General features: G+C 59.3%; 110 protein-coding genes and 2 pseudogenes (2 of these 112 only partly in view). 57 read left to right on the forward strand and 55 right to left on the reverse strand.

Features of this window, described 5'->3' with window-relative positions:
- A protein-coding gene (locus RMV17_RS17615) for a LysR family transcriptional regulator (RefSeq protein ID WP_311881454.1) crosses the window boundary here: on the reverse strand, positions 1–704 show its 5' portion. Its footprint begins 190 nt before the window's first position; the window shows 704 of its 894 coding nt (coding positions 1–704); it begins with the start codon at positions 702–704; its stop codon lies beyond the left edge, outside the window.
- Positions 705–789: 85 nt separating this feature from the next.
- Here RMV17_RS17615 and RMV17_RS17620 point away from each other — a divergent pair, with 85 nt between their 5' ends.
- A complete protein-coding gene (locus RMV17_RS17620) occupies positions 790–1,566 on the forward strand; it encodes an NAD(P)H-dependent oxidoreductase (RefSeq protein ID WP_311881455.1) in 777 nt (258 codons plus the stop codon).
- Positions 1,567–1,803: 237 nt separating this feature from the next.
- Here RMV17_RS17620 and RMV17_RS17625 read toward each other — a convergent pair whose 3' ends face one another.
- The 3 genes from RMV17_RS17625 to RMV17_RS17635 all read right to left on the reverse strand — a co-directional run bounded on the left by RMV17_RS17625 (position 1,804) and on the right by RMV17_RS17635 (position 3,742).
- Positions 1,804–2,826 carry an AbrB family transcriptional regulator gene (locus RMV17_RS17625; RefSeq protein ID WP_311881456.1) on the reverse strand — a complete coding sequence of 341 codons (1,023 nt, stop codon included), beginning with the start codon at positions 2,824–2,826 and terminating at the stop codon, positions 1,804–1,806.
- A gap of 88 nt (positions 2,827–2,914) precedes the next feature.
- The gene (locus RMV17_RS17630; protein WP_108226923.1) at positions 2,915–3,337 is read right to left on the reverse strand and encodes an HD domain-containing protein; all 423 of its coding nucleotides are present in this window, start codon (positions 3,335–3,337) and stop codon (positions 2,915–2,917) included.
- 15 nt (positions 3,338–3,352) lie between these two features.
- On the reverse strand, positions 3,353–3,742 hold the full coding sequence (locus RMV17_RS17635; protein ID WP_034155541.1) for a hypothetical protein: 390 nt from the start codon (positions 3,740–3,742) through the stop codon (positions 3,353–3,355).
- Between the two features lie 165 nt (positions 3,743–3,907).
- Between RMV17_RS17635 and RMV17_RS17640 the strand changes: the two genes are divergently transcribed.
- Positions 3,908–4,339 (forward strand): hypothetical protein, encoded by a 432-nt coding sequence (locus tag RMV17_RS17640; RefSeq protein ID WP_311881457.1) that lies wholly within the window; start codon positions 3,908–3,910, stop codon positions 4,337–4,339.
- A 77-nt stretch (positions 4,340–4,416) separates the two neighbouring features.
- On the opposite strand, the gene RMV17_RS17645 is transcribed toward RMV17_RS17640, so the two are convergent.
- On the reverse strand, positions 4,417–4,701 hold the full coding sequence (locus tag RMV17_RS17645; protein WP_108226925.1) for a hypothetical protein: 285 nt from the start codon (positions 4,699–4,701) through the stop codon (positions 4,417–4,419).
- A 350-nt stretch (positions 4,702–5,051) separates the two neighbouring features.
- Here RMV17_RS17645 and RMV17_RS17650 point away from each other — a divergent pair, with 350 nt between their 5' ends.
- Both RMV17_RS17650 and RMV17_RS17655 read left to right on the forward strand, forming a co-directional pair.
- Positions 5,052–5,552, forward strand: a complete 501-nt coding sequence (locus RMV17_RS17650) for an Hcp family type VI secretion system effector (RefSeq protein ID WP_311881459.1) — start codon at positions 5,052–5,054, stop codon at positions 5,550–5,552.
- Complete coding sequence (locus RMV17_RS17655) at positions 5,545–6,267, forward strand: DUF4225 domain-containing protein (protein ID WP_311881460.1); 723 nt, start codon at positions 5,545–5,547, stop codon at positions 6,265–6,267. The genes RMV17_RS17650 and RMV17_RS17655 overlap by 8 nt, the downstream gene beginning before the upstream one ends.
- An 838-nt stretch (positions 6,268–7,105) precedes the next feature.
- Here the strand turns inward: RMV17_RS17655 and RMV17_RS17660 are convergent.
- From RMV17_RS17660 to RMV17_RS17675, 4 genes are all read right to left on the reverse strand, one after another.
- The gene (locus tag RMV17_RS17660; protein WP_007950154.1) at positions 7,106–7,654 is read right to left on the reverse strand and encodes a cupin domain-containing protein; all 549 of its coding nucleotides are present in this window, start codon (positions 7,652–7,654) and stop codon (positions 7,106–7,108) included.
- Between the two features lie 633 nt (positions 7,655–8,287).
- The gene (locus RMV17_RS17665) at positions 8,288–9,571 is read right to left on the reverse strand and encodes an FAD-binding oxidoreductase (RefSeq protein ID WP_034155536.1); all 1,284 of its coding nucleotides are present in this window, start codon (positions 9,569–9,571) and stop codon (positions 8,288–8,290) included.
- A 49-nt stretch (positions 9,572–9,620) separates the two neighbouring features.
- Positions 9,621–11,111 (reverse strand): aldehyde dehydrogenase, encoded by a 1,491-nt coding sequence (locus RMV17_RS17670; protein WP_223027758.1) that lies wholly within the window; start codon positions 11,109–11,111, stop codon positions 9,621–9,623.
- 282 nt (positions 11,112–11,393) lie between these two features.
- Positions 11,394–12,770 (reverse strand): glutamine synthetase family protein, encoded by a 1,377-nt coding sequence (locus RMV17_RS17675; protein WP_007918694.1) that lies wholly within the window; start codon positions 12,768–12,770, stop codon positions 11,394–11,396.
- Between the two features lie 282 nt (positions 12,771–13,052).
- Between RMV17_RS17675 and RMV17_RS17680 the strand changes: the two genes are divergently transcribed.
- The 5 genes from RMV17_RS17680 (at position 13,053) to RMV17_RS17700 (ending at position 18,398) form a co-directional block, all read left to right on the forward strand.
- The gene (locus tag RMV17_RS17680; RefSeq protein WP_311881463.1) at positions 13,053–13,814 is read left to right on the forward strand and encodes a gamma-glutamyl-gamma-aminobutyrate hydrolase family protein; all 762 of its coding nucleotides are present in this window, start codon (positions 13,053–13,055) and stop codon (positions 13,812–13,814) included.
- Between the two features lie 371 nt (positions 13,815–14,185).
- Complete coding sequence (locus RMV17_RS17685) at positions 14,186–15,328, forward strand: ABC transporter ATP-binding protein (protein WP_077572275.1); 1,143 nt, start codon at positions 14,186–14,188, stop codon at positions 15,326–15,328.
- A 29-nt stretch (positions 15,329–15,357) separates the two neighbouring features.
- Positions 15,358–16,239 carry an ABC transporter permease subunit gene (locus tag RMV17_RS17690; RefSeq protein WP_371042493.1) on the forward strand — a complete coding sequence of 294 codons (882 nt, stop codon included), beginning with the start codon at positions 15,358–15,360 and terminating at the stop codon, positions 16,237–16,239.
- Positions 16,236–17,111, forward strand: coding sequence for an ABC transporter permease subunit (locus RMV17_RS17695; RefSeq protein ID WP_034155531.1), 876 nt, complete (start codon positions 16,236–16,238; stop codon positions 17,109–17,111). Before RMV17_RS17690 ends, RMV17_RS17695 begins: the two co-directional genes overlap by 4 nt.
- 189 nt (positions 17,112–17,300) lie before the next feature.
- On the forward strand, positions 17,301–18,398 hold the full coding sequence (locus RMV17_RS17700) for a polyamine ABC transporter substrate-binding protein (protein ID WP_108226929.1): 1,098 nt from the start codon (positions 17,301–17,303) through the stop codon (positions 18,396–18,398).
- Between the two features lie 235 nt (positions 18,399–18,633).
- Here the strand turns inward: RMV17_RS17700 and thpR are convergent, their stop codons facing one another.
- The gene (thpR, locus tag RMV17_RS17705) at positions 18,634–19,155 is read right to left on the reverse strand and encodes an RNA 2',3'-cyclic phosphodiesterase (protein ID WP_311881465.1); all 522 of its coding nucleotides are present in this window, start codon (positions 19,153–19,155) and stop codon (positions 18,634–18,636) included.
- Between the two features lie 107 nt (positions 19,156–19,262).
- Here thpR and RMV17_RS17710 point away from each other — a divergent pair, with 107 nt between their 5' ends.
- A complete protein-coding gene (locus RMV17_RS17710) occupies positions 19,263–19,457 on the forward strand; it encodes a hypothetical protein (RefSeq protein ID WP_034155528.1) in 195 nt (64 codons plus the stop codon).
- Positions 19,458–19,707: 250 nt separating this feature from the next.
- Here the strand turns inward: RMV17_RS17710 and RMV17_RS17715 are convergent, their stop codons facing one another.
- On the reverse strand, positions 19,708–20,061 hold the full coding sequence (locus RMV17_RS17715) for a DUF1428 domain-containing protein (RefSeq protein ID WP_311881466.1): 354 nt from the start codon (positions 20,059–20,061) through the stop codon (positions 19,708–19,710).
- Between the two features lie 2 nt (positions 20,062–20,063).
- Entirely contained in the window at positions 20,064–21,146 is a 1,083-nt protein-coding gene (locus RMV17_RS17720) for a hypothetical protein (RefSeq protein ID WP_311881468.1), read from the reverse strand.
- Between the two features lie 305 nt (positions 21,147–21,451).
- On the opposite strand from RMV17_RS17720, the gene RMV17_RS17725 reads away from it, so the two are divergent.
- Positions 21,452–21,730, forward strand: a complete 279-nt coding sequence (locus RMV17_RS17725) for a hypothetical protein (protein ID WP_034155525.1) — start codon at positions 21,452–21,454, stop codon at positions 21,728–21,730.
- Between the two features lie 56 nt (positions 21,731–21,786).
- Here RMV17_RS17725 and RMV17_RS17730 read toward each other — a convergent pair whose 3' ends face one another.
- Positions 21,787–21,990, reverse strand: coding sequence for a hypothetical protein (locus tag RMV17_RS17730; protein WP_007918829.1), 204 nt, complete (start codon positions 21,988–21,990; stop codon positions 21,787–21,789).
- 243 nt (positions 21,991–22,233) lie between these two features.
- Here RMV17_RS17730 and RMV17_RS17735 point away from each other — a divergent pair, with 243 nt between their 5' ends.
- The 4 genes from RMV17_RS17735 to paoC all read left to right on the forward strand — a co-directional run bounded on the left by RMV17_RS17735 (position 22,234) and on the right by paoC (position 28,117).
- Positions 22,234–23,988 (forward strand): L-lactate permease, encoded by a 1,755-nt coding sequence (locus tag RMV17_RS17735; protein ID WP_311881470.1) that lies wholly within the window; start codon positions 22,234–22,236, stop codon positions 23,986–23,988.
- A 357-nt stretch (positions 23,989–24,345) separates the two neighbouring features.
- Positions 24,346–24,969, forward strand: coding sequence for an aldehyde dehydrogenase iron-sulfur subunit PaoA (gene paoA / locus RMV17_RS17740; RefSeq protein ID WP_034155523.1), 624 nt, complete (start codon positions 24,346–24,348; stop codon positions 24,967–24,969).
- A complete protein-coding gene (locus RMV17_RS17745) occupies positions 24,966–25,922 on the forward strand; it encodes a xanthine dehydrogenase family protein subunit M (protein WP_311881471.1) in 957 nt (318 codons plus the stop codon). Before paoA ends, RMV17_RS17745 begins: the two co-directional genes overlap by 4 nt.
- On the forward strand, positions 25,919–28,117 hold the full coding sequence (gene paoC, locus RMV17_RS17750) for an aldehyde oxidoreductase molybdenum-binding subunit PaoC (protein ID WP_311881473.1): 2,199 nt from the start codon (positions 25,919–25,921) through the stop codon (positions 28,115–28,117). Before RMV17_RS17745 ends, paoC begins: the two co-directional genes overlap by 4 nt.
- 200 nt (positions 28,118–28,317) lie before the next feature.
- On the opposite strand, the gene RMV17_RS17755 is transcribed toward paoC, so the two are convergent.
- On the reverse strand, positions 28,318–28,794 hold the full coding sequence (locus tag RMV17_RS17755) for a cupin domain-containing protein (RefSeq protein ID WP_311881474.1): 477 nt from the start codon (positions 28,792–28,794) through the stop codon (positions 28,318–28,320).
- A 97-nt stretch (positions 28,795–28,891) separates the two neighbouring features.
- Here RMV17_RS17755 and RMV17_RS17760 point away from each other — a divergent pair, with 97 nt between their 5' ends.
- Positions 28,892–29,785, forward strand: a complete 894-nt coding sequence (locus tag RMV17_RS17760) for a LysR family transcriptional regulator (RefSeq protein ID WP_311881475.1) — start codon at positions 28,892–28,894, stop codon at positions 29,783–29,785.
- Between the two features lie 359 nt (positions 29,786–30,144).
- Here RMV17_RS17760 and RMV17_RS17765 read toward each other — a convergent pair whose 3' ends face one another.
- Entirely contained in the window at positions 30,145–31,089 is a 945-nt protein-coding gene (locus tag RMV17_RS17765) for an aldo/keto reductase (protein ID WP_311881477.1), read from the reverse strand.
- A gap of 111 nt (positions 31,090–31,200) precedes the next feature.
- On the opposite strand from RMV17_RS17765, the gene RMV17_RS17770 reads away from it, so the two are divergent.
- Complete coding sequence (locus RMV17_RS17770; RefSeq protein WP_311881478.1) at positions 31,201–31,971, forward strand: alpha/beta fold hydrolase; 771 nt, start codon at positions 31,201–31,203, stop codon at positions 31,969–31,971.
- A gap of 302 nt (positions 31,972–32,273) precedes the next feature.
- Positions 32,274–33,140 (forward strand): CAP domain-containing protein, encoded by an 867-nt coding sequence (locus RMV17_RS17775; RefSeq protein ID WP_311881479.1) that lies wholly within the window; start codon positions 32,274–32,276, stop codon positions 33,138–33,140.
- Here the strand turns inward: RMV17_RS17775 and RMV17_RS17780 are convergent.
- From RMV17_RS17780 to RMV17_RS17790, 3 genes are all read right to left on the reverse strand, one after another.
- Complete coding sequence (locus RMV17_RS17780) at positions 33,110–34,051, reverse strand: DHH family protein (RefSeq protein WP_311881481.1); 942 nt, start codon at positions 34,049–34,051, stop codon at positions 33,110–33,112. The two genes, RMV17_RS17775 and RMV17_RS17780, sit on opposite strands and share 31 nt — an antisense overlap.
- 101 nt (positions 34,052–34,152) lie before the next feature.
- Positions 34,153–35,436 (reverse strand): Zn-dependent hydrolase, encoded by a 1,284-nt coding sequence (locus RMV17_RS17785; RefSeq protein WP_311881482.1) that lies wholly within the window; start codon positions 35,434–35,436, stop codon positions 34,153–34,155.
- Between the two features lie 136 nt (positions 35,437–35,572).
- Positions 35,573–37,057 carry an NCS1 family nucleobase:cation symporter-1 gene (locus tag RMV17_RS17790; protein ID WP_311881484.1) on the reverse strand — a complete coding sequence of 495 codons (1,485 nt, stop codon included), beginning with the start codon at positions 37,055–37,057 and terminating at the stop codon, positions 35,573–35,575.
- Between the two features lie 624 nt (positions 37,058–37,681).
- Here RMV17_RS17790 and hydA point away from each other — a divergent pair.
- From hydA to preA, 3 genes are all read left to right on the forward strand, one after another.
- Entirely contained in the window at positions 37,682–39,121 is a 1,440-nt protein-coding gene (hydA, locus tag RMV17_RS17795; protein WP_311881486.1) for a dihydropyrimidinase, read from the forward strand.
- A 156-nt stretch (positions 39,122–39,277) separates the two neighbouring features.
- Positions 39,278–40,645 (forward strand): NAD(P)-dependent oxidoreductase, encoded by a 1,368-nt coding sequence (locus RMV17_RS17800; RefSeq protein ID WP_311881488.1) that lies wholly within the window; start codon positions 39,278–39,280, stop codon positions 40,643–40,645.
- Positions 40,646–41,920 carry an NAD-dependent dihydropyrimidine dehydrogenase subunit PreA gene (preA, locus tag RMV17_RS17805; RefSeq protein WP_311881490.1) on the forward strand — a complete coding sequence of 425 codons (1,275 nt, stop codon included), beginning with the start codon at positions 40,646–40,648 and terminating at the stop codon, positions 41,918–41,920. It begins immediately after the preceding gene.
- Positions 41,921–42,192: 272 nt separating this feature from the next.
- Here the strand turns inward: preA and RMV17_RS17810 are convergent, their stop codons facing one another.
- On the reverse strand, positions 42,193–42,813 hold the full coding sequence (locus RMV17_RS17810; protein WP_007919317.1) for a TetR/AcrR family transcriptional regulator: 621 nt from the start codon (positions 42,811–42,813) through the stop codon (positions 42,193–42,195).
- A 139-nt stretch (positions 42,814–42,952) separates the two neighbouring features.
- Between RMV17_RS17810 and copC the strand changes: the two genes are divergently transcribed.
- The gene (gene copC, locus RMV17_RS17815; protein WP_034156117.1) at positions 42,953–43,315 is read left to right on the forward strand and encodes a copper homeostasis periplasmic binding protein CopC; all 363 of its coding nucleotides are present in this window, start codon (positions 42,953–42,955) and stop codon (positions 43,313–43,315) included.
- A 3-nt stretch (positions 43,316–43,318) separates the two neighbouring features.
- On the forward strand, positions 43,319–44,176 hold the full coding sequence (gene copD, locus RMV17_RS17820; RefSeq protein ID WP_311881496.1) for a copper homeostasis membrane protein CopD: 858 nt from the start codon (positions 43,319–43,321) through the stop codon (positions 44,174–44,176).
- A gap of 116 nt (positions 44,177–44,292) precedes the next feature.
- On the opposite strand, the gene RMV17_RS17825 is transcribed toward copD, so the two are convergent.
- Positions 44,293–45,435 carry an HlyD family secretion protein gene (locus RMV17_RS17825; RefSeq protein WP_311881498.1) on the reverse strand — a complete coding sequence of 381 codons (1,143 nt, stop codon included), beginning with the start codon at positions 45,433–45,435 and terminating at the stop codon, positions 44,293–44,295.
- A complete protein-coding gene (locus tag RMV17_RS17830) occupies positions 45,432–47,087 on the reverse strand; it encodes an MFS transporter (protein WP_311881499.1) in 1,656 nt (551 codons plus the stop codon). The genes RMV17_RS17825 and RMV17_RS17830 overlap by 4 nt, the downstream gene beginning before the upstream one ends.
- Positions 47,088–47,412: 325 nt before the next feature.
- Here RMV17_RS17830 and RMV17_RS17835 point away from each other — a divergent pair, with 325 nt between their 5' ends.
- From RMV17_RS17835 to RMV17_RS17865, 7 genes are all read left to right on the forward strand, one after another.
- The gene (locus tag RMV17_RS17835; protein ID WP_311881501.1) at positions 47,413–48,708 is read left to right on the forward strand and encodes an OprD family porin; all 1,296 of its coding nucleotides are present in this window, start codon (positions 47,413–47,415) and stop codon (positions 48,706–48,708) included.
- A 117-nt stretch (positions 48,709–48,825) separates the two neighbouring features.
- Entirely contained in the window at positions 48,826–48,990 is a 165-nt protein-coding gene (locus RMV17_RS17840; protein WP_155294727.1) for a hypothetical protein, read from the forward strand.
- Positions 48,991–49,112: 122 nt separating this feature from the next.
- Positions 49,113–49,937, forward strand: a complete 825-nt coding sequence (locus RMV17_RS17845) for an NAD(P)-dependent oxidoreductase (protein WP_311881503.1) — start codon at positions 49,113–49,115, stop codon at positions 49,935–49,937.
- A gap of 30 nt (positions 49,938–49,967) precedes the next feature.
- Entirely contained in the window at positions 49,968–50,861 is an 894-nt protein-coding gene (locus RMV17_RS17850) for an SMP-30/gluconolactonase/LRE family protein (RefSeq protein WP_311881504.1), read from the forward strand.
- A 64-nt stretch (positions 50,862–50,925) separates the two neighbouring features.
- The gene (locus RMV17_RS17855; RefSeq protein ID WP_311881506.1) at positions 50,926–51,897 is read left to right on the forward strand and encodes a TRAP transporter substrate-binding protein; all 972 of its coding nucleotides are present in this window, start codon (positions 50,926–50,928) and stop codon (positions 51,895–51,897) included.
- Positions 51,898–51,973: 76 nt separating this feature from the next.
- Complete coding sequence (locus RMV17_RS17860; protein WP_034156125.1) at positions 51,974–52,501, forward strand: TRAP transporter small permease; 528 nt, start codon at positions 51,974–51,976, stop codon at positions 52,499–52,501.
- The gene (locus tag RMV17_RS17865) at positions 52,501–53,781 is read left to right on the forward strand and encodes a TRAP transporter large permease (protein WP_311881508.1); all 1,281 of its coding nucleotides are present in this window, start codon (positions 52,501–52,503) and stop codon (positions 53,779–53,781) included. The genes RMV17_RS17860 and RMV17_RS17865 overlap by 1 nt, the downstream gene beginning before the upstream one ends.
- Positions 53,782–53,884: 103 nt before the next feature.
- Here the strand turns inward: RMV17_RS17865 and RMV17_RS17870 are convergent, their stop codons facing one another.
- The 3 genes from RMV17_RS17870 to RMV17_RS17880 all read right to left on the reverse strand — a co-directional run bounded on the left by RMV17_RS17870 (position 53,885) and on the right by RMV17_RS17880 (position 56,442).
- Entirely contained in the window at positions 53,885–54,685 is an 801-nt protein-coding gene (locus RMV17_RS17870; RefSeq protein ID WP_311881510.1) for a sulfite exporter TauE/SafE family protein, read from the reverse strand.
- A gap of 9 nt (positions 54,686–54,694) precedes the next feature.
- The gene (locus RMV17_RS17875) at positions 54,695–55,939 is read right to left on the reverse strand and encodes an FAD/NAD(P)-binding oxidoreductase (RefSeq protein WP_311881512.1); all 1,245 of its coding nucleotides are present in this window, start codon (positions 55,937–55,939) and stop codon (positions 54,695–54,697) included.
- A 161-nt stretch (positions 55,940–56,100) separates the two neighbouring features.
- Positions 56,101–56,442: an ArsR/SmtB family transcription factor gene (locus RMV17_RS17880; RefSeq protein WP_007915092.1), complete on the reverse strand. Its 342-nt coding sequence runs from the start codon at positions 56,440–56,442 to the stop codon at positions 56,101–56,103.
- Positions 56,443–56,533: 91 nt separating this feature from the next.
- On the opposite strand from RMV17_RS17880, the gene RMV17_RS17885 reads away from it, so the two are divergent.
- The gene (locus RMV17_RS17885; protein ID WP_311881514.1) at positions 56,534–57,397 is read left to right on the forward strand and encodes an MBL fold metallo-hydrolase; all 864 of its coding nucleotides are present in this window, start codon (positions 56,534–56,536) and stop codon (positions 57,395–57,397) included.
- Positions 57,398–57,484: 87 nt separating this feature from the next.
- Here RMV17_RS17885 and bkdR read toward each other — a convergent pair whose 3' ends face one another.
- Positions 57,485–57,973, reverse strand: a complete 489-nt coding sequence (gene bkdR, locus RMV17_RS17890; RefSeq protein WP_311881516.1) for a Bkd operon transcriptional regulator BkdR — start codon at positions 57,971–57,973, stop codon at positions 57,485–57,487.
- 185 nt (positions 57,974–58,158) lie between these two features.
- On the opposite strand from bkdR, the gene RMV17_RS17895 reads away from it, so the two are divergent.
- From RMV17_RS17895 to RMV17_RS17915, 5 genes are all read left to right on the forward strand, one after another.
- Entirely contained in the window at positions 58,159–59,394 is a 1,236-nt protein-coding gene (locus RMV17_RS17895; RefSeq protein WP_311881517.1) for a 3-methyl-2-oxobutanoate dehydrogenase (2-methylpropanoyl-transferring) subunit alpha, read from the forward strand.
- Between the two features lies 1 nt (position 59,395).
- On the forward strand, positions 59,396–60,454 hold the full coding sequence (locus RMV17_RS17900) for an alpha-ketoacid dehydrogenase subunit beta (RefSeq protein WP_003224000.1): 1,059 nt from the start codon (positions 59,396–59,398) through the stop codon (positions 60,452–60,454).
- Entirely contained in the window at positions 60,455–61,726 is a 1,272-nt protein-coding gene (locus RMV17_RS17905) for a dihydrolipoamide acetyltransferase family protein (protein ID WP_311881518.1), read from the forward strand.
- 7 nt (positions 61,727–61,733) lie between these two features.
- A complete protein-coding gene (gene lpdA / locus RMV17_RS17910; RefSeq protein ID WP_311881520.1) occupies positions 61,734–63,107 on the forward strand; it encodes a dihydrolipoyl dehydrogenase in 1,374 nt (457 codons plus the stop codon).
- A gap of 248 nt (positions 63,108–63,355) precedes the next feature.
- Entirely contained in the window at positions 63,356–64,375 is a 1,020-nt protein-coding gene (locus tag RMV17_RS17915) for a branched-chain amino acid aminotransferase (protein ID WP_008086978.1), read from the forward strand.
- Positions 64,376–64,639: 264 nt separating this feature from the next.
- Here RMV17_RS17915 and RMV17_RS17920 read toward each other — a convergent pair whose 3' ends face one another.
- The 3 genes from RMV17_RS17920 to RMV17_RS17930 form a co-directional block, all read right to left on the reverse strand.
- Positions 64,640–65,473, reverse strand: coding sequence for a TIGR03915 family putative DNA repair protein (locus tag RMV17_RS17920; protein ID WP_034156134.1), 834 nt, complete (start codon positions 65,471–65,473; stop codon positions 64,640–64,642).
- A complete protein-coding gene (locus RMV17_RS17925; protein WP_160040869.1) occupies positions 65,470–66,690 on the reverse strand; it encodes a putative DNA modification/repair radical SAM protein in 1,221 nt (406 codons plus the stop codon). Before RMV17_RS17925 ends, RMV17_RS17920 begins: the two co-directional genes overlap by 4 nt.
- A 121-nt stretch (positions 66,691–66,811) precedes the next feature.
- Positions 66,812–67,585 carry a helix-turn-helix transcriptional regulator gene (locus tag RMV17_RS17930; protein WP_311881524.1) on the reverse strand — a complete coding sequence of 258 codons (774 nt, stop codon included), beginning with the start codon at positions 67,583–67,585 and terminating at the stop codon, positions 66,812–66,814.
- Positions 67,586–67,664: 79 nt separating this feature from the next.
- On the opposite strand from RMV17_RS17930, the gene RMV17_RS17935 reads away from it, so the two are divergent.
- Positions 67,665–68,768, forward strand: a complete 1,104-nt coding sequence (locus tag RMV17_RS17935) for a cytochrome P450 (RefSeq protein ID WP_311881526.1) — start codon at positions 67,665–67,667, stop codon at positions 68,766–68,768.
- 130 nt (positions 68,769–68,898) lie between these two features.
- Here RMV17_RS17935 and RMV17_RS17940 read toward each other — a convergent pair whose 3' ends face one another.
- Both RMV17_RS17940 and RMV17_RS17945 read right to left on the reverse strand, forming a co-directional pair.
- On the reverse strand, positions 68,899–70,167 hold the full coding sequence (locus RMV17_RS17940) for an Nramp family divalent metal transporter (protein ID WP_409373135.1): 1,269 nt from the start codon (positions 70,165–70,167) through the stop codon (positions 68,899–68,901).
- Between the two features lie 123 nt (positions 70,168–70,290).
- Entirely contained in the window at positions 70,291–70,827 is a 537-nt protein-coding gene (locus tag RMV17_RS17945; protein ID WP_077573483.1) for a chalcone isomerase family protein, read from the reverse strand.
- Positions 70,828–70,974: 147 nt separating this feature from the next.
- On the opposite strand from RMV17_RS17945, the gene RMV17_RS17950 reads away from it, so the two are divergent.
- The gene (locus RMV17_RS17950; RefSeq protein ID WP_311881530.1) at positions 70,975–71,748 is read left to right on the forward strand and encodes a hypothetical protein; all 774 of its coding nucleotides are present in this window, start codon (positions 70,975–70,977) and stop codon (positions 71,746–71,748) included.
- A gap of 83 nt (positions 71,749–71,831) precedes the next feature.
- A pseudogene (locus RMV17_RS17955) lies at positions 71,832–72,388 on the forward strand (hypothetical protein).
- On the opposite strand, the gene RMV17_RS17960 reads toward RMV17_RS17955, so the two are convergent.
- The 4 genes from RMV17_RS17960 to RMV17_RS17975 all read right to left on the reverse strand — a co-directional run bounded on the left by RMV17_RS17960 (position 72,378) and on the right by RMV17_RS17975 (position 76,193).
- Positions 72,378–73,094, reverse strand: a complete 717-nt coding sequence (locus RMV17_RS17960) for a prolyl oligopeptidase family serine peptidase (RefSeq protein WP_311881533.1) — start codon at positions 73,092–73,094, stop codon at positions 72,378–72,380. The pseudogene RMV17_RS17955 and the gene RMV17_RS17960 overlap by 11 nt on opposite strands.
- Before the next feature lie 320 nt (positions 73,095–73,414).
- Positions 73,415–74,527 carry a M14 family metallopeptidase gene (locus RMV17_RS17965; protein WP_311881534.1) on the reverse strand — a complete coding sequence of 371 codons (1,113 nt, stop codon included), beginning with the start codon at positions 74,525–74,527 and terminating at the stop codon, positions 73,415–73,417.
- 210 nt (positions 74,528–74,737) lie between these two features.
- Positions 74,738–75,517 (reverse strand): ABC transporter substrate-binding protein, encoded by a 780-nt coding sequence (locus tag RMV17_RS17970; protein ID WP_016775210.1) that lies wholly within the window; start codon positions 75,515–75,517, stop codon positions 74,738–74,740.
- Positions 75,518–75,764: 247 nt separating this feature from the next.
- Positions 75,765–76,193 (reverse strand): rhodanese-like domain-containing protein, encoded by a 429-nt coding sequence (locus tag RMV17_RS17975; protein WP_311881536.1) that lies wholly within the window; start codon positions 76,191–76,193, stop codon positions 75,765–75,767.
- A gap of 101 nt (positions 76,194–76,294) precedes the next feature.
- On the opposite strand from RMV17_RS17975, the gene ftrA reads away from it, so the two are divergent.
- The 4 genes from ftrA (at position 76,295) to RMV17_RS17995 (ending at position 78,923) form a co-directional block, all read left to right on the forward strand.
- Entirely contained in the window at positions 76,295–77,269 is a 975-nt protein-coding gene (gene ftrA, locus RMV17_RS17980) for a transcriptional regulator FtrA (protein WP_122598642.1), read from the forward strand.
- Positions 77,270–77,706: 437 nt separating this feature from the next.
- Positions 77,707–78,087 (forward strand): DUF6124 family protein, encoded by a 381-nt coding sequence (locus RMV17_RS17985; RefSeq protein WP_311881539.1) that lies wholly within the window; start codon positions 77,707–77,709, stop codon positions 78,085–78,087.
- Between the two features lie 2 nt (positions 78,088–78,089).
- Positions 78,090–78,359 (forward strand): hypothetical protein, encoded by a 270-nt coding sequence (locus RMV17_RS17990; protein ID WP_007915053.1) that lies wholly within the window; start codon positions 78,090–78,092, stop codon positions 78,357–78,359.
- Positions 78,360–78,587: 228 nt separating this feature from the next.
- Positions 78,588–78,923, forward strand: a complete 336-nt coding sequence (locus RMV17_RS17995; RefSeq protein ID WP_311881542.1) for a hypothetical protein — start codon at positions 78,588–78,590, stop codon at positions 78,921–78,923.
- A gap of 59 nt (positions 78,924–78,982) precedes the next feature.
- On the opposite strand, the gene RMV17_RS18000 is transcribed toward RMV17_RS17995, so the two are convergent.
- Entirely contained in the window at positions 78,983–79,321 is a 339-nt protein-coding gene (locus RMV17_RS18000; protein ID WP_053121462.1) for an FKBP-type peptidyl-prolyl cis-trans isomerase, read from the reverse strand.
- A gap of 163 nt (positions 79,322–79,484) precedes the next feature.
- On the opposite strand from RMV17_RS18000, the gene RMV17_RS18005 reads away from it, so the two are divergent.
- A complete protein-coding gene (locus tag RMV17_RS18005) occupies positions 79,485–80,564 on the forward strand; it encodes a sensor domain-containing diguanylate cyclase (RefSeq protein WP_311881543.1) in 1,080 nt (359 codons plus the stop codon).
- A 73-nt stretch (positions 80,565–80,637) separates the two neighbouring features.
- On the opposite strand, the gene RMV17_RS18010 is transcribed toward RMV17_RS18005, so the two are convergent.
- The 4 genes from RMV17_RS18010 to RMV17_RS18025 form a co-directional block, all read right to left on the reverse strand.
- The gene (locus tag RMV17_RS18010; RefSeq protein WP_311881544.1) at positions 80,638–81,402 is read right to left on the reverse strand and encodes a M15 family metallopeptidase; all 765 of its coding nucleotides are present in this window, start codon (positions 81,400–81,402) and stop codon (positions 80,638–80,640) included.
- Between the two features lie 23 nt (positions 81,403–81,425).
- Complete coding sequence (locus tag RMV17_RS18015; RefSeq protein ID WP_311881545.1) at positions 81,426–82,262, reverse strand: hypothetical protein; 837 nt, start codon at positions 82,260–82,262, stop codon at positions 81,426–81,428.
- Between the two features lie 15 nt (positions 82,263–82,277).
- The gene (locus RMV17_RS18020) at positions 82,278–84,212 is read right to left on the reverse strand and encodes a hypothetical protein (protein WP_311881546.1); all 1,935 of its coding nucleotides are present in this window, start codon (positions 84,210–84,212) and stop codon (positions 82,278–82,280) included.
- 205 nt (positions 84,213–84,417) lie between these two features.
- Positions 84,418–84,726: an RcnB family protein gene (locus tag RMV17_RS18025; protein WP_311881547.1), complete on the reverse strand. Its 309-nt coding sequence runs from the start codon at positions 84,724–84,726 to the stop codon at positions 84,418–84,420.
- Positions 84,727–85,194: 468 nt separating this feature from the next.
- On the opposite strand from RMV17_RS18025, the gene RMV17_RS18030 reads away from it, so the two are divergent.
- Both RMV17_RS18030 and RMV17_RS18035 read left to right on the forward strand, forming a co-directional pair.
- Positions 85,195–86,487 carry an MFS transporter gene (locus tag RMV17_RS18030; RefSeq protein ID WP_108226972.1) on the forward strand — a complete coding sequence of 431 codons (1,293 nt, stop codon included), beginning with the start codon at positions 85,195–85,197 and terminating at the stop codon, positions 86,485–86,487.
- A gap of 12 nt (positions 86,488–86,499) precedes the next feature.
- Positions 86,500–87,270 carry a substrate-binding domain-containing protein gene (locus tag RMV17_RS18035; protein ID WP_311881549.1) on the forward strand — a complete coding sequence of 257 codons (771 nt, stop codon included), beginning with the start codon at positions 86,500–86,502 and terminating at the stop codon, positions 87,268–87,270.
- Here the strand turns inward: RMV17_RS18035 and RMV17_RS18040 are convergent.
- Complete coding sequence (locus tag RMV17_RS18040) at positions 87,260–88,174, reverse strand: LysR family transcriptional regulator (RefSeq protein WP_034156155.1); 915 nt, start codon at positions 88,172–88,174, stop codon at positions 87,260–87,262. The two genes, RMV17_RS18035 and RMV17_RS18040, sit on opposite strands and share 11 nt — an antisense overlap.
- Before the next feature lie 260 nt (positions 88,175–88,434).
- On the opposite strand from RMV17_RS18040, the gene RMV17_RS18045 reads away from it, so the two are divergent.
- A complete protein-coding gene (locus RMV17_RS18045; protein WP_160058561.1) occupies positions 88,435–90,243 on the forward strand; it encodes a monovalent cation:proton antiporter-2 (CPA2) family protein in 1,809 nt (602 codons plus the stop codon).
- A gap of 117 nt (positions 90,244–90,360) precedes the next feature.
- On the opposite strand, the gene hcnC is transcribed toward RMV17_RS18045, so the two are convergent.
- The 5 genes from hcnC to RMV17_RS18070 all read right to left on the reverse strand — a co-directional run bounded on the left by hcnC (position 90,361) and on the right by RMV17_RS18070 (position 95,271).
- A complete protein-coding gene (gene hcnC, locus RMV17_RS18050) occupies positions 90,361–91,620 on the reverse strand; it encodes a cyanide-forming glycine dehydrogenase subunit HcnC (RefSeq protein WP_311881552.1) in 1,260 nt (419 codons plus the stop codon).
- Complete coding sequence (hcnB, locus tag RMV17_RS18055; protein ID WP_311881553.1) at positions 91,613–93,022, reverse strand: cyanide-forming glycine dehydrogenase subunit HcnB; 1,410 nt, start codon at positions 93,020–93,022, stop codon at positions 91,613–91,615. The genes hcnC and hcnB overlap by 8 nt, the downstream gene beginning before the upstream one ends.
- The gene (gene hcnA, locus RMV17_RS18060) at positions 93,019–93,336 is read right to left on the reverse strand and encodes a cyanide-forming glycine dehydrogenase subunit HcnA (protein WP_311881555.1); all 318 of its coding nucleotides are present in this window, start codon (positions 93,334–93,336) and stop codon (positions 93,019–93,021) included. Before hcnA ends, hcnB begins: the two co-directional genes overlap by 4 nt.
- Before the next feature lie 242 nt (positions 93,337–93,578).
- Positions 93,579–94,118 carry a hypothetical protein gene (locus RMV17_RS18065; protein ID WP_034156159.1) on the reverse strand — a complete coding sequence of 180 codons (540 nt, stop codon included), beginning with the start codon at positions 94,116–94,118 and terminating at the stop codon, positions 93,579–93,581.
- Positions 94,119–94,341: 223 nt separating this feature from the next.
- Positions 94,342–95,271 carry a hypothetical protein gene (locus RMV17_RS18070; RefSeq protein WP_064120912.1) on the reverse strand — a complete coding sequence of 310 codons (930 nt, stop codon included), beginning with the start codon at positions 95,269–95,271 and terminating at the stop codon, positions 94,342–94,344.
- A gap of 307 nt (positions 95,272–95,578) precedes the next feature.
- On the opposite strand from RMV17_RS18070, the gene RMV17_RS18075 reads away from it, so the two are divergent.
- Complete coding sequence (locus RMV17_RS18075) at positions 95,579–96,262, forward strand: response regulator transcription factor (protein WP_007914996.1); 684 nt, start codon at positions 95,579–95,581, stop codon at positions 96,260–96,262.
- Positions 96,240–97,634: a HAMP domain-containing sensor histidine kinase gene (locus RMV17_RS18080; RefSeq protein ID WP_311881559.1), complete on the forward strand. Its 1,395-nt coding sequence runs from the start codon at positions 96,240–96,242 to the stop codon at positions 97,632–97,634. Before RMV17_RS18075 ends, RMV17_RS18080 begins: the two co-directional genes overlap by 23 nt.
- A 129-nt stretch (positions 97,635–97,763) precedes the next feature.
- Here RMV17_RS18080 and RMV17_RS18085 read toward each other — a convergent pair whose 3' ends face one another.
- Genes RMV17_RS18085 through RMV17_RS18095 form a run of 3 tightly spaced genes read right to left on the reverse strand, consistent with a single transcriptional unit; the run spans position 97,764 to position 100,014 of the window.
- A complete protein-coding gene (locus tag RMV17_RS18085) occupies positions 97,764–98,174 on the reverse strand; it encodes an SRPBCC family protein (RefSeq protein ID WP_034156162.1) in 411 nt (136 codons plus the stop codon).
- Between the two features lie 23 nt (positions 98,175–98,197).
- Positions 98,198–98,995, reverse strand: coding sequence for an SDR family NAD(P)-dependent oxidoreductase (locus tag RMV17_RS18090; protein WP_034156163.1), 798 nt, complete (start codon positions 98,993–98,995; stop codon positions 98,198–98,200).
- Complete coding sequence (locus RMV17_RS18095; RefSeq protein WP_311881560.1) at positions 98,992–100,014, reverse strand: aldo/keto reductase; 1,023 nt, start codon at positions 100,012–100,014, stop codon at positions 98,992–98,994. The genes RMV17_RS18090 and RMV17_RS18095 overlap by 4 nt, the downstream gene beginning before the upstream one ends.
- Positions 100,015–100,127: 113 nt before the next feature.
- Between RMV17_RS18095 and RMV17_RS18100 the strand changes: the two genes are divergently transcribed.
- Both RMV17_RS18100 and RMV17_RS18105 read left to right on the forward strand, forming a co-directional pair.
- On the forward strand, positions 100,128–101,024 hold the full coding sequence (locus tag RMV17_RS18100) for a LysR substrate-binding domain-containing protein (RefSeq protein ID WP_311881561.1): 897 nt from the start codon (positions 100,128–100,130) through the stop codon (positions 101,022–101,024).
- 172 nt (positions 101,025–101,196) lie between these two features.
- Positions 101,197–101,856, forward strand: coding sequence for a methyltransferase family protein (locus tag RMV17_RS18105; protein ID WP_108226981.1), 660 nt, complete (start codon positions 101,197–101,199; stop codon positions 101,854–101,856).
- Between the two features lie 124 nt (positions 101,857–101,980).
- Here the strand turns inward: RMV17_RS18105 and RMV17_RS18110 are convergent, their stop codons facing one another.
- Entirely contained in the window at positions 101,981–102,649 is a 669-nt protein-coding gene (locus tag RMV17_RS18110) for an HAD family hydrolase (protein ID WP_311881562.1), read from the reverse strand.
- A gap of 69 nt (positions 102,650–102,718) precedes the next feature.
- Entirely contained in the window at positions 102,719–103,132 is a 414-nt protein-coding gene (locus RMV17_RS18115; RefSeq protein ID WP_311881563.1) for a response regulator, read from the reverse strand.
- Positions 103,133–103,331: 199 nt separating this feature from the next.
- Between RMV17_RS18115 and RMV17_RS18120 the strand changes: the two genes are divergently transcribed.
- Positions 103,332–104,273, forward strand: coding sequence for a class I SAM-dependent methyltransferase (locus tag RMV17_RS18120; RefSeq protein ID WP_311881565.1), 942 nt, complete (start codon positions 103,332–103,334; stop codon positions 104,271–104,273).
- A 136-nt stretch (positions 104,274–104,409) separates the two neighbouring features.
- On the opposite strand, the gene RMV17_RS18125 is transcribed toward RMV17_RS18120, so the two are convergent.
- Positions 104,410–105,189, reverse strand: a complete 780-nt coding sequence (locus RMV17_RS18125) for a helix-turn-helix transcriptional regulator (protein ID WP_311881567.1) — start codon at positions 105,187–105,189, stop codon at positions 104,410–104,412.
- A 110-nt stretch (positions 105,190–105,299) separates the two neighbouring features.
- Here RMV17_RS18125 and RMV17_RS18130 point away from each other — a divergent pair, with 110 nt between their 5' ends.
- Both RMV17_RS18130 and RMV17_RS18135 read left to right on the forward strand, forming a co-directional pair.
- A complete protein-coding gene (locus RMV17_RS18130) occupies positions 105,300–106,415 on the forward strand; it encodes a polyamine ABC transporter substrate-binding protein (protein WP_311881569.1) in 1,116 nt (371 codons plus the stop codon).
- A gap of 159 nt (positions 106,416–106,574) precedes the next feature.
- Positions 106,575–107,693, forward strand: a complete 1,119-nt coding sequence (locus tag RMV17_RS18135) for a P1 family peptidase (RefSeq protein ID WP_311881571.1) — start codon at positions 106,575–106,577, stop codon at positions 107,691–107,693.
- 95 nt (positions 107,694–107,788) lie between these two features.
- Here RMV17_RS18135 and RMV17_RS18140 read toward each other — a convergent pair.
- Positions 107,789–108,376: pseudogene (locus RMV17_RS18140) on the reverse strand (NAD(P)H-dependent oxidoreductase).
- A gap of 86 nt (positions 108,377–108,462) precedes the next feature.
- Between RMV17_RS18140 and RMV17_RS18145 the strand changes: the two are divergent.
- Positions 108,463–109,098 carry a TetR/AcrR family transcriptional regulator gene (locus tag RMV17_RS18145; RefSeq protein ID WP_095048033.1) on the forward strand — a complete coding sequence of 212 codons (636 nt, stop codon included), beginning with the start codon at positions 108,463–108,465 and terminating at the stop codon, positions 109,096–109,098.
- Between the two features lie 337 nt (positions 109,099–109,435).
- Here the strand turns inward: RMV17_RS18145 and RMV17_RS18150 are convergent, their stop codons facing one another.
- Entirely contained in the window at positions 109,436–110,122 is a 687-nt protein-coding gene (locus RMV17_RS18150) for a GNAT family N-acetyltransferase (protein WP_311881574.1), read from the reverse strand.
- 278 nt (positions 110,123–110,400) lie between these two features.
- On the opposite strand from RMV17_RS18150, the gene RMV17_RS18155 reads away from it, so the two are divergent.
- Both RMV17_RS18155 and RMV17_RS18160 read left to right on the forward strand, forming a co-directional pair.
- Positions 110,401–110,724: a YXWGXW repeat-containing protein gene (locus RMV17_RS18155; RefSeq protein ID WP_034156176.1), complete on the forward strand. Its 324-nt coding sequence runs from the start codon at positions 110,401–110,403 to the stop codon at positions 110,722–110,724.
- 42 nt (positions 110,725–110,766) lie between these two features.
- Positions 110,767–110,979: a YXWGXW repeat-containing protein gene (locus RMV17_RS18160; RefSeq protein ID WP_007908149.1), complete on the forward strand. Its 213-nt coding sequence runs from the start codon at positions 110,767–110,769 to the stop codon at positions 110,977–110,979.
- A gap of 15 nt (positions 110,980–110,994) precedes the next feature.
- Here RMV17_RS18160 and RMV17_RS18165 read toward each other — a convergent pair whose 3' ends face one another.
- A complete protein-coding gene (locus RMV17_RS18165; protein ID WP_311881576.1) occupies positions 110,995–111,552 on the reverse strand; it encodes a YceI family protein in 558 nt (185 codons plus the stop codon).
- Between the two features lie 74 nt (positions 111,553–111,626).
- Positions 111,627–111,937 carry the 3' end of an MATE family efflux transporter gene (locus tag RMV17_RS18170; protein WP_034156178.1) on the reverse strand. 1,045 nt of this gene lie beyond the right edge of the window, so the window shows 311 of its 1,356 coding nt (coding positions 1,046–1,356); its start codon lies beyond the right edge, outside the window; its stop codon occupies positions 111,627–111,629.

Below are 111,937 nucleotides of genomic sequence, written 5' to 3' on the forward strand. Positions count from 1 at the left end.
ATCGCCATCAGAAAGTGCGGCACCGACAACACCACTTTTCTCATCAGCCCGACATCAGCCAACGCCCGGTCGGTCACCCCGAAAAAGCCCCCGCCCTCGCGCGACAACATCACGTGTTCCAACGCGCAGAACTGTTTGCGACTCGGTGCACGCGTCAAACCTGGATGCCCGACTCTACCGGCGAGCACATAACGCTCGGTGAACAGCGGACGTCGATGTAGCTCCGGCGGCGCGTCTTCGCTGATGTGCAGCGCCAGATCGAAGACGCCCTGCTCGGCCTGTTTGACCAAATGCGCCGGGGTCAGATCGATCACCGCCAGCCGCGTGCCCGGCGCCAGTTCGCGCAAACTGCTCAGCGCCGGCAACACCACCGTCGACTCGCCGTAATCGGTCGCGGCGATCTTCCAGGTGTGGGTCGCCAGCGCCGGGTCGAACGCGCTGGCCGGCGCCACCGCCCTCTCCAACGCCTCCAATGCCTCGCGCAACGGTTCACGCAATTCATCGGCGCGTGCCGTCGGGCGCATGCCGCGCGGCCCGGGCAACAGCAGCGGATCACCAAAGATGTCGCGCAACTTGGCCAGATGCACACTCACCGAAGGTTGCGACAGGTTCAGGCGCTGCGCGGCGCGAGTGACGTTGTGCTCCGACAGCAGCACATCAAGGGTCAGCAGCAGATTGATATCCAGCCGTCTCAAATTATTCATGGCTATACCAGACATATCAGACATTCATTTCCAATATACCGATTGAACGCCGATCCTGCAGTCACTCAGCTAACGGAGCTTCAACATGAACGTCTTACTCGTCTACGCACACCCGGAACCGACGTCCCTCAATGGCTCGCTGCGCGACTTCAGCGTCCAGCGCCTGCAAGCCGCCGGCCACACCGTGCAGGTCTCCGACCTCTACGCGATGAACTGGAAAGCCACCCTCGACGCCGACGACGCCCCAGAGCGCGATGCGACGAAACCGTTCCATGCTTCGCTCGACTCGAAAGTCGCTTACGCAGCAGGCACTCAGGCTGCCGACATCGCGCGTGAGCAGGAGAAACTGCTGTGGGCCGATGCGCTGATTCTGCAATTTCCGCTGTGGTGGTTCACCATGCCGGCCATTCTCAAAGGCTGGGTTGATCGGGTGTACGCCTACGGTTTTGCCTACGGTGTTGGCGAGCATTCCGACAGTCGTTGGGGCGAGCGTTATGGCGAAGGGAAAATGAAAGGCAAACGGGCGATGTTGATGGTCACCACTGGTGGCTGGGAATCACACTATGCGCCGCGCGGGATCAACGGGCCGATTGATGATTTGCTGTTTCCGATTCAACACGGGATTTTGTACTACCCCGGTTTTGACGTGGTGCCGCCGTTTGTGGTGTATCGGACTAGCCGGATGGATGCGGCGCGGTATGCCGAGACTTGTGATGAATTGGGGCGGCGGCTGGATGAGTTGTGGAGTGCAAGGCCGATTGAGTTTCGGCAGCAGAATGCGGGGGAGTATGAGATTCCGGAGTTGACATTGAAAAGCGATATCGCGCCGGATAGCGAAGGCTTCGACGCACACATTCGCTAGCGCCGCATCAACCACGTAGAGCAAAAGCCCCTCACCCTAACCCTCTCCCAGAGGGAGAGGGGACTGACCGAGTTGTTTTTTCGAGCTACGCCGACCTGATATCTCGAGTTGAACTCAGCTTTTGAAAGACACCGAGATCGGCTCCCTTTCCCCCTCGCCCCCCCTGGGGGAGAGGGCTGGGGTGAGGGGGTTGGATCTAACTGACACGCCGCATCATGCTGGCATCAGTGGCTCGAGTCATGTTTCCTCACGCGCCCGCCGCACCTGCACCAACAACGCCGGCGCAAAATGCAGCAACACCATCCGGCTCAAATGATGAGTCAGGATAAACACCACATTCAGCCCACCACCAAACGCGACAATCGCAATCGTCTCTATCGCCCCCGGCATGTACGCCAGCCACAGTGACAGCGGATCACTGCCCAACCAGCGCGCCGCGACTTCAGCAAACACGGCCGCAACCACAATCATCAAACCAACCGAGACCAACGCCGTGCGGCCATGTCGTCCCAGCTCCGCGACGCCAAGGCCTTGAAACCTTGAACCGATCCGCACACCGAGAATCAGCGCCGCGAGATTCAAACTCCAGTCCGGCATGTGAAAACCGTGCAGCCATCCCGCTTTCACAAACACCGCCGTGATGATGATCGCGGTGAGCATGAACGGCGCCGGGACACCGATCACCAGCAGCAAACGCCCGAGCAGCACGCTCAATGCGATGACCGAAAAGGCAGTCAGCGCCATGCCTGTCGTCAAAGGATCACCGTCGGCAACCGCCACCGCAGCGGCTTGACCGGGAATCAAGAAACTCACCAACACCGTGATGATCAGCAAGCGCGTCAGATGCACGATGATGACCTTGCTCGACGCCTTTTCCGACTCGAGTAAATCGAATACTGCTGCCAGCGCACCGGGATAAACCGCCAACAGCGCATCGGTGCGATTCCAGCCCGCGCCGCGCGTCAGCCACCATCCGGCGAGCGCGATTTGCACGGTCAGGCAAATCAGTAACACACCAAGGCTCGGCAACATCGTTGACGCCGTCTCACTGTCCCACGCTTCGAACATCAGCCCGGTGGCGATGCCCAGCGTGACCTGGATGTAACCCAGTCCATAAGGTGTTGCCGGGGCGATACCGGTTTTACTGGCAAACAATGCGGTAACGACAATCGAGCCCAACAACAAACCATGGGGCACGCCTTCAAACTGCAACAGCGCGCCGAAACCAGCGGCAATCAACAAACACAGAATGGATTTCATAGTCGCCTTCCTGGCTATTTACCTGACACACCACAACCCCGATCGCGGCCCGAGCCTTCGGCAGCTCCTACAGGGAATGTATTCGTTTTCAGCCGCGCAACCGTCCAATCGCCCGCCGATATTTCTCGACCCGTTCCAGATCCTCCCAACTCGGCGAGGCAATCCGCGACAGGTCGCTGTTCTCTTCCAGATCCGCCAGCTTCACCACCCGACCGATCGGGTTCTGTGCGGCGCGGTCGACGAAGTCTTCATAGGATTCGCCCGGCACTTTGGTCACCGACTCAATCGCCGTCAGCACCTCTTCGCTGAAACCTTCATTACGCAAGTCATCAAGGCTGACACCGCAATCCTCAACCACGTCATGCAGCACGGCAACGATGCGTTCTTCCAGCGTGCTCATCCGTAACATGACTTTCAGCGGATGCAGAATGTACGGCGCACCGCCCTTGTCGACCTGCCCGGCGTGGGCCGTGGCGGCGATGGCGATAGCGCGTTCGAGGGTCTGGGTCATGGGAGTCTCCGTGGGTTAAACGCCGTAGCGGCCGCCGACGTGGATGTTGCGTTTGAGCCAGTTGCCGATCGCTTTAAGCCGCCCGGTTGGCTTCGTTGGCTCGGAATGACGCTGAAGTATCAGCGACACCAATGTGGCCTGATCGGCTTTTGGATGGGCATCGATCAACTCGGCAACCCACGCGCAATCAGCCTTTTTCAGATGCTCGCGCCACTCTCCAGGCCAGGCATCCAGCTCATCCAGCGCCAACCACCGGGCACCGCCATGCTCCATATGCCCGCCGGACATCGACTGCTCGAAGCAGAAAGGCGTGGATGGCTTTTCAGGGTCAATGTGAAACAGGTAGATGTCGTGAAATGGATGTTGTGAGGGGAGCGCATTGTTGCGGCTGCCGATTTCGATCATGGGCAATATTCCAATCCTTGGGCGCTGATGTTTCCGATTGTTTCGCAGTGTACGCGACTGGAGCAAATCAAAAACCCGATGGAACCTCCCTCCTCCACGCCGCCTCGAAACTTTAAAGCGCCAAAAGCCTCGATCAAACACGGCGCTCTTGAAGAGGAAACCCCGATGAACATTCGCTTCCTGCTTCTGCTCGCCACCTTCGCCATCATCCCCACCTGCGTCATGGCCGAAGGCTGCGACGTGCAGACCCAATCCTCCAGTGCCTCGGTGCCCGCCGTAGAAACCCACAGTTGCTATGAATATGAAGGCATGCCCGTCAGCTCCATCGACTGGTCGTGCAGCAACGAAAGCAAAGACATGCTCAACAGCAAAAAAACCAAGGTCGAACACTGCGCCGATCACTACCAGGCCACGTGCATCGCCACCATAACCCAGGAATCCCTGGCCAACCCGCATTCCACCAGCAAGGACAAAAACGCCAAAGCGCTGAACATCCCCGACAACGCGCAAGTAACCACGTATTACTACGACGTGGAGCATTTGGCTCAGGCGCGGATTGATTGTGAGAATGGTGGGGGGCATTGGAAAACGAAGTAATCGATTAATCCCAGTATTGTCGATACACAAAGAAAAGCCCGGCTCCAAAGACCGGGCTTTTTAGTGCGCGATATCCATTAACCGCCGCCGCTACCGCCACTGCTGCTACCGGTGGTCTGCCCGGCACCACTGGGTTTGGTGGCTGAAGGCACAGGACCACTATCAGTCTTGCCGCTGTCGCCACCTTTAGGCAGCGAATTGGCATCGGGATCGGCATTGGTGGCGGGGGACGCCGGGTCGCGAGTCTGGCTAGTGCCGTCGTTCGCTGTCGGGGTGGACGTTTCGCCGGCCGCGATCGCATAAAGCGAACTGCCGGACAGCAACGCCGCGAGGGTAAACACCGCGATTTTATGGTTCAGCATGGTGGCTCTTCCTTTGCTGGGTGAGTTACAGCATTGGAAGAAGGTGTGCGGCGAACGTGCGGTGTGTCGGACGAATGGTTATCGCCCGAAAGGCTCGCGCCATTTCGATGTTTGAAAACTTCGCAGGAAAATACCCCATGTGGCGAGGGAGCTTGCTCCCGCCGGAATACGAAGCGTTCTTAAAATCGGACATAACTTTTTACCACTTCAGAACATTCACTTCCTGACTTCCGCAGCTCCTGTAAGACGCGTCTGAGTTTGAAAACCACTGAACTTTTTCCTCTCCGCCATGGGTTTATTTGACGGTTACTCTGCAGACAAGACTAATCCTTTAATAAAGCCGAGTAGCCATGGCCAATCACAGTTACATGACGATCACCGGAAACCGACAAGGACTGATTTCCGGCGGATGTTCCGACACCAGTTCAATCGGCAACAAATGCCAGTTGGGTCACCTGGATGAAATCATGGTGCTGGCCTACGCACACAACATGACCGCTGGCAATAACAGTGGCGTTGGCGCCGACCGGGGCCAACACCTGCCAATCATGATCACCAAGAACATCGACAAATCCTCCCCTCTCCTGTCCGCCGCACTTCACGAACGCGAAGTGCTGGAATGCACAATATTTTTCTACCGAACCTCGCCCGCCGGCACTCAAGACAAATATTTCAAAATCCACATAACCGGTGCCAAAGTCGCCCACATCAATCTTCAAGTACCCCACGCCATTCACCTCAATGACGCACAGCCACAGGAACTGGTGTCATTCACCTATCGCGAAATCAGTTGGACGCATATTCAAGCGGGCACGTGCGGTTCTAGCACGTGGGGGAATAACGATGAATGAGGACTCATGCGACATTAACGACGTTACCCGTGCCGCGTCAGACCTGGTCGCTTTCGGCTGCCAGATTGGCGCGACCCAGTTGTACGACAGTTTCAACCAAATCAAGTTTGGCGAGATTGTGTCGTCTTATGCGAATGAAATTATTCGGGCGGTGGATGAAGGTGTTATTAGTGCGAAGCAAGGGTTGCATGAACTGAGGGAGGAGTATTCAGAGCTTTCTGCCAAATCCATATTTTATTTTCAGAATGGGGTGAGCATTGCTTCAGGAACCCTACAAATTCAGGCTGGCGCTGTAGTAATTGGATCTGGCAGAGGGAAAGGCGGCGTCATGGGCGCGCTATTACTCGGGCATGGCATCAACAACGTTTACGAGGGGGTGGGAAACATCTATCGCGGCCCCGACAACCCAAGTTTGGTAGGGCCTATGAGGATGGCTTATCAGAAAATACTTGGTGTCAAAAATGGCAATCTTGGCTATTACACAGCCGATCTATACCTATCCATTCAAGGCATGGTAAAACTCGTTAGAAAGCCTGATTCTGTGCAACTTTTTCATAAAGACCCTTTAAACTACGAGCGAGCTCACAAGCAGATGGGGAAACTAGCTTTGTCATTCGAAGCATTAGTCGACAGCTTCACGCTAAACGCAATTATAAAAGAATCAAGCCTTGAAAATAATCATATACCGAGTCCGTCAACGGCGAGAGCGAAATGAACGTTGAAAAAAACTCAAATAACAAAATATCCCAAGAAACAAAAAAAACAAGAAAAACGCCATTACCCAGTACGACACATTACTAAAGAAATCAAACTCCAAGAAAAAATTAGTAAAAATAGCGGTCGCAGTTATAGATGCAATGACTATCTCAGCCCACGCGACTTTTAAACTATAGTGTTTTTCTTCAATCACTTCTCCAGAGAGCACATTACGAAGACGAGGAACATAGTATACAAGCCCAAAAATTGCGAAAAACAAGAAAACAATCCAGAACAACATCCAGAATATCGACTCTTCGATCTCAAATAACTCACGCACACCCCCCATGAAAACCATTGCATAAAATCCGGCAGACGCGACTACCAACCCTGAAACACTAAAGTAATATCGAAGATCATCCAATCTCATAATTCAATTCCAGACATGAAAACCATCAACACAATCAATCCGAGCACGCGAGCGAAAACGTGCTCAAAAAGACCTGCACTGCAATCTCACCAAAAGGGAAAAATCTATCAAACAAAATCACAAGCAACATAATATAGAGCACACAAAGCGCAAAAGCCGCAAAGAAAAAACCAATCACAAAGCACATTTTCCGAACACTCATAATTCCCAGCACTCCTTGGCCTCGAAAAATTCGAATCACCAAGAAATCTAAACATGCCAGAAAAATCATAACGCCATTAACTTTGCATCATCACACACTGATTCAGAACTTTCGTACAAATGAAAACCATCAACCCTACAAACTTTTCCTTATTCAAAAAAAATCCGACACCTTCAAAAAAGCGTCGGATTTTTTTGCAATGCAGGGGCTTACGTGCAGCACTAATCAGAAGTTAGCCGGCGTATTCGCACTAATAATCTCAGCCTCATCCGCCCCGATATTCCTAAACTTATGCGGTAATGTCGTCGGAAAGTAATACCCATCCCCCGCATTCAACACACTCACCGACCCATCCACGGTCAACTCAACCGTACCACGCGTCACCAGCCCGCACTCCTCACCCTCAGCATGCACAATCGGCTCTTCCCCAGAACTCGCGCCCGGGGCGTATTGCTCGCGCAGCAAGCGCATCTGGCGGCTGGGTACGGAGGCGCCGATCAGTAGCAGGCGCAGGCCGTGGCGGCCGAGGTCGGGTTGTTCGTTGGCGCGGAAGACGTATTGGTGTTCGCGCGGGGGTTGGTCGAAGGTGAAGAAGTCGGCCAGAGACATCGGTATGCCTTCGAGCAGCTTTTTCAGTGAGCTGACGGAGGGGCTGACGCGATTCTGTTCGATCAGGGAGATGGTGGCATTGGTCACGCCGCTACGCCGGGCCAGCTCGCGCTGGGAGAGTTTGTAGCTTTCGCGTACTAGTTTGAGTCGAGAACCCGTATCCATGACTGCCTTATGTGAGTAGTACTTAGGCTCTGCGCGAAAACTGCCTGCGCGACGATCATGCTGCGTTAAAAACAGACTCGGAATGCTCATGTAGGGCCCTACACTCCGCTTCCTCGCCTGTTTTTGCCTTGCCTGATCGCCGCTCGGCGGTTCTCGCGCAGACCCACGGGTAATGGGGGTGGGTGGCGGGTGCCGCGCGAGGGGCGCGGATCACGTTGCTCCCGTGTCCCGGAACCGTGAAAGGCGGCTATTAAATCACGTTTGCCGATGTTGCTCAGCAGGTTCGATGGACGGTGCGGCAAAAGTCCTTCTTGCCTTGGTAATGCAGGCACTGTGGGAGCGAGCTTGCTCGCGAAAGCGGTGTGTCAGACGACATGGATGTTGGCTGTTATGGCCCCTTCGCGAGCAAGCTCGCTCCCACAGTTGGATCTCTTTTGTGTCAGTTGGCTTTGTGGCGGTTGTCAGGGCGTCATCGCTGGCAAGCCAGACTCCCGCAGGGTTCCAGGTGTTTCTGTGGGAGGGAGGGTGGCTGGGCTGGCCTCATCGCGAGCAGGCGAAGGCCTACATTTGGAGTTCTGGTGCGTCAGGTAAAAAAACCGGCGGGGTCTTGGGGACCGCCGCCGGGGAGGTAACCTAGAGGCCGAAGCGGTCGCGCAGCGAATAGTAGACGGCGCCGAGGGCGGTGAGTGGCGCGGAGAACGTGCGGCCGCCGAGCATTGGCATGTGCGGCAACGACGCAAAGGCGTCGAAACGCTCGGCGTCGCCACGGATCATTTCCGAGATCAGCTTGCCGGCAAGGTGCGAGCAGGTGACGCCGTGGCCGCTGTAGCCTTGCATGTAGTAGGCGTTCTTTTCGATGCGGCCGAATTGCGGCATGCGGGACATGGTCAGCAGGAAGTTGCCGGTCCAGCGGTAGTCGATCTTGACGTCTTTGAGCTGCGGGAAGGTCTTGAGGATCTTCGGGCGGATCAGTTGTTCGATGTCGTCCGGTTCACGCGCGCCGTAGACCACGCCGCCGCCGTAGAGCAGACGGTTGTCGGCGGTCAGACGGTAGTAATCCAACAGGTAGTTGCAGTCTTCGACGCAGTAGTTGTTGGTGATCAGGCTGCGTGCCTGCTTCTCGGTCAGCGGTTCGGTGACGACGATCTGCGAGCCGCAGGGCATGCTTTTCGCGGTCACGCGGTTGTCGAGACCTTGCGGCAGATAAGCGTTGCCAGCGATCAGCAGGTACTTGGCGCGGACCTGGCCTTTGGCTGTACGCACGACGTTAGGCTCGCCGTATTTGATTTCCACGGCCGCCGATTGCTCGTAGATCTTGCCGCCCAAACGCGTGATCGCCGCAGCTTCACCGAGGGCCAGGTTCAGCGGGTGAACGTGGCCGCCCTGCATGTCCAGCAGGCCGCCGACGTATGCATCGGAGCCGACTTCACGACGAATCTCAGCCGCGTCGAGCATCTTCAGGTTGTTGTTGCCGTAACGTTCCCAGCCGCGCTTCTGCTCGGCCAGACCGTTGAGTTGTTTCTTGTTCATCGCTGCGAAGATACCGCCCGGGCGGTAGTCGCATTGGATGTCGTATTCCTTGATGCGCGAACGGATGATGTCGGCGCCTTCGAAGATCATGCTGCCGAGAATTTCTGCAGTCTTGTCGCCGTAACGCTCTTCGATCACGTCGACGTCGCGACTGTACGAGTTGACCAGTTGGCCGCCGTTGCGACCGCTGGCGCCGTAGCCGACTTTCGCCGCTTCCAGCACCGTCACTTTGTAGCCCGCTTCGGTGAGGAACAGCGCCGAGGACAGGCCGGTGTAACCGGCGCCGATGATGCAGACATCGCACTCGACCGACTCTTCCAGAACCGGGAAGTCGATGACTTCGTTGCGAGTGGCGGCGTAGTAGCTGTTTACGTGTTGCTGTTTCATACGTTTCTCCGAGGGCCGCCAATAGAAGGCGACCACCGCTGTAATAGAGTCAGAGCTTGATCCAGGTCGCTTTCAGCTCGGTGTACTTGTCGAACGCGTGCAGCGATTTATCGCGGCCGTTGCCCGACTGTTTGAAACCACCGAACGGTGCGGTCATGTCGCCGCCGTCGTACTGGTTGACCCAGACGCTGCCGGCACGCAGGCCACGGGCGAAGGTGTGCGCCTTGCTGAGGTTGCTGGTCCACACGCCGGCAGCGAGGCCGAAGATGCTGTCGTTGGCGATCTGCAGTGCTTCTTCCGCGGTGTCGAAGGTGATCAGCGACAGCACCGGGCCAAAAATTTCTTCCTGAGCGATGGTCATCGCGTTGGTCACGCCGTCGAACAGCGCCGGTTGCACATAGAGGCCGCCGGTTTCTTCAAGGGTGCGTTGGCCGCCGGCAATCAGCTCGGCGCCCTGCTCGCGACCGATGCTGATGTAGCGCAGCACGTTGTCGAGTTGACGCTGATCGACCACGGCACCGACGGTGGTTGCCGGATCCAGTGCGTGACCCGGTTGCCACGCTTGCAGCGCTTCCACCAACAGCGGAATGAACTGCTCGCGGATCGAACGCTCGACCAGCAAGCGCGATCCCGCAGTGCACACTTCGCCCTGGTTAAAAGCAATGGCGCCGGCCGCTGCTTGTGCTGCCGCGCGCAAGTCCGGTGCGTCGGCAAACACCACGTTCGGGCTCTTGCCCCCTGCTTCGAGCCAGACGCGTTTCATGTTGCTTTGGCCGGCATAAATCATCAGCTGTTTGGCAATCGCCGTGGAGCCGGTGAAGGCCAGCACGTCGACATCCATGTGCAACGCCAGCGCCTTGCCGACGGTGTGGCCGAAGCCTGGCAGGACGTTGAACACGCCTTTCGGAATGCCGGCATCCAGCGCGAGCTGGGCGATGCGGATCGCGGTCAGTGGCGACTTTTCCGAAGGCTTGAGAATGAACGAGTTGCCCGCCGCCAGTGCTGGAGCGAATTTCCAGCTGGCCATGATCAGCGGGAAGTTCCACGGCACGATAGCCGCGACCACACCGGAAGGCTCGCGGGTGACGAGACCAAGTTGATCGTGCGGGGTGGCGGCGACTTCGTCGTAGATCTTGTCGATGGCTTCGGCGCTCCAGCGGATCGCGTTGGCGGTCGCCGGGATGTCGATGCTCATCGAATCGCTGATCGGTTTACCCATGTCGAGGGTTTCCAGCAGCGCCAGTTCTTCCTGGTGTTGCAGGATCAGATCGGCGAAGCGGATCAGGATGCGCTTGCGCTCGGCCGGGGCTTTTTTCGCCCAGATGCCGGATTCGAAAGACTGGCGCGCAACTTCAACGGCGAGGTTGGCGTCGGCTTCATCGGTGCTGGCCACGGAGGCGAGGAAACGCCCGTCGACGGGGCTCAGGCATTCGAAAGTGTCGCCACTGATGGCCGGGCGGTATTCACCGTTGATGAATGCGCGGGCTTCGATGGTCAGGGACTGGAAGCGTTGTTCCCAGTCGTTGCGGGTCGTTGTCATTGTTGTGGCTCGACGAGGGGGGAATTTGGGGGTGTCGGGTGTTGTGTCGGGTTGCTGTGTCTGGCTTGAGATGGCTGCCCTCACCCTAGCCCTCTCCCAGGGGTAGAGGGGACCGACCGGGGGATGCTCAGAATCTCCGCCGACCTGAACGACCGAGTCGAATATGGATTCGGCAAAAATCGTTCAGGTCGGCGGATTCCCCGAGCATCCCCGAATCAGTCCCCTCTCCCTCTGGGAGAGGGTTAGGGTGAGGGGCTTTTGGCTTTTGGGGCCCTCAAACACTCACACCGTATGCAGATACCAGTTGTACTCAAGGTCAGAGATCGAGTTCTCGAACTCGGCCAGCTCGCTCTCCTTACAAGCGACAAACACGTCGATGTACATCGGGTCGATGTAGCGGGCCATGACCTCACTGTCGTCCAGCTCACGCAGTGCATCGCGCAGGTTGTTCGGCAGACTTTGCTCGTTCTGCTCGTAGCTGTTGCCTTCCACCGGGGCGCCCGGTTCGATCTGGTTGGTCAGACCGTGGTGAATACCGGCCAGCACCGAAGCCATCAACAGGTACGGGTTGGCGTCAGCGCCAGCAACGCGATGCTCGATACGCACGGCGTCGGCCGAACCGGTTGGCACACGGACCGCAACGGTGCGGTTGTCGATGCCCCAGCTCGGCGAGTTCGGTACGTAGAACTGCGCGCCGAAACGGCGGTAGGAGTTGACGTTCGGGCAGAGGAACGCCATTTGCGCAGGCAGGGTCTCGAGCACACCGCCGATCGCGTGACGCAGTGCGGCGTTCTGCTCGGGATCCTCGCTGGCGAAGATGTTGTTGCCTTCTTTGTCCAGGATCGAAATGTGCACGTGCAGACCGTTGCCTGCCTGGCCCGGATACGGCTTGGCCATGAAGGTGGTGTCCATCTCGTGGTCGTAGGCGATGTTCTTCACCAGACGCTTGAGCAGGACGGCGTAGTCGCACGCCTTGATCGGGTCGGAGACGTGATGCAGGTTGACTTCGAACTGCGCCGGGGCGCTTTCCTTGACGATCGCGTCAGCCGGGATGCCCTGCTCTTTCGCGCCTTCGAGGATGTCTTGCAGGCAATCGACGTATTCGTCGAGGTCGTCGATCAGGTACACCTGAGTCGACACCGGACGCTTGCCGGACACCGGCGAACGTGGCGACTGCGGGCGGCCGTTCACGTTGTCCTGATCGATCAGATAGAACTCGAGTTCGAACGCCGCGCAGATGGTCAGACCGAGGTCGTCGAATTTGCGCACGACGTTGGCCAGCACTTCACGTGGGTCAGCGAAGAACGGCTGGCCTTCGATTTCGTGCATGGTCATTAGAAGTTGTGCGGTGGGACGCTTCTGCCACGGCTCGATGCTCAGAGTGCCGGGGATCGGGTAGCAGATGCGGTCAGCGTCGCCGATGTCCAGACCCAGGCCGGTGCTTTCCACCGTGGAGCCGTTGATGTCGAGCGCGAAAAGCGAGGCCGGCAGGTTGATGCCTTTCTCGTAAACCTTATGAAGACTGGTGCGTTCGATGCGCTTGCCGCGCACCACACCGTTCATATCCGCAATCAGAAGGTCGACGTACAAAACCTCAGGATATTTCTTAAGGAATGCGTTTGCTTCGTTGAGTTGAACGGTACGCAGAGGGACCGACATGATGCACCTATTTAGCTGTTAATTATTATGTTCACTGCTGTTTCGCAGAGCCAGTCAACCCGAACGACAAAGTGAAGTCAATAGCGAACAGATGGCCGCTCAGGGTTTATTTTTCGGGCTTTTTTTAACACTTGCGTGCCAATACAGGCGCCAGAGCCCCGAGAATCATGACGATATGATGAACGGCGTTTAGAATTTTTTACATGGCAGTTGTTAATTAAAATCAACGAGGCTAAGCTCCGGAAAAGCTCGTTCAAGTGTCAAACTTCGAGGTGAATAAAAATGGCATTCAAGCCATTGATCGGCGTTACTGCGTGCGTCAAACAGATTGGCCTGCACCCCTATCACATCAGCGGCGACAAGTACGTACGTGCTGTCAGCGTTGGCGCTAACGGGCTGCCAGTGGTCATTCCTTCCCTTGGCACCCTGACTGAAATCGAAGACCTGCTCGGTCAACTCGACGGTCTGCTGCTGACCGGCTCTCCCTCGAACGTGGAACCTTTCCACTATCAAGGCCCGGCCAGCGCCCCCGGCACGGATCACGATCCGGCGCGGGACGCCACCACCCTTCCTTTATTGCGTGCAGCCATCGCGGCGGGCGTTCCGGTGCTCGGCATTTGCCGAGGCTTCCAGGAAATGAACGTGGCGTTCGGCGGCAGCCTGCATCAGAAGGTGCACGACCTGCCGGGCATGCTCGATCACCGTGAAGCCGACAGCCCGGACGTGGCCGTGCAATACGCACCGGCCCATGCCGTGACGGTATTGAGCGGCGGCGTGTTCGAAGCGCTGGAACTGCCGGGCGAGTTCCAGGTGAACTCGATTCACAGCCAGGGCATCGACCGTCTCGCCCCAGGCCTGCGTGCCGAAGCCGTAGCGCCGGACGGTTTGATCGAGGCGATCTCGGTCGAACACAGCCCGACCTTCGCGCTCGGCGTGCAATGGCACCCGGAATGGCAAGTGCTCGACAACCCGAACTACCTGAAGATTTTCCAGGCATTCGGCGCGGCTTGCCGGCAACGGGCGGCGCGGCGCAACCAGCGCTGATCCAACCCAAGAATACGTAACGATTTACTGCCCCCTCGGAGGTCGGGTGTGCCTGCGCACATCCGTCATCCGTGAACAGCAACACCCGTAATAACAACAAGTACGACCCAGGCAGCCAGGACGGCGGCGCCGAACAAGCCGGATCGGTAGGTGCAATACCTGTTGGAACAATGCAAAACCCTGTGGGAGCTGGCTTGCCAGCGATGAGGCCGTCACCTTCAACATTAAGGGTGACTGACCCACCGCCATCGCTGGCAAGCCAGCTCCCACAGGGTATTGCGGCGATTCGACCGGGACTGCGCTTACAGGCTTGCAATCCACTTAAGCCCGGCCACATTGGCCAGGCGAACGAAACCTGTTGGGAGTTTCACATGGCAAACGCCTCCAGCACTTACAGGAAGGCACTTGAAGGTCATCAGCAACCGAAAAAGGTTCTGGTGAAAGTCGACCGTGTCACCAAGAAGTTCGACGAAACCGTGGCCGTGGACGATGTGTCCCTGGAGATCCATCAGGGCGAAATCTTTGCCCTGCTCGGCGGCTCCGGTTCGGGCAAATCGACCCTGCTGCGGATGCTCGCCGGTTTCGAGCGCCCGACTGAAGGGCGGATTCTGCTCGACGGCGTGGACATCACCGACATGCCGCCGTACGAGCGGCCGATCAACATGATGTTCCAGTCCTACGCGCTGTTCCCACACATGACCGTCGCGCAGAACATCGCCTTCGGCCTCAAGCAAGACCGTTTGCCGGCCAGTGAAATCGACGCCCGTGTCGATGAAATGCTGCGCCTTGTACACATGACTCAATACGCCAAACGCCGTCCGCACCAGTTGTCCGGTGGTCAGCGTCAGCGCGTCGCCCTCGCCCGCTCGCTGGCCAAGCGTCCGAAGTTGTTGCTGCTCGACGAGCCAATGGGCGCGCTGGATAAAAAGCTGCGTTCGCAGATGCAATTGGAACTCGTGCAAATCATCGAACGCGTCGGCGTGACGTGCGTGATGGTCACCCACGACCAGGAAGAGGCCATGACCATGGCCGAGCGCATCGCGATCATGCACCTGGGCTGGATCGCGCAGATCGGCAGCCCGGTCGACATCTATGAAGCCCCGGTCAGCCGCATGGTTTGCGAATTCATCGGCAACGTGAACGCCTTCGACGGCACCGTGGTGGAAGACCTTGAAGGTCACGCGATCATCCACAGCCCGGACTTGCAGCAGAAGATCTACGTCGGTCACGGCGTCAGCACTTCGGTGCAGGACAAGTCGGTCACCTACGCGATCCGTCCGGAAAAAATGCTCGTCAGCACCACCAAGCCGGAGTTCCGCTACAACTGGTCCGAAGGCAAGGTGCATGACATCGCCTACCTCGGCGGCCACTCAGTGTTCTACGTCGAATTGCCCGGCGGCAAAATCGTCCAGTCGTTCATGGCCAACGCCGAACGCCGTGGCGCGCGCCCGACCTGGGACGACAAAGTCTACGTCTGGTGGGAAGACGATAGCGGCGTGGTACTGCGCTCATGAGAACCTTCAATCAGCAATTCCTGCGCCTGGTGCCCAGCGGGCGAAAACTGGTGATCGGCATTCCGTTCATCTGGCTGTTCCTGTTCTTCATGCTGCCGTTCTTTCTGGTGATGAAGATCAGCTTCTCGGAAGCCGCGCTGTCGATCCCGCCCTACTCGGAGATCTACACCTACGCCGAACAGAAATTCCAGCTGCTGCTCAACATCGGCAACTACACCATGCTCGGCGAAGACGAGCTGTACCTGTCGGCCTACCTCGGTTCGCTGAAAGTCGCGGCGCTGAGCACGATGATGTGCCTGTTGATCGGTTTTCCGATGGCCTACGCGATCACCAAGACCGGCAAGGAAACGCAAAACGTCCTGCTGCTGTTGATCATGATGCCGACCTGGACCGCGATCCTGATCCGCGTTTACGCGTGGATGGGCATCCTCAGCAACAACGGTCTGCTCAACGCGTTTTTGATGTGGACGGGGCTGACCGATCACCCGATCGAGATCCTCAACACCAACACGGCCGTGTATATCGGCGTGGTTTACGCCTACCTGCCGTTCATGGTGTTGCCGCTGTACGCCAACCTCGTCAAGCACGATGGCAGCCTGCTGGAAGCCGCGCAGGACCTGGGTTCGAGCAACTTCAACAACTTCTGGAAAATCACCGTGCCGCTGGCCAAGAACGGCATCATCGCAGGCTGCATGCTGGTGTTCATTCCGGTGGTCGGTGAGTTCGTGATTCCGGAACTGCTCGGTGGCCCGGAGACGCTGATGATCGGTCGCGTGCTGTGGCAAGAGTTCTTCAATAACCGCGACTGGCCGGTGGCGTCTGCACTGGCGGTGGTGATGCTGTTGATCCTGATTGTGCCGATTCTGCTGTTCAACCGCAGCCAGGCCAAAGAGATGGAGGCACGGGGATGAAACGCTTCGGTTTTTCCAAGTTCATGCTGATCTTCGGCCTGATGTTCATTTATCTGCCGATGCTGATTCTGGTGATCTACTCGTTCAACGCCTCGAAACTGGTGACGGTGTGGGGTGGCTGGTCGGTGAAGTGGTACGTCGGTTTGCTCGACAACACGCAACTGATGGGCTCGGTGGTGCGCTCGCTGGAAATCGCCTGCTACACCGCGATTGCCGCCGTGGCGCTGGGCACCCTCGCCGCCTTCGTGCTGACTCGCGTCACGCGCTTCAAGGGCCGCACGCTGTTTGGTGGTCTGGTCACTGCGCCGCTGGTGATGCCTGAGGTGATCACCGGTCTGTCGCTGTTGCTGCTATTCGTGGCCATGGCGCAACTGATCGGCTGGCCGCAGGAGCGTGGCATCGTCACGATCTGGATCGCTCACACCACGTTTTGTGCCGCTTATGTCGCGGTGGTAGTCTCCGCCCGCCTTCGCGAGCTGGATCTGTCGATCGAAGAAGCAGCGATGGATCTCGGTGCGAAGCCGTTCAAGGTGTTTTTCCTGATCACCATTCCAATGATTGCGCCGTCGCTGGCGGCGGGCGGGATGATGTCGTTCGCCTTGTCGCTGGATGACCTGGTGTTGGCCAGCTTCGTCTCCGGGCCGGGTTCGACGACCCTGCCGATGGAAGTGTTCTCGGCGGTGCGTCTGGGCGTGAAGCCTGAGATCAACGCCGTCGCCAGCCTGATTCTGCTGGCGGTGTCGCTGGTGACCTTCCTGGTCTGGTACTTCGGCCGCAAGGCAGAAGCCAACCGTAAGCGAGCGATTCAGGAAGCGATGGATCAGACCGCGAACGAGTCGTGGCAGCAACCGCAACAAGCCGCCACCGCTTGACCTGTAGGAGCTGCGGCACGCTGCGATCTTTTGATCTTGATGTGAAAGATCAAAAGATCGCAGCCTCGTTTCACTCGACAGCTCCTACACAAATGTAGTCAGCCCCTCGGTCAGTCCCCTCTCCCCCTGGGAGAGGGTTAGGGTGAGGGGGCTTTGCGTAACGTGAATAAAAAGAATGGAGTTGTACCGATGAAAATGTTTGGCAGGACTCTGCTGACACTGTCCTTAATGGGCGCAATGGTTATGGGCGCCCAGGCCAACGACAAGGTGCTGCGTGTTTACAACTGGTCCGATTACATCGCGCCAGACACCGTCAAGAAGTTCGAAGAAGAGACCGGCATCCGCGTGACCTACGACGTCTTCGACAGCAACGAAACCCTTGAGGCGCGTTTGCTGGCGGGCAAATCCGGCTACGACCTGGTCGTGCCGTCGAACAGTTTCCTGGCCAAGCAGATCAAGGCCGGCGTCTATCAGACCCTGGACAAATCGAAGCTGCCGAACTGGAAGAATCTCAACCCGGTGCTGCTGAAAAATGCCGCCGCCAGTGATCCGGACAACGCCCACGCGTTCCCGTACATGTGGGGCTCGATCGGCATCGGTTTCAACCCGGCCAAGGTCAAGGAAGTGCTCGGCGCCAACGCCCCGACCAATTCCTGGGACTTGCTGTTCAAACCGGAAAACGCTGAAAAACTGAAAGCCTGCGGCATCAGTTTCCTCGACTCGCCGACCGAAATGATCCCGGCCGCCCTGCACTATCTGGGCTACCCGGTGAACGACAAGGACACCGCGCACATCAAGGAGGCCGAGGCGCTGTTCATGAAAATCCGCCCGAACGTGGCCTACTTCCACTCCTCGAAATACATCTCGGATCTGGCCAACGGCAACATCTGCGTCGCGGTCGGTTACTCCGGCGACGTGCTGCAAGCCAAGGCCCGCGCGGTGGAATCGGGCAACAACGTGGTGATCGATTACAGCATTCCCAAGGAAGGCGCCGGCAGCTTCTACGACATGGTCGCCATCCCGCGTGATGCGGCGAACGTCGAGAACGCTTACCTGTTCATGGACTTCCTGATGCGCCCGGACATCATCGCCGAGATCACCAACAGCAACGGCTACAGCAACGCCAACGCAGCGGCCACGCCATTGGTGGATGAAGCGATCCGCAACGACCCGGGTTCGTACCCGTCGCAAGCGGTGATGGCGACGCTGTATGCGGTGCCGGATCAGCCGATTGCCACGCAGCGAATCATGACCCGTGGCTGGACCCGGGTGAAACTCGGTAAGTGAGCCGATGATCGTTCCCACGCTCCGCGTGGGAATGCAGTCCGGGACGCTCTGCGTCCCAAAGCGTGACGCGGAGCGTCACAAGAGGCATTCCCACGCAGAGCGTGGGAACGATCAGTGTAAACATTTCCCGTTCACGCAGCGCCTTACCACCGCTGCACCCTGCAATGAACGGCCTCACCTGGCTCCCTCGGTCAAGGTGAATTTCAGGCGCCCTCGGGCGCCTTTTTTTGTGCCTTCAGATCAGCGGCCAATCTTGCAGGATCCGATAGCGGCCCTTGTGTGATTCGAACAGGGCGAAGCGTTCGGCACGCAGGAAAAACTCCGGCGGCGTAGCGGATTCCGGTTCCGGCGCGCGGTAGTCTCGGGCCAGCGTCAGGTGCGGGCGAAACTCGCGGGGCGTCTCTTCAAAGCCAAACGGCAACATCGCCTGCTCCAGCGCATAGACCAAGCGCAACAACGTTTGCGGAGCCTGCTCAGGCGCCAGCGACAACACCCCGGCGCGATGCCAGACCTGCAAGCGATCCAGCGCAATCTTCAATGGCTCACCCGGCGTGCGTACGTGCCCGGCCGCCTCGCAGACTTCATTGATCTGCGCCAATGGCACGGCGCCGAGAAACAGCAACGTCAGATGAAAGTTGTCCGCCGGCACCGGCTTACCGGTGCGCAACCCCAACTCCACTCGCCATTGTGCAATCGCCTTGCGTTGCACCGCCGGGCAATCGAGGGCGAAAAACAGTCGCTTCGCTTCATCGGTCATGGCCCTGCTCCCCTGTTCATCGTGATCCGCCGGATTCTACACAGCCTGACCAGACGACTCGTGACAGGAAGCTATAGTTCAAGGATTGCCATCAACCGGAGGCCGCCATGCGCGAGGTCCTCAGCAAAGAACCGTGGTGGGCCCGCCCGCCCAATCCCGGGCAGGATGAAAGTGAACTGGAATGGGGCTGGCTGGTGCATTACAGCGAGGGTGAGCCGCGCTTCGAGTTCGTCCGTGAACGGCCGACGGACGAGCAGATCCGCGACCGCAAAAGCTGCCGCATCACCCCCTCACCCGAGTGAACACAGTACCTGTAGGCCTTCGCCTGCTCGCGATAGCGGCAGGTCTCCCAATGAGGTGTTGAATGTGCAGACGCCATCGCTGGCAAGCCAGCTCCCACAGGGTCGTGCGGTGCGCCCACCATTGCTGGCTTCACACAAAACCTGTGGGAGCTGGCTTGCCAGCGATAGCGGTAGGTCAGGCAATGATGATTTTGAATGTACGGGCGCCATCGCGAGTACACGAAAGCCTACAAGAGATTTTGCGTTGGCCTCAGGGTTCGAGGATGTTTTTGAAGCCGCCAAAAATCATGCGTTGGCCATCAAACCCCATCGGGTTGACGTCGGGTTGCATGCGCGGGTCTTCCATCATTTTTGCCATGCCGGCATCACGGGTGGTTTTGTCCGGCCAGATCAGCCAGCCGGACGACACCGTTTCGCCCTCCTTGAGTTTGACCGCCATCGGAAATGACGTGACCTTGCCCTCCGGCACGTCATCGCCCCAGCACTGCATCACATCCTGTGCACCATATTCCTTGAACAGTTTCGCCGCGATTTCACAGTGCTTTTTGTACTGCTCAAGGTTGGCAGTCGGCACCGGCGCCACAAAAATATCGATGTAAGCCATGATCATTCTCCTTGCACGTTGGGTTCGATCTGCTGGTTAGTCGATTGCGGTGGCTGCCATTCGACAGCATTCACACCCAAGCCGACCGACGGTTCATCGCCCCCACCCAGATTGCGTTCGACCTGCCCGGCCATGTGCAGCGTGCCGGCCATGACGCCGGTGGTCGGGTTCTGCACCAGTTTCAGCCAGGCCTTGTCGAAGGTGCTGCCCAGGCTGCTGCGGATCAACGCTTCGCTGTCCGGCCGGTCATTGGCCTGAATGATCGCGCGAATGCCCGCCACACCGACCGAAATCAGCCCTCCGGCCAGTTTTCCTGCCGCAGCAGCCACCGCACTGGCGGCGCCGCGCGGGGCCATTTCCGCCTCCATACGCTGGCTCGCGCGCTTGGCCACCGGGGCCATGCCAGCGTCAGTCGAGGCGATACCCTTGGCGCCGCCGTCAGTGTGAATCTTGTCGATCAGAGCGGCGTAGGCCGGCAAGGTGTTCAACGGTTCCGTGCTGATCACTTGAAACAACGAGGCGTCTCGCGCCGGCGGCGGGCCCAGCGCGATGGCGGGGACTTTCTGCAAGCGTCCGTTGAGCTGACCAACGGGCACACCATGACGTTGGGCGATGAGCGGCATCTGCTGCGCCATCAACTGCGCATAGAACGCCGTGGCCTGCCCGAGAATCGCATCCGGATCGATCTCCACCGCCACCGGCGCCAGCACCCTTTCCTGATATTGCTCAAGCAGATACGCCGCCAGCCGCTTGGCCGACGCGTCCTGTTCGCCACCGGCATTGATCGTGTACCAACTGACCTTCATCGACAGCCATTCCTGGGTCCAGTAGCTGCTGAACCACGGGATGAAATTTTCTTCAGTTTGCTGATAGACCCGAGTGCGCCAATGTTCCATTGAGCCACGGGCAAAGACTTTGACTTGCTCGGTGGACTGCTGCGAAGCGCTGACGATTTCCCGGTCGATCTGCTGCCAGGTAGCTGGCGAGACAAACACAGCCTGCGGCGCCGACACCGGCGCCCGCGCCGAAGTGGCGCAGCCGGCCAGCAACAACAATGCGGCGACGAGCAGCGCACGCGGGTTCACGGTGGCGGTGTCCTTGAAAATCCGGGGAGACAGATTTGAGTATAGGTGGGTCAATTGAGCCTGATGTTGGATGTACCGGCCTCATCGCTGGCAAGCCAGCTCCCACAAGGATTTCCAGCGGCCGCAGATTTTGTAAACACCTCAGAACCTGTGGGAGCTGGCTTGCCAGCGATGCGGCCATCTGCAACACACCGAAACCCCAACCATCACTGCCATCGATATTCACCATCGCCACGATTGCCTTCCGCTCGCCGACCATGAAAGGCACGATTAAGCCATCCGAAACACAACGAGGAGTTCACAGCATGATTCACACCCACGTCACACTCTCCGTGAGTTTCCCGGTGTTCGGCAGCAACTATTACGACCAGCACGCCGTGTCGCACAAGGCCCAGGCACTGGTGTTCAACGAAGATTTCGAAGATCTGCTGATGCCCGCCGCCACCAATCATTTCAGCAATGAAGTGGTCGGCATCAACGATCAGTTCCGTTTTCTGAGCGACATTCTCGCCACCCATTTGCTGGACATCGAGGCTTCCATGCCTGCGCGATCCAGCGTCCGGGCGAGCGCTCACTTTTCTTGAGTATCGAGGGTTAAACAAAGAGGGCGTCCCATCGCGGGACGCCCTCTTGCGTTCAATCAGTCATCATCCCGATCACGGTAGTAACGACGCCCGTCGCGGCGATCATCGCGATCATCCCAGCGCCGGTCATGGTCGTAATTGCGACCGTGATCGCGGTCGTAATGCCGGCCATGGCGGTGGTCATCATCAAAATCCGCGACACAGCCGCCGAGCAATACGGCAGCGGTCACGGTCAGCAGCATCGTTGTTGCGCGCTTCATTCAACACTTCCCTAAAACCAAGGTCTTGACGACGGAATCGGCCACGCTGCCCACGCCTTCAGGACGCGGTGCGCGCAGCCGCAGATACGACCGGGCAAAACGCCGTTGATTCAGTGGCCACTATCGACCGTTTGTCGCCCCGCCCGCACTGCCCGAGCGGCGGCGAAATGCCACCTATACTCCTTGCAACCAAGCCCCACGCAATGGATCTGCGCCCTCAATAACAACAAGCAGAGGTGGACCATGGTCTGGCAGCAAATTTACGACCCGTTCGGCAACCCGGTGATCTCCACGCTCATGGCCGCCGTACCGGTGGTGGTGATGCTCGCGGCGCTGGCGTTCTTTCATGTCAAAGCGCATCTCGCGGCGCTGCTGGCGCTGGCGTCCGCCCTGCTGATTTCGATTTTCGCCTTCGGCATGCCTGCGAGCATGGCTGGCTCTGCGGCGTTGTTTGGCGCGGCGAATGGCTTGCTGCCAATCGGCTGGATCGTCCTCAACATCATCTTTCTGCATCGCCTGACCACCGAGAACGGCTCGTTCAAAGTGCTGCAGGATTCTCTCGCACGCATCACCGATGATCGCCGTTTGCAGTTGCTGCTGATCGCGTTCTGCTTCGGTGCGTTTTTCGAAGGTGCGGCGGGGTTTGGCACGCCGGTGGCGGTGACCGGGGCGATTCTGATTGGTCTGGGTTTTTCGCCGTTGGCTGCGTCGGGTCTGGCGCTGATCGCCAACACCGCGCCAGTGGCCTTCGGCGCGCTAGGCACACCGATCATTACCTTGGCCAAAGTCACCGGGCTGGATGAAATGGAGCTGTCGATGATGGTCGGTCGGCAGTTGCCGTTTTTCTCGGTGCTGGTGCCGTTCTGGCTGATCTGGGCGTTTGCCGGGTGGCGCAAGATGCTGGAGATCTGGCCGGCGATTCTGGTGGCCGGGGTCAGCTTCGCCGTGCCGCAGTTTCTGGTGTCGAACTACCACGGGCCGATGCTGGTGGACGTGATCGCCGCGCTGATTTCCATGGCCTGTCTGACCTTGTTTTTGAAGGTGTGGAAACCGGCGACCATTCACACCTCGGCAGCGCTGTCAGGGCGGGTCGACAATTCCAGAGTCGAGGAAGAAAAAGTCACCGCCAGCGCCGCGTTCAGCGATCAGGCGCGCCCGGCAGTCATGCGTGCGTGGATGCCGTGGATCATCCTCACCGTGTTCGTGTTTGCCTGGGGCACGCAGGGCTTCAAGAATATGTTCGACGTGCGCCCGGCGATTGATCCGGTCACGCACTCGGCCAAACTCGACCCCTCGGGCAAACCGGTGAACGAGGCTAATCCGATCTTCGCACCGGCGGTGACCTTCACCACCTTGCACCTTCAGATCGAAAAAGTGCCGCCGGTGGTGGCCGCACCGAAGGCTGAAGAAGCGGTGTACAAATTCACCTGGTTCACCGCCACCGGCAGCGGGATTCTGCTGGCAGCGATTGTCGGCGGCTTGCTGATGGGCTATTCGATTCCGCAATTGATCAAGCAATACCTGCGCACGTTGTGGGTGGTGCGGTTTTCGTTGATCACGATTGCGGCGATGTTGGCGCTGGGGTTCCTCACGCGCTATTCAGGGCTCGACGCGACCATGGGTCTGGCGTTTGCGGCGACGGGGATTTTCTATCCGATGTTCGGCACATTGCTCGGTTGGCTGGGTGTGGCGTTGACCGGTTCGGATACCGCGTCGAACGTATTGTTTGGTGGTTTGCAGCGAGTAACTTCGGAACAGCTCGGCATCAGTCCGATCCTCATGGCAGCGGCGAACAGTTCCGGCGGGGTGATGGGCAAAATGGTCGATGCGCAATCGATCGTGGTCGCCTCCACCGCGACGCGTTGGTATGGGCATGAGGGCGAGATTTTGCGCTACGTGTTCTTTCACTCGATTGTGCTGGCGATCCTGGTCGGCGGGCTGGTGACGTTGCAGGCGTATGTGGCGCCGTTTACTTCGATGGTGGTGGGCGGGCATTGAGGCTGGATGTTCTGGCCTCATCGCTGGCAAGCCAGCTCCCACAGGGACTCATGCTGTAAACACAATTTCATTCACAACATCGAAACCTGTGGGAGCTGGCTTGCCAGCGATGAGGCACTGACATTCAACACTCATGTTGACTGACAAGACGCTATCGCGAGCAGGCTCGCTCCTACAGTGGATCTGTGTTAGTTGGACGATTAATGAGCCACCTGCATAACTCTATAGCGAAAATCCGACAAAACCTTTTCCTCTTTCCGGCAGTCACTCCTTAACGAGACCGGCGATGACGCTGGCTGCCCGTTTGGGCCATCCACGACCCTGCTGCCCTGATGAAGAAAGAAAAGGAATCGAATCATGACGATTTCCCGACGCGGATTTCTGATCCTCGGCGCCGTGACCGCCACCGCGTTCGCGATGCCGCCGTTTATCAGCCTCAAGGCCTACGCGGCCAATCTGGAGCAACCGGCCATGAGCAAAGTGACGATCAACGTCAACGGCAAGCCGCGTGCGCTTGACGTCGACACCCGCACCACCCTGCTCGATGCCTTGCGCGAGCACCTGCACCTGACCGGCAGTAAAAAAGGCTGCGACCACGGCCAGTGTGGCGCCTGCACGGTGATCGCCGATGGTCGACGGATCAATTCTTGCCTGACCCTGGCGGTGATGCACGAAGGCAGTGAGATCACCACCATCGAAGGCCTCGGCATGCCCGACAATCTGCACCCGATGCAAGCAGCGTTCATCAAGCATGACGGCTATCAGTGCGGCTATTGCACACCGGGGCAGATCTGCTCGGCAGTGGCGGTGATCAAGGAAATCCGCGATGGCATCCCCAGCCACGTCAGTGAAAGCCTCACCGAGCAACCGCAACTGATCGCCAGTGAGTTTCAGGAGCGCATGAGCGGCAATATCTGCCGCTGCGGCGCTTACTCGAACATCATCGAAGCCATCACCGAAGTCGCGGAGGTGCCGGCATGAGACCGTTCAATTACAGCCGCGCCGACTCCCCCGCCGCTGCCGCTGCGCAAGCCGCACAGGTCGAAGGCGCACGCTTCATCGCTGGCGGCACCAACCTGCTGGACTTGATGAAACTCGACATCGAAACCCCGCTGCACCTGATCGACGTCAACCACCTCGGCCTGGATCAGATCGAAGCCACGCCCGAAGGCGGCTTGCGCATCGGCGCGCTAGTACGCAATACCGATCTGGCGGCTGATCAGCGCATCAGAAAAGACTACGCCCTGCTCTCCCGCGCCTTGCTCGCTGGGGCTTCCGGGCAGTTGCGCAACATGGCCACCACCGCCGGCAACCTGCTGCAACGTACACGCTGCCCGTACTTCTACGACACGAATCAGGCCTGCAACAAACGCCAACCCGGCAGCGGTTGTGCAGCGATCGGCGGGGTCAGTCGGCAGTTGGGGATTATCGGCGTCAGCGACGCGTGCATCGCCACACACCCGAGCGACATGGCGATTGCCATGCGCGCGCTCGATACGCAGATTGAAACGGTGAAACCTGATGGTACGACGCGCAGCATCGCCATGGCCGATTTCCATCAGTTGCCCGGCACCACGCCGAACATCGAAACCAGCCTGACGCCCGGCGAATTCATCACCTCGGTGACATTGCCCGCGCCGGTCGGCGGCACCCACGTTTATCACAAGGTGCGTGACCGCTCGTCCTATGCGTTCGCCCTGGTGTCGGTCGGTCTGATCCTGCAACAGGACGGCAGCGGTCGCGTTGCCGTCGGCGGTATCGCGCCGAAACCATGGCGGGTTGAAGCCGCCGAAGCGTTGCTGCCCCAAGGCGCGAAAGCCGTCAGTGCACGCCTGCTCGACGGCGCCACGCCGACCCACGACAACCAATTCAAACTGACCCTGGTCGAGCGCACGCTCGGTTCGGTGTTGGCGCAAGCGAGGGATGAAGCATGAAATTCGACACGCCCGCCACCACCAACCCGATCGACCAGTTGAAGGTGATCGGCCAACCCACCGACCGTATCGAAGGGCCGCTGAAAACCAGCGGGCAGGCGCCTTACGCCTATGAACAGCATGAGGCGGTGGCCAATCAGGCTTATGGTTTCATGGTCGGTTCCGCCATCGCCAAAGGGCGGATCAACAATATCGATCTTGAGGCAGCCAAAGCCGCGCCCGGTGTGCTCGCCATCGTTACCGCTGCCAACGCCGGCAAACTCGGCAAAGGCAAATATAACGCCGCGCATTTGTTGGCCGGGCCGGAGATTCAGCACTACCACCAGGCCGTCGCGCTGGTGGTCGCTGAAACATTCGAGCAGGCCCGTGCGGCTGCGCAGATGGTCAAAGTTGATTACGTCGCCGCCAAGGGCGAATTCGATCTGGCCAGCGTGCGCGATAAAGGCGTCGAACCGAAAGAGGAACTGCCCGACGTCAGCCACGGTGATTTCGCCAAGGCGTTCGCCACCGCGCCGGTGCAGTTCGATCAGACCTACACCACGCCGGATCAGTCCCACGCGATGATGGAGCCGCACGCCACGCTGGCGGCGTGGAAAGGCGATCAACTGACCCTGTGGACGTCCAATCAAATGATCGCCTGGAGCGTCGGCGACATCGCCACAACGCTTGGTTTGCCCAAAGAAAAAGTCCGGCTGATTTCGCCGTACATTGGCGGTGGTTTCGGCGGCAAACTGTTCGTGCGCGCCGATGCAATCCTCGCCGCCCTCGGTGCGCGCATGGCTGGCAGGCCGGTGAAGGTCGCCCTCGCCCGCCCGCAGATCGCCAACAACACCACCCACCGCCCGGCGACGATTCAGCGCATTCGCATGGGCGCGACGGCGGACGGCAAACTCACCGCGATCGCCCACGAAGGCTGGTCGGGCAACTTGGCTGAAGGCAAAGTCGAGGTCGCGGCGCAGCCAAGTCAGTTGTTGTACGCCGCTGAAAATCGGTTGGTCAGCATGCGTCTGGCTCCCTTGGACCTACCGGAAGGCAACGCCATGCGCGCACCCGGCGAAACGCCGGGGCTGATGGTCCTGGAAATCGCCATGGACGAGATGGCCGAGCAGCTCAAACTTGATCCGGTCCAGTTCCGCATTCTCAACGACACACAGGTCGACCCGGTGAAAACCGAGCGGCCGTTTTCGCAGCGGCGCCTGATCGAGTGCCTGCAAACCGGCGCGGAGAAATTCGGCTGGGACAAACGCAATGCGCAACCCGGCTCCCGGCGAGAGGGCCGCTGGCTGATCGGCATGGGCGTGGCCGCCGCGATTCGCAACAACCTGCTGGTCAAGTCGGGCGCGCGGGTGCGGCTGGAGCGCGACGGCAAGGTCACGGTGGAAACCGACATGACCGATATCGGCACCGGCAGTTACACGATCATCGCGCAGACGGCGGCCGAAATGATGGGTGTCGGCTTGAAGGATGTCAGCGTGCATCTGGGTGATTCGAGCTTTCCGGTGTCGGCAGGCTCCGGCGGGCAATTCGGCGCCAACTGCTCGACCGCCGGGGTGTACGCCGCGTGCATGAAACTGCGTGAGGCGGTGGCTGGCAAGCTGGGCATGGCGGCGGATCAGGCGCAGTTTGTCGACGGGCAGGTGCGGGTCGGCAGCAAGAGCGTGCCATTGCGCAACGCTGCGCAGGACGGCGTTGTGGTGGCCGAGGACAGCATCGAATTTGCCGACCTGGCCGAGCAGTATCAGCAGTCGACGTTTGGTGCGCATTTCGTTGAGGTGGCGGTGGATGCCGCGACCGGTGAAGTGCGTGTGCGCCGTATGTTGGCGGTGTGCGCGGCCGGGCGGATTCTCAACCCGAAAGCGGCGCGCAGTCAGGTGATCGGGGCGATGACCATGGGTGTCGGTGCGGCGTTGATGGAAGAGTTGGCGGTGGACAAGAAACTGGGCTTTTTCGTCAATCATGATCTGGCCGGGTATGAAGTGCCGGTGCACGCCGACATTCCGCATCAGGAGGTGATTTTTCTTGATGAGACTGATCCGGTGTCTTCGCCGATGAAGGCCAAGGGTGTTGGTGAGTTGGGGATTTGCGGGGTTAGTGCGGCGGTCGCGAATGCGATCTACAACGCCACGGGTGCACGGGTGCGGGAGTATCCGATCACCCTTGATAAAATCCTCTCTTCACTGCCGGAGATGATCTGAATGACCTGAAAAGAGCCCCTCACCCTAGCCCTCTCCCAGAGGGAGAGGGGACCGATTGGGGGATATTCGGGAGCTGCACCGACTTGAACGTCTTGCTGTGAATCCATAATCGACACAGCCATTTCAGGTCGATGTATGACGCCAGACACCTCAGTCGGCCCCCTCTCCCTCGGGGAGAGGGCTGGGGTGAGGGAAAAGCTTCACTCGGTTTGCGGATACTGCTCATCACTCACCTGCTCCATCCACTCCACCACCTTGCCATCCAGCACTTCAGCAATCGCGATATGCGTCATCGCCGTGGTCGGCGCCGCGCCGTGCCAATGCTTGGCCCCCGGTGCAATCCATACCGTATCGCCTGGACGAATTTCGCGAACCGGCTGCCCCCACTCCTGCACAAACCCGGAACCGGCCGTGACGATCAATGTCTGCCCCAACGGATGCGTATGCCAAGCGGTACGCGCGCCCGGCTCAAACGTCACCGTCGCACCACTGACCCGCGCCTCGTCTGTGCCTTTGAACGGAGCATCGACGCGGACAGTGCCAGTGAACCAATCCGCCGGGCCTCTGGCCGAAGCTTGTGAGCCATTGGGCGTGACCGTCACACGCGGGGATTCATTGGCCTGCACCTCACCCGCCAACAGGGAAAGGGTCAACGCAGAAGCGGCAATCGGGTTCATGGCAATTCCTCCAGATAATCAATGTCACTACTTTACCCAGCCGCACTCTTCCGATAATCGACTAGAATTCAAAAAAACTTATGCAGGAAACTCATCAATGCTTCGTGAAAACGCCACCGACCTGCTCGCCTTCCTCGCCGTGGCCCGTGAGCGCAGCTTCACCAAAGCCGCAGCCAAACTCGGCGTTTCGCAATCGGCACTGAGTCACACGATTCGCGCACTCGAAGCCCGCCTCGGCCTGCGCCTGCTGACCCGCACTACTCGCAGCGTCTCACCCACCGAAGCCGGTCAACATCTGCTGCAAACCATCGGCCCACGCTTCGAAGAAATCGAACTGGAACTCGCGGCGCTGAGCAACTTGCGCGACACCCCCGCCGGCAAGCTCCGCATCAGTGCCACCGATCATTCGCTGGACTGGCTGCTGCGCCCGGTGCTCAAGGACTTTCTGCCGAAGTACCCGGACATCAGCGTAGAGGTGAGCTGCGACTATGGTTTCGTCGACATCGCCGGTCAGGGTTTCGACGCCGGCGTGCGCCTGGGCGAAGACGTCGCACAAGGCATGATTGCCACCCGCATCGGTCCCGACATGCGCATGGCGGTAGTGGGTTCACCCGCCTATTTCGCCAAACGCCCCCCGCCGCAAACGCCAAGGGATCTGACCGACCACGCCTGCAACAACCTGCGCCTGCCCACCAATGGCGGGTTGTACAGCTGGGAATTCGAGAAGGATGGCGAAAGCCTGAAAGTACGGGTGTCCGGGCAGATCACCCTGAACGGCGTCTACCCGCTGCTCGACGCTGCGCTGGACGGTTTCGGCCTGAGTTACATCCCGGAAAACATCGTCGCACCCTATCTGGCCGACGGCCGTTTACTGCAGGTGCTGGAGGATTGGTGCCCGACGTTTGCCGGGTATCACCTGTATTACCCGAGTCGACGTCAGGCAGCACCGGCGTTTGCGTTGTTGCTGGAGGCGTTGCGCTATCGCGCTTGAGCGACTTGTCACGTTTTAAAGCAACCCGCAGCGCCCCAAGACGCCTTGGCTATCTGCACGGCCGCGTACACAGAGTTCGCCGTCACTGTTGCAATCTGCCCGCGCTGCATGCCCAGACAAACATACTGTTCGTTATGGGCGTACGCAGCGAACAAAATCAGCAAGAGACAAACCCCGGTGCAATAGGTGAACCTGCGGCCTTGCACGTCCATGATCGTTCTTCTTTGGTGAGGCAGGAATCTCCATACTCACCGACAAACAACCCCCTTCCAACTGTCAGATATGACAGTCTTTCAGACCATTTCGAAATTAATACAACCCTGAACCAACGCGAAGTCGCGATCGTTTGGCGAGCTCGATCAACCCATCAACGCAATCAACTGATGCCGTTGCGCATCCGTGAGCATCGGCCCGAACCCGGCCTTGGCGTTATCGGCCATGAAACGCGGATTACCCGTGCCGGGTATCACGCAAGTCACCGCCGAATGTGCGAGCAGAAACTTCAACGCCAGTTGCGGCCAGCTGTTGACCTGCACGTCCGACACCCAGCCCGGCAGCGGTTTGCCTTTGAGCCGGGCCAGCAGTCCCCCGCCACCGAACGGCCGATTACAGATCACTGCCACGCCACGCTCGCGACACAGCGGCAGAATGCGTTTTTCCACGCCACGGTCATCGAGGGCGTAATTGATTTGCAGAAAATCCAGTTGTTCGGCCTTCAGCACCGCTTCGACTTCTTCATAGGCCGAGTCCGTGTAATGGGTGATGCCGATGTAACGGATGCGGCCCTGCGCTTTCCATTCACGCAAAGTCGGCAGGTGGGTTTGCCAGTCGAGCAGGTTGTGGATCTGCATCAGGTCGATGCGTTCGGTGCGCAGCAGACTGAACGACTGCTCCATCTGCGCGATGCCCTCCTCACGCCCGCGCGTCCACACCTTGGTCGCCAGAAATGCCGGCGAACGCGGTTCATGGATCGACAGCAATTCACCGGTGGTCTGTTCGGCGCGGCCATACATCGGTGAACTGTCGACCAGCGTACCGCCCTTGCTGAACAGCTCATCCAGCACCGCCGGCAATTGCCGGTAGGCCGGATCGCCGGGGGCTACGTCGAAACCGCGATAGGTGCCCAGGCCGACGATGGGCAGCGATTCGGCGCTGGACGGGATGGCGCGGGTCTGCATGGCGTGGCCTCCGGTGGTCGCGGGCGTGGTGGTTGTGGCCAACGCCCGATCAAAGGTGAAGACCGCCGAAACCCCGGCAGCCAGCGTGAGTAATCGGCGACGGGAGTAACCCTCAGTGTGGCTCATGCTGGTTCCCCTGCTGCGTGGATCTGTTGCCGGTTATGTGCATGAGCGGCCGATTGCAGGGCTGGACTACACTGCGACAGCGATCCTTCACACACCGTTAAAAGTAGCCGAATGTCCCGAACCCTGATGTCACTCGTCGCATTGATCGTTGCCGTGTACCTGGTGCTGTGCGCGGCGCTGTTCTTTTTTCAGCGTTCGCTGATCTATTTTCCGCAGCCCAATGCTGTCAGCTCCGCTGATTCACGGATAACCCTGTCGATGCCGGACGCGCAGGTTTCGGTGGTCACCCGTGAGCGCGTCGGGCCACGGGCGCTGATCTATTTCGGTGGCAATGCCGAGGACGTGTCGCGCAATCTGCCGGAGTTTGCTCAGGCGTTTCCCGATTACGCGGTGTACCTGCTCAACTACCGCGGCTTCGGTGGCAGTGGCGGCTCACCGTCGGAAGCGGCGATTGCCGAGGATGCGCTGGCGCTGTTCGATCAGGTGTATGCCAGTCATCCGCAGGTTGCCGTGGTCGGCCGCAGTCTCGGATCCGGCGTGGCGGTGCGTCTGGCCAGTCAGCGACCGGTGCAACATTTGATTCTGGTGACGCCTTACAACAGCCTCGAAGAAATTGCGGCGCGGCAGTATCCGTGGGTGCCGGTGAAGTGGTTGCTCAAGGACCGTTTCGAATCCGGCAAATACGCAGCGCATATCCGTGTGCCGACGTTGTTGCTCGCGGCCAGTGACGACGAGGTGATTCCACGCGCCAGCACCCAGCGCTTGCTGGAAAATTTCCCGCAAGGCGTGGCGCTGCTCAGAGTGGTACCGGAGTCAGGGCATAACTCGATTTCCGACCGTGCGCAGTATTTGCAGTGGATGGGGGATCTGTTGAATCGCTAATGAGGATTCACCCGTGCTTTTTGTGTTGGCTGGGCGGGCGCTATCGCTGGCAAGCCAGCTCCCACAGTTTTTGCGGTGAACACAATTTTTGTGTACGGCTCCGTCCCCTGTGGGAGCTGGCTTGCCAGCGATGAGGCCAGTCCAACCACGCTTAATCGTCCTGAAACATGCAGCAAGTCGTCGCCCCACAATAAAACCCCTCCCCGCCCCTTGAACCAAGTCCAAAAAGCCCAGTCCTACCCGCGCCGCTTTCTGCGGTTCACTCAACTTTTGCGCTGTCCTCCTTCAGAGCTGCCCGTCTCATGCGCCACGCCGTTCGTTCGTCTCGCTTCGTTTCGCTGTGCCTGCTGATCCTTTCACCCTTGTTCGCGGAAACCGCCCACGCCGGTGCGGAGCGACAACTGGTGGCCGCGATCAACGACTATCGCGCCCACCCGCAACGCTGCGATCGACGCCCGGCGCAGCGTCTGGCACCGCTATCGCTGAAGTCGAACCTGGCCTTGCCGATCGGTTATCGCTACTCCGGGGGCATGCGTGAAGCGTTGAAGTCGTCCGGCTATTCCGCCGTGGCGGTACGCAGTATTCGCGTGGTCGGGGCCGAGGACGCCGAAGAAGCTTTCGACCTGCTGCAAGACGAGCACTGCGCCGCGCTGCTGGATGCAAACTACGCCGACATCGGCATCAGTCGCTCACGCAATGAATGGCAAGTGGTGTTGGCGCAGCCGGTGCTCGACAGCCGCGTCGGCGATAACCGCAGCGTCGGCAAGGCCCTGCTGGCCGAGGTCAACGCCGCGCGCGCCCGGCCACGGATGTGTGGACGCCAGCGCTTCGCCGCCGCCCGGCCACTGAGCTGGAACGCCGCACTGGGCGCCGCCGCGCAGGGGCACAGCAAAGCCATGGCTTACGGCAACTATTTCGCCCACCGTGATCCAGACGGCGACCTGCCCGCCGATCGCGCCCGTGCGGCGGGCTATCGCGGTCGGCAAATCGGCGAAAACATTGCCGCCGGGCAGAGTTCACCGGGCAAGGCCATGGCCGGATGGCTCGCCAGTCCCGGACATTGCGCCAATCTGATGAACCCGATGTTTACCCAGGTCGGCGCGGGGTTTGCCAGTGAGGCGCGCAGTGATGAAGGGGTTTACTGGACGATGCTGTTTGGTGCGCAGTGACGGCCAGCGTCCAGTGCCAACTTCAACAGTTCCTTGCGCAGCATTGACGGCGCCCGCACGGCCAATCCTGCCTGCCAGTCGAGTGGCAACAAGCGATTGAGCTTTTGTTGGCTGACCTCGGTTGGCGCCAGAAAGCAGCTTTTGCGGTCGCGGATACTGATCACATTCAGCAGCCCGTCATCGCCCTGCTCTGCCATCCAGCGCTTGATCAGCGACAGGTGTTTTTGCAGCAAGTTGTCGGCATCCCACACCGTCATTTGCGCGAAAAAGCCTGGCAGGTTGCTTTCGGGTTTCATTCGTTTCGAGTCGGCTGCCAATGCAGCGGCCAGGTTCGATTCGATGGTGGTCTGGCATTCGAGAAAATACTGCCGGGGCCAGTCTGCCGGCAGTTTCGCGCGTGACGCGAGGTCGGCGTAGGCCTCGATGTCCGCTGGCGTGGTCATCTGCCCGGTAAAATTCAGCGTGTTGTCGAGAATCGCCGTCGCCAGCAAAGCGGCACTTGGCACGCTGATCTGCGGCAGCACACCGGCCGTCTGCCAGCGCTGAAAAACCTGAGTTGCCGCCGCACCGATCGGGCGAATATCGGCAGCAGATCCAATCTTCTGCTGCCAATAGTTTTCGTACCCCGGATGATGATCGATGACCTCCACCACGCGGTCTAGCACCACCAACGGGTCGAAATGCTGATAGTCGGAGACATCGACCAAGACGAACTCATCGTCCGATGTCGGCTGGTAGTCGTGAAACGCCGCGCCCCAGCCGAACACGCTTGGCGAAACGCTGGCGTTGGCTGACGCGCTACTGACGGCGCGGGCGGGAATGCCTTGCAGGTTGAGCAATTCGGCAAAGGCGATGCAACAGGCGTAGGCGTCGATGTCCAGATAGGACGCGCCGGAGGTGATGATTTTCATGGGCCGGCAACATCGCACAGGTTTGTGACGTTTGGATGACAGGAAAAGATCGCAGCCTCGTTTCACTCGACAGCTCCTACAAGGCTACGACCTTTTGATCTTCAAGCCGCCCGCTGCCCTCCCGCGACCATCGCCGAAGCCGCCAGCATCGCCCGCAACAACACCGCACACCCCGCCGCCAGATCATCCGGCGCGGCGTTCTCGATTTCGTTGTGGCTGATGCCGCCTTCGCACGGCACAAAGATCATCCCGGCCGGGCCGAGTTCGGCGAGGAAAATCGCGTCATGCCCGGCGCCGCTGACGATGTCCATATTCGACAATCCAAGCCCTTTCGCCGCACCGCGCACCGCTTCCACGCAGCCTTTTTCGAAGTACAGCGGCGGGAAGTCCGCTGTCGGCGTCAGTTCGTAAGTCAGACCGTGTTCTTCACAGGTGGCTTCGATGATTTGTTTAACCTCGGCAATCATCGAGTCGAGACGCGCCGATTCCAGATGACGGAAGTCGAGGGTCATGCGCACTTCGCCGGGGATGACGTTGCGCGAGCCGGGATAGGCTTGCAGGCAACCGACCGTGCCGCAGGCGTGGGGTTGGTGGCCGAGGGCGGCGCGATTGACGGCGCCGACGATCACCGAGGCGCCGACCAGCGCGTCTTTACGCAGGTGCATCGGCGTTGGGCCGGCATGCGCCTCGACGCCGCGCAGCTTGAGGTCGAACCACTTCTGCCCCAGCGCGCCGAGGACCACGCCGATGGTTTTCTGCTCATCTTCGAGGATCGGGCCTTGTTCGATGTGCGCCTCGAAATAGGCGCCGACCTTATGCCCGCTGACCTTACGCTGGCCGGCGTAACCGATGGCGTTGAGCGCTTCACCCACGGTGACGCCGTCGGCATCGACTTTGGCGAGGGTTTCTTCGAGGGTGAATTTCTCCGCGAACACCCCAGAGCCCATCATGCACGGGGCGAAGCGCGAGCCTTCTTCGTTGGTCCAGACCACCACTTCCAGCGGCGCTTCGGTTTCCACGCCGAGGTCGTTGAGGGTGCGCAGGACTTCGACGCCGGCGAGCACGCCGAAGCAGCCGTCGAACTTGCCGCCGGTGGGTTGGGTGTCGATGTGGCTGCCGGTCATCACCGGTGGCAGATTCGGATTGCGCCCGGGGCGACGGGCGAAGATGTTGCCGACGGCATCGACCGTGACACTGCATCCGGCGTCCTTGCACCATTGCACGAACAGGTCGCGGGCCTGGCGGTCGAGATCGGTCAGGGCCAGGCGACAGACCCCGCCCTTGACCGTGGCGCCGAGCTTGGCCAGTTCCATGAGCGACGCCCATAGGCGGTCGCGGTTGATGTGCTGATGGGTTGATTGCAGAACGTCTACGGCTGCGTTCATGGGGATCTCCTCAGTGCTGATACCGATAGTTCCCACGCTCTGCGTGGGAACTCATCCATGGACGCTCTGCGTCCGCTGTTGGGACGCAGAGCGTCCCGGGCTGCATTCCCACGCAGAGCGTGGGAACGATCATGAGTTACACCGCTGATTTAACGACCGAGGGTTGCGCACGCATCACGCACAACCCGTAATAAATAATTCCGCCCAGCGCCGAGCCGGTGAACCAGCCATAGCTGTAGAACCAGCTGAACGCATCGCTACCCAGCGACAGCAACGTCAGCACCACCGGCACCCCGAACGCGAGAAACCCGGCCCAGTTCCACGCCGGGTAGACGTCGTCGCGGTACAACCCGGCCAGGTCCAGTTGCTGTTTCTTGATCAGGAAATAGTCCACCACCATGATCCCGGCGATCGGCCCGAGCAGGCTCGAATAGCCCAACAGCCAGTTGGAATACACGGTTTCCAGGCTGACATCGGAAACGATCAGACCGAGTTTTTTCAGCAGTTCATGGCCCATCAACAACAGTCCGACAAACCCGGTCAGCAACACCGCTTTGGTGCGGTTGATCACCTTGGGCGCGATGTTCTGGAAGTCATTGGTCGGCGAAACAATGTTGGCGGCGGTGTTGGTCGACAGCGTGGCGATGATGATCAACGCCATCGCCACCGCGACCCACACCGGGCTCTGGATATGACCGATCAGAGTGACCGGATCGGAGACGGTCACACCGACGAGTTTCACCGACGCGGCGGTCATGATCACGCCGAGGGAGGCGAACAGAAACATCGTCAGTGGCAGGCCGAAAATCTGTCCGAGGATCTGGTCTTTCTGGCTTTTGGCGTAGCGACTGAAGTCGGGAATGTTCAACGACAACGTCGCCCAAAATCCGACCATCGCCGTCAGCCCGGCGGCGAAGTAACTCACCACACTGGCGCCCTCCGGACGTTTCGCTGGAATCGCCAGCAGTTCGGTCATCGACACATTGGGCATCGCCCACACCAGCAAGCCGATGCCGACCGCCACCAACAGCGGCGCCGACAACGTCTCCAGCCACTTGATCGACTCGGCGCCACGAATCACCACCCACAGGTTCAGCGCCCAGAAGATCATGAAACCGATCACCTCCCCGGTGCCGCCAAGGGATTTCCAGCCATCGAAAATCGAGCCGAGAAACAGGTGAATCGCCAATCCGCCAAACATCGTTTGAATGCCGAACCAGCCACACGCCACCAGTGCGCGAATCAGACACGGCACGTTGGAACCGAGGATGCCGAACGATGAGCGCAGCAACACGGGAAAGGGAATGCCGTACTTGGTGCCGGGAAACGCATTCAGCGTCAGCGGAATCAGGACGATGACGTTGGCGAACAGAATCGCCAGCAACGCCTCGCCGACGGTCAGGCCGAAGTAAGCCGTGAGGACACCGCCGAGGGTGTAGGTCGGCACACAGATCGACATGCCAACCCACAGCGCGGTGATGTGCCATTTGTTCCAGGTTCGTTCGCGCACCTTGGTCGGTGCCATATCGTGGTTGTAACGGGGACTGTCGAGGACGTCGCTGCCGGCTTCGAGCTCGAACAAGCCGTCGCGCTCGGTCACTTGCGATCTGATCTGTTGCATGGCCGCTCCACTGTTCTTCTGATTATTTTTTGCTCATCAGGCGGCTGCACCCGAGGGTACGAACCGGACGATGGCCGGAGGAACTGACAACTTTCGTGCACCGGCCATGGTGTCAGCGGCGGCATCAATAAACGTGCCGGGTGCCCCGCTTACGCATCGGGCCGAGGGTTAAACGCTTTGCAACTTTCTGATATTCATCAGTTTTAATTATTCACCGGAGGAGTTCGCGGAAACTTGTCTGGGTGCTCAGGCTAAACACTTGGCAAGTTGTCCGAACAGACAGGACTCAAACTGGTGCACTGCATTTATTTTCATCGTGAGCGAGCAACCGCAGCTCAACTTCAAGCGGCTGATTTCACATAGGAAATCTTGCTCATATTTCCATCCTGTCAAGTGCGTCAAAATGGTGAACAGCCTCACCATTTTGGTGATTTTCATTTTTTATCTTTATTTTTCAGACACTTGAAACAGTCATAAGCTTATAAAAAATAATCTTGATCTATTGCAAATCTGCGACTAGTTTCTATTCCTGACAGCGCTGACAGGAATACACCCTGCGACGCTGTACATCAATAAAACATCTAGAACCGACACAAGTCGGTCAATGCCTGCGAGGAACTCGGAATGTCTCTGTTGATCCGTGGCGCCACCGTTGTTACCCATGATGAAAGTTATCGCGCCGACGTCTATTGCGCCGACGGCGTGATCAAAGCCATCGGTGAAAACCTTGATATTCCCGCCGGCGCCGAAGTCCTCGACGGCAGCGGCCAATACTTGATGCCCGGCGGCATCGATCCGCACACCCACATGCAACTGCCGTTTATGGGCACCGTGGCCAGTGAGGATTTCTACAGTGGCACGGCGGCCGGTCTGGCCGGTGGCACCACATCGATCATCGACTTTGTGATTCCCAATCCGCAGCAGTCGCTGATGGAGGCGTTTCATCAGTGGCGCGGCTGGGCGGAAAAGTCGGCTTCCGACTATGGCTTCCACGTCGCGATCACCTGGTGGAGCGAGCAAGTGCGTGAGGAAATGGCCGAGCTGGTCAGCCATCACGGCATCAACAGCTTCAAGCATTTCATGGCCTACAAGAACGCGATCATGGCTGCCGATGACACGCTGGTGGCGAGTTTCGAGCGTTGTCTGGAACTCGGCGCGGTGCCGACCGTGCACGCAGAAAACGGTGAGCTGGTCTATCACCTGCAACGCAAGCTGATGGCCCAGGGCATCACCGGGCCGGAGGCGCATCCGCTGTCGCGGCCGTCGCAGGTTGAAGGCGAAGCGGCGAGTCGGGCGATTCGTATCGCTGAGACCATTGGCACACCGTTGTATCTGGTGCATGTCTCAACCAAGGAAGCCCTCGACGAAATCACCTATGCGCGCAGCAAGGGTCAGCCGGTGTACGGCGAAGTGCTCGCCGGGCATTTGCTGCTCGACGACAGCGTCTATCAACACCCGGACTGGCAGACCGCCGCCGGTTACGTGATGAGCCCGCCGTTCCGTCCGCGCGGTCATCAGGAAGCACTGTGGCACGGGCTGCAAAACGGCAATCTGCACACCACCGCGACTGACCATTGCTGCTTCTGCGCCGAGCAGAAAGCCGCCGGGCGCGATGACTTCAGCAAGATCCCCAACGGCACGGCCGGCATCGAAGATCGCATGGCGGTGCTTTGGGATGAGGGGGTTAATTCCGGGCGTCTTTCGATGCAGGATTTCGTCGCCCTCACCTCTACCAACACCGCGAAAATATTCAATCTCTACCCGCGCAAAGGTGCGATTCGCGTCGGCGCCGATGCCGATCTGGTGCTGTGGGACCCGCAAGGCACCCGCACCATTTCCGCCAAGACCCACCATCAGCAGGTGGACTTCAACATCTTCGAAGGCAAAACCGTGCGCGGTGTGCCGAGCCATACCGTCAGCCAGGGCCGGGTGTTCTGGGCCGATGGCGATCTGCGTGCCGAACGCGGGGCCGGGCGGTACATCGAACGGCCGGCTTATCCGGCGGTGTTTGATTTGCTCAGCAAGCGGGCTGAGTTGCATAAGCCGACTGCCGTTAAACGCTGAAATCCAGGCCTTCGGCCTTCGCGAGCAGGCTCGCTCCCACATTTGAAATGCTTTCCCCTGTGGGAGCGAGCCTGCTCGCGAAGAGGCCAGTCCAGGCAACACAAAAACCAATGCCCATCAGAGGCAGCACCTCAAATAACCGTGAGGCCATAAACCGTGATCGAGACCCTGAACCATCTCCCCCACCCGCACGAAAGCGCGGCCGCCCTCGCCGGGCATTTCACCGATCTGGCGCCGCCGCTCAACGACCGGCAGGCGCATCTGGAAGCCTCGCGCTGCCTGTATTGCTACGACGCGCCGTGCGTGAATGCGTGCCCGAGTGAGATCGACATCCCGTCGTTCATCCGTAATATCCATCAGGACAACGTTCCGGGTGCGGCGCAGAAAATCCTTTCGGCGAACATCCTCGGTGGCAGTTGCGCCCGCGTCTGTCCGACAGAAATCCTTTGCCAGCAAGCCTGCGTGCGCAACAACGCTCAGGAATGCGCACCGGTGCTGATCGGCCTGCTGCAACGCTACGCCGTCGACAACGCACACTTCAGCGAACACCCGTTCCAGCGCGCCGCCGCCACCGGCAAACGCATTGCCGTGGTCGGCGCCGGCCCTGCCGGTTTGTCCTGCGCGCATCGCAGCGCCATGCACGGTCACGACGTGGTGATTTTCGAAGCACGGGAGAAGGCTGGCGGCCTCAATGAATACGGGATCGCCAAGTACAAACTGGTCGACGACTACGCGCAAAAGGAACTGGATTTCCTTCTGCAAATCGGTGGCATTGAAATCCGTCATGGACAGAAGCTCGGCGACAACCTGACGCTCAGCGAATTGCATCAACAGTTCGACGCGGTATTCCTCGGTCTCGGCCTCAATGCCAGCAAGCAACTCGGTTTACCTCACGAAGATGCACCCGGTCTGCTCGCTGCCACCGATTACATCCGCGAATTACGTCAGGCCGAAGACCTGACCGAACTACCGTTGGCCGAGCGCTGCATCGTCCTTGGCGCCGGCAACACCGCGATCGACATGGCCGTGCAAATGGCCCGCCTCGGTGCCCGCGATGTGAATCTGGTGTATCGCCGTGGCGCCGCCGACATGGGCGCCACCGGTCACGAACAAGACATCGCCAAAGCCAATCAAGTACGCCTGCTGACCTGGGCGCAACCGGAAGAGGTGCTGCTCGACGCTCAGGGCCAGGTGCGCGGCATGCGTTTCGCCCGCACCGATCTGGTTGACGGTCGCCTGCAAACCACCGGCGAGACCTTCGAACTGGCCGCCGATGCGATCTTCAAAGCCATCGGCCAGGCCTTCGATGGCAGCGCCCTCGCCGACCCGCTGGCCCGTGAACTGAAGCGTCAGGGCGAACGCATTCAGGTCGATGAAAACCTGCGCACCAGCATCCCCGGCGTGTATGCCGGCGGCGACTGCACCAGCCTCGATCAGGACCTCACCGTGCAAGCCGTGCAGCACGGCAAACGCGCCGCCGAGGCGATCAATGCTCAACTGATGCTTAACGTGGAGGCTGCGTAAATGGCCGATCTGTCGATTGTCTTCGCTGGCATCAAAGCGCCAAATCCGTTCTGGCTGGCCTCCGCGCCACCGACTGACAAGGCTTACAACGTGGTCCGTGCCTTTGAAGCCGGCTGGGGTGGCGTGGTCTGGAAAACCCTCGGTGAGGATCCGGCGGCGGTCAACGTTTCGTCGCGTTATTCGGCGCACTACGGCAATAACCGTGAAGTGCTGGGCATTAACAATATCGAGTTGATCACCGACCGTTCGCTGGAGATCAACCTGCGCGAAATCACTCAGGTGAAGAAGGATTGGCCGGACCGCGCGCTGATCGTTTCGCTGATGGTGCCGTGCGTCGAGGAGTCGTGGAAACACATCCTGCCGCTGGTCGAAGCCACCGGCGCCGACGGTATCGAGCTCAACTTCGGCTGCCCCCACGGCATGCCCGAGCGTGGCATGGGCGCGGCGGTCGGTCAGGTGCCGGAGTACGTCGAGCAAGTCACGCGCTGGTGCAAGACCTATTGCTCGCTGCCGGTGATCGTCAAACTGACACCGAACATCACTGACATCCGTGTCGCTGCTCGCGCAGCGCATCGCGGCGGTGCCGATGCGGTGTCGCTGATCAATACGATCAACTCGATCACCAGCGTCGATCTGGAACACATGGTCGCCCTGCCCACCGTCGGCAGCAAAAGCACCCACGGCGGTTATTGCGGCTCGGCGGTGAAGCCGATTGCGCTGAACATGGTTGCCGAAATTGCCCGCGACCCGCTGACCCAGGGCTTACCGATTTGTGGCATTGGCGGCATTGGCAGTTGGCGTGATGCCGCGGAATTCATGGCGCTGGGCAGCGGCGCGGTGCAGGTATGCACGGCGGCGATGTTGCATGGCTTCCGCATTGTCGAAGAGATGAAGGATGGGTTGTCGCGGTGGATGGACAGTCAGGGCTACGCCAGCATCAGCGAGTTTTCCGGGCGTGCGGTGGGCAATACCACGGACTGGAAGTACCTCGATATCAACTATCAGGTGATCGCGAAGATTGATCAGGACGCGTGCATTGGTTGCGGGCGTTGCCACATTGCTTGTGAGGACACTTCACACCAGGCGATCGGCAGTCTGAAGCAGGCGGACGGCACGCATAAATATGAAGTGATTGATGAGGAGTGTGTGGGTTGTAACTTGTGCCAGATCACTTGTCCGGTGGCGGATTGCATCGAGATGGTGCCGATGGAGACGGGGAAACCGTTTCTGGACTGGAATCATGATCCGAGGAATCCGTATCACGTTGCGGTCTAGATCGCCGACTGATCCAACAGCCCCCTCACCCTAACCCTCTCCCAAAGGGAGAGGGGACTGATTGGGGGATGCCTCAGAAATCCACCGAAGTGAACGATTTGCTTTGAATCCATAATCGATACAGGGCACAAACTCGGAAGGTTTTAAATCCATAATCGACTGGATCTTTCAGGTCGATGTAACCCGAGAGACACCTCGGTCGGCCCCCTCTCCCCCCGGGAGAGGGCTGGGCGGGCGGCGTTCCGATGAGGGTCAGCCTTTGATCTTGCTCTTCAAGGCTCCAACCCGATCCCCCGCAATATCACACTCGTCACCGTCTGCACCGCCCGCTCAAACTGCATATCCGACAACGGCTGATGTTCATTCAGAATATTCACCTGATGATCAAAGTCAGCATAGTGCTGCGTCGACGCCCAGATCATGTACAGCAGACTCGACGGTTCCACCGGCAAAATCCGCTTGTCCTCGACCCACTGCCGAATCTTCGCTTCCTTCATCTTCGCCCAGTCATACAGGCTGACATCCAGCGCCTCGCCCAAGGTTGGCGCGCCGTGGATGATTTCGTTGGCCCAGACTTTCGAGCCGTACGGCCGGCTGCGCGAGTGGTTCATCTTGGCGCGGATGTAGCTGCTCAACACCACGCGCGGGTCGTCGAACATCTCGAAGCACAGCGCGTCCTGCTTCCATACTTCCAGCAGGTCGAACAGCACCGCGCTGTACAGCTCGCTCTTGGTTGAAAAGTAGTAATGCAGGTTGGAGCGCGGCAGTTGCACCTCGGCCGCGATGTCGGCCATGGCGGTACCGCCGAAGCCTTTTTCGGCGAAGACTTTTTCCGCCGCGAGGAGAATTTTCTCGACGTTGTTGCGGCGAATCTCGATCTTGTGATTGCCCATGAGGGCTCCCTGACAACAGCGTTGCCCAAGACTAGCATCCGCTCTGGTCCGCGGGCGACCGCTGCAAACAAAACTTCGTACTGGCGCGAGCGGATGGCTAAACTGACGGTTCTTTGATCCTGCCTCAGAGGTATTTGCGATGCTGTTCAAGAACGTCCTGACCACCACTGCCCTGCTCGCTTCGCTGTTCGCCGCATCTTCTGTATTCGCCCACGCCCACCTGAAAAGCCAGACCCCGGCGGCCGACAGCACCGTCGCCGCGCCGGCCGATTTGCGCCTGACCTTTTCCGAAGGTGTCGAGGCCAGTTTCACCAAAGTTACCGTGACCAAGGATGGCGCAGCGGTCGCGGTGAAGCCGCTGACCACCGAAGGGGACAAGAAAACCCTGATCGTCACCCCGGCTGCTCCGCTGACGGCCGGCGAGTACAAAGTCGAATGGCACGCAGTGTCGGTCGACACGCACAAAAGCGAAGGCGCCTATCAGTTCAAGGTTGGCCAGTAACCCATGAGTGAAGCGCTGGTGCTGTGCCGTTTTGTGCATTTCATCGTGGTGTTGATGCTGTTCGGGGCCTGGCTGTTCAGGCCGTTGCTGCTCAAGGATGAAGCGCCACAAGTGGATCGACACCTGGCGCGACTGGCGCATTGGCTGACTGCAGTGGCGCTGGTCAGCGGGATTGCCTGGGCACTTTTGATTACTGCGAGCATGGCCGACTCGGCTACGGCGGCGTTTGATCCGGACACGGTTGCGCTGGTGCTGGGCAATACGTTTTTTGGTCAGGTATGGCGCTGGCATCTGCTGATCAATGCTGTGCTGTTGGCGCTGTTGTTCACACCTTGGCGTTCAAGCATGCCGTTGCGACTGAGCTTGAGTGCCTTGCTGCTGGCGACTCTCGCTCCGGTCGGGCACGGCGCCATGCTCGATGGTTTGAGTGGGCAACTACTGATCCTCAACCAGATCGTGCATCTGACCTGCGTGGCCGCGTGGCTTGGCGGGTTGTTGTTGCTGGTGCTGATTCTGCGTCAGCCGAGTGAGTCGATGCGCGAGGTTTTGCGGCGCTTCAGCGGCGTCGGTTATGCGCTGGTCGCGGGGTTGCTGCTGACGGGATTGATCAACGTGCGCGTGCTGACCGGCCAGTGGTGGCCGACACCGTTGTTCAGCGGGTTTGCGTTGATTCTGTTGATCAAGGCGCTGATCGTGCTGGGGATGCTTGGGCTGGCGCTGTTCAATCGTTTGCGGGTTGATGATTGCGAACAGCGGATGGGCGCAATCAGGCGCAGTGTGATGCTCGAATGGCTGCTCGGCATTGGTGCCGTAGCCGCCGTATCTCTGCTCGGCACCCTACCGCCGATGATCACAACCTGAAACACGGTCCCCCTGTGGGAGCTGGCTTGCCAGCGATGGCGGTGTGTCAGGAACAGATATTTCGGATATGCCGACGTCATCGCTGGCAAGCCAGCTCCCACAGGGTTATGTGTTGATCAATGAGGTTGTGTATCGCCGGCGGCGGTGTCGATGCTGACCACCACCGACATCCCCGGCCGCAACCGTTCCTCTTCTTGCTGATCCGCATCAATGGTGATCCGCACCGGCACCCGCTGAGCAATTTTGACAAAGTTGCCGGTGGCGTTATCCGCCTGCAACAAGGCAAATTCCGAACCTGTGCCCGGGGAAATATGCTGCACATGCCCGGTGAATTTGCGGTGGTTCAATGCATCGACAGTGAAGCGCACCGGTTGCCCGACACGCACGTTATCCATCTGGGTTTCCTTCATGTTGGCGATCACCCATTTCTGGTTCGGCACCAACGCCATCAACTGCGCACCGGAATTGACGTAGGCGCCGAGGCGCACGCCAATCTGCCCGAGTTGGCCGTCACGCGGCGCAACGATGCGGGTGTTCGACAGGTCGATCCGCGCCAGTTGCACTGCCGCTTCGGCGCTGGCCACGGCTGCCTCCAGCGAGCCACGATTGACGATCACTGTTTGCAGATCCTGACGGGCGATTTCCAGATTGGCCTTGGCCTGCGCCACCCCCGCAACACTTTGCGCATTCGCCGCCAGTGCGACGTCCATCTCGCGCTTGGACACCGAACCGTCGCGCACCAATTCCTGATTACGGCGCAGATCCGCTTCACTCTTGCGCAACTGCGCTTCGCTGTCGGCCTGCACCGCCTGACGCAATTTGATCGTCGCCTCGGCGCTGTTGCGTTGCTGCACCACATTGGCCAATGCAGCTTTCTGCACCGCCAGTTGCGCCAACGATTGATCGAGGCGTTGCTGATAGATGCGGTCATCCAGGCGCACCAGCAAATCGCCGGCCTTCACGTACTGGAAATCCTGCACCGGCACTTCATAAACATAACCGGCGAGTTGCGGGCCGATGATCGTCACTTGCCCACGAATCAGCGCATTTTCGGTGGTCTCGACCGCACTGCTGAACGGCGGTAATTGCCAGGCATACAGCACGATCAACACACCGATGATGGCGATCGCGGCAAAGCCCAGCGAGGAAATAAGCCGCACCCGCAGCGAGCGTGGCTCGGTGTTCGGCGATGACGGCGGCGCCTCACCCTCGGGCGTGGCGGCAATGGCATTGGTGGTTGTGGTGGTCGGTTCGGTCATGAAGAAGGGGCACCGCTCGAAGGTGTGGATGGCGCTGGGGCGACGGCTTTGGTGGTGCTCATCAGCCACAGCGCACGAATGGACAGCCAGATCATGGTCAGCACCGCAATCACGGCGATCAGCATGAACACATCGTTGTAGGCCAGCACGTTGGCCTCACGGGTGGCGGCGTTGGCCAGGCTGCGAATCCCCGCCAGGTTGCGCAGACTCGGGTCGGCCAGCAACGAGCCATACGCCGAGCCGCCGCTCTGCACGCGTGCAGCCACCAACGGGTCAGACAGCGTCAGGTGCTCAACGATGTGACTGGAATGAAATTTTTCCCGAACGATCTGGAAGGTGCCCAGAAGCGCCGCACCGAGTAAGCCGCCGAGGTTATTGCAGATCCCGAACAACACGGAAAAGCTCACCAGATTGCGTGGATTGGTCAACACGTTGCGAGTACCGAAAACCATGGTCGGGCCAAGGAAAAACGTGCTGCCGAACGCCAGCAGAAACTGACTGAAGTAGAGGTTTTCGGGGCGGGTCAGGTTGTTGGAAAAACTGTCCATCACCGACCCGGTGGCCATCAGACCCAGCGAGATGATCAATGGCATCAGCAGGTGTTTGGGGTCGATCGTCAGCGCGCTGGTCACCAAGCCCGCGACGCTGCCGATCAGCATGACCACGTAGAGGCTATGCAACTGCTCATAGCCCATGTTCAGGTTCTGCATGAAACCCACCGCACCGGTGGACTGCTCCGAGGTGACCATGCGGATCAGGGTCACCGCCAGCGCCAGGCGGATCATCGTCCCGCTGCCCAGCCAGCGGGTCATCAGCAGCGGGTTGCTGCGGTTATGTTCGATGGCCAGGCCGGCGAGGATCAAGGCAATCGAGGCGGCCAGCGCATAGCCGATCCAGTCGGCCTCCAGCCACCAGTCAATCCGCCCCAGCGACAACACCGCACACAGCAGCGCCACGCCAGTGGCGAGAATGGCGAAGGTGAGGAAGTCGAGTTTTTCGAAGGTTTTGAAGCGGTCGCCTGGCGGCAATTTGAGCAGCAATACGCAGCCTAGCGAGAGCAGTGCCATGCCCAGTTCGAACAGGTACAAGCCGCGCCATTCGGCGATCTGCAGCAAGTCTTCGGAAAATAATCGCGCCAGCGGCAGCGCGAGTTGCGAGGTGCCGAGGCCGAGCACCAACGCCCTCAGACGCCACTTCGCCGGGAACGCCTGGACCATGTAATACAGGCCCAGCGAGCTCAGTGCCGCGCCGACCATGCCGTGGGCCGCGCGCACCGCCACCGCCGAATTGAGGTCATTGACGAACAGATGGCCGAAGGTCACCAGCGCATACAGCACCAGAAACACCTCGGTGAATGCACGCAAACCGAACTGCTGGCGAAACTTCACCAGCAGCAGGTTCATCGACACGTTGGTCATCACATACGCTGCCGGCAGCCAGGCCATTTCCGCCGTGGTCGCACCGAGTGCGCCTTGCAGATAAGGCAGGTTGGCCACCACCAGCGAGTTGCCCAGACCACCGGTCACCGCCACCAGCACGCCGACCAGCGCATAGGCCAGGCGCTTGGGGGTGGAGTGCAACGGCGTCGAGGGGGAACCGGGCAGACTGGGCTTTTCGTGCGGCTGCCAGTTGCGCGGGGCGTATTGATCCATTGCAGGGCCTTGTACGGAAGGTGAGTAAAGTTTGCCGCAAATTCGCTGGCAACACACTCATCCCCTGTCATCCACCAAACCTTGTGGGAGCTGGCTTGCCAGCGATGACGCCGGCATATCCAACATCCTTGCTGAATGACACTCCGCGATCGCTGGCAAGCCAGCTCCCACAGGGTTTGGTGACGAATTGAACATTCAGGTTCCAGCAAGTCATCGCACAACTTGCTGTTGACATTCCCGTAAAACCTAGGAAATATCCGCACCCATGTTGTACGACGACGTATAACAAATAATAAAAACAACAAACGAAACAGGGAGCGTCACAGTGAGCACACTCGTCCGCAGTTCCGTCCGCCCTTCCCGTCTTTCCGTCACCCGCCCGCGTACCGCTTTAAGTCTGATCGGCTGCAGCAGCCTCGCCCTTGCCATGCCGATGAGCGCCGATGCCGAAGGCTTTCTCGAAGACAGCAAAGCCACGCTGAACCTGCGCAACGCCTACTTCAACCGCAACTTCGTCAACCCCGCCTACCCGCAGGGCAAGGCTGAAGAGTGGACGCAAAACTTCATCCTCGATGCCAAGTCTGGCTTCACCCAAGGCACCGTCGGTTTCGGCCTTGATGTGCTGGGGATGTATTCGCAGAAACTCGATGGCGGCAAAGGCACGGGCGGTACGCAACTGTTGCCGGTCCACGATGACGGGCGCCCGGCCGACAACTTCGGCCGCCTCGGTGTGGCGCTGAAGGCCAAGGTGTCGAAGACCGAATTGAAGGTCGGCGAATGGATGCCGGTGCTGCCGATCCTGCGCTCCGACGATGGCCGCTCGCTGCCGCAGACCTTTCGCGGCGGTCAGATCACCTCTACCGAGATCAACGGCCTGACCGTCTACGGCGGCCAGTTCCGCGGCAACAGCCCGCGCAACGACGCGAGCATGGAAGACATGTCAATGAACGGCCGTGGCGCGTTCACTTCCGATCGCTTCAACTTTGGCGGCGGTGAATACACCTTCAACGACAAGCGCACCCTGGTCGGCGTGTGGTACGCCGAACTCAGCGACATCTACCAGCAGCAGTATTTCAACCTCAGCCACAGCCAGCCGTTGGGCGACTGGACGCTGGGCGCCAACCTCGGTTTCTTCACCGGCAAGGAAGACGGCAGCGCCCAGGCTGGTGACCTCGACAACAAAACTGCGTTCGCCCTGCTTTCGGCCAAATACGGCGGCAACACGTTCTATGTCGGCCTGCAAAAACTCAGCGGCGACGACGCCTGGATGCGGGTCAACGGCACCAGCGGCGGCACCCTCGCCAACGACAGCTACAACGCCAGTTATGACAACGCCAAGGAGCGCTCCTGGCAGCTGCGCCACGACTACAACTTCGTCGCCCTCGGCATCCCCGGCCTGACCCTGATGAACCGCTACATCAGCGGCGACAACGTGCACACCGGGACGACCACTGACGGCAAGGAATGGGGCCGCGAGTCGGAACTGGCCTACACGGTGCAAAGCGGCCCGTTGAAAAACCTCAACGTGAAATGGCGCAATGCGACGATACGCCGAGACTTCAGCACCAACGAGTTTGACGAGAACCGGATCTTTATCAGTTATCCGATTTCGTTGTTGTAATGCTCACTTTCCCTGTGGGAGCGAGCTTGCTCGCGAAGGCGGCGTGTCAGTCGATGCAAGAGTTGCCTGGACCGGCCTCATCGCTGGCAAGCCAGCTCCCACAGGATTTTGTGGTGAATGCGGGAATTGAAAACAACGCTGATACCTGTGGGAGCTGGCTTGCCAGCGATGGCGGCGGCAGATTCAGCATTGATGTTGATTGATACACCGCTTTCGCGAGCAGGCTCGCTCCCACAAGCAGATTGCATTGCAACGAAGGAGTTCATGGTGATTGAAAAGTGAATGAGCCCTTCCGTCATCTACACCAAAAGTCGCGTTGACAAGTTCCGGAAACCCTACCGATACTTCAGCGCAGTCATACGACAACCTACAACAAACCTAATAACAACGTGTAAGGGATTGCCATGACATCTACCTCCACTCCCCGCGCCCCGTTCAACCGTCTGCTGCTGACCGGCGCCGCCGGTGGCCTGGGCAAAGTCCTGCGCGAACGGATGCGCCCTTATGCCAATGTCCTGCGCCTGTCAGACATCGCTGCCCTCGCCCCGGCTGTCGATGATCGCGAAGAAGTCGTCCCTTGCGATCTGGCCGACAAACAAGCTGTGCATCAACTGGTCGAAGGCGTCGACGCGATCCTGCATTTTGGCGGTGTCTCCGTCGAGCGGCCCTTCGAAGAAATCCTCGGCGCCAACATCAGCGGTGTTTTTCACATCTACGAAGCGGCGCGCCGGCATGGTGTGAAACGGGTGATCTTCGCCAGTTCCAACCACGTCATCGGCTTCTATAAACAGGACGAACAACTCGACGCCAGCTCCGCGCGCCGCCCCGATGGCTACTACGGATTGTCCAAGTCCTACGGCGAAGACATGGCCAGTTTCTACTTCGATCGCTACGGCATCGAGACCGTCAGTATCCGCATCGGCTCCTCGTTCCCCGAACCGCAAAACCGTCGAATGATGCACACCTGGCTGAGCTTCGACGACCTCACCCAATTGCTCGAACGCGCGCTGTACACACCGAACGTCGGCCACACCGTGGTCTACGGCATGTCCGCCAACAAGGACGTCTGGTGGGACAACCGCTTCGCCAGCCACCTCGGGTTCGCGGCGAAGGACAGCTCCGAAGTGTTCCGCGAAAAAGTCGAGGCGCAGCCAATGCCGGCGGCCGATGACCCGGCGCGGATCTATCAGGGCGGCGCGTTTGTCGCCGCAGGTCCGTTCGGCGACTGATCACTCTGACAACGACGCAAAGGAATGAGTATGCAAGCCGAATTGATCGTCGACGCCCGCAACGCCGTGGGCGAAAGCCCGGTCTGGGTAGCAGAGGAAAACGCGCTGTACTGGGTCGACATTCCCAACGGCGGCCTGCAACGCTGGAGCGCCGAGACCGGCCATGTGCACGCCTGGAAAACCCCGGAGATGCTCGCCTGCATCGCCCGCCACAGCCGTGGCGGCTGGGTCGCCGGCATGGAGAGCGGTTTCTTTCATCTGCACCCGCACAGCGACGGCAGCCTCGACAGCGAGCGACTTGCCAGCGTCGAGCACGGCCGCGAAGACATGCGCCTGAACGATGGTCGTTGTGATCGCCAGGGCCGCTTCTGGGCCGGCAGCATGGTGTTGAACATGGGCCTGAATGCGCCCGAAGGCCGGCTCTACCGCTACGGCGCCGGGCAGTCTGGCGTGATCGAAGCGCAACTCGACGGTTTCATCGTGCCCAACGGTCTCGGCTTCAGCCCCGACGGCAAAACCATGTACCTGTCCGATTCGCACCCCGACGTGCAATTGATCTGGGCGTTCGATTACGACACCGATACCGGCACACCATCGAACCGCCGCGTCTTCGTCGACATGAACCACTTCCCCGGCCGGCCCGATGGCGCTGCCGTGGACGCCGAAGGTTTCTACTGGATCTGCGCCAACGACGCCGGCCTCATTCACCGTTTCGCGCCGGACGGCCGACTCGACTTCTCGCTGGCCGTACCAGTGAAAAAACCGACCATGTGCGCCTTCGGTGGAACCCGGATGGACACCTTGTTCGTCACCTCGATTCGTCCCGGCGACGACCACGATCCGCAGTCCCTGGCCGGCGGCGTGTTCGCCCTGACCCCCAACGTCAAAGGCCTGCCGGAGCCGCTGTTCGACGCTTTGCCGTAACAACCGCTTCTGCTGCACCGCTGCGCCTTGAACACAACAATAACAAGACTGGAGACTCACCCCCATGTACTTCAAACGCACCTTGCTGGCCGCTGCACTCCCGCTGATGTTTACCTTCACTGGCGCCGCTCAGGCCCTGCAACTCAAATTCGCGGACATTCACCCCGCCGGTTACCCAACCGTGGTGGCCGAAGAAAACATGGGCAAGACCCTGACCAAGGAAACCAACGGCGAGCTGACCTTCCAATACTTCCCTGGCGGTGTGCTCGGCTCCGAAAAGGAAGTCATCGAGCAGATGCAAGTCGGCGCCGTACAGCTGTCTCGTGTCAGCCTGGGTATCGTCGGCCCCGTGGTCCCGGACGTGAACGTGTTCAACATGCCGTTCATCTTCCGCGACCAGCAACACATGCGTAACGTCATCGACGGCCCGGTAGGCGACGAAATCCTCGGCAAAATCACCAACTCCGAATTCGGCCTGGTGGCCCTGGCCTGGATGGACGGCGGCACGCGCAACATCTACACCAAGAAACCGGTGCGCAAGCTCGAAGACCTCAAGGGCATGAAAATCCGCGTGCAAGGCAACCCGATGTTCATCGACATGATGAACGCCATGGGCGGTAACGGCATCGCCATGGACACCGGCGAGATCTTCAGCGCCTTGCAGACCGGCGTGATCGACGGCGCGGAAAACAACCCGCCAACCCTGCTTGAACACAACCACTTCCAGAATGCGAAGTACTACAGCCTCACGGGTCACCTGATCCTGCCAGAGCCGATCGTGATGTCGAAAATCACCTGGGAAAAACTGACGCCGGATCAACAGGCGCTGGTCAAGACAGCCGCCAAGGCTGCCCAGGCCGAAGAGCGCGTGCTGTGGGACAAGAAGTCCGCTGCCAGTGAAGAAAAACTCAAGGCCGCCGGCGTCGAGTTCATCGAGGTCGACAAAAAACCCTTCTACGACGCCACCGCCTCGGTTCGTGAGAAATACGGCGCGCCGTATGCCGATCTGATCAAAAAGATCGAAGCCGTTCAGTAACGCCTCCCGCTCCGTCCCCATGAACAAGGCCCGGTGCGCCCGATGACTGCGGCGCACCCGGTTACGGTGGAACCCGATGAAGAATCTACTGCTGCGTATCAACGACAAGATCTACATGACGTGCATCTGGGTCGCCGGCCTTTCCGTCCTGGCGATTTCCCTGATGATTCCCTGGGGCGTGTTCGCCCGCTACGTGCTGGGCACCGGTTCGAGCTGGCCCGAGCCCACGGCGATCCTGCTGATGATGGTGTTTACCTTCATCGGCGCTGCCGCCAGTTACCGCGCCGGTGCGCACATGGCCGTGGCCATGCTCACCGACCGCATGCCGCCGCAACTGAGAACCGCGGCGGCGATTTTTTCCCAGCTGCTGATGGCGGCGATCTGCATCTTCATGACGATCTGGGGCGCCAAACTGTGCATGTCCACCTGGAACCAGTTCATGGCGGCCCTGCCCGATCTGCGCGTGGGCGTGACCTATCTGCCGATTCCGCTGGGCGGCTTTCTGACGCTGATTTTTGTTCTGGAAAAACTCTTGCTCGGTGACCAGAGCAAACGTCGAGTCGTGCAGTTCGACCTGGTTGAAGAAAGTGAAGGTGCCGCTTAATGGACGCTCTGATACTGCTGGGCAGTTTTATCGTATTGATCCTGATCGGCATGCCCGTCGCCTACGCGCTCGGCGCCGCCGCGCTGATCGGTGCATGGTGGATCGACATCCCGTTCCAGGCCGTGATGATTCAGGTCGCCTCGGGGGTGAACAAATTCTCGCTGCTGGCCATTCCGTTCTTCGTACTGGCCGGTGCGATCATGGCCGAGGGCGGCATGTCCCGTCGATTGGTGGCGTGTGCCGGGGTGCTGGTGGGTTTTGTCCGCGGAGGCCTGTCACTGGTCAACATTGTCGCCTCGACCTTTTTCGGCGCGATCTCCGGGTCGTCGGTGGCGGACACCGCGTCGGTGGGTTCGGTGCTGATCCCGGAAATGGAACGCAAGGGCTATCCACGGGATTTCTCCACCGCCGTGACCGTCAGCGGTTCGGTGCAAGCCCTGCTGACCCCGCCAAGCCATAACTCGGTGCTCTACTCCCTGGCCGCCGGTGGTACGGTTTCGATTGCCTCGCTGTTCATGGCCGGCATCGTCCCCGGACTGATGATGAGCGCCTGCCTGATGGTGCTGTGCCTGATCTTCGCGAAAAAACGCAACTACCCCAAGGGTGAAGTGATCCCGATGCGCCAGGCGTTGAAAATCGTCGGCGAAGCCCTCTGGGGCATGATGGCGATGGTGATCATCCTCGGCGGCATCCTGTCCGGTATCTTCACCGCGACCGAATCGGCGGCCATCGCCGTGCTGTGGTCGTTCTTCGTCACCATGTTCATCTACCGCGACTACAAGTGGAGCGAACTGCCGAAACTGATGCACCGCACGGTGCGGACAATTTCGATCGTGATGATCCTGATCGGTTTCGCGGCGAGCTTCGGCTACATCATGACCCTGATGCAGATTCCGGCGAAGATCACCACGATGTTCCTGACCCTCTCGGACAACCGCTACGTGATCCTGATGTGCATCAACGTCATGCTGCTGTTGCTCGGCACGGTGATGGACATGGCGCCGCTGATCCTGATCCTGACGCCGATCCTGATGCCGGTGATTCTCGGCATCGGCGTCGATCCGGTGCAGTTCGGCATGATCATGCTGGTCAACCTCGGGATCGGATTGATAACGCCGCCGGTGGGTGCGGTGCTGTTTGTCGGGTCAGCGGTGGGCAAAGTGAGTATTGAAAGCACTGTTAAAGCGTTGCTGCCGTTCTATGCCGTGCTGTTCCTGGTGTTGATGCTGGTGACTTACGTGCCCGCACTTTCGCTGTGGTTGCCGCACTTGGTGTTGTAACAACCTGAAAGATCGCAGCCTTCGGCAGCTCCTACAGAAGTCGCATTCCCATGTAGGAGCTGTCGAGTAAAACGAGGCTGCGATCTTTTGATCTTACCCACGCTCAGGCGCGAAATAGCATGTAGGCCGCCACCACCAGACAGACACTGGCAAACCCCACCTGCAACGCCCGCGCCGGCACCTGTGCACAGAGCTTGCGGCCGATGATCATGCCGACAATGCTGGCGACGATAAACGCCGCGCCCTGCCCGTCAATCCGCACACCGGCGTGAAAGGAGCCGATCACCCCGATCACCGAAATCAGGCTGATCACCATCAACGACGTAGCGACAATCCCGCGCATCTGCACATCGGTCAGTTGCTTGAACGCCGGCACAATCAAAAAGCCGCCACCGACACCGAGCAATCCGGACACCACGCCGGTAATTGCGCCCAACGCCGCCAATGTAGCGGTGCATTTGGCGGTCCAGTCAAAGCGTCCGGTTTGTTCATTGAGCATGCAGTTCTTCTGGCCCCAACTGGCGTGACCGTGATCGCTCGGCCCCTCCTGCTGACGCTCACGGCGCAGCATGCGCCAGGCCACCATGACCATCAGCAGACTGAACAGGATCATCAGGATTTTCTCCGGCAACTGGTGCGCGAAGTAAATGCCCAACGGCGAAAACACCGCACCCAACGCGGCAATCAACAACGCCGCGCGATAACGCACCAAGCCATGACGCAAACCGTCGATAGCACCAACCGCCGCCGCACTGCCGACTGCAAACAATGCGACCGGCGCTGCCTGAGTCATCGTCCAGCCCAACCCGAGCACCAGCGCCGGCACCGCAAGAATGCCGCCGCCGGCCCCGGTCAAGCCGAGGACCAACCCCATCACCATGCCAAACAGACTTGCCAGCAACATAGGGTTTTCTCAGTCGACCTTTGACAGACCAGTCAGCCACTCGCGGCCCTTGAGCATGCCGTTCCAGTAGAACCACGGCAGCAAGGTTGCCTTGAGAAACCACGCCGAACGCCGCGCCACGGTCGGGTCCAGTGGAAAAGTCGGCAGCACCTTGCCGGCATATCCAAACTCGGCAAGGATCACCTTGCCCTTCTCCACCGTCAGCGGGCAGGAACCATAGCCGTCGTACTTCAGCGGCAGCGGTTGTTGCTTGCGCAGGGCCAGCAAATTTTCCGCGACCACCACGACTTGCTTGCGCACCGCTGCGGCGGTTTTTGCGTTGCTGGTGCCGCAGATATCACCGAGGGCGAACACCTCGGGATAACGCGGATGCTGCAGGCTGTGCGGGTTGACTTCGCACCAGCCAGCAGCGTCGGCCAGAGGGCTTTGGGCGATGAAATCCGGCGAGATCTGCGGCGGCACGACGTGGAGCAGATCGAAGCTTTTCGCCTCACGGGTGACGTTGCCGTCAGCGTCCTTGATCTCGAACCACGCGGTTTTCGCCGGGCCGTCGACCTTGACCAGATTCGAGTTAAAGGCCAATTGCGCGTTGTACTTTTCGATGTACTTCATCAACGGCGGCACAAATGTCGCCACGCCGAACAGCGCGGCGCCGGCCAGGTTGAATTCAACATGGATGTTGTTCAGCGCACCGTTTTTACGCCAGTGATCGCAGGACAGGTACAGCGCCTTTTGCGGCGCGCCGGCACATTTGATCGGCATCGCCGGTTGAATGAACAGGGCTTTGCCGCCGCGCAATTTCTGCACCTGATCCCAGGTGTATTGCGCGTGCTGGTAGCTGTAGTTGGAGGTGACGCCGTGCTGACCGAGGCTTTCCGCCAAGCCTTCGATCTTCTCCCAAGCCATTCGCAGGCCGGGGCAGACGATCAGGTTCTGATAGCTGACCGTGCGCTCGTCGTTGAGGGTGAGTTGTTTTTTGTCGGGATCGATGCCGGTGACGGCGGCTTGAACCCAAGTGGCTTGGCGCGGAAGCACTTTGGCCATCGGCCTGACGGTGTCTTTCACGTCGTAAGCGCCACCGCCGACCAGCGTCCACGCCGGCTGGTAGTAATGGTGAGTGCTCGGCTCGATGACCGTGATGTTCAGGTGCGGATCACGCTTGAGCAGACTGGCGACAAAACCGATACCGGCCGTACCACCGCCGATGACCACGATGTCCGCACTGATGGATGGGCCCCAGTGTTGATCGTTCATTGCTTGTTCCTTCTGCTGCACGCAAGGAGTATCAGTCATACACAAAACCTGTGGGAGCTGGCTTGCCAGCGATGGCGGAGTGTCAGTCGCCATCAATGTCGGCTGACAAGGCCTAATCGCTGGCAAGCCAGCTCCCACAGGTTTAGAGGGTTGGCTGGCATTTATTGATGGCCCAGACTTTTCAGCACGGCTCCGCAATACAATCCAGACAGGGTTTTCATCACCTGAATGACTTCCGGACTGGCGAGGCCGTAAAAAATGTATTTGCCTTCACGACGGGTCGCGACCAGCCCTTCATCACGCAGAATGCCCAGTTGCTGCGACAGCGTCGGCTGGCGCACGCCGGTCATCTTTTCCAGTTCGCCAACGTTGCGTTCGCCCTGGGTCAGTTGGCAGAGGATCAACAGGCGATCCTCATTGGCCATGGCCTTGAGCAACGCGCAGGCCTTGGAGGCCGAGGCGCGCAGTTGGGCGACTTCACATTCGGTCAGACTGGATTGCATTTGCACGATGCCTTGAAGGTCACTTAAGCTGCGAACATTATGTTTTTAGATAAAGTGTTGCAACCCATTTTCCTTGTTCAGGTTGGTGTCCATGCCCGCGCAGATTGAATCTTTCCTCGACCCCGCCTCCTCGACTTACAGCTATGTGGTCTATGAAGCCGACGGCGGGCAATGTGCAATCGTCGATCCGGTGCTCGATTACGACGGCGCCGCCGGGCGTACCTGCACCGCCCAGGCCGACAAAATCATCGCCTTCGTTCGCACGCATAACCTGCAAGTGCAGTGGCTGCTGGAAACCCACGCCCATGCCGATCACCTGTCTGCCGCGCCCTATCTGCGCCGGGAGCTGGGTGGAAAAATCGCCATCGGCGAATCCATCAGCAAAGTGCAGAACGTGTTCAAGGCACTGTTCAATCTGGAGCCGGAGTTCTGCGTCGATGGCTCGCAGTTCGATCATCTGTTTGCGCCGAACGAGTCATTCAGGATCGGCAATCTCAAAGCCACTGCCCTGCATGTGCCCGGGCATACGCCGGCGGACATGGCCTATCTGATCGACGGCGAGCAGATTCTGGTGGGTGACACGCTGTTCATGCCGGATGTCGGCACCGCGCGTTGCGACTTTCCCGGCGGCAATGCCCATCAGTTGTTTGCCTCGATCCACAAACTGCTGGCCTTCCCCGCCAGCGTGAAACTCTACGTTTGCCACGATTATCCGCCCGAGGGGCGCGTCGCGCAGTGCCAGACCACGGTCGGTGAGCAGCGCAAAAGCAATATTCATGTGCATGACGGGGTTGATGAGGCGGCGTTTGTCGAGATGCGCACCCAGCGTGATGCCGGGCTGGGCATGCCGACGCTGTTGCTGCCGGCGATTCAGGTGAATGTGCGGGCGGGGAATCTGCCAGCGGCTGAGGACAATGGCGTCGTGTATCTGAAGATCCCGATCAACAAGCTTTAACAGCAAAAGATCGCAGCCTTCGGCAGCTCCTACAGTTGGAACGCGTTTTCCCTGTAGGAGTTGCCGCAGGCTGCGATCTTTTGATCTTCACGTCCCCAACGTCAAACCGTTCGCCGGCAGCGGCAATGCAGTTTTGTATCTCACTTGCTTCAGCGCAAAGCTCGACCGGATATTCGCCACCCCCGGCACTTTGGTCAGGAAGTCCATCATGAAGCGTTCCAGCGACTGAATCGTCGGCACCAGTACCCGGATCAGGTAATCCGGGTCTCCGGCCATGAGGTAGCACTCCATCACCTCAGGGCGATCGGAGATCGCCTCTTCGAAATGCTGCAACGCCTCCTCCACCTGTTTCTCCAGGCTGACATGGATGAACACGTTCACATGCAGCCCCAGCAGGTCGGCATCCAGCAGCGTGACCTGCTCGCGAATCAGCCCTAGTTCTTCCATCGCCTTGACCCGGTTGAAGCACGGCGTCGGCGACAGATTCACCGAGCGCGCGAGGTCGGCGTTGGTGATGCGCGCATTATCCTGAAGGCTGTTGAGAATGCCGATGTCGGTACGGTCCAGTTTGCGCATGAGACAAAACCACCTGTTTTTTATGTTTATGCAGAATTTCTATCTGCAAATCATCTCCAACGCAACGAAACAGAGATAAATATTCTTCTTGCCCGGGCCTATGATTGTTGTAGGACAAGATTTCTTCTACCGAAGAATGACTGCCAGCTCACTACAAGAAATTCACAAGATCGAGCGTAGAAGCCATGACCCAAGCGTATGAACCGCTGCGTCTGCACGTCCCTGAACCCTCGGGCCGTCCAGGCTGCAAAACCGATTTTTCCTATCTGCATCTGACCGATGCCGGTACGGTGCGCAAACCTCCCATCGACGTCGAACCTGCCGACACCGCCGACCTGGCGCGTGGGCTGATTCGCGTGCTCGACGATCAGGGCAATGCCCTCGGCCCTTGGGCTGAAAACGTGCCGGTCGAGATCCTGCGAAAAGGCATGCGCGCGATGCTCAAGACGCGCATCTACGACAACCGCATGGTCGTCGCCCAGCGTCAGAAAAAAATGTCGTTTTACATGCAAAGCCTTGGCGAAGAAGCCATCGGCAGTGCTCAGGCGTTGGCCTTGAACATCGACGACATGTGCTTCCCGACCTACCGCCAGCAAAGCATCCTGATGGCCCGCGACGTGCCGCTGGTCGACCTGATCTGCCAACTGCTGTCCAACGAGCGCGATCCGCTCAAGGGCCGTCAGTTGCCAATCATGTACTCGGTCAAGGACGCCGGTTTCTTCACCATCTCCGGCAACCTTGCGACCCAGTTCATTCAGGGCGTGGGCTGGGGCATGGCCTCGGCGATCAAGGGTGATACCAAAATCGCTTCGGCGTGGATCGGTGACGGCGCCACCGCCGAATCGGACTTCCACACCGCCCTCACCTTCGCTCACGTTTATCGCGCGCCAGTGATCCTCAACGTGGTGAATAACCAGTGGGCGATCTCGACCTTCCAGGCCATCGCCGGTGGTGAAGCCACCACTTTCGCCGGACGCGGCGTCGGTTGCGGCATCGCCTCGCTGCGCGTGGATGGCAACGACTTCTACGCTGTGTATGCGGCATCTGCCTGGGCTGCCGAACGCGCCCGCCGCAACCTCGGCCCGACCATGATCGAATGGGTCACCTACCGTGCGGGCCCGCACTCGACCTCCGACGATCCGTCGAAATATCGCCCGGCCGATGACTGGAGTCACTTCCCGCTCGGCGACCCGATCGCCCGTCTCAAACAGCACTTGATCAAGGTCGGCCACTGGTCGGAGGAAGAACACACCGCCGTCAGCGCCGAGCTTGAAGCCGAAGTGATTGCCGCGCAGAAACAGGCCGAACAGTACGGCACCCTCGCCGGCGGCCAGATTCCAAGCGCCGCGACCATGTTCGAAGACGTCTACAAAGAGATGCCGGAGCACTTGAAGCGCCAGCGTCAGCAGTTGGGGATCTGACATGAACGATCACAACAACAATATTCAGTTGGAAACCGCCATGACCACGACCACCATGACCATGATCCAGGCCCTGCGCTCGGCCATGGATGTGATGCTTGAGCGTGATGACAATGTCGTCGTGTTCGGTCAGGACGTCGGTTACTTCGGCGGCGTGTTCCGTTGCACCGAAGGCTTGCAGACCAAGTACGGCACTTCGCGCGTATTCGACGCACCGATCTCGGAAAGCGGCATCGTCGGCGTGGCCGTCGGCATGGGCGCTTACGGTTTGCGTCCGGTCGCCGAAATTCAGTTCGCCGACTACGTCTACCCGGCCTCTGACCAGATCATTTCCGAAGCGGCGCGCCTGCGCTATCGCTCGGCCGGCGAGTTCACCGCACCGATGACCCTGCGCATGCCTTGCGGCGGCGGCATCTACGGCGGCCAGACTCACAGCCAGAGCATCGAGGCGATGTTCACTCAGGTGTGCGGCTTGCGCACCGTGATGCCGTCCAACCCGTATGACGCCAAAGGCCTGCTGATCGCCTCCATCGAAAACGATGACCCGGTGATCTTCCTTGAGCCGAAACGCCTGTACAACGGCCCGTTCGACGGCCACCACGACCGCCCGGTAACGCCGTGGTCGAAACACCCGCAAGCCCAGGTCCCGGACGGTTACTACACCGTGCCGCTGGACGTTGCTGCGATTACCCGTCCGGGCAAGGACGTGACCGTGCTGACTTACGGCACCACCGTGTACGTGTCGCAAGTTGCTGCCGAAGAATCCGGCGTTGATGCTGAAGTCATCGACCTGCGCAGCCTGTGGCCGCTGGACCTGGAAACCATCGTCAAATCGGTGAAGAAAACCGGCCGTTGCGTGGTGGTACACGAAGCCACCCGCACCTGCGGTTTCGGCGCCGAACTGGTGTCGCTGGTGCAAGAGCATTGCTTCCATCACCTGGAAGCGCCGATCGAACGCGTCACCGGTTGGGACACTCCCTACCCGCACGCGCAGGAGTGGGCGTATTTCCCAGGGCCGTCCCGAGTGGGCGCGGCGTTGAAACGGGTCATGGAGGTCTGAATGGGCACGCACGTTATCAAGATGCCGGACATCGGCGAAGGCATCGCAGAAGTAGAACTGTCGCAGTGGCACGTCAAGGTCGGCGATCTGGTCGTTGAAGATCAGGTGCTGGCGGATGTGATGACCGACAAGGCGATGGTTGATATTCCATCGCCGGTACACGGCAAGGTGATTGCACTTGGTGGTCAGCCGGGTGAAGTGATGGCGGTTGGCAGTGTGCTGATCAGCATCGAGGTTGAGGGTGCCGGTAACTTGAAAGAGTCCGCCGCACCCGCGCCCGTTAAAGAGGCGCCGGTAGCACCGAAAGCTGAAGCGGTTCTTGAGAGCAAACCTGCTCCAGCCGCCCCGCGTTCGGCTGCCGTTTGCCAAGGCCCGATGGTTGCTCGCGAAGCAGACGAACGTCCTCTCGCCTCGCCGGCCGTGCGCAAACATGCGCTGGATCTGGGGATTCAATTGCGTCTGGTGCGCGGTTCCGGCCCGGCCGGTCGTGTGTTGCACGAAGACCTTGAATCCTACCTGGCGCAAGGTCAGTCGAACGCTTCAGCGCCGGTTGCTGCCGCGTACGCCCAGCGCAACGACGAAGAACATATTCAAGTCATCGGCATGCGCCGCAAGATCGCTCAGCGCATGCAGGACGCTACCCAGCGTGCCGCACACTTCAGTTATGTCGAGGAAGTCGACGTCACCGCGATTGAAGAACTGCGCGCGCATCTGAATGAAAAACATGGTGCCAGCCGTGGCAAGTTGACCTTGCTGCCGTTCCTCGTTCGCGCCTTGGTCGTCGCTCTGCGCGAATTCCCGCAGATGAACGCCCGTTACGATGACGAAGCCCAGGTCATCACCCGCCTCGGCGCGGTGCATGTCGGGGTCGCCACGCAGAGCGATGTCGGCCTGATGGTACCGGTGGTGCGTCACGCCGAGGCGCGCAGCCTGTGGGACAGCGCCACGGAAATCTCCCGTTTGGCTAACGCAGCACGCAATGGCAAGGCCAGCCGCGATGAACTGTCCGGCTCGACCATCACCCTGACCAGCCTCGGTGCACTGGGCGGCATCGTCAGTACGCCGGTGCTGAATCTGCCGGAAGTAGCGATCGTCGGCGTGAACAAAATTGTTGAACGGCCGATGGTCGTCAAAGGCCAGGTGGTGATCCGCAAGATGATGAACCTCTCCAGCTCGTTCGATCACCGCGTGGTCGACGGCATGGACGCGGCACTCTTTATCCAGGCCATTCGCGGCTTGATCGAACAACCTGCCACTTTGTTTGTGGAGTAAGGCGCGCATGCAATCTCTGAACACTACGCTGCTGATCATCGGCGGCGGCCCCGGTGGTTATGTAACGGCGATCCGCGCCGGGCAACTGGGCATCCCGACGATTCTGGTCGAAGGCCAATCGCTGGGCGGCACCTGCCTGAACATCGGCTGTATTCCGTCGAAAGCGCTGATTCACGTGGCTGAACAGTTTCACCAGACCCGGCACCACAGCCAGCATTCGGCGCTGGGCATCAGCGTTGCCACACCAACCCTCGACATCAACAAAAGCGTCGAGTGGAAGGACGGCATCGTTGATCGCCTGACCACCGGCGTCGCGGCGCTGCTGAAGAAGAACAAGGTTCAGGTCATCAATGGCTGGGCCAAGGTCATCGACGGCAAAACCGTCGACGTCGGCGACACGCGCATCCAGTGCGAGCACTTGGTGCTGGCCACCGGTTCGACCAGCGTCAATCTGCCGATCCTGCCGATTGGCGGGCCGATCATCTCCTCCACCGAAGCACTGGCACCGACATCCGTGCCGAAACGTCTGGTGGTGGTGGGCGGTGGCTATATCGGCCTGGAACTGGGCATTGCTTATCGCAAGCTTGGCGCCGACGTCAGTGTGGTCGAGGCGCAGGATCGCATCCTGCCGGCCTACGACGCCGAACTGACGCAACCGGTGCACGACGCACTGAAGCAATTGGGCGTGAAGCTGTACCTCAAGCACAGCGTGCTGGGTTTCGACGGCACGTTGCAGGTACGCGATCCCGAGGGCGAAACCCTCAACCTGGAAACCGATCAGGTGCTGGTCGCCGTCGGTCGCAAACCGAACACCCAGGGCTGGAACCTCGAAGCGCTGAATCTGGACATGAACGGTTCGGCGATCAAAATCGACAGCCGCTGCCAGACCAGCATGCGTAACGTCTACGCGATTGGCGATTTGAGCGGCGAACCGATGCTGGCCCACCGCGCCATGGCTCAAGGCGAAATGGTTGCCGAGCTGATCAGCGGCAAAACCCGCGAATTCAGTCCGACAGCGATTGCTGCGGTGTGCTTCACCGACCCGGAACTGGTGGTGGTCGGCAAGACCCCGGACGAGGCCAAGGCTGCGGGTCTGGACTGCATTGTTTCGAGTTTCCCGTTTGCCGCCAATGGTCGGGCGATGACGCTGGAGTCGAAAAGCGGCTTCGTGCGCGTGGTCGCTCGTCGGGATAACCATGTGATTGTCGGCTGGCAAGCGGTGGGCGTTGGCGTGTCGGAATTGTCGACAGCGTTTGCGCAAAGCCTGGAAATGGGCGCGCGGCTGGAGGACATCGGCGGCACCATTCATGCGCATCCGACCCTGGGTGAAGCGGTGCAGGAAGCAGCGTTGCGTGCCCTCGGCCATGCGCTGCACCTGTAAGTGGTAGTGGCAACACCGGCCCCTTCGCGAGCAGGCTCGCTCCCACATTTGAAATGCGTTCCACCTGTGGGAGCGACGGTGCGACGATTCGACCTGCTCGCGAATTCTTGAGGGCAACACGATTTATCTGTGTGTCATCCGATAGTCCGGGCTGCGAAACCGCTCAAGAATGAAGTATTGTTGTGCCCATCCAAAAAACGTCAGAAGCCTTGAACCGTTTCGACGGTTGTTCAGTGATAGAGGGTGTCATGGGTAACGAAAGCATCAATTGGGACAAGCTGGGTTTTGATTACATCAAGACCGACAAACGCTATCTGTCGTACTTTCGCGATGGCGAGTGGGACAAAGGCACCCTGACCGAAGATAACGTGCTGCACATCAGCGAAGGCTCGACTGCCCTTCACTATGGCCAGCAGTGCTTCGAAGGCATGAAGGCCTATCGTTGCAAGGACGGCTCGATCAACCTGTTCCGCCCGGACCAGAACGCCCTGCGCATGCAACGCAGCTGCGCGCGTCTGCTGATGCCGACGGTCGACACCGAGCAGTTCATCGAAGCGTGCAAAGCCGTGGTTCGCGCCAACGAGCGCTTCATTCCGCCATACGGCACCGGCGGCGCGCTGTACCTGCGTCCGTTCGTGATCGGCGTCGGTGACAACATCGGCGTGCGCACTGCACCCGAGTTCATCTTCTCGATCTTCTGCATCCCGGTCGGCGCCTACTTCAAGGGCGGCCTGACCCCACACAACTTCCAGATCTCCAGCTACGACCGCGCCGCCCCACAAGGCACCGGCGCAGCCAAGGTCGGCGGCAACTACGCGGCCAGCCTGATGCCGGGCTCGAAAGCGAAGAAAGCCAACTTCGCTGACGCGATCTACCTGGACCCGATGACCCACACCAAGATCGAGGAAGTCGGTTCGGCCAACTTCTTCGGGATCACCCACGACAACAAGTTCATCACCCCGAACTCGCCGTCGGTTCTGCCAGGCATCACCCGCCTGTCGTTGATTGAACTGGCGAAATCGCGTCTGGGCCTGGAAGTGGTTGAAGGCGATGTACTGATCGACAAGCTGTCGGACTTCAAGGAAGCCGGCGCTTGCGGTACTGCTGCGGTGATCACCCCGATCGGTGGTATCAGCTACAACGACCATCTGCATGTGTTCCACAGCGAAACCGAAGTGGGTCCTGTGACCCAGAAGCTCTACAAAGAGCTGACTGGCGTGCAGACCGGCGACATCGAAGCGCCAGCGGGCTGGATCGTCAAGGTTTGATCTGACGGGTGTTGATGTAGAAAAGCCCTCCACCGAGTGATTGGTGGGGGGCTTTTTTATGGGGTTTGGCGCAGCATTTGTGGCGTGCTTGAGATTCTTTCCCCCTCACCCCAACCCTCTCCCCCAGGGGGGCGAGGGGGAAAGGGGGCCGATCTTTGTGGTATTCAAAATGTGAGTTCGACTTGATTGTTCAGGTCGATGGATCAAGTCCAAACACCTCGGTCAGTCCCCTCTCCCTATGGGCGGTCCGACGTTTCGGGAGGGTTAGGGTGAGGGGCTTTTCAGTGCGATGCGTTTACCTGCACGATCAGCAATCCCACTCGCCTGCCCATTCTGCTGCTTACCCATCCGCGCCTGCGTAATCAACCCGGGAATCAACTCCCCCTCCGGCAGATTCTTCCAGAACCGCGCCGGCAAATGCCCCTGCATAACCTTCTCGTTCAACCGCGCAGGATTAAAGATGTGGCTGTAATAGGTCAGCCAAAGATCACCATGAGGATCGTCGACGTTCTGCGCCAACTGCTGCCATTCCACCGGGCATTGCCGCTGATGAATCAATTGCTCGCCATCGTAATAGACCCCGTCACGCGGCGTGGCGATCAACCAGCGGTGGCGGCCCATCCGCCCAATAAAATGCTCACTGGCACTGTGCAAAATGTCATGGGCCGGTTCGTGCCAAGCCACATACTCCGGACCGGCGCTGGATGAAGGCCGTTCGATGAAACGCACAAACGCATGCAGATGATGGGCCTCCCGATGCACTTGTTTGATCCGTCGCTGTAACTCGCTGCCGAGTTTGTCCCCGGCCATCATCGCGGTACGGTCGCCGTGGCTGACGCGCCACAGCACTTCATACAGCAAACTCCAGCGTTGATCACCGCGATAACGCGAGGCCTGTTCCAGGGTGTCGAGCAACGCTCGCGGAATGCGCGCCTGGAACGGCCCCTGCCCTTCAGGCACCGGCTCATCACTGGCAAACAGATCAGCCACGCCTTGCGTAGCCCAACTCACCAGACTCGGATCGACTTCATGGCTCAGCAGCCAACGCGCCTGCTGGCGCCACGTGTCGAACAAATCGTCGCAATCAAGATTGATCATCCCCACAGCCCCATCTGCTGCGGCATCGGCCGGTCACGCAATTGCTGATAGAGCAAATGGCTGGTGACCTCGGCCTGCTGCGGATGATAGTCGCTGGTGATGATGAACGGCTTGGCCTTGGCCAGCACACAGCGCATGCGCGCGACGTCTTCGTAACGAATGCGCCGCTGTCGGCGCAGCTCGACCAGACGTTCGGTGGTGCGCAAGCCGATGCCGGGAATACGCGCAATCAAGGAGGCTTCGGCGCGGTTCAGATCGAGCGGGAACACCTCGCGATTCTGCAGCGCCCAGGCCAGTTTCGGGTCGATGTCCAGCGCCAGATTACCCGGGCCCTTGAGCAATTCATCGGCGCTGTAACCGTAGCTGCGCAGGAGAAAATCGGCCTGATACAAGCGGTGTTCGCGCATCAGCGGCGGCGCGGCCAGCGGCACGCTTTTCGGGCTGTCGGGGATCGGGCTGAAGGCCGAATAGTAGACCCGGCGCAGACGGAAATTGCCGTACAAGGCCTGGGCGCTGTGGAGGATGGTGCTGTCGTCGGTGTCGTCGGCGCCGACAATCAATTGCGTGCTCTGCCCGGCGGGGGCGAACTTCGCCGAGCGTGGTTCGTTCAACACGGTCTGCACGCCGGTGTAGATGGTGTTCATTGCCTGTTTGATCGAAGTGATGTCCTTCTCCGGCGCCAGCACTTGCAGGCTGGCATCGGTGGGCAGTTCGATGTTGACGCTCAGGCGATCAGCGTAGCGCCCCGCCTCTTCGATCAATGCCGGATCGGCTTCGGGAATGGTCTTGAGATGGATGTACCCGCGAAACTCATGCTCTTCGCGCAGCAGCTTCGCCACCCGCACCAGTTGCTCCATGGTGTAGTCCGCCGAGCGAATGATGCCAGAGCTGAGGAACAATCCGCTGACGCAGTTACGCCGGTAGAAATCCATGGTCAGCGCCACGACTTCCTCGGGGGTGAAACGAGCGCGCGGAACATCGCTGGAGCGGCGGTTGACGCAATACTGGCAATCGTAAAGGCAGAAATTGGTCAGCAGAATCTTCAACAACGACACGCAACGCCCGTCCGGCGTGTAGCTGTGGCAGATGCCCATGCCATCGGTCGAGCCCAGCCCGCTCTTGCCTTCGGAGCTGCGCTTGGGCGCGCCGCTGCTCGCGCAGGAGGCGTCGTACTTGGCGGCGTCGGCGAGGATGCTCAGCTTGTCGATGATTTGCATGGCGCGGGCTCTATACTGTTTGCATATACAGTATAGAGTCGGCAGCGGTGATACAAGGTGGCAGATGCGCCCCTCGTCGGTCAGAAGCTGAAAATCAAATGATCGCAGCCTTCGGCAGCTCCTACAGGGATTCGGTACGGTCGGAATTTATCGGGTGTACACGTTTTTCCGCAGGCTGCGATCTGTTGATCTGCCCGTCTACCGGCCACTCAACGCCAAACCGCGCACCGATCTCCTTGCGCCCCGCCGCCGTTAACGCCAGCGCGCGACTGTCCAGATCTTGCGTCACCCACTTGCGCTTCAACGCCGTTTGCAACAACGCCGCGCCCAGCGAGCCCCCGAGATGCGGCCGGCGCATGCTCCAGTCCAGGCACGGGCAGGCAAACTTGCGGCGCAGGGTCGTCAAGTCCTGCACTTCAATGCCCAGTCCAAGAAACAACGCCTCGCCCGTCTCACTCAAGCGATACGCCTGCTCGTCGGTTGCCACCAGCCAACCAGCCTCAAGCAAACGGTCATGCAGCAACACCGCCAGCGTCCCGGCCATGTGGTCGTAGCAAGTGCGCGCAAATTGCAGGCGATCCGGGGTGTGCGCCTTGAACGTCGGCGCGGCGTTCTGGCCAATCACCATCAACGCTTCCAGCGCCTGCGCCACGCGCTGATCGGCGAGGCTGTAATAGCGATGGCGGCCCTGCACATGCAGGCGCACCAGAGCCAGGTCCTTGAGTTTCGCCAAGTGCACACTGGCGGTCGAGGCGCTGACTTCGGCGATCGTCGCCAGCTCCGTGCTGGTGCGGGCGTGGCCGTCCATCAGCGAGCAGAGGATTTTCGTTCGCGCCGGCTCGGCGATGGCGGCGGCCACTTGGGAAACGCCGATGTCTTGATGCTCTGCGTGCATAGTTCGCTCCCGGACGAATCATCGTCGTTGCGTAGTGGAGATAGTAGCAACACTTTCCCCGCCGACAAGGATGCAAACCATGAACCCGATCAGCGCCGCAACGCATGTCGATCCTTATCCCTACTACGCCGAACTGCGCGCAGCAGGTGGACTGACGTTTCATCCAGAGCTGAAACTGTGGGTCGCCAGCAGCGCCCGTGCGGCGTGTGCGGTGTTGGCCCACGCCGATTGCCGGGCTCGTCCGGCGCAGGAACCGGTGCCCAAAGCGATTGCCGGAAGCAAGGCCGGCAAAGTCTTCGGCCAACTGATGCGCATGAATGACGGCGAACGCCAGCGCTGTCCGCGTTCGGCGATCGAGCCTGAGCTGGCCGCGCTCGACCTTGAGGCCGTCGACGGACTGGTCGCCGCACGGCTGATCACAGCGGACGCCGACGGTGTGTGCAAAGCCATGTTCCGTGGCCCTGTGTGCGTGGTCGCGGCACTGCTGGGATTCACGCCGGCGCAGGCGCGGGTGGTCAGTGAACTGACGGCGGACTTCGTCGCTTGCCTGTCGTCATTGAGCAATGACCTGCAACTGGCCACAGCAGATGCGGCGGCCGAGCAACTGCGCGGTTACTTTATCGAGCTGCTCGCCGAACCCGCCAGCGACTTCCTCAGCGCCATCCAGCAGCGCTTTAGCGGCGATGAAGACAGCCTGATCGCCAACCTGATCGGCCTCTGCTCGCAGACGTTCGAAGCCTGCGCCGGGCTGATCGGCAACACGCTGTTGGCGTTACGTCGTCACCCGGCGTTGCGCGGCGAATCCATCGAAGCACTGCTCAACGAAGTCCAGCGCTTCGACCCGCCCGTGCAGAACACCCGGCGCTTTGTCGCCGCGCCCTGTGAGATTGCTGGCGTACGTGTCGAAACGGGCGATGTGATTCTGGTGCTGCTGGCTTCGGCCAATCGTGATCCAGCGCTCAACGAGCGGCCGGAGGAGTTTCTGCCGCAGCGCGAGAACCGCCGCAGTTTCAGTTTTGGCAGTGGTCGGCATCAGTGTCCGGGGCGAGCGTTGGCGATGAGTATTGCCGGGGCGACGGTGAGGGAAGTACTCAAAAACGGCACCGATCTGAATCGCCTGAACTGGCACTACAAGCCCTCGCTCAATGGGCGCATTCCAATATTCAGCGATGTCGGCGCCTGATACTCCGTCTTCGCGAGCAGGCTCGCTCCCACAGGGTTATCGGGTGTGCACACTATTGTGGTCACCCGATAACTAATGTGGGAGCGAGCCTGCTCGCGAAGAGGCCAGCCCAGTCACTACAAGTGCTGGCTCAAACCGCCCACTGCAAAATCAGCCAGCTGTTAGCGCCACTGATCACCACAAACAAACCCCAGGCCAACACCCGGGTTGGCCAGCGGTTCACAAACGGCCCCATCAGCTTTTTATCATTGGTCATGCGGATCAATGGGTACAAGGCAAACGGCAATTGCAGACTCAACACCACCTGACTCAGCACCAGCAACTTGCCGATCGCGTTATCGCCCATCAGCCACACGCCGATAAACGCTGGAATCAACGCCAGCCCGCGGGTAATCAAGCGCCTCTGCCAGCACGGGATCCGCAGGTTCAGATAACCCTCCATGATCACCTGGCCGGCGATGGTGCCGGTGAAGGTCGAACTCTGCCCCGACGCCAGCAGCGCCACGCCGAACAACACGCTGGCCAATGCACCACCGACCAGCGGATCGAGCAAGTGGTAGGCGTCCTGAATGTCCACCACATCGGTGTGCCCGGACTGGTGAAACGCTGCCGCCGCGAGAATCAGGATCGCCGCGTTGACCAGCAACGCCAGCGCCAGCGAACCGATGGTGTCGATGCGCGCCAGTTTCACCGCGTCCTGCTTGCTCGCCAGGTCCTTGCCGATCATCCGCGTCTGCACGATCGAGGTGTGCAGATAGAGGTTATGCGGCATCACCGTCGCGCCGAGAATACCGATGGCCAGGTATAACGGCGCCGCTTCGCTGATCGCCGCCAAGGACGGTTTGAAACCTTGGGCGACATCCGGCCAGTAGGGTTTGATCAGCAGCAGTTCAACGAAGAAACACACGCCGATGGTTGCGACCAATACCAGCATGATCGCTTCCAGCCGACGGAAACCACGGTTTTGCAGGGCCAGCACCAACAACGTGTCAAACGCCGTCAAGGCAATGCCGAAGGTCAGCGAACAACCGAGCAACAAGTGAAACGCCAGCGCGCAACCGAGTACTTCGGCCAGATCGGTGGCGATGATCGAGATCTCCGCCAGCACCCACTGCAGCCTTGCGGTCGGTGTGCTGTAGCGCTCGCGGGACAGTTGCGCCAGATCGCGCCCGGTGGCAATGCCCAATCGCGAACACAGGCATTGCACGACCATGCCCGCCAGACTCGCCAGCAGCACCACAAACAACAGGCTGTAACCGAAACGTGAACCGGCCTCGATGGCGGTGGCCCAGTTGCCCGGATCCATGTAGCCGATCGACACCAGCAAACCGGGGCCGGCGAAACGCAGCACGCGTTTGAAGAACGCGGCATTGGGATCAACCGCAACACTGCCAGCCACTTCCGGCGGACAAAACGGCGCGGTGGCGATTTTGGGCAAACTGAATTTCACGCACACATCCAGAAACAAGTCGGAAAGACGCAGCTTAGAGGTTTCAGCCGGAGCCTTGAAGTGCAAAAGAATCTATCGACTCACCCCTAACAACTGTTCGCGCAACTCCGGACTACGCGTGCGCGGATCCAGCCAGATATCAAAAAACGCCCGGGCAAACAGCGGGTCATCGATTTCATGCTGCAACTGCTGACCGACAAAAAACCGCGCGCCCTGCCCCGGCAGATACACGCCGGTAATCCGCGTGCCGGCTTGCACGTCGACAAACGATTGCTGCATCTGGATCTGCCAACCGGCTAATTGCGCCGGGCTGACGCGGCCGTCGGCCAGGCGTTTGATTTCGTCGACGCTGGCCTTCACCAGGTCGTCGCGGGAAATGTTGCGGCGGTAAATCAACTCCAGCGCAAACGGCTGACCGTCGACCAAGGGCCGCGCGGCACTCCACAATCGCGCGTTGTAAACATCGAAACCGAACACGCTGTAATCGCCGGTGCCGATGATCTGCGCGCCGGGCACGGCGTCCTGCCAATTGGCCCAGGTCGGCGTCAGCAATAGCGCCCACAAGCCAATGCCGCAGCATCCCCGCAACACCTTGGGTGTTCTGTTCATCGCGGTATCGACTCCGGCAAGCCCTGACAGTCAAAGCATAGCCGGGTATCGCCGCCGGCACCTTGTATACAAAAACCGCGCAGATAGGCAGCAATCGCCGATCGACAATGCTAACGTGGCGAACCTTCAACGGATGGAGACTCCTGCGTGCTGATCCTCAAACTGCTGCTGATTCCCGGTTTTCTGCTGCTGATTTCCCTGGCGGGCAAACGCTGGGGGCCGAGCGTGGCCGGGTGGCTGTCGGGATTGCCGGTGGTGGTCGGGCCGATTCTGTTTTTCCTCGCCATCGAACAGGGTCCGGCGTTTGCCGCGCAGTCGGCGGTGGCGGCGTTATCGGCGATGTTCGCGATGATTGCGTTCTGCATCACCTACGCACAGGTCGCGCAACGGGCGAACTGGCCGCTGGCGTTGGCGGCGTCGCTGTCGGTGTGGGCCGTGATCGCTGGGGTGTTGTCACTGATTCCGGAGTCACTGCCGTTTTCGGTGGCGGCGGCGGCGATTGCGTTGCTGGCATCGCCTTATCTGTTTCCCACGGTGCAACCGGTGCTCAACGGCCCGGCGCCGAAGTCGGACAAACTGATCTGGCGAATGATCGCCGGTGCCGCGTTGACGCTGGTGGTGACGATGTTTGCCAGCACCGTCGGCGAGCGTTGGAGCGGTTTGCTCGCGGTGTTCCCGGTGCTCGGCAGCGTGATGGCGGTGTTCTCGCAACAAACGCGCGGCCCGGCATTTACCGCCGCATTGTTACGAGCGACGGCGACCGGCATGTATTCGTTCTCGGCGTTTTGTCTGGTCTCGGCACTGACCTTGCCAAGTATGGGGCTGAGCGGATTTGCCGTCGGTGTGGCGGTGTCGGTGGCCATGCTCGGTGTGACCAAACGCCTGTTGGCCCGTCCGTTGCGGAAAGCGCAGGCGCAGTAACCGCTCAGACGATTCGCGCTGGAACGCCCGCCCCCTCCATGGGATGATCGCCCGCCTCGCGCGACCATCCACCGGAGATTCACATGTCATTGTTGAGTAAAAAGCCGTCGTCCTGCTGGTGGCGGCCCTCGCCGGTTTCGGCGCCCTCCACGCGCAAGCGGCCAAGAAAAATGCCGGCACCGAGAAAGTCTCGATGCTCGAGGGCAAGTTCACTTTTGTGCTGCCAAAAGGTTTCATCGCCGACCCGCTGCCGGCCAGCCCGAGCGGGACCAAGGGCACGATGTACACCAACGAGGCCACAAAAACCGTGGTCATTACCGCTGAAAACCAGATCCCCGAAGGCCAGCACGTCAAGGACAACGACGGGCAGTTCCTCGACAGCACCGTCTCGAGCTTCATCGACGACCAACGCAAAGCCCTGCCAGACTTCAACAAACTCAGCGAAAAAAGCCTGACCCAAAAAGGCACCGGCTTGGGCCTGCGTCAGGTCGACAGCACGGCGACCCAGGGCGGTGGCCAGACCCTCAACACTACGCTGATGGCCGGCTCCGGCACGAAGATGGCGTTGGTGCAGGTGATCTCCCGCGCCAGCGACAAGAAAGGTCACGACGCCCTGGTGAAAACCATCCTCAAGGATTGAGCTGCTGCAACCAGCCATTCAAGTCACGCAGCTCGGCCGCACTGATACTGTGGCCGACGCCGGGATAGGCGTGGAACTGCGGTTTGTAACCGAGTTTCTGTAGTTGCGTGTTGGCCTCGGTGCCGTTTTTGTACGGCACCGGATCATCGGCCGTACCGTGGCCGATGAAGATGCTCAGTGGCAACGGCTGCTGTCCGGCCTTGAGTTCACTCTTCAACACCGGCAACAAACGCCCGCTCAACGCCGCGATCCCGCCGACAGCAACCGGCGGCCGCAGCCCCACCTCGTAGGTCATCATCGCGCCCTGGCTGAAACCGATCAGGTACACCTTGCTCGGGGTGGTGTGATATTTCTTCGCTGCTTGCGCGATAAAGTCGCGCAGCTTCTGGCCACTGACCTTCAGATCATCGGTCTCGCCGTTGTAGGCGCCTTCGCCTTTCTTGCGAAACCACTGGAAACGTCCTTCACCGAGCGACAGCGGTGCCTGCACCGACAGGTAGTTGTATTGCGCCGGCAGCTGGAATTTCATGCCGATCAGATCGGCTTCGTTACTGCCGTAGCCGTGCAGGAAAATCACCAGCGGCCGCGGCTCGGCATCGGCGTGCACCTGTTCGAGGTACTTGAGCGGCAGATCGGATTGCAGCGTGGTTTGCGCCTGCACGGCGCTGGACGCCAGCAGGGTCAAGAGAGCAAAGACCTTCAACATAGAGCCTTCCTTCACAGAGTGTCGGGTTCGGGGGGAGCCTAACATCCTGCGGCGAGGATCCAAATTCGGTGGTGCTGTCGATGCCGCCATCGCTGGCAAGCCAGCTCCCACAGGATTTGTGTGAACAAAATGCTTGTGAACACCTTCAATCACTGTGGGAGCTGGCTTGCCAGCGATGAGGCCAGTAGCCCCAATGAAGGTTTATATATTGGTTTGCTGATGGCCCCTTCGCGAGCAGGCTCGCTCCCACAGGGGGAATGCATTTCCAGGGTGGGAGCGAGCTTGTTCGCGAAAGGGCCAGTGAATCCGACGAAGATCCGTCAGTCGTTGGTCAACTTACCCGTCCGAAACGCCACCCGCCCCGCCACTTTCGCCTGCCAGATCCCCGGCTCGGTATAACGCCCGCGATCCAGCGCAAACAACACGCCACTGGTGCCGGCACGCACAGTGGTGACGCGATCCTGCAACGGATCGACCACCTCAAACAGCGCATCGCCCTTCTCTACCCACTCGCCGGCATTGCGCAGGAAACTGACCACACCATGGTGCGGCGCGAACAGATATTCGGTGCCCTCGAACGGCTGACCTTCGCAGCACTCGCTTGGCGCCGCCGGCCACTCGCCGCTGATGAAACCCTGCTCCGCGAGGAAGCCGAGAATCGCCTCACAATTGGCTTGAGCCTGATCGACCCGGGTGTCGCCCATGCTGCCCAGCTCCAGCGTGGTCGCCAGGTTCGCCGCCGGAATCGCAGCATTCGGAAACGCCCGCGCCAGACGCAGCCACGGCGTCGAGCAAGACTCATCGAACGAACTGCCGCCGGAATCTTCACACAGCAGCGCCACGCCGGCCTTCAGACGCGCCGCCAATGATTGCCACTGTGGCCAGTGCTGCGGCAACGCGTACAAGTGAATCGCCGCGTCGAAATCACAATGCAGATCGAGGGTGATGTCGGCATCGCAGGCATGGCGCAGCAACAGGCGATGCAAGGCTTCCAGTTGCGAGGCCGGGGCCGGCAGCTCATCGAAGACCTGGCCCATGGCTTGGCGGATCAGCGCAACGTTGGCCTCGGCGTCAGTGCCCAGACGCTCACCGATCAACGCCGCGACCGGGGCACTGAGTTCGACGAAGGCGCGGTTGAAATTCTTGCCGCTGCCCAGTTCGAAGCGGCCCATGTGCGCACCTTGCACGTGTTGATCGAGACCGATTGGGTTGGCGACCGGCACCAGTTCGATCACGCCCTGCAAACGGCCTTGCTGTTCGAGTTGGTTGAGGCGTTGCTTGAGTTCCCACGCGGTGCGCATGCCCGGCAGTTCATCGGCGTGCAGGCTGGCCTGGATGTACACCTTGCGTGGGCCGGCGCCATAGCGGAACACGCTGAGCGAACGTTCGCTGCCCAAGTGGCTCCAGGGCAGAACATGGTCGATGCGTTGCATGGGGAAACTCCTGCAGTCTGGTAGATCTGAATCAATGAGATCTCTGTGGGAGCGAGCTTGCTCGCGAATGCAATTTGACAGTCAATAAAGATGTTGAATGTTAAACCGTATTCGCGAGCAAGCTCGCTCCCACAGGGATCTCCATCTGTAGAAAGAAAGCATAAAAAAAGTGGCCACCGCGCAAACGGGGCCACTTTTTTCTACGGCGTATTAATGGCCGTACACATCAAAGTCGAAGTACTTGTCCTGGACTTTCTTGTACTCGCCATTGGCGCGGATTTCGGTGATGGCTTTGTTGAATTGCTCGGCCAGCGCGGTATCGCCCTTGCGCACTGCAATGCCGGCGCCGCCGCCGAAGTACTTGGCGTCTTCGTAGGTCGGGCCAACGAATTCAAAACCTTTACCCGCGTCGGTTTTCAGGAAACCGTCGCTCAGGTTGACCGAGTCGGCCAGCATCGCGTCGATACGCCCGGAAACCATGTCGAGGTTGGCTTCCTGCTGCGAGCCGTAGCGCACCAGGTCGATCCCGGCCGGCACCAGTACTTCGGTGGCGTAACGGTCGTGGGTACTGGCACGCAGTACGCCGACTTTCTTGCCTTTGAGCTCAGTCAGCGGGTCTTTGACACCGGAGCCTTCCTTCATCACGAAGCGCGCCGGGGTGTGGTAGTACTTGATGGTGAAATCGACGTTCTTCTTGCGATCATCGGTGATGGTCATCGACGACAGGATCGCGTCGATCTTTTTCACTTTCAGCGCCGGGATCAGGCCGTCGAATTCCTGCTCGACCCAGGTGCATTTGACTTTCATCTGCGCGCACAGCGCATCGCCGATATCAACGTCGAAACCGGTGAGTTTGCCGTCAGGGGTTTTCATCGAGAATGGTGGGTAACCGGCTTCGATACCGATGCGGATCGGCTTGGCGTCTTCGGCCACGGCGGTCAGGGACAACATCGACAGTGCCAGGGCACCGAACATCACTAGCTTCTTCATTTATAACTCCTGTGTGCGGAGGCTTTTATTGGCAGCTTTCGATTCAGCGTTCGGTCATGGCCAATTGGCTACAAACACCGAAGTGGCCGGCAGTCTATGGCGGCGCGCACAGGGTAAATTGTGTTTAAGCGACAAATACTTATGAAAGATCGGCGCACCGATTGACCGGGATCAACGGGTGCGCCGTCGTGGTGCAAAGGCTGTAGGACAAGCGCTTTTTTTGCTCAGGAATTCTCCTAAACGAACGTCAGCATTCGCAGCCGATTGCGGTTTTGGCGGCTTGCGCAACGCTCAGTTGAAAGCCTTCATCCAGCCATCCAGTAACGCCGCCAATCATCTCCTTGACCGGGTAACCCAGTGCCGCCAGTTTCACCGCTGCCTTGTTCGCGCCGTTGCAGTGTGGGCCGGCGCAATAGACCACAAACAGCGTGGTTTTCGGGTAACTCGCCAGTTCCGCCGCCGTCAGCAAACGGTTCGGGATATTGATCGCCCCCGGTACATGCCCGCGCTCATAGGCCAGCGGCCCACGGACATCGACCAGGACAAAATCGATCTCGCCGGCCTCCTGGCTGCTGAACACGTCAGAACAATCGGTTTCGAAAGTCAGACGATTGCTGAAGTGCATCAGGGCGATCGCCGACGGCGCTGCAGGGATGTCGCGTACCAGACTGACCATGGGTGTTGCTCCTTTATCTGAACGGGTGTGAACAGACTTTAACGAGCGGCCGCTTGCGGCTACAGTGGCGCACAAGACACTCACCGGGAATTTTCCGCCAAATGCCGACATCACCAGGTCTGGTCGCGATTCTGGCCTACGACGGCCTCTGCACATTCGAGTTTGGCATCGCCGTGGAGGTCTTTGGCCTGACCCGGCCGGAGTTCGATTTCCCGTGGTACAGCCACGCCATTGCGGCGGTCGATCAAGGCCCGATGCGCGCCTTGGGCGGCATTCAGGTGCTGGCCGATGGCGGTCTGGAATTGTTGGCCGAAGCGCGCACCATCATCATTCCCGGCTGGCGCGACCGCAACGCGGCAGTGCCTCCAGCATTGATCGACGCGCTGTGCCAGGCCCACGCCCGAGGTGCGCGGTTGCTGTCGATCTGCTCCGGTGTATTTGTGCTGGCGGCCACCGGCCTGCTCGACGGCCATGGCGCCACCACCCATTGGCGTTACACGGCGGAACTGGCGCAGCGCTTCCCGGCGATTGCGGTCGATCCGGATGTGCTTTACGTCGATTCCGGTCAGTTGATCACCTCGGCCGGCAGTGCTGCCGGGATCGATGCCTGCCTGCATCTGGTGGCGCGGGACTTCGGCACGCAAGTCGCCAACTCGGTGGCGCGGCGACTGGTGATGTCGCCGCAACGCACCGGCGGCCAGGCGCAGTTCATTCCAACACCGGTCAGCCCGACGCCGCGCAACGATCTGTCGCGCGTCATGCAGTGGGCGCGCGAGCGTTTGCATGAACCGCTGGAAGTGCGTGATCTGGCCAGTGAAGCGGCGATGAGTGAGCGCACGTTTCTGCGGCGTTTTACCGAGGCCAGCGGGCAGTCGCCCAAGGCGTGGTTGCAGCATGAACGGTTGGCGCGGGCGCGGGAGTTGCTGGAGAGTACGCCGCATAACACTGAGCAGATTGCCGAGCGTTGCGGTTATCGGTCGGTGGAGAGTTTTCGCGTGGCGTTTCGTGGGGTGGTGGGGGTGCCGCCGTCGGTGTATCGGGAGCGGTTTGGGCGGGGTGTGAGGGTTGAATCCTGAGGTGATTTTGAAGGCGCCTTCGCGAGCAGGCTCGCTCCCACAGTTTGGAATGCGTTCCCCCTGTGGGAGCGAGCTTGCTCGCGAAAGCGCCGGGTAAAACGCAGCATCATTTAGACATCAGCCGCAAGGCTACAGCGCCTTGCGCCTTTGCCTACAACTACGCCAGAATCCGCCGGCTTGTGCGGCTTGGGGGCTGCCGGTAACTTGGTTCGCGTCACTGAATGTTCAGTGATCGGGTTTAGTCGCTCGGTGTTTTCTCAAGTTCGCAAGCTGTTATTCAGTCTGGCATTTCCATGCCTGCACTCAATGGCGGCTGTGCGCAGGGCGCTTTCGAGCGCGCCGGTAATGCTTGGGATGCCGGTCGACTAACCTGCGTATAGCTGCCACCTAATGTTTAGTCGCAGAACGGTGTCAGCCTCATTGAGGTTTCCCAGCATATGTTCAAGATAACGCCGAATCCGCCCGAAACAGGTGCGGAAGTTGATCAAAATCCAACGTCCCCCTATTCCACACCGGGCTCCAGAAAACTCCACGAAGCCGCCGAACGCGCCCTCGATCACTACCTGAAACCCACACCCCCAGCGCCACCGCGCAAACCCAGCACCATGTTCCTCGTCGACCCGAACACCGGCGCCGAAGACCTCATGGCCCACGCCTGCGAATCCATGGCCTCGGCCAGCATCATGCTCAGCGACTTCGCCGCCCTGCTCGACTCGCCCTACCGCAACACCGTGCTCGGCATCCAGCAAGTGGTCATGCTCGGCGAACTCGCGGTCAACCGCGCCCTCGACAAAATCGAACCCGCCCTGAGGCAATAAACATGTCCAACAAAACCGATGCACAAGTCGTCGCAGCACTGGTGGCCATGGGCTTCAACGAACGGGACGGACGCTGGGCACAGAACGCCTGCCTGGTGCTGTTCGAAAGCGAACGCGAAACCATCGTCGCCTCCGCCGTCACCGTCCTTCCCCAACTCGATGAACTGGAAATCGACGCCGTCCTGCCCGCACTGCGCCGCGTGACCCGCCGGTTCCCCTCACTGCAAAAAACCGTGGCCGACACACTGGCCGAGATGGCACATGCGGCCTGATTGACCGCGTGATCGTTCTTCGCGAGCAGGCTCGCTCCCACAGTTGTTCGCGGTGACTCGCGACATTCGAGTACACCGCCGTCCCAATGTGGGAGCGAGCCTGCTCGCGAAAGCGTTCTTTCAGCTGACGAATATCTGAAAGCCAAATACCAGGAAGGCTTAAACCATGAAGGAACATCAACCCCGCTTCCAAAGCTTCTCTTGTGTCTGGGATGCACTGGAAGACACATGAGCCTCATCTACCAAAACCCATCGATAAACCACGATGAGGCCATCCGCCTACTTTCCAGCGGCATAGATGCAAACGTTATCGCCGCACTCGTATCCATTGGCCTGAATGAAACCGATAGAAATTGGGCTCAGGACATCTGCCTGAAACACCTCACCAGCAAAACCGAAGCAATTGTGGCCGCTGCGGCGACTGCACTCGGGCACATCGCTCGCCGACATGGCGAGCTGGATACTGAAACAGTTTTTGCGGCACTCGAATCAGCCAAGCAAACGCACCCTTCCCTGCAAGGAATCATCGAAGACGCGCTTGACGATATAGACGTATTCACCTGATCCACCCTGACGGCATTTGGATGAAGTAACGGACTTCATCCAAATCGACGCCCCCCACCTCAATCCTCCCGCGTCAGCACTTCCAACAACTCAATCTCAAACACCAGATTCGAATTCGGCGGAATCTTGCCCATCGTCCGTTCGCCATACCCCAGATGCGCCGGCACCAGCAATTTGCGTTTGCCCCCCACCTGCATCCCCATCAAGCCCTGATCCCAACCCTTGATCACCCGCCCGGTGCCAATCACGCACTGAAAAGGTTTGCCACGGCTGTAGGAAGAATCGAACTCGCTGCCGTCTTCCAGCCATCCGGTGTATTGGGTGGTGATCAGCGCGCCTTTGACGGCGGCTTTGCCTTCGCCGACCTGAAGATCGATTACCTGCAGTTCATCATTCATAACATTCACTCTATTGTTCAGCCGGTCGCCGTTTTCCCAGAAATGCCGTGGATTGGCAACCTGCCAGCGCAGATCAACATGGTATCGGAACTGAGTATTGAAGCATTAACATAGCCAACCGCCACTACTCCACGGATCGACCCGCCATGCTGGCAGCGCCCGAATGACTCTGTTCTGGATCAGCCTTGCCGTGGGCGCGATCTTGCTCACCATCATCGCCCTCCTGCTGTGGCGCGAACGCAGTTTGCGCAGGCAGCTTGCGCAGTACCGCGATCTGCTGACACGGGCCGCCGAGGGCCGAAACCTTCAGCCGGACGGCGACGTCGAGCGTTTCAAACGCAGCCAGTACTTTGCGCGCATCGGCACATGGGACTGGGAAGTCGACACGGATCGGCTGTACTGGTCGGATGCGATTTACGGCATGTTCGGGTTCAAGATCGGCGAGATCACCCCGTCCTATGCGCTGTTCTGTTCCTGCGTCCATCCGGACGACCGCACCAGGGTGCGCGAAGGTGAACTGCGCTGTCTTGAAACCGGCGAAAACCACGATGAGGAATACCGCGTGGTCTGGCCCGACGGCACGATTCGCTGGCTGCGGGAAACCGGCAACGTGGTGCGCAACGACCATGACGCGGTGGTGAAAATGATGGGCGTGGTGCGCGACATCACCGAAGAAAAAGCCTCGGCCAGCTACCTGCAACACCTCGCTCACTTCGATCCGCTGACCGGCCTGCCCAATCGCCTGGTGCTGGAACAACGCTTGTCGGAAGCGCTGGTTCACGCGCGGCAGACCGAGACCCGCGTCGCACTGGTGTTCGTCGACCTCAACGGCTTCAAAACCATCAACGACCGCTACGGCCATGCCGCCGGCGACCGGGTGCTGATCACCATGGCCACGCGGCTGAAACGCATCTTGCGAGCGACCGACACCGTCGCGCGCATTGGCGGTGATGAGTTTGTCGTGATCCTGCAAGGCCTGGCGCCGAGCCTGAGTTTGCAGGACGAAGCCCGCAGCATCTGCCAGAAAATCTTCATCGAACTGTCGCCACCGATCAGCATCGGCAACGACCAGCGCCACATCGGCACCAGCCTTGGCGTGGCGGTGTTTCCGGATCATGCTACGGCTATGGATCGCTTGCTGCACATTGCCGATCTGGCGATGTATGAGGCCAAGCGCAGTGGCAACAATCAGTATCGGCTGGGTCACGCCTCAACCACACAATTGCAATGTCTTCGCACCTAACCCCCATGAATGAAAAATATTTCCATACTGAAATTACACGCACCGCTCTTCCACCTAATTAATACCACTTTAATCAATTCAGACTTAACAATGCGATCTCATTTGAAATCCGATACTCCTCAGGAAATTTTGTCTGCACCAAGTCCTCAACACTCTTCAACGCCTGATCTATATCATTGTCATCGATAGACAAACCACTAAGAATGGTTCTGGTTTTAACACCTATCACTCCATCAATGTCACCTATAACATAGCCACAACGAATGAGTGCTGCCTGAAGCTGAGCCTCACGTTGATGTTCACCAAACTTATCGACCTTACCTCCGCTCGCCAGAATTGCCGAAGCAGCTCCCGCCGTATAAGGTTTTTCAAAATTACTACCATTGCCAGCCTTATAATAATCTATGACAACTTGATGACTGCCTCTGCATTCAAAATGCCATGACTCACTAATTTTGGTCTTTGGCTCGTCAATAATAGGGTTCAATCCATAAGCTGCTGCAACCTCCCAAAATTTCTGCAGAGAAACTTTCAAGTCAGATAAAGAGATATCCATGGCCCGCCCGGACTCATGAAAGCTACCGCCTGGAGCGGGGCTAAATGCGCTTTTATTCTTCTTGACATAGTCAAGATGGGCCTGCATTTGCATATCATAACTTCGATACAAATCTGACAAAACCAATCTGCCACCCAGTTTTTCTAGTTCATGCCCCACTCGGGTAATCGCCAACGCCATATCTGGACTTGCCGACGCAAGGCGCCGCGGCAAAGAAACAGCAATACCGTGTTTATTCTCGTAAATCGACGGAACATCGATTAACACCAACGGAGTTTTCATGACTTAAGCCCCTGTAATTATCATTATTTATCAGAAATTGACCTCCATTCAACTTTTGCATTTTTCTCCACATCAATAGTCGGTGAAAACCAGGAGCCCGAAGACGCAAACCCTGTACTGCTGTATTTCGAAAGTTCCCCTGCAACATAAAAATCATCTACAGACGTCAACGTCAGCTCTTCACTTTTCTCCCACTTAACATTTAACGCTGCTCCAAGATCACCATTAATAGGTTTTAATACGCCATCTTTCAATTTAGCATTCAGGGCGGCTGCGGTTGCAGTATCGAATGAGAGTTTCGCTTTAAACCCTCTGACCAGTAACGCTCGATACATAACCAAGCGGCCGTCTTTATTTATATCAAGTTTAATCGGAGAGGTATCTGGAAGAGCCATAATTTTCTGCTCAAATGGTCCTTCCAAAATAGTATCCCATCTCATCATTGATATTTTTACATCAACATTTTTTGCTTTGCCAAGTTCACTCTTCACATCTACCGAAAACGGTGTCAAATCCGTAGTAAACGCTGCCGAGGCACTACCACTAAATTTTGTAACCGTTTTACCCTCGCAATCAAACTCCCGACCCGCCTTAATCCATGATGTGCTATCAGGAATCGATGTCGAGTCCCAGCGAACACGATATCCACCACCGTCCTGACTATCCATCTTTCGCCAAACAGAACCTGGCCCTAATGCATTCGACGGCCCAAAGAACAGTGCTTTATCGGAATTAAGCTCGCTAAACGCACAATTCTTCGCAACATCTGTCCATGCTTCTTCCATATCATGACGACAACCAGTAATAAAAAAAACAATCGTCAAAGAAATGATTCCACGAAGAACAAACACGTTTCTCATAGCAGCCACCTCCATTCATTTGAATAGTTTTTTTATATCAAGATTAAATCTCTCGCCTGACTCCATTCCGCCTACACGCGCTTGACGAAAGATATCCCTTAACTGGATACCTCTATCCGGGCCAGGCGGATCAAGTGTATTTAAATCGGTGTATGCCAATTTGGCGGCTAACAGCCAAGCGATTCTAGGAGCAGAAAAACTGGTTCCACAAACGTCTTTACTCACAGTTCCGTCCATCGAAAACGCCAATGGATCCGTTCTTTTTGACCCGACGATGCTTGATCTACACTGCAAATAGCCATCCCGGGTAGTATTCATCACCGCTATGACATCCTGCCCCTCCACGGATCGCGTTGCGAAGAGTTGTTCTTTAGCGGCAGCATTCTCAGCGCATTTACATTCATCTTGTCCAGCAAGATAAGGCCGACACTTAGTGCAATCGTTCAAGGAACCGTTTCCCGCCGCTGACACCAGCACCCCTTGATTGAAGCTAAATGACGCGAACTTGCTCTGCAGCCTAGGAGTTGTCCAGGAAAAATTGACAACATACGGCACACCTGTAGCTTGAGAATATAAATCAACAAACAATAGAACAGACTCAATAACCGCCTTATCTGTTCTTAACTCGGGAATTCCAAAATCACTTTTCAGTCGACCGACAATATCCTTTGAAATTCTCTGTGCATTGCTAATATTTTCCTTCGGTACAGCATCCCCCCTACGGGTGAGCATTCCATCATCAAGTATCCGAAGAGCAATCAAGTCTTCCAAAACAGTTCGCGAGTTTTTTTGAGCGACTGACAATGGGAGATAAACGACCTTTACCTTTTTGCCACTTGGCGATCCAGACTCCAAATCTACCAGCGCCTGTAACGACTGTTGAATATATAGCGAATGGAACACGCTCTTGGGATAATCTGTTTCGAGTTGAGAAGAAAGCAACTCCTTCGTTTTTCCAATCGGATAACGAAATTTTTCATGAATTCTTTCAAAAGCGTCCGCAAAAAAAGCAATCGATTCGCGATAAGCCTCATTACTTGGCCATCCATCGTCCAGAATGATGAGAACTGACTGCTGAAATGCGGGAGTAGAAAACTTATCTATTATGATTGCTTTTTCAGCAACTGAAACAAAATCAACAGGCACATTATCGCCAGGAGATGTGGAACCGGTATTGACAGTCAATATTTCCGATTGAGTTTCGTCTTTCTCCGACGGCAGTATTTTTCTGAGCCTTTGTTCATTAAATGACCGAGGCAACCAGACATACTGGAATACCAGTGGTGAGCCCTCACGCTCTCGCGATAAAACTATGGGGCGACTCTTGATTGCCATCGATTCAAAATTATACTCATTATTATAAATAACTTCCTGCAACCTTGGATAAACGCTAATCCTAGGGATCAGATTATTAGCATTATTCGGATTTGGTCTCTCCAAAGCAATTTTTGGAACAGCAGGAATCTTGATGGTACTGCCTGCCAATATCAACTTATCCTGAGCATCCAAACCATTTAATTGCACAATCTTTTTTTCAATTTCAGCATAAGCCTTTGACGCATTTTTCTGGCCAAATCCATACTCCCGAAAAACGACATTCGAAACACCATCATTTTTTTCAACTTTTACTTCACGAGCGAATCCCGCCTCAAGTGTTTCGCCAAGTGACAAGGATGGTCGCAACCTCACCCCTGACTGATACGGCTCCTTAATACCCTCCACCTCTTTAGGAGTACTTTTTGGTGTTTCAAAGTCATAGTAGCGCGTGTCGATAATCCGGCGGACCAAAACAAAGTCATCAGGCGAAACCTCATTAGCTTGCAAGTTCACGTCGGCACCAGCCGAGCAAAAACCTAACCCAATGAGAAAAACAGGAATCCCAAAAGAATATCGCGCCAAGACTAATAGCAGAGAATGTTGTTGATAGGTCTCCACATCGGCGCGCTCCATCGTGTTATAGGTCCTACTGAACCTTCACGCTAGCTGGGAGAATAAAAAAATCAAGCGGGGCGCGAAAAAAATCGAGACAGTTTTGTAAACTGTCTCTTCAACATTACAGTCACGGAATTTTAGCTATTGTCTTAGTATGTAATTAGCTATAAACACAATTCCAAAGTTACTCAAGTTTCGTTGACTGGCGTTTCCTCATACACAGCTAGCGTTCGACAGGCTGAATCGCCACGATCGTCCCGTTTGTGATCTTCACCAGCACATACTTGTCATTGATCTGCACCCATTGCGACTGGTCTTCCGGCTGCTTCAAACCTTTCTGTTTCCAGTTGCCCAAAGCTTTTTCGCTACGCTGATAAACGTCCGGTGCGCGGTCGCCTACGGTCAGTTCACGGTCACCGGTGGGGGAATGTTCGACGGTGTTGTTTGAGGTTTGCGCCGCTTGAACAAGTGGGCTGATCCCGGCAATGCCGGCGACAAGGGCCAGGCTGGCGATTAGGGTTTTGCTGTTCATCGGTGAACCTCCTGAATTGGGTAGTACCTCAACTCCGACTGCGTGGGGCGGGAATCATTCCTTTTTTGCCGGGGGTGGCCGCTTGAGGTCATTGGAATTCGGGGGTCCTGGAGACAAAAGCAAAATCAAGAGCCCCTCACCCTAGCCCTCTCCCGGAGGGAGAGGGGACTGACCGAGGTGTTTGGCAGAAGTGCGCCGACGTGCGATACCGAGTCGAATGCAAGTTTCAAAACCAACCGAAATCGGCTCCCTCTCCCTCGGGAGAGGGCTGGGGTGAGGGCGAAACCATAAGCAGCCGTTACCGCAGCAATGGATTTGTACCAAAAAAACCATTGATCCACTTTGCACATCAATCCATGCCAACAATGCAATTAACATCTCGTTACACCTGCGCCACCATCCGCCTCAATAAAAACCGTGCGCCGCCCTCCCGTCGCGCACGTCATAAAAGCGGTGGAGTACTTTTCTATGACAGCCTCAATCCCACACAACGGCTCGCGGGCCGGCGCCATTTTCCGGGTGACCTCGGGCAACTTCCTCGAACAGTTCGATTTCTTTCTGTTCGGCTTCTATGCCACGCAGATCGCGGCGGTGTTTTTCCCGGCGAGCAGTGAATTTGCCTCTCTGATGATGACCTTTGCCGTATTCGGCGCAGGCTTTTTGATGCGTCCGCTGGGCGCCATTGTGCTCGGTGCGTACATCGATGATGTCGGCCGGCGTAAAGGTTTGATCGTCACCCTGTCGATCATGGCCAGCGGCACGATATTGATTGTGCTGGTGCCCGGTTACGAAAGCATCGGCCTGTTTGCACCGGCGTTGGTGTTGATCGGGCGCTTGCTGCAAGGCTTCTCGGCCGGGGCGGAACTGGGCGGTGTGTCGGTGTACCTCGCCGAGATCGCCACGCCGGGCCGCAAAGGTTTCTTCACCGCTTGGCAGTCGGCCAGTCAGCAAGTGGCGATCATCGTCGCCGCTGCTTTGGGCTATGCCTTGAACGCGTGGATGGCGCCGGATGTGATTGCCGATTGGGGCTGGCGGATTCCGTTTTTCGTTGGCTGCATGATCGTGCCGTTCATCTTTTTCCTGCGCCGTAACCTGGCGGAAACCGAAGAGTTCGCCGCACGCAAACACCGTCCGAGCATGGGCGAAGTGTTCCGCACCCTCGGCCAGAACTGGGGTGTGGTACTTGGCGGCATGTTGATGGTCGCGCTGACCACCACCGCGTTTTACCTGATCACCGTGTACGCGCCGACCTTCGGTAAAACCGTACTGCACCTGAGCACCTCCGATGCACTGTTGGTGACCCTGCTGGTCGGTGTGTCGAACTTCTTCTGGCTGCCGATTGGCGGCCTGTTGTCCGACCGTATAGGCCGTCGTCCGGTGCTAATCGCCATGTCGCTGCTGGCCTTGGCCACCACCTACCCGGCGCTGTCGTATCTGGTGCAGGCGCCGAGCTTCAGCCACATGCTGCTGTCGCTGTTGTGGTTGTCGTTTATCTACGGTTTGTACAACGGCGCAATGATTCCGGCGCTCACCGAGATCATGCCGGTCGAGGTTCGCGTTGCCGGTTTCTCCCTCGCCTACAGCCTGGCCACCGCCATTTTCGGCGGTTTCACCCCGGCGATGTCGACCTTCCTGATTCAGTACACCGGCGACAAAGCCGCGCCGGGTTACTGGATGAGCATCGGTGCGCTGTGTGCCTTGTGCGCCACTCTTTATCTGTACCGCCGTGCCGGTGGTCGTCTGCAACCTGTCGCGGCCTGAGGAAAACTCGCCATGAAAAAACTCTTTACTGTCACCGCCCTGCTCGCCGGTCTCGCGTTCAACCTCGCGGCCCAGGCCGAAGAATTGAACGTGATGACCTCCGGCGGTTTCACCGCTGCCTACAAGATTCTCGGGCCGAAATTCGCCGCCGCCAGCGGCAACACACTGACCACCAGCCTCGGCCCATCGATGGGCAAGGCGCCGGAGGCGATCCCCAATCGTCTCGCGCGCGGCGAGCACGCCGACGTGGTGATCATGGTCGGCTACGCCCTCGATGACTTGATCAAACAAGGCAAGGTCGACCCGGCCTCGCGCGTGGAACTGGCGGATTCGCGGATTGGCCTGGTGGTGCGTGAAGGCGCGCCGAAACCGGACATCAGCAGTGTCGACAGCCTGAAGAAAACCCTGCTCGACGCACAATCGGTGGCCTACTCCGACAGCGCCAGCGGCGTGTACATCGAGCAGCAGTTGTTCAAGAAACTCGGCATCGAAGATCAACTGAAACCGAAGGCCAAAATGATCCCGAAAATCCCGGTCGGCTCGGTGGTTGCCACTGGCGACTACCAATTGGGCTTCCAGCAGGTCAGCGAATTGCTGCCAGTACCGGGCGTGAGTTTCGTCGCGAAGATTCCGGAATCGGTGCAATCGGTAACGCGATTTGCCGCCGGGATTCCAGTCGGTGCGCAGCATCCAGAAGAGGCCAAAGCCCTGCTCGCCTACCTCGCCGCGCCGGCCGCACAAGCAGACGTGCAGGCCACCGGGCTGGACTCGGTCAAGCGCTGACAATCGGCGGCTGGACCTTCATTTCCACCACCAGCCGCTCCAGTTCCAGTGCCGCCGGGGTCAACGTGCGACCCCGGCGCTTGATGATGCCGACACTACGCATCACTTGCGGGTCGGTCAGCGGCACCCGCGTCAGGATCGGATGATCCGGCCCGGGCATCGCCATCAACGGCACCGCCGCCACGCCCAACCCCGCCTCCACCAGACCAATCATCGTCGTCACATGGCGGGTTTCGCAGATGCTCGAGCGCTGCGGCACCACGCTGCTCAACGCCTGATCGAGCAGAAAGCGGTTGCCGGAGGTCTTGTCGAGCGAGATGTAATCCTGCTGATAGAACTCGTCCCAGCTCACACTGCTGCGCCCGGCCAACGCATGATCGCGGCGACAAGCGACGACGTAGCACTCCTGCACAAGCGGTTCGAACTCGACTTTGGCATCCTGCGTGCCGAGGAAACTCAAGCCGAAATCCGCCTCGCCATTGACCACCGCACTCAAGACATCGTGCGCGCTGGAGTCGAGCACTTTGACTTTGATCCGTGGGAATTGCTGGTGATAGCGCGCCACCACGCGGGGCATGAAGTAGTACGCCGCCGAGGGCACACAGGCGACGGTGACATGGCCCAGACGCGTCGAAGCGACTTCGCTGATGCCCAATAACGCAACGTCGAGATCATCGAGCAAACGCTCGACACTGGGCATGAAGCCGCGTCCGGCTTGAGTCAGGCTGACCTTGCGTGTGGTGCGTTCGAAGAGTTTGACGCCGAGGGCGTCTTCAAGCTTCTCGATGCGCCGGCTCAGCGCCGGTTGCGACAGGCGCACGGTGTCGGCGGCCTTGCGGAAACTGCCCTGCTCGACCACGGCGCGGAAGGCTTGCAGGTCGTTGAGGTCGAAGTTGATGGCCATGGCGGGACTCGGGGATTGATTCGCTTAGGCTATAAATGTAACCAATTGATGCAATTTATTACAGACCACATGAAGATCCCCTGTAGGAGCTGCCGCAGGCTGCGATCTTTTGATCTTGATTCTTCGAAGGCAAAAGCAAGAGCAAAAGATCGCAGCCTCGTTGCACTCGACAGCTCCTACAGGGGATCTTCGGTGGATGAAAAGTCGCTGTAGCCCTTATCCTTGTCACCCCCGCCGTACCGTTGTCAGGAGTAACCCCCATGCCCCATGAAGGCAATCTGTTGCAAGCCGCTGTCGTCTTTCTGTTCGCGGCCGTGCTCACCGTGCCTTTGGCCAAACGTCTGCAACTGGGCGCCGTGCTCGGTTATCTGTTTGCCGGCGTAATCATCGGCCCTTCGGTGCTGGGCCTGATCGGCAATCCGCAAAGCGTTGCGCATATTTCCGAACTGGGCGTGGTATTGCTGCTGTTCATCATCGGCCTTGAGCTGTCGCCGCGACGCTTGTGGGTGATGCGCAAATCGGTGTTCGGCGTCGGTCTGGCGCAGGTGCTGCTGACCGCTTCAGTGATCGGCGTGCTGGCGCTGTCGGTGTTTGGTCAACCACTGAACAGTGCGATTGTGCTCGGCCTCGGTCTGGCCCTTTCCTCGACGGCATTCGGTCTGCAAAGTCTGGCCGAGCGCAAAGAACTGACCAGCCCCCATGGGCGGTTGGCGTTTGCGATTCTGTTGTTCCAGGACATCGCCGCGATCCCATTGATTGCGCTGGTGCCGATGTTGGCGGGTGGTGCTCACGACACCAGTAACGCGGAAAGCCTGAACCATGCGTTGCAGGTGCTCGGCGGTATCGCCGTGGTCGTGGTCGGTGGGCGTTATCTGCTGCGTCCGGTGTTCCGCGTGGTGGCGAAAACCGGTTTGCCGGAAGTGTCGACGGCTACGGCGTTGCTGGTGGTGATCGGCACGGCGTGGTTGATGGATCTGGTCGGTGTGTCGATGGCGCTGGGCGCGTTTCTTGCCGGTTTGCTGTTGGCGGATTCGGAATATCGCCATGAACTGGAAGCGCAGATCGAACCGTTCAAAGGGCTGCTGCTCGGGCTGTTTTTCATCAGTGTCGGCATGGGTGCCAACCTCAGCTTGCTGCTGAGTGCGCCGATCACCGTGTTGGGGCTGACGCTGCTGTTGATTGGTCTGAAATTGCCGTTGCTGTTTGTCGTCGGGCGTCTGGCCGGTGGCTTGAACAAGGTCAGTGCGATTCGCCTCGGTATCGTTTTGGCGGCCGGTGGTGAATTTGCGTTTGTGGTGTTCAAGATTGGTCGTGATCAGGGCTTGTTCGAACCACGCCTGTATGACTTGCTGGTGCTGACCATCACCTTGTCGATGGCGGTGACGCCGTTGTTGCTACTGATCTGCGCGCGGCTGGTCAGCCCGAAAGTGCAGCCGGTGGAAGTACCGGAAAAATACCGCGAGATCGACACTGACACGCCGCGTGTAGTGATCGCCGGCATGGGCCGGATGGGCCAGATCGTCGCGCGGATTCTGCGTGCGCAAAACATCAAATTCGTTGCGCTGGATACGTCGGTGGAAACCATTGAACTGTCGCGCAGTTTTGGTGGTGTGCCGGTGTTCTACGGCGACCCGATGCGCCCGGAAATCCTCAATGCGGCCAAGGTCGGCGAGGCGGAATATTTCGTGATTGCCACGGATGATCCGGAGACCAATATCAAGACCGCCGAGGTGGTGCGCAAGCTGTATCCGCACATGAAGATCATCGCCCGGGCCCGTAACCGTCAGCACGTACACCGCTTGGTCGATGTTGGCGCGGAGGCGATTCGTGAGACTTATTATTCGAGCCTGGAAATGAGCCGGCGTACCTTGGTGGGACTTGGTTTGACCCAGGCCCAGGCCGATGCGCGGATCAAGCGTTTCAAGCACCACGACGAACAGGTGCTGGAGGCGCAGCACGCGATCTACGACGACGCGGCGAAAGTCCTGCAAACCGCCCAGGAAGCCCGGGCGGAACTGGCGCGGTTGTTTGAATCCGACCAGCTTGAAGAAGAATCCCGCAAATCCTGAGCCACATACAAACCCCATGTGGGAGCGAGCCTGCTCGCGAATGCAGTCTGTCAGTCATTGAGATGTTGACTGACACACCGCTTTCGCGAGCAGGCTCGCTCCCACAGGGGATATGTGTCACGCCGGCTCTAGCGTGCGCTCCTGTTTGACCGGCGCGACTTCAAACCGGTCCGCCAGAAACGGAGTGATGTCCAACGGCAGCGGTTCGTCGTTGACCAGTTTGTCCAGCAGCACGCCAGTAATCGCCGAGGTCAGAATCCCGGTGCGGAAATGCCCGCAGGCATTCAAGTACCCCTCCACCCCGCGCATCGGCCCGAGAATCGGCAACTCATCCGGCGAGCCCGGACGCAAGCCCGCCCACGTGCGTTTCAGATTGACGTCCTTGAGTTCCGGCAAACAACGCACCGCGCCCTGCACCAACCCGGCGATTTCCGGGTAGGTGGTAGTGACGTCGAAGCCTTTGTCTTCGGTGGTGCTGCCGATCAGGATCTCACCGTTGTCCTTCTGCGCCACGTAGCAATCGCTGGTGGTCAGGCAACCGTTGAGGATTTTCGGCATGCGCTCGGTCAACAGAATCTGGCCTTTCACCGGTTTCACCGGGATGCGAATACCCGTCGCCCACTCACTCAAATCCGCCGCCCACGCGCCGCTGGCGTTGATCAGCGTCTTGCAGTGGAACACGCCCTCCTCGGCCGTCTGCACACCGGTGACACGGCTGCCGTGATGCAACACGCCGGTGACGTTGGTGTTGACGAAGATGTCGACGCCGTTCTGCCGCGCGCCTTCCATGTAGGCATCGGCGAGGCGGAACGGGCTGACCTGGTGGTCGCAGAGAAACTCCAGCGCCCCGCGTGCTTCATGGCTGACGCTCGGCTCGGACTCGCGCAGCGCAGCCTGATCGAGCCAGCGCACCTGATCGGCCAGGTGCGGAATGCAACCGACGATGTGCTCGGCGTAGAGCCGGTCTTCATCGTCATAGATGACGAATTTCAACCCGGTTTTTTCGAACTTGAAATCCATCCCGTGATTGTCTTTCAGCTCACGGTGCAGCGCCGGGTACAGCGCATTGGATTGCAGGGCAAAATCGAAAAACGACTCCGGCAGAATGTGCGGCGTGCTCGCGTCCACGGCGACCGCCGCGCCCTGGGTTTCGCGCTTGCGGTTGGCCGACATCATGCGGAAGAAAATCACCCCGCAGCCGAGGCCGACCGACTCACCGATCGCCCACAAACCACCGGCCGAAGCCCGGGTTGCGTTGCCCGGGCGTTTGGCATCGATCAGCGCGACCTTGAGGTTTTTGCGTTTGGACAATTGATAGGCGCAGGACGCCCCGATCACGCCGCCACCGGCAATGACCACGTCATAGAACTTACTCATGGGCAGCGGCCTCCGTGCCGACAGACTGGAACGCGGAAAAAGGAATCGGATCGATCGGGAAACGCGGGCGCAGCCAACCGACGTCCTTGCGCCCGGTAGCCTGACGCAAGCGATCGCTGCAGTAGCCGACGCACATCCGGCCCTGGCAATCGCCCATGCTCACGCGGGTGCGCATTTTCAGGCTGGCGATGTCTTGCACACCCTGCTCCAGCGCCAGGTCGATGTCGGCACGGGTGGCGTGCTCGCAACGACAGATCACCGTGTCAGCGGCGGGCAATGCGGTCTGGCCGACGCCGCGTTCGGTGTAGCGATCCACGGCAGCGCGAAAGCGCACGATGGCTTTGAGTTTGCTCAAGTAGCGGTCGCGGCGCACGCGAGCCAGTTCCTCTTCGAGGACACCGCGTTGCAGGAGAATCGAGGTTGCGGCGATCTTACCGGCGAGCATCGCCGCCTCACCGCCGCGAATCCCGCCCATGTCGCCGGCCAGATGCACGTGCGGTTCGTTGCTTTGCTGCCAGACGTTGGCGTTGGCGCGCAGATATCCGTCGTCGCTGAAGCCGTGATCCAGGCCCATCTGCTGGCTCAATTGGGTGCGCGGAATGAAACCGTAACCGACCGCGAGGGTCTTGGCTTCGAAACGCTCAACACGCGACATGTCCGGTTCCCAAGTGGCCGAATATGGCGCGACGCTGACGCTTTTCAGCTCGCCCTCGCCATGCGCCTCGACCACGCCCCAGCCGTAGTTCATCGAGATACCGTGCAGTTTCAGGTAGGCGAGCATGCTCAAACCGTCGAGGAACAGCTGCGGTTTGTTCAGCAGCGCCAGACTTTCGCGGGCAATCTTGCCGAACGCACAGGACTCATACACGCCAGCAACGCTGACGCCTGCGGCATGCAGTTGTGTCGCTACCAGCGGCAGCAACGGCCCGGTGCCAGCGATGATCACCGGCCCTTGCGGCTTGACCACGCCGCTTTTGATTTGCAGTTGCAGACCGCCGAGCATGATCACCCCCGGCAAGGTCCAGCCAGGAAACGGCACGCTGCGTTCGTGGCAACCGGCAGCCATGAGCAATTGCGAATACTCGATCTCATGCAATTGCTCGTCGCCATCGAGCACCACCAGCGCGCGGGTGCCTTCGGCGCCGACCACGCGATGGTTGAGGCGCACGTCGATCAGCCCGGCCTGCTCCTGAAAATCACCGTGCAGTTTGCCCAGTACTTCGGAGTAACGCGGGCCGAGATAATCCAGTTGCACGCCGTCACGCAGCGGACCGCGATAGACCACACCGCCGAGGCGTGAAGCTTCTTCGAGCAAGGTGCAGCGCACGCCGTGGCGCGCCAGTTCGATGGCCGCCGCCATCCCCGCCGGGCCGCCGCCGACAATGACCGGTTGCTGGCTCATACGATCACCTCTTGCGTGGTGATGCGGTTGACCTGGGTTTCAATCTGCATGCCGTCCCGCACCACGGTCTGGCAGGCGCGGCGTTTGTGCCGGCCATTGATTTTCACCAGACAGCACTGGCACACGCCCATGCCGCAGTAGGCGCCGGAGATCTGGTCGTGATCGTTGCGTGCGATCTGGCGCACGCCGAGGGCCTGGATAACGCTGAGGACGGTTTCGCCAATGGCGGCGGTGACCGCTTGACCGTTGATGTGGACGGTCATGTCCGCCTGCGCCAACGGCTGGATATCGAAAGTTCTTTCTTGGCAGTGCATTGCAATGTTCATCCGTGAAAGTTCGGTTGAGGTGGTGTCAGCTCCTTGCTGCACTACACCGTGTCGACGCGTTTATTGTTGCTGTGATTGGGGCGTCGACGCGGGTACTCCGTCAGCGCAACAAGGTGCGCGTGAAGCACTGTAGTTCATACCTCAGCAAAGGCCGGGATCATTTACGTTTGGCGATCTCGCCGCAGTGAATATTGATCCAGGCCAGTGAAAACGATTGGATTGTCCAACGATCAGTTGGAGAAGACGAACTGCCCTTTGATCTTTTTTGCACCGAAGAAACCCAGGTCAGGAAACAGCAGGTTTTTCAGCCAAGCGACGAAAAAGACCATGGCCAACGTGATCGCTACGCCAATCACCGTGCCTATCGGATCTTCGCCATAGTCCTTGAACATACGTGGCATCTGGGTGATCGAGAGAAATACATACACGGTGTAGGCCTGCGCCACGTTGCGGTAAAACCCCCAAGCGAACAGCAAAGGGACGACACCGGCAAACAACCCCATGCCGATGGCCCAACCGGTGCTGATCGTCAGACCGAGGAAATAACCACCCACCAGCCCGATCAACGCCTGGATATAGGTCAGCCCGAGCAGCACCTTTATCTTGCCGGCGTGACGATCAATCAGTTCTGGATCGGGCCACGAGCCGATCAGATACGCCAACACCTTGTCCTTGACTGCGCCGCCGGACAACGCCTTGAAGGTTTCGGTTTTCGAGCGACCGGCGCCGAGCATCTCGCTCACCTGACGTTTGATTTCCTTCTTGTTCAACGTTCTCATCCTTAATCAGAGGTCTATCGAAATACAGCACAGCGCGGATTCTCGCCTTGTTGCCCGCCAGAAAGCAAAAAGCCGCTTCCACCCGAAGGTGGAAGCGGCCGAGGCATGGGCCTCAATGGAGCAATCAGTGCACGAACAGGGCGATCAGGATGATGATCGGGATCGGTACGCCGAGGAAAAACAGCAGTAGTGAGCGCATGGTGATGCTCCTTGTTTAACGGACTGGAGTGGTCGTGGTGTAGGTGTCGACTTCAACGTACTCGACAGCATCCCGACGACGACCGCCGAAGGTGGCCGCGAAGCTGGCGAAGAACGCACCGGCCAACAGCGAGATGAACATCCACAGCGAGGTCCAGGCAGCGACTTTCGCAGCGGTGTCGGCGGCTTGTTGAGCTTTCAGTTTGGCGTCGGCCAGGGCTTTCTGAGTGCGGGCGTAGATCTCATCGACGCGGCGCTCGGCATCGGCCTGAGTCAGGTTGGTGCGTTGTGCGACCAGTTGCGCAAGGTAGGTACGGTCTTCGGCGCTGAGCTGACCGTTGGCCAGGCTTTGCGCGAAGATGCGGGCCACGGCGCCATGCGCAGCGTCATCACTGACGGAAGCCGGACGGTCATCGCGGAACAGGCTGTCGATGTAGTAGCCGTACTGGTTGCTGTCGGTGTTGGCCGCAGCAGAACCGGCCGCTTGAGTCATGGCGCTGGCAGCACCGCCGGCGACGCTGGCACCGGCCTGCACACCACCACTGATGACGCTGCTGACCGAACCGACCACCAGCACTGCGGTAACCAATGTAGCCACACACCAGGCAAGGAAGCCGTGCGCGGTGTCGCGGAAATACACTTCGTCACCGTGCATGTTCGCCCACTTCACCCGCAGACGACCGGCGATGTAGCCGCCCATGCCGGAGGCGATGATTTGCGTTGCCGCCAACCAGACAATCGTGGAAATGCCCAAGCCCTTGGCGCTGACGCCCTCTCCGGCCCACGGTGAAACGGCAGAGAAACCCAAACCGAACCCGAGCAACACCAAAATCATCGACAGTGCAGCTGCAGCCGCAGCACCGGCAAAGATCGCGCCCCAGGACACGCCCGAAACGCTGCTCGACTCTTCAACGGCGGGATAAAACCCATCAGGGGATCTATTCATTGTTGTTCTGCTCCAGGCATGAAAAATGGTGTTACAACTCGTCATCAGAGGAATTGCAGTGACCGTGCCAGTCGAGAGAATTAAATAAACCCTTTGATTTCAGATAGTTATAAAGAATGAACTTCCGCAAACCTTGCAAATTGCAACAACTGCCGGATAACAGCGGGTTTTATGCATTGGCCTCGAATACCAATAGCGTTCGAAATTTGCGTTTGTGACAGGTCAACATGAAAGTTAATTTAAAGCGCCAGCGGATTTTCTTGGCAAAATGCTGCCATTCCGTTTGAACCGATCAGCAGGCCTGCCTATGACTCGTATCTTGACCATCGAAGACGACGCCGTGACTGCGCGGGAAATCGTCGCCGAACTGAGCAGCCACGGGCTGGAAGTCGACTGGGTCGACAATGGCCGCGAAGGCCTCGACCGCGCCGTGAGCGGCAACTACGACCTGATCACCCTCGACCGCATGCTGCCCGAACTCGATGGCCTGGCCATCGTCACCACGCTGCGTACCATGGGTGTGGCCACGCCGATCCTGATGATCAGCGCCCTCTCCGATGTCGACGAACGCGTACGCGGCTTGCGCGCCGGCGGCGATGATTACCTGACCAAACCGTTCGCCACCGATGAAATGGCCGCGCGGGTGGAAGTGTTGCTGCGTCGGCAGAACAGCGGCGCCACTCAGGCAACGACGTTGCAGGTGGCCGACCTCGAACTCGACTTGATCAGCCATGAAGCACGCCGTGCCGAACAAGTGCTGACGCTGCTGCCGACCGAGTACAAATTGCTCGAATTCCTCATGCGCAACAGCGGCCAGATCCTTTCGCGCATGATGATTTTCGAAGAAGTCTGGGGTTATCACTTCGACCCCGGCACCAACCTGATCGACGTGCACATCGGCCGTCTACGCAAGAAGATCGACGCCGCCGGCCATGTGCCGCTGATCCGCACGGTACGGGGCTCGGGTTATGTCATTGCCGAACCCGTCTGACGGCTGGCGTTCCTCCAGCAGCCGCCTGCTGGCGCTGTACAGTTCGCTGTTCGTGGCGTGGAGCGCGATTCTCATGGGGGTCATGTATTACGAGGTCTCCGGCTACCTCGACAACCTCGCCAAACACTCGCTGATGCAACGTCAGCACCTGTTTTCGCACTTTCGCGGCGAACAACTGGAAGACGCCCTCGCCGCCAGCATGACTTTCGATATTCGTGGCATCGACGCCTATGGCTTGTTCGACGCCGACGGCGTTTACCTCGGCGGCGCCTTGCAGCAGATTCCCGAAGGCCTGCCGCTGGACGGCAAGATCCACATGCTCGCCGACTGCGCCGACTCCGATGACCCGACCCTGCCCAATGACAGCTGCGACGCGGTCGCCACGCAAACCCGCGACGGTCGCTGGCTGGTGTTGCTGCGCGACAACGGCTCGCTGTTTGCGGTGACACGGATCATTTTGCATGCGTTGTTCTGGGGCGTGTCGCTGACGATTCTGCCGGGCATTGCCGGTTGGCATCTGCTGCGGCGCCGGCCGTTGCGGCGGATTCGAGCGATTCAGGACAGCGCCCAGGCGATTGTCGCCGGCGATCTGACTCATCGATTACCGCTGTCCAATCGCCGCGACGAGCTGGACATGCTTGCGGCCATCGTCAACGCCATGCTTGAGCGCATCGAGCGTTTGATGAATGAAGTCAAAGGTGTCTGCGACAACATCGCCCATGATTTGCGCACGCCGCTGACGCGCCTGCGCGCGCAGTTGTATCGCATGCAGCAGCAGGCTGGCGAAGGCTCGCAGGAAGCGGCGCAACTGGATTTGGTGCTGGCTGAAGCGGATACGCTGATGGCGCGTTTTCGCGGGTTGTTGCGGATTTCCGAACTGGAAGATCGCCAGCGGCGCTCGGGTTTTGTCGAACTCGACCCGGTGCAATTGCTGGAAGAACTGCATGAGTTTTACCTGCCGCTGGCTGAAGAAGGCGAGCTGCGTTTCGAGTTGAACATGCCGGAAACCCTGCCGCCGCTCAATGGTGACCGGGCATTGATGTTCGAGGCGTTGGCGAATCTGCTCAGCAACTCGATCAAGTTCACGCCCCCGGGCGGAACGGTAATGTTGCGTGGGGTGAACGCCGGTGGGCAGACGCGGATTGAAGTGCACGACTCAGGACCGGGGATTCCCGAGGCTGAGCGCGAGGCGGTGTTCCAGCGTTTCTATCGCGCCGAGGGCGGGCAGCCGCAGGGTGGCTTTGGTCTCGGATTGTCGATTGTCGCGGCGATTGTCAGCTTGCATGGCTTCGGTCTTGAAGTCGGCAGCAGTGATCTGGGCGGGGCGAAATTGGTGCTCAACTGCCGGCAGAGCCTGATCGAGAATTCCTGATTCCCGACATGATCGTTCCCACGCTCTGCGTGGGAATGCCTCAAGGGACGCTCCGCGTTCCAGCTTGAGAATGGGACGCAGAGCGTCCCGGGCTGCATTCCCACGCAGAGCGTGGGAACGATCATCAGCTCAGGTTGGGTAATTGGCTCGGAGTGCCTCGAGTCCACCCTGATAGATGCCGCTGAACAGCGCCACCACTTCTTCATCACTCACGCCTTTGGCGTTGAAGCGCCCCGACCACGTCACCCGGGCGCCCTGCCCCTGAGCTTCAACCTTGATCGTCGCCAGGTAATCAGTCGCCGGAAACGGTGCCTGTTCAATCGAATAGCTGTAGGTCTTCGCGGCGTTGTCGAACGCTTGCAGTCGCTCGATCACCACAGCGCCGTCAGCGGTCTGCAAGGTGCGCACACGGCCACCGTCGCTCAGTTCACTGTTGGGAATAAACGGCAGCCAATCGGGCAGCGTGTTGAAGCCGCCGATCAATTGCCAGACCTGATCGGCCGAAGCCGGGATGTCGATGGTTGCAGATGCTGTAGGCATAGATAAATGTCTCTCTCGGGAATTCAGATCGTGAGGCTGTCGACCACGCCGCCATCGACGCGCAATGCGGCGCCGGTGGTGGCCGAGGACAACGGCGAAGCAATGTAGGTGACCAGGTGCGCGACCTCTTCAACATCGGCGACACGCTGGATGATCGAAGTCGGGCGGGCCTTGAGCACAAAGGCATCGGCCTCATCGCGCAGGTTGCGCCCGGATTCGGCGGCAGCTTCTTTGAGCATGTCTTGCAGGCCGTCGGTGAAGGTCGGCCCCGGCAGGATCGCATTGACCGTCACCCCGGTGCCAGCCAGACGTTTGGCCAGACCGTGGGACACCGCCAGATTGGCGCTTTTGGTCACGCCGTAATTGATCATGTCGGCCGGCGTGGCGACGCCGGATTCCGAGGACAGGAAAATTACTCGGCCCCAGCCTTGCTCGACCATCGCCGGCACATAATGCCGCGCCAGGCGCACACCGGAAATCACGTTGACCTCATAGAAGCGCGTCCACTCGCTGTCCGGCGCTTCGAAGAAATCGACGGCGTCGAAGATACCGAGGTTGTTCACCAGAATGTCCGCGCGCGGTTCAGCGGCGAACAGCTTCTGCGCGCCCTCCGCGGTGCCCAGATCGGCAGCCAGACCACGCAACTGCGCACCCGGGACTTTCTCGCGAATACTCGCCAACGCCTGTTCAACCTTGCCCGTGTCGCGGCCGATCACCACCACCGTGGCGCCTGCTTCGGCCAGTGACTGGCTGATACCCAAGCCGATACCCGCAGTGCTGCCGCTGACAATGGCCAGTTTTCCACTCAGATCAATCTTCATGCTTTCACCTCATCGATTGGCAATGGTGCACGTTCGGAAACCAGTTGGGCGTCGCGCATCGCCTGCCAGAAACCGGCAGGAATGCTGGCCGACAATGCCGCGACATCTTCGGCGATGCGTTGCGGTTTGCTTGCTCCGGGAATCACCGCCGCAACAGCGGGATTGGCCAGCGAGAACTGTAGCGCAGCGGCTTTGATATCGACGTTGTAAGCGGCGGCGATGCGTTTGATCTGCTCGACCTTGGCGATGATTTCAGGGCTGGCCCGCTGGTATTCGAAGTGCGAGCCACCGGCCAGAATTCCTGAGCTATAAGGGCCGCCGACGACGATTTCAACGTTTTGCGCTAGGGCCGAATCCATCAGGCGTTGCAACGGACGCTCGTGGTCGAGCAGCGTGTAGCGACCAGCCAATAAAAAGCCATCCGGTTGCGCTTCGGTAAGGTCGAGAGTCAGTTCGCACGGCTCGACCTTGTTTACGCCCAGACCCCAGCCCTTGATCACGCCTTCTTCGCGCAACCGGGTGAGGACTTTGAACGCGCCAGTGCGAGCCTGATTGAAGTATTCCAGCCATTGATCGCCATAGAAGTCCTGCGCGATGTCGTGCACCCAGACGATGTCGAGGCGATCGGTTTGCAGGCGGTTGAGGCTGTCTTCGATCGAACGCAAGGTTGCGTCGGCGCTGTAGTCATTGACGATCTTGTTCGGGCGACCGTGTTCGAATACACCACTTTTTTCGCCCAGATCGCGGGTGGCGGCGTCTTCGATTTCATCGAGAATCACCCGGCCGACCTTGCTACTCAGCACATAGTCGTCGCGCTTGTATTGCTTGAGCGCTTCACCGAGGCGGATTTCCGATAGACCGGAGCCGTAAAAAGGCGCGGTATCGAAGTAGCGCACACCGGCATCCCACGCAGCATGCACGGTCGCTTGCGCTTCTTCTTCGGGGATAGCGCGGAACATGTTGCCCAGTGGCGCGGTGCCGAAGCCCAGTTGGCCGGGCAGTTTGTCTTTCAAGCTCATGGGTTTTTCCTCAATAGGTTCTGGGTCTGTGTGACCGTTGAGCAGATCCTAGATTGCGACACCGAGACCGTCCAAGACATAATGCGCAGCACTTGAGTCCCTATAGGTCTGACATGATCGACATCCGCCAATTGCGCTACTTCGTTGTAGTCGCCGAGGAAGAACACGTCGGCCGCGCCGCCGAACGGCTGCACATTTCCCAGTCGCCGCTGAGCCGACAAATCGCCCAGCTCGAAGAGCGCCTGGGCCTGACTTTGTTCGAGCGCAGCCAGCAACGCATTCGCCTGACCCGCGACGGTCAGACCTTCCTCGCCGAAACCCGCGCCTTGCTGACCCACGCCAATCGCCTGGAATCCCTCGGCAAACGTCTGGGCCGTGGCGAAGAAGGCGGTTTGTGCATCGGCTATATCGAGAACGCCATGCACGCCGGGGTTCTGCCCAATGCCTTGCGTGTGCTGCGCGCGGATCGGCCGAATGTGCATGTCGCGTTGTACAACCTCAGTTCCGCCGAGCAATTGGAGGGCCTGCGACAGCGTAGTCTCGATATTGCCTTGGTGAGTGAGCCGCCGACCGATGACGACCCCGATCTGTTGGGTTTCCAGGTGCTCGATGACCCGATGCTCTTGGCGTTGCCGGAACATCATCCATTGGCGCAGCAAGCGGCGTTGAGTCCCGAGGATCTGGCCGATCAGGAATGGATCGGCGTGCAGCCGCGACAGGATGCCAACGATGAGTTCGTCAGCGCCTGCATCCGCGCCGGCTTCACCCCGGATGTGCGCATGCAGGCGACCGAACCGTTTACTGCGCTGGGGTTGGTGGCGTCGGGGCTGGGGATTGCGATGATTCAGAAAGGCCTGAGCCATAACGCCCCGCCGGGTGTGGTGTTGCGCGAACTGCCATGGCTGAGGTTGACCACACCATTGTGGGCAGCGTGGCACCGGATCAATTTGCGGCCATTGGTGGAGACCTTCCGCACCGTTTTGACAGGTAATGAGATTTCCGCTGACTGAACGGGCCTCATCGCGGGCAAGCCCGCTCCCACAGGTTCATGGGTGAGCCTGAACTTTGTGTACGCCGCAAATCCCTGTGGGAGCGGGCTTGCCCGCGATGAGGCCAGCAGCCACAACCATTGCCCTCGGGCGATCTACACTCAACGGATACGCACCCAGCGGTGAGATCGCCATGAAAATGTCTGCGCAAATGACCGTCGTTGCGGTACTCGCCACCCTCGCCTACCTCGGCCTGGCAGTGTGGGGTATTGGCGGCGTGGCGATGTTCTTTTCCCACGGTTCGCTGGTGATCGTCGCACTGGCGACGGTGGCCATGGTGATCGCTTCGCTGTTCAGCGAGGTCAACCTCAGTTCCGGCGAGCGCGAAGACCGCGCCAATCGCTGGGTGATTCCGGCGTTCGGTGTGATCGGGCTGGTCAGTGGTTTTCTGCCGGCTTACTGCGACCGGGTGAATTTCTGGACAGTGGGCAGTGAAGGCGTGCGCTGGCTCGGTGCTCTGTTGTTTATCGTCGGCGGCACACTGCGGTTGTGGCCGGTGTTTGTGCTGGGGCGGCGGTTCAGTGGGTTGGTGGCGATTCAGCCGGGGCACCGATTGGTGACCGATGGCATCTATCAACACCTGCGCAATCCGAGTTATCTGGGGCTGGTGGTCAATGCCGTGGGCTGGGCGCTGGCTTTTCGTTCGGTGGTCGGACTGATGCTGGCAGCGCTGACACTGATCCCGTTGATTGCCCGGATTCATTCGGAAGAAGCCCTGCTGCGGGCGCAGTTTGGGGCGGAGTACGAGGCTTATTGCGCGCGGAGTTGGCGTTTGGTGCCGGGGGTTTACTGACCACAGGGCAACACTTGACCCTGTGGGAGCTGGCTTGCCAGCGATAGCAGTGGTTCAGTCAAATTTAAAGTGACTGACAGCGCCTCATCGCTGGCGAGCCAGCTCCCACGGGGATTGTGTTGTGTCAGTTTTTTTGCAGGTGGAGCTGGCCGTTGCTGTCGACTGCGACACGTACGTCAGCATAACTGGCCAACGTCGCGTGAACCGTTTCCAGCGGATGCTGATGCGTCGTGGTGATGATCATCAGCGGCGCACCGGCCGCTTCGGCAGCCTGAATGCCAACGGTAGCGTCTTCGAAGATCAGGCAATCACGCGCTTCCAGACCTAGACGTTTGGCCGCCAGCAAATAGCCGGCCGGATCAGGTTTACCCGCCTTCACATCTTCAGCCGTGATCATCACCGCCGGCGCTGGTATCCCCGCCGCCGCCATGCGCCGCAAGGCCAGATCCCGTGGCGCCGAGGTCACCATCGCCCAGCGATCTTTGGGCAGGCTGTTGAGAAATTTCGCCGCGCCGGGAATCTCGACAATGCCTTCGACGTCTTCGATTTCCGCTTCGGTGATTAACGCGGCTTGCACCTCGGCATCCACGCCCGGCAGATCCAGGCGATTGATCGTGTCGATGGCACGCGCGCCATGAATGGTCGGCAAAAAGGTTTCCACATCGACGCCATGGCGCACGGCCCAGGCTGCCCATATCCGCTCGGCGGCGGCAATGGAGTTGAGGACGGTGCCGTCCATGTCGAACAGAAACGCGCCGAACGCGCGATCGAATACACGAGTGTTAGCAGACAAAGGTTCGCATCCTCTGGCAAAAGACCGGGCGGGCAATGTAGCACTTGCCCGGTCGATTCACCCAGCGTGTCAGTGCAGGCGAGGGGCCTTGGATTTGAAGGCGCTGTCGACGCAGTCGAGCAATTGACCAATGGCCCACGGCTTTTTGATGAACGCCACCGGATGCTTGACCCCGGAGGTCTCGGGCGTTTCATAGCCGGACATGACCATCACCGGTTTGTCCGGCCAGCGGTCGCCGACCAGGTTGGCCAGATCAGCACCATTGAGGGTGCCGGGCATGGTGATGTCAGTCAGCAACAACGCCACGTTCGGGGCGTTTTTCTCAAGGTACAGTGATGCGGCGTCGGCACTGGTCTGCGGCTCGACCTTGAAACCTTCCTCCTGAAGAATTTCGCAGAGAAACTCCAGAATCAACGGATCATCCTCAACCACCAGAATCAATCCGTCAGGAAGGTGCGCGTCCGCCGTCGGTGTTGGGCACATGGAACTGCACTCCCTGAATTGCATTAACGATTTAGCGGCTTGAATCCGCTGCTTAACTGGTATGAGCAGCGGGCTCTGCAGAAATTCATTTTTGATACAGGTCTTTTGCGAAACGGCGTTTTTGCCAGTCAGCGGCAATCGTTCGCGACGGTGTATTTGTGGTTAAAATGCCGGCCCTTTTGCTTGCCGATCCTGACCGATGAACCCTGAAGCCCTCGCCACCCTCCACGCCCATCTGCTGCCGGCCCTCGCGGCTGCACCCAGCGAAACCCGTCGCCTGTTCCACGGGCGCGGACGCTGCTGGGCCGGGCTGGAGCAGTTGACCGTGGACTGGCTGCAAGGCGTGGTGCTGGTCTCGCTGTTCAAGGAGCCGGCACCTGAGCAACTGGACAATCTCAAAGCGTTGCTGCTGGAACTCACGGGGTCCGCCGAATGGCAGCAGTCGGGCGCCCACACGCTGCTGATCCAGCATCGCTACTTGCCACAGAGCACCGCCGAATGGTTGCTGGGTGATGAGATCGACGAAATGAGCATCGTCGAGGGTGGTTTGCAGTACCGCGTCGATCTGGGTCGCAAACAGAACGCCGGGCTGTTTCTCGACATGCGTTACGGGCGCAACTGGGTGCGCGAACAGGCCGACGGCAAACGCATCCTCAATCTGTTTGCCTACACCTGCGGTTTTTCCGTGGCGGCCATCGAGGGTGGCGCCAGCCATGTGGTCAACCTGGACATGTCTCGCGCCGCACTGAGCCGGGGCCGCGACAACCATCGCTTGAACGGCCATGACCTGAGCAAAGTCAGCTTCTTGGGCCACGACCTGTTCAAGTCCTGGGGCAAGGTGATCAACAGCGGCCCTTATGACCTGGTGATCATCGATCCGCCGTCGTTCCAGAAAGGCAGTTTCCTGCTGACCAAGGATTACCAGCGCGTGCTGCGTCGTTTGCCGGAACTGCTCACGCCCCAAGGCACGGTGCTGGCGTGCATGAATGACCCGGCGTTCGGTTCGGACTTTCTGATTGAGGGCGTGACGCAGGAAGCGCCGGGTTTGCGCTTTGTAGAGCGGCTGGAAAATCCGCCGGAGTTTCCGGATATTGACCCTGAAAGCGGCCTCAAAGCCTTAGTCTTCCAGCGCACCCCCTGACACTCCACCATCGCGCAAACACCACTGCCCCCTGTGGGAGCTGGCTTGCCAGCGATGAGGACGGCGCAGTCGACATCTTCATCGCCTGACATACCGCCATCGCTGGCAAGCCAGCTCCCACAGGGAAAGTGTTGAGTCAGGGAGTTGGTGGGCGCAGCACCAGCGCAAACAACTCGCCATGCCCGGTGACATTGAGCTTGTGATACAGATTGCGCCGATGCACTTTGACCGTCTCCGGCGAGATGCCCATCTGCTGGGCCATCGCCTTGCTGGAGAAACCCTGCAAAATCAGCCGCGCCGTATCGACCTCGCGCACCGTCAGCCGCGCATCGAAGCGGTCGAGCAACGCCGCCAGATCCCCGACCACCGCCTCCGCCACCGCACCCTGTGGCGGCAGCAACTGCACATGCCGACGCATCGCCGCCAGCACCCAGTCACGCACGCACAGTAGCCTGCCCTGCTCGGCCATATCGAACGGCGTGGAACGCCCCAATGACAAACCGAGCACGCCGCCTTCGATGTTGATCATGAACTGCAACTCGTCTTCGCCGACCACCGAACGAAAGTAACTCTGGTAGTACTCGCTGTGCAGAAACTGGTCCGGCGCCACCGAGGCCAGGCTGTGCAAGCCGTCGGCGACGCCGATCGATGCGGCTTGATAAAACGGATCGAGCAGGTACATCCCGGCGCTGTAGCCGGCCAGTTCTTCCTGCTCGTCGGCACGTCCGCTGCTGTCGAAGTCGATCAGCAATTGCGGCGCCTGCCCGGCCTTCATCAGCGCCACCAGCGCGTTGTCCAGCGGCACCAGTAACCGCAACGTGTCCACCAGCGCACGCCAGAAACCGTCCTGACCGACACCGGCAAATACCCGCGCCAGGCTCTGATGCACTGGCAGTTCCTGCAACAAGGCGTCCACGCACTACCCCTTTTGAGTAACCCATGATGGGAATGGGTCAGGCGTGACCGGCCCGATAGGCTGAGCACTCCTGTTCATCACCGGCCTGCACAGGCCAGGAGTGCCGCATCATGCGTCGTCACCGTGGCTGTATCAACCTCAGCATTCAACTGGGCCTGCTGGCCGGTATCGGCGCCGGCTCAATGGCCATGGCCGCCGACGCGCCGAGCGTGCACGTCTACAACTGGTACGACTACATCGGCCCGAACACACTCCACGATTTCCAGCGCGACAGCGGTATCCAACCGGTCTACGACACCTTCGACAGTGCCGAAGTCCTCGAAGGCAAACTGATGACCAGCCGCAGCGGCTACGACGTGGTGGTGGCAAGCAACTTCAGCCTGCCGACGCTGATCAAGGCCGGCGCACTCGCCCCACTGCCGCGCGAACAACTGCCGGGCTGGAAGAATCTCGACAGCGAACTGCTGGCGAAACTGGCCAACAACGATCCCGGCAATCAATACGCAGTGCCGTACCTGTGGGGCACCAACGGCATCGGTTACAACGTCGACAAGGTGCGCGCGGCGCTGGGCGACAAGGCGCCGGTGGATTCGTGGGATTTGGTATTCAACGAAGACAACCTCGCCAAACTCGGCCAGTGCGGTGTGGCGATGCTCGATTCGCCGTCGGAAATGCTGCCGGTCGCCCTGCACTATCTCGGCTTGCCACCGAACAGCACCGATCCCGAAGACTATAAAAAAGCCGAAGCGCTGCTACTGAAACTGCGCCCGCACATTGCTTACTTCAACTCGTCGAAATTCATCAGCGACCTGTCCAACGGCAACATTTGCGTGGCAGTCGGTTGGTCGGGCGCGATGCTGGAAGCCAAGACCAATGCAGAGCAGGCCAACAACGGCGTGAAGATCGCCTACAGCCTGCCCAAGGAGGGCGCGCCGGTGTGGTTCGACACGCTGGTGCTGCTCAAGGACGCGCCGAATCGAACCCAAGGCCTGGCCTTTATCGACTATCTGCTGCGGCCCGAAGTGATCGCGCCGGTCAGTGATCATCTGTCGTATCCCAATGGCAACCGCGCGGCGACTGCGCTAGTTGCAGAAGCCACGCGGGACAACCCGGCGGTTTATCCCTCCGCCGCAGCGATGGCCACGCTGTACACCCTTGAGCCTTTACCGAAAGCCACCGAACGCGTGCGCACGCGGGTGTGGAGCAAGGTCAAGAACGGGCAGTAATCCCTTTTTGAACATTCCACAAAACCCTGTGGGAGCGAGCCTGCTCGCGAAAGCGGTGGGTCAGGCACTGATGAGTTGAAAGTGCCGGCGCATTCGCGAGCAGGCTCGCTCCCACAGGGTCAGTGCACAACCCTGCATTTTTCAGAGAGACAACAATCAATGAAACCTCGTGCCCGTGACCTCAACATCCGCATCGGCCAACTGCTTCCCGGCCCGTTCAACGCCATCACCGATGTACCCGGCGTGCGCGTCGGCCACAGCAATGTGCGCGGTCGCAGCAGCGCCGGGCGGGACATCTGCACCGGCGTCACGCTGATCGAACCGCGCTCGGGCTCGACCAATCAGCAACCGTGTTTTGCCGGCGTGCATGTGCTCAACGGCAACGGTGACGCCACCGGCCTTGAATGGATTCGCGAAGCGGGTTTGCTGACCAGCCCGATTGCGTTCACCAACACCCACAGCCTCGGTGTGGTACGCGATGCCTTGGTTGCCCTGGATCGCCAGCAGCAACCCGACGACGGTCGCCTCTACTGGAACATGCCGGTGGTGCTGGAAACCTTTGACGGTTTGCTCAATGACATCAACGGTTTTCACGTCCAGCCTGAACACGTCGCCGAAGCGCTCGCCGCCGCCGTCGTTGGTCCTGTCACGGAAGGCGCCGTCGGCGGCGGCAGCGGCATGATCTGCCATGAATTCAAGGGTGGTATCGGCACCGCTTCGCGGCGTTTGAGCAGTGCCCTGGGCGGCTGGACCGTCGGCGCGATCGTGCAGGCGAATCACGGTATTCGCAGTGAGCTACGGGTCGATGGCTACCCGGTCGGGCGCTATATGGAACAGAAAGATTCGCCGTTCCTGCGCGCCTCATTGCCGCATCCGGGCATGGGCTCGATCGTCGTCTGCCTGGCCACCGACGCGCCGCTGTTGCCGCATCAATGCACACGTCTGGCGCAGCGTGCGAGCCTCGGCCTGGCGCGCACCGGCGGCGGTAACGAGGATCACAGCGGCGACATCTTCATCGCCTTCGCCACCGGCAACGATCACGTGCCGCCCGCCGCCTACGAAGGCAAAGGCGCGCCGACCTGCGACGGTTTGCGCATGGTCAACAATGACCATATCAGCGAGCTGTTTCTGGCCGCGACCGAGGCGGTTGAAGAAGCGATCATCAATGCCTTGCTGGCCAGCGACAGCACCGAGGGCAACGGGCATTCAGTGCCGGGACTCGACGCCGACACCCTGCTCGCTGCTCTCGAAAAATCAGGCTGGCCCGGTGCCCGCTGACACCGCAAAAACACTGTAGGAGCTGCCGAAAGCTGCGATCTTTTGATTTTAAGAACAAGATCAAAAGATCGCAGCCTTCGGCAGCTCCTACAGGGTTATGTGAGCATTTGGCTGCCGAGCTCCCTTGCAACCGCCAATTGCTCCTGCGGATCGCGCAACTCCGATTCCGGCAACAACGTCGAACTCAGCACCGTCGCTCCGCAGTAGTCGAAAATCCCGTGCTCAATCTGCGCCTTCATCGCAGCGCCATAGCCGTGGCGCTCGTAAGTGCGTGCATCCGCGCCGGCGAGGCCGACCAGATGCACGCGCAGTCGCTGCAGCAGCTTCACATGCTTGAGGTCACCACTGAAATCGAAGGCCCAGCCATTGCTGAACACCCGATCGATCCAGCCTTTGAGCTGTGCCGGCATCGACCACCAGTACACCGGATACACCAGCACCAAGGTATCGGCGCGGTCGATGCGTGCCTGTTCGGCCAGGACATCAGCGGGCGGCGCGGACTCGCGGTGATGCACGGCGAAATCCGCCGCGCCAAAACGTGGCTCGAAGCCCTCGGCATAGAGATCGGCGATTTCAAAGGTGTTGGCCGGGTTGGCCTGAACAAGGCTTGCAGCGATTTACGCGGCGACGCTGTGGGTCAGCGAGCGTGGGTCGTGATGCGCGACGACGATCAAGGCGTGCATGGCAATTCTCCGGTTGGTGATTGTTCACCAAGGCTTATATACTCTTGGTAAGTTACGAACAGTAAGTTACGTTTGGTATATAAACGATGTCAACCACTGAAATCAGCGAACCCGACTCCCCCGCTCCTCGGCGTCGCCTGTCCCGTGAAGATCGCCTGCGCCAATTGCTCGATGTCGCCTGGCAAATCATCCGCGCCGAAGGCTCTGACGCCCTGACCCTCGGCTATCTCGCCGAAATGGCCGGGGTGACCAAACCGGTGGTGTACGATCATTTCGTCACCCGAGCCGGTTTGCTTGCAGCGCTCTATCGGGATTTCGATGCTCGGCAAACGGCGTTGATGGACGCCGCGATTGCCCGAAGCGAACCGACACTGACCGGCATCGCTTCGGTGATTGCCACGGCGTACGTTGATTGCGTGATGCTGCAAGGCAGAGAAATCCCCGGGATCATAGCAGCGCTGGCGAGCACTCCGGATCTGGAGAAGATAAAGCGTGAGTACGAGGCGATCTTCCTCGAAAAATGCCGTCGCGATCTACAACCGTACGCCCACGGCGGGGAAATTACTCAAGCCGGATTGCGCGCAATGCTCGGCGCTGCCGAAGCGCTGTCGCACGCGGCGGCCAACGGTGAAGTCAGCGCGAAAGAGGCCAGCGACGAGTTATTCGCAACCATCCTTGCCATGGTCGGACGCGCCGCCGTTCGGGCGACTGGCGGTACTTGAGCCGTCACTTGCACACTCCTACGATGGAATCACGCAGTGGCTCCGCTCTTCGAGCGCTGCGTAGGCACGGGTGCTCTGAACCCCAATCAAGCCCGTGCCTTGCTTCATGCGCATCTTGAGCCTCGAGGGCTCTACTTCCTCCCCATCAAAGAGCTTTGAGGCTCTTTTTTTGTCTGCGAAAATCAGTCGTCCGGCGCCTGATCGGCGTGAATCGAGCGCCAGGCCAGCCAGGCACGGCAGTGACTGTCAGCCATGAACGTCAAACTCGGCTGAATGACGCGCACAAAAAAGCCCTTGCTGCGGCATTCACAGCAAGGGCTTTTTCAGCGATGTGAAGTCAGTGCACGGTCAGGCGCTGGCGGACAAACTCCTCGACATGGCGAGTGGTCTGATCGAGGTGCCGGTCGCGCTGTTTCTCGGCATCGAGCATCGCCCGTTTGCCATTTTTCTGCAGCAGGTAAGTGTGGATCTGCTGCACCTCCAGCGAACGGTAAATCGGCGTGGTGTCGATAAACCCGCGCAAGCCATTGCTGCGGTGATGCCGGGTGCTCATCAACACCTGGGTTTCACGCTGGCCAATCACCTCAAAGCCCAACGCTTCGAAGTACGGCACTTTGCCGATCGTGCAGGCCAGTTCGGCATGAGGATATCGCCCGACCATTTCGCCAATCATCGCCCGCGCCACGCCCTGACGCCGGTGCCCATCGCGCACCGCCATGTAGGCCACGCTGCAGGCTTCCCAGTCGCCCTGCACCGGCAGGTACAGAAGAAAACCGATCACTTGCTCCGGATCATCCTCGTCGGTGGCAACCAGCAACTCGACATCGGTGCCCTTCTCGCCATTCAACGCTTCCAGATACAGATGCACCTCATAACCGACCGCGTACTGATAGACGTTGTACAGCAGGTTGCTCGGGCCGAGACCGACCGCGCTGATGTCGGTCAGGTAGTCGACGACCATCTGCAGAATCTGGCTGTTGACGGCCTCGGGGCATGGGGTTTTGTAGTGGGTGATGCGTGGCATGACGGTTGAGCTCCGGCGGAAAACCGCGACATCATACCTTGTGGGTTGAGCCAACCTGCATTGGCAACGACAAATCGAAGGTGGGAGCGAGCCTGCTCGCGAATGCAGTAGCCCATTAAACATAGAAATTGACTGACCCGACACCATCGCGAGCAGGCTCGCTCCCGCAGGGCTGTGCCTGAAAAAAATTTCATCCGCCGCAGACGGGATCTTTGGCAATTCAGGCATCCAATTCTGCAGCTGCGTTCACTTTTCAACGCAGGCCTTGAGGAGTTGTCATGAGCGTTTTGCGTTCCCTGTCCAAATGGCGAAAAACCCTGCTGCTAGTGCCGTTGACGCTGGCGGCGCTGAGCAGCGCCCCGGTGTTTGCGCAACCGGTGATGATCGTCCAGCAAGCCCCACCGCCGATGCGCATGGAAGTGATGCCCGGCGCGCGTCCAGGTTATGTCTGGGATCAAGGTCATTGGCGCTGGCAAGGACGCGGATATGTGTGGATGCCCGGCCACTGGCAACCGGTGAGGTACGGCGCGCACTGGAAACCCGGGCACTGGCAGGCGCGCGGGCCTAACTGGTTCTGGGTCGAAGGGCATTGGGTGCGATGAATGCGCAACAGCCTGGACATCACTTCTTGCGGGAACACCACCATGTCGAAAACCGTTAAAGCACTGCTGGCCGCCACGCTGGTGGCCGTTACGTTGTCCGGTTGCGTCGTCGAGCCGGCCCGTCCGCATCGGCCCCCACCGCTGGTCGAAGTCGTTCCGGTGATGCCGGCGCCGGGTTATCACTGGGTTGCCGGGCACTATCGCTGGGGCGGCAATCAATGGCGCTGGGTGCCGGGGCACTGGCGGGCCTATTGATCGAAAACGGTGGTGTCACTGCTGTGGCGCCACCACTTTGAATTTGATGGCGATGTCCTTGGACACCACGGTGTCCGCCCACTCGCCCGCGCCGAGGCCGAACTCGTCGCGCTTGAGCACCAGGTCACCGTCGAAAATGCCGATGTCGCTGCCCGGCTTCAATTCCACCGGCACCTGCACTTTGCGGGTAATGCCCTTGAGGGTGAGTTGTCCGTCGATCAGATAGCGACGCTCGGCCACTTGGGTGAAACGCCGGGACTCAAACACCGCCACGGGAAATTTTTCGGTGTCGAACCACGCCGGTTTCACCAGTTCGGTGTTGGCGTCTTCGCTGCCGGCATCGATGCTGTTGAGGTCGATGTGCAGCGTTGTACGGGCGTTGGCGAGGTTATCGGTATCAAGGTCCAGCGTCGCCTCGAACTTGCCAAAGGTGCCGTACATCGGCGTGCCCATCTGGTTGTAGGTGAAGCTGATCTGGCTGGCGTTGGTATTGACCCGCGTGTATTCGACAGCCTGCGCGGCACAGACGATGCACAGCGAACACGCGGCAGCCAGCAGCAATCGGATCGACATGGGACTCTCCAGGCGGGGCTGGCCGTCGAGGGCCTCGATTGACTTAAGCAAACATCCACGCGTTACGCCAGCGCCTAGACCAGCCGCTCGATCTTCTGATGCTGCCAGACCAGTTTGTAATACAAGGTCTGCAGCACCAGCATGCCCAGATACGCCACCGGAAACGCCATCCACACACCCTGCAAACCGTACTGCCCGTCCAGCCAGTACGCCGCAGGCAGTTGCACACCGACCACGCAAATGATCGCAATCACCACCGGCACCAGCACCGTGCCACTGGCGCGCATGATCCCGCCAATGATTGCCTGGAAGCCGAACACCAACAGGCTCCACAACATGATGTGCAGCAGATGCTCAGCCATCGCCCTGGTCGAGTCCTCGGTCA

It is taken from the genome of Pseudomonas sp. VD-NE ins (genome assembly GCF_031882575.1).
Taxonomy (GTDB): Bacteria; Pseudomonadota; Gammaproteobacteria; order Pseudomonadales; family Pseudomonadaceae; genus Aquipseudomonas; species Aquipseudomonas fluorescens_BZ.

What these genes read in the sequence shown, in the direction of transcription:
- RMV17_RS17630 (WP_108226923.1), bottom strand. Translation starts at nt 3,337, where the DNA reads ATGACCCAGACCCTCGAACGCGCTATCGCCATCGCCGCCACGGCCCAC.
- RMV17_RS17780 (WP_311881481.1), bottom strand. Translation starts at nt 34,051, where the DNA reads ATGAAAATCATCACCTCCGGCGCGTCCTATCTGGACATCGACGCCTAC.
- RMV17_RS17810 (WP_007919317.1), bottom strand. Translation starts at nt 42,813, where the DNA reads ATGGGCAATCACAAGATCGAGATTCGCCGCAACAACGTCGAGAAAATT.
- RMV17_RS17995 (WP_311881542.1), top strand. Translation starts at nt 78,588, where the DNA reads ATGAGCCTCATCTACCAAAACCCATCGATAAACCACGATGAGGCCATC.
- RMV17_RS17660 (WP_007950154.1), bottom strand. Translation starts at nt 7,654, where the DNA reads ATGGATACGGGTTCTCGACTCAAACTAGTACGCGAAAGCTACAAACTC.
- RMV17_RS18160 (WP_007908149.1), top strand. Translation starts at nt 110,767, where the DNA reads ATGTCGAAAACCGTTAAAGCACTGCTGGCCGCCACGCTGGTGGCCGTT.
- RMV17_RS17635 (WP_034155541.1), bottom strand. Translation starts at nt 3,742, where the DNA reads ATGATCGAAATCGGCAGCCGCAACAATGCGCTCCCCTCACAACATCCA.
- RMV17_RS18100 (WP_311881561.1), top strand. Translation starts at nt 100,128, where the DNA reads ATGATCGACATCCGCCAATTGCGCTACTTCGTTGTAGTCGCCGAGGAA.
- hcnC (WP_311881552.1), bottom strand. Translation starts at nt 91,620, where the DNA reads ATGAGTAAGTTCTATGACGTGGTCATTGCCGGTGGCGGCGTGATCGGG.
- RMV17_RS17975 (WP_311881536.1), bottom strand. Translation starts at nt 76,193, where the DNA reads ATGGTCAGTCTGGTACGCGACATCCCTGCAGCGCCGTCGGCGATCGCC.
- RMV17_RS17970 (WP_016775210.1), bottom strand. Translation starts at nt 75,517, where the DNA reads ATGAAGAAGCTAGTGATGTTCGGTGCCCTGGCACTGTCGATGTTGTCC.
- RMV17_RS18090 (WP_034156163.1), bottom strand. Translation starts at nt 98,995, where the DNA reads ATGAAGATTGATCTGAGTGGAAAACTGGCCATTGTCAGCGGCAGCACT.
- RMV17_RS17620 (WP_311881455.1), top strand. Translation starts at nt 790, where the DNA reads ATGAACGTCTTACTCGTCTACGCACACCCGGAACCGACGTCCCTCAAT.
- RMV17_RS17880 (WP_007915092.1), bottom strand. Translation starts at nt 56,442, where the DNA reads ATGCAATCCAGTCTGACCGAATGTGAAGTCGCCCAACTGCGCGCCTCG.
- RMV17_RS17930 (WP_311881524.1), bottom strand. Translation starts at nt 67,585, where the DNA reads ATGCACGCAGAGCATCAAGACATCGGCGTTTCCCAAGTGGCCGCCGCC.
- RMV17_RS18085 (WP_034156162.1), bottom strand. Translation starts at nt 98,174, where the DNA reads ATGCCTACAGCATCTGCAACCATCGACATCCCGGCTTCGGCCGATCAG.
- RMV17_RS17745 (WP_311881471.1), top strand. Translation starts at nt 24,966, where the DNA reads ATGAGACCGTTCAATTACAGCCGCGCCGACTCCCCCGCCGCTGCCGCT.
- RMV17_RS17765 (WP_311881477.1), bottom strand. Translation starts at nt 31,089, where the DNA reads ATGAGCCACACTGAGGGTTACTCCCGTCGCCGATTACTCACGCTGGCT.
- RMV17_RS17760 (WP_311881475.1), top strand. Translation starts at nt 28,892, where the DNA reads ATGCTTCGTGAAAACGCCACCGACCTGCTCGCCTTCCTCGCCGTGGCC.
- RMV17_RS17920 (WP_034156134.1), bottom strand. Translation starts at nt 65,473, where the DNA reads ATGATCAATCTTGATTGCGACGATTTGTTCGACACGTGGCGCCAGCAG.
- RMV17_RS18010 (WP_311881544.1), bottom strand. Translation starts at nt 81,402, where the DNA reads ATGAAAACTCCGTTGGTGTTAATCGATGTTCCGTCGATTTACGAGAAT.
- RMV17_RS17685 (WP_077572275.1), top strand. Translation starts at nt 14,186, where the DNA reads ATGGCAAACGCCTCCAGCACTTACAGGAAGGCACTTGAAGGTCATCAG.
- RMV17_RS18150 (WP_311881574.1), bottom strand. Translation starts at nt 110,122, where the DNA reads ATGCCACGCATCACCCACTACAAAACCCCATGCCCCGAGGCCGTCAAC.
- RMV17_RS18025 (WP_311881547.1), bottom strand. Translation starts at nt 84,726, where the DNA reads ATGAACAGCAAAACCCTAATCGCCAGCCTGGCCCTTGTCGCCGGCATT.
- RMV17_RS18045 (WP_160058561.1), top strand. Translation starts at nt 88,435, where the DNA reads ATGCCCCATGAAGGCAATCTGTTGCAAGCCGCTGTCGTCTTTCTGTTC.
- RMV17_RS18000 (WP_053121462.1), bottom strand. Translation starts at nt 79,321, where the DNA reads ATGAATGATGAACTGCAGGTAATCGATCTTCAGGTCGGCGAAGGCAAA.
- RMV17_RS17830 (WP_311881499.1), bottom strand. Translation starts at nt 47,087, where the DNA reads ATGGATCAATACGCCCCGCGCAACTGGCAGCCGCACGAAAAGCCCAGT.
- RMV17_RS17715 (WP_311881466.1), bottom strand. Translation starts at nt 20,061, where the DNA reads ATGGCTTACATCGATATTTTTGTGGCGCCGGTGCCGACTGCCAACCTT.
- RMV17_RS18155 (WP_034156176.1), top strand. Translation starts at nt 110,401, where the DNA reads ATGAGCGTTTTGCGTTCCCTGTCCAAATGGCGAAAAACCCTGCTGCTA.
- RMV17_RS18120 (WP_311881565.1), top strand. Translation starts at nt 103,332, where the DNA reads ATGAACCCTGAAGCCCTCGCCACCCTCCACGCCCATCTGCTGCCGGCC.
- RMV17_RS18040 (WP_034156155.1), bottom strand. Translation starts at nt 88,174, where the DNA reads ATGGCCATCAACTTCGACCTCAACGACCTGCAAGCCTTCCGCGCCGTG.
- RMV17_RS17825 (WP_311881498.1), bottom strand. Translation starts at nt 45,435, where the DNA reads ATGACCGAACCGACCACCACAACCACCAATGCCATTGCCGCCACGCCC.
- hcnB (WP_311881553.1), bottom strand. Translation starts at nt 93,022, where the DNA reads ATGAGCCAGCAACCGGTCATTGTCGGCGGCGGCCCGGCGGGGATGGCG.
- RMV17_RS17755 (WP_311881474.1), bottom strand. Translation starts at nt 28,794, where the DNA reads ATGAACCCGATTGCCGCTTCTGCGTTGACCCTTTCCCTGTTGGCGGGT.
- RMV17_RS17915 (WP_008086978.1), top strand. Translation starts at nt 63,356, where the DNA reads ATGGGTAACGAAAGCATCAATTGGGACAAGCTGGGTTTTGATTACATC.
- lpdA (WP_311881520.1), top strand. Translation starts at nt 61,734, where the DNA reads ATGCAATCTCTGAACACTACGCTGCTGATCATCGGCGGCGGCCCCGGT.
- RMV17_RS17645 (WP_108226925.1), bottom strand. Translation starts at nt 4,701, where the DNA reads ATGCTGAACCATAAAATCGCGGTGTTTACCCTCGCGGCGTTGCTGTCC.
- RMV17_RS17865 (WP_311881508.1), top strand. Translation starts at nt 52,501, where the DNA reads ATGGACGCTCTGATACTGCTGGGCAGTTTTATCGTATTGATCCTGATC.
- RMV17_RS17895 (WP_311881517.1), top strand. Translation starts at nt 58,159, where the DNA reads ATGACCCAAGCGTATGAACCGCTGCGTCTGCACGTCCCTGAACCCTCG.
- RMV17_RS17680 (WP_311881463.1), top strand. Translation starts at nt 13,053, where the DNA reads ATGGCATTCAAGCCATTGATCGGCGTTACTGCGTGCGTCAAACAGATT.
- RMV17_RS17665 (WP_034155536.1), bottom strand. Translation starts at nt 9,571, where the DNA reads ATGAAACAGCAACACGTAAACAGCTACTACGCCGCCACTCGCAACGAA.
- RMV17_RS17770 (WP_311881478.1), top strand. Translation starts at nt 31,201, where the DNA reads ATGTCCCGAACCCTGATGTCACTCGTCGCATTGATCGTTGCCGTGTAC.
- RMV17_RS17960 (WP_311881533.1), bottom strand. Translation starts at nt 73,094, where the DNA reads ATGTTGAAGGTCTTTGCTCTCTTGACCCTGCTGGCGTCCAGCGCCGTG.
- RMV17_RS17670 (WP_223027758.1), bottom strand. Translation starts at nt 11,111, where the DNA reads ATGACAACGACCCGCAACGACTGGGAACAACGCTTCCAGTCCCTGACC.
- RMV17_RS17725 (WP_034155525.1), top strand. Translation starts at nt 21,452, where the DNA reads ATGATTCACACCCACGTCACACTCTCCGTGAGTTTCCCGGTGTTCGGC.
- ftrA (WP_122598642.1), top strand. Translation starts at nt 76,295, where the DNA reads ATGCCGACATCACCAGGTCTGGTCGCGATTCTGGCCTACGACGGCCTC.
- RMV17_RS17965 (WP_311881534.1), bottom strand. Translation starts at nt 74,527, where the DNA reads ATGCAACGCATCGACCATGTTCTGCCCTGGAGCCACTTGGGCAGCGAA.
- RMV17_RS18020 (WP_311881546.1), bottom strand. Translation starts at nt 84,212, where the DNA reads ATGGAGCGCGCCGATGTGGAGACCTATCAACAACATTCTCTGCTATTA.
- RMV17_RS17655 (WP_311881460.1), top strand. Translation starts at nt 5,545, where the DNA reads ATGAATGAGGACTCATGCGACATTAACGACGTTACCCGTGCCGCGTCA.
- RMV17_RS17905 (WP_311881518.1), top strand. Translation starts at nt 60,455, where the DNA reads ATGGGCACGCACGTTATCAAGATGCCGGACATCGGCGAAGGCATCGCA.
- RMV17_RS17735 (WP_311881470.1), top strand. Translation starts at nt 22,234, where the DNA reads ATGGTCTGGCAGCAAATTTACGACCCGTTCGGCAACCCGGTGATCTCC.
- RMV17_RS17785 (WP_311881482.1), bottom strand. Translation starts at nt 35,436, where the DNA reads ATGAACGCAGCCGTAGACGTTCTGCAATCAACCCATCAGCACATCAAC.
- RMV17_RS17775 (WP_311881479.1), top strand. Translation starts at nt 32,274, where the DNA reads ATGCGCCACGCCGTTCGTTCGTCTCGCTTCGTTTCGCTGTGCCTGCTG.
- RMV17_RS17640 (WP_311881457.1), top strand. Translation starts at nt 3,908, where the DNA reads ATGAACATTCGCTTCCTGCTTCTGCTCGCCACCTTCGCCATCATCCCC.
- RMV17_RS18105 (WP_108226981.1), top strand. Translation starts at nt 101,197, where the DNA reads ATGAAAATGTCTGCGCAAATGACCGTCGTTGCGGTACTCGCCACCCTC.
- RMV17_RS17695 (WP_034155531.1), top strand. Translation starts at nt 16,236, where the DNA reads ATGAAACGCTTCGGTTTTTCCAAGTTCATGCTGATCTTCGGCCTGATG.
- RMV17_RS18015 (WP_311881545.1), bottom strand. Translation starts at nt 82,262, where the DNA reads ATGAGAAACGTGTTTGTTCTTCGTGGAATCATTTCTTTGACGATTGTT.
- RMV17_RS18080 (WP_311881559.1), top strand. Translation starts at nt 96,240, where the DNA reads ATGTCATTGCCGAACCCGTCTGACGGCTGGCGTTCCTCCAGCAGCCGC.
- RMV17_RS17650 (WP_311881459.1), top strand. Translation starts at nt 5,052, where the DNA reads ATGGCCAATCACAGTTACATGACGATCACCGGAAACCGACAAGGACTG.
- RMV17_RS17845 (WP_311881503.1), top strand. Translation starts at nt 49,113, where the DNA reads ATGACATCTACCTCCACTCCCCGCGCCCCGTTCAACCGTCTGCTGCTG.
- copD (WP_311881496.1), top strand. Translation starts at nt 43,319, where the DNA reads ATGAGTGAAGCGCTGGTGCTGTGCCGTTTTGTGCATTTCATCGTGGTG.
- RMV17_RS18145 (WP_095048033.1), top strand. Translation starts at nt 108,463, where the DNA reads ATGTCAACCACTGAAATCAGCGAACCCGACTCCCCCGCTCCTCGGCGT.
- RMV17_RS17935 (WP_311881526.1), top strand. Translation starts at nt 67,665, where the DNA reads ATGAACCCGATCAGCGCCGCAACGCATGTCGATCCTTATCCCTACTAC.
- paoA (WP_034155523.1), top strand. Translation starts at nt 24,346, where the DNA reads ATGACGATTTCCCGACGCGGATTTCTGATCCTCGGCGCCGTGACCGCC.
- RMV17_RS17925 (WP_160040869.1), bottom strand. Translation starts at nt 66,690, where the DNA reads ATGCAAATCATCGACAAGCTGAGCATCCTCGCCGACGCCGCCAAGTAC.
- thpR (WP_311881465.1), bottom strand. Translation starts at nt 19,155, where the DNA reads ATGACCGATGAAGCGAAGCGACTGTTTTTCGCCCTCGATTGCCCGGCG.
- RMV17_RS17730 (WP_007918829.1), bottom strand. Translation starts at nt 21,990, where the DNA reads ATGAAGCGCGCAACAACGATGCTGCTGACCGTGACCGCTGCCGTATTG.
- RMV17_RS17985 (WP_311881539.1), top strand. Translation starts at nt 77,707, where the DNA reads ATGTTCAAGATAACGCCGAATCCGCCCGAAACAGGTGCGGAAGTTGAT.
- preA (WP_311881490.1), top strand. Translation starts at nt 40,646, where the DNA reads ATGGCCGATCTGTCGATTGTCTTCGCTGGCATCAAAGCGCCAAATCCG.
- RMV17_RS17945 (WP_077573483.1), bottom strand. Translation starts at nt 70,827, where the DNA reads ATGAACAGAACACCCAAGGTGTTGCGGGGATGCTGCGGCATTGGCTTG.
- RMV17_RS18165 (WP_311881576.1), bottom strand. Translation starts at nt 111,552, where the DNA reads ATGTCGATCCGATTGCTGCTGGCTGCCGCGTGTTCGCTGTGCATCGTC.
- RMV17_RS18115 (WP_311881563.1), bottom strand. Translation starts at nt 103,132, where the DNA reads ATGTGCCCAACACCGACGGCGGACGCGCACCTTCCTGACGGATTGATT.
- hydA (WP_311881486.1), top strand. Translation starts at nt 37,682, where the DNA reads ATGTCTCTGTTGATCCGTGGCGCCACCGTTGTTACCCATGATGAAAGT.
- bkdR (WP_311881516.1), bottom strand. Translation starts at nt 57,973, where the DNA reads ATGCGCAAACTGGACCGTACCGACATCGGCATTCTCAACAGCCTTCAG.
- RMV17_RS18075 (WP_007914996.1), top strand. Translation starts at nt 95,579, where the DNA reads ATGACTCGTATCTTGACCATCGAAGACGACGCCGTGACTGCGCGGGAA.
- RMV17_RS17875 (WP_311881512.1), bottom strand. Translation starts at nt 55,939, where the DNA reads ATGAACGATCAACACTGGGGCCCATCCATCAGTGCGGACATCGTGGTC.
- copC (WP_034156117.1), top strand. Translation starts at nt 42,953, where the DNA reads ATGCTGTTCAAGAACGTCCTGACCACCACTGCCCTGCTCGCTTCGCTG.
- RMV17_RS18030 (WP_108226972.1), top strand. Translation starts at nt 85,195, where the DNA reads ATGACAGCCTCAATCCCACACAACGGCTCGCGGGCCGGCGCCATTTTC.
- RMV17_RS18095 (WP_311881560.1), bottom strand. Translation starts at nt 100,014, where the DNA reads ATGAGCTTGAAAGACAAACTGCCCGGCCAACTGGGCTTCGGCACCGCG.
- paoC (WP_311881473.1), top strand. Translation starts at nt 25,919, where the DNA reads ATGAAATTCGACACGCCCGCCACCACCAACCCGATCGACCAGTTGAAG.
- RMV17_RS17675 (WP_007918694.1), bottom strand. Translation starts at nt 12,770, where the DNA reads ATGTCGGTCCCTCTGCGTACCGTTCAACTCAACGAAGCAAACGCATTC.
- RMV17_RS17870 (WP_311881510.1), bottom strand. Translation starts at nt 54,685, where the DNA reads ATGTTGCTGGCAAGTCTGTTTGGCATGGTGATGGGGTTGGTCCTCGGC.
- RMV17_RS17990 (WP_007915053.1), top strand. Translation starts at nt 78,090, where the DNA reads ATGTCCAACAAAACCGATGCACAAGTCGTCGCAGCACTGGTGGCCATG.
- RMV17_RS17900 (WP_003224000.1), top strand. Translation starts at nt 59,396, where the DNA reads ATGAACGATCACAACAACAATATTCAGTTGGAAACCGCCATGACCACG.
- RMV17_RS17840 (WP_155294727.1), top strand. Translation starts at nt 48,826, where the DNA reads ATGCGGGAATTGAAAACAACGCTGATACCTGTGGGAGCTGGCTTGCCA.
- RMV17_RS18070 (WP_064120912.1), bottom strand. Translation starts at nt 95,271, where the DNA reads ATGAATAGATCCCCTGATGGGTTTTATCCCGCCGTTGAAGAGTCGAGC.
- RMV17_RS17855 (WP_311881506.1), top strand. Translation starts at nt 50,926, where the DNA reads ATGTACTTCAAACGCACCTTGCTGGCCGCTGCACTCCCGCTGATGTTT.
- RMV17_RS17850 (WP_311881504.1), top strand. Translation starts at nt 49,968, where the DNA reads ATGCAAGCCGAATTGATCGTCGACGCCCGCAACGCCGTGGGCGAAAGC.
- RMV17_RS18005 (WP_311881543.1), top strand. Translation starts at nt 79,485, where the DNA reads ATGACTCTGTTCTGGATCAGCCTTGCCGTGGGCGCGATCTTGCTCACC.
- RMV17_RS17710 (WP_034155528.1), top strand. Translation starts at nt 19,263, where the DNA reads ATGCGCGAGGTCCTCAGCAAAGAACCGTGGTGGGCCCGCCCGCCCAAT.
- RMV17_RS17885 (WP_311881514.1), top strand. Translation starts at nt 56,534, where the DNA reads ATGCCCGCGCAGATTGAATCTTTCCTCGACCCCGCCTCCTCGACTTAC.
- hcnA (WP_311881555.1), bottom strand. Translation starts at nt 93,336, where the DNA reads ATGCACTGCCAAGAAAGAACTTTCGATATCCAGCCGTTGGCGCAGGCG.
- RMV17_RS18135 (WP_311881571.1), top strand. Translation starts at nt 106,575, where the DNA reads ATGAAACCTCGTGCCCGTGACCTCAACATCCGCATCGGCCAACTGCTT.
- RMV17_RS18130 (WP_311881569.1), top strand. Translation starts at nt 105,300, where the DNA reads ATGCGTCGTCACCGTGGCTGTATCAACCTCAGCATTCAACTGGGCCTG.
- RMV17_RS17625 (WP_311881456.1), bottom strand. Translation starts at nt 2,826, where the DNA reads ATGAAATCCATTCTGTGTTTGTTGATTGCCGCTGGTTTCGGCGCGCTG.
- RMV17_RS17790 (WP_311881484.1), bottom strand. Translation starts at nt 37,057, where the DNA reads ATGCAACAGATCAGATCGCAAGTGACCGAGCGCGACGGCTTGTTCGAG.
- RMV17_RS17860 (WP_034156125.1), top strand. Translation starts at nt 51,974, where the DNA reads ATGAAGAATCTACTGCTGCGTATCAACGACAAGATCTACATGACGTGC.
- RMV17_RS17700 (WP_108226929.1), top strand. Translation starts at nt 17,301, where the DNA reads ATGAAAATGTTTGGCAGGACTCTGCTGACACTGTCCTTAATGGGCGCA.
- RMV17_RS18035 (WP_311881549.1), top strand. Translation starts at nt 86,500, where the DNA reads ATGAAAAAACTCTTTACTGTCACCGCCCTGCTCGCCGGTCTCGCGTTC.